Origin of the sequence: Legionella quinlivanii (assembly GCF_003265995.1) — a bacterium.
Lineage (GTDB): Bacteria > Pseudomonadota > Gammaproteobacteria > Legionellales > Legionellaceae > Legionella_C > Legionella_C quinlivanii_A.
In genome coordinates this window covers 57,672-173,014 of record NZ_MVJN01000004.1, presented here as the reverse complement: position 1 = coordinate 173,014, position 115,343 = coordinate 57,672, and the positions used below count along the sequence as shown (strand labels likewise).

Sequence of the window (115,343 nt, the reverse complement as noted above, 5' to 3'; positions counted from 1 at the left end):
GCAACTGGATGGTCGCTTTTATCAACGCAGTTTCAGAGAATACACTACCGCGCGATCGTCTTTTTATTGCCCCCTATGCCAAAGTGATTCCTGAAGTAGGCCAGTCTTTACTGCCCGAGTCCGCCTACAACTATTATGTTAAAAATGTCTGGGGAAGTGTCTATAATCGCACGCATGTCGCCAAGGCAGTATTTACTGATTTGGAAACAATTTATCTGCCGGAAAGACCCGCTATTCCGGGCGATTTTCACTATTCCTCGGCAAACGATATTATCGATTTTATGGTTCGATTAAAGCATTCCCTGCAGGATTCGAGAGAAATGCTTTCCAATACCGTCGGCTACTGGATGGCGGGGGAGCTGCAATCCAAAGCCTGGGATCTTAAGGCAATTCAGATCCCCGGATTGACGACTGGCTTCCCTGAGGGAATAACCGCTTATCCTGAGAAGAATCCGGAAATAGGCAGTACATCATGAAAGGCTTTCTCAGGCCGCTAACAGGGATGCTGCTCTTTTTGCTTTGCATAAACGCCCATTCTACCATGTTGAAAATGTATCAGAGCCTTGATACCTCGGGTGCACGCGAGCTCACCCCCTTTAAGCTAAATGGCAAACAATATATTGGGGTGGCTCAATTGGCCAAAGATAATCCGCATGCGCCTGCCAATATGAATGGGGGTGATTCGGATGTGGATGTACTGATTTATCAGATGGGAAAAAAACAGTTTCATCTTTACCAGAAAATCCCGGGCCATGGTAATGAAGGCCTTACTTTCTTTAAAATAAATGACCAGGCATTCATTGCTGTTCCCAGCGTTCGTTCAGGCCCAGGCGCGCCTTACAATCTGAATACCTACTCGATGATTTATCGCTGGGATGGCAAGTATTTTATTCCTTTTCAGCAATTTTATGGGCGAGCTGCCAAGCAATGGCGCTTTTTTTCTATCGCAAACCGTAACTTCCTGGCTTTAGCCACCGGTGTGGAAGTTCCCGGGCAAAAGCCAGTGCCCAATGATTCCAGAATTTATGAATGGAATGGTAAAGAATTTGTCTTATTCCAGAGCCTGCCCAGTCGATGGGCCTATTCTTTTACTGCATTTAAAATCGGAGATGATACCTATCTGGGGCTTGCTGATCATCTGGATGGTGTGACAATTTTTAACTGGAATGGCAAACAGTTTAAACCTATACAGCATATTTCCGAGCGGGGTGCGCGAGCGCTTAAGCATTTCAAAATTGAGAATGAGCATTATCTGGCCTATGCCAATATCCACAAGACTTCAAAACTGCTTCACTGGAATACAAAACAGTTTGAGGAGTATCAAAATCTTGCAGAGTCAGGAGGAAGAAGTTTTAGCTGGTTTAGCCTTAATGGCCGGCATTTCCTTTTTCTGACAAGATTTATTACCGGAAGTAAAGAAAAGCCGGTTAGTAATCTGGATTCCCTGCTCTATGAATGGGAGAAAGGGAAATTGCATTTAGTTGAGAAATTGCCGGGATTTGGCGCTGTTGCAGCTCATTTTTTCAAGTGGAATAATGAGAGCTTTCTCACTCTGGCGAATAGTCTCAGCAAGAATATTCGTTTCCGGGTAGATTCTGTCATTTATAAACTGGATTCAGACACTCAGTAATGCAGAGGTTAATAATGCCGGATGTAATACATATTGCAGTTCATTTAAAAGATACTGGTAGTATTACTTCAGGTAATCAGCAAAGAACCTTCAAAAAAATCACTTTTTATTTTAACAATCTCGGTGCGGCGAAACGAAAATACGAAGAGCTGGTCAATCATAAAAGCATCAATTTACAGGAATTGTCTATTACATTCCAACTTCCGACAGTAGAGCTTATTGAGCCTTCCATCTCGGTCGACTGGGGGCAAATCGATTTCAAACTGTTTTATCAGGCTTCACAATATCCCAAAAATCAAGTGGTGGCCAGTGGAGAAAGCATCATTCGATTTATGACGAATCAGAGCAGTCTGGACGAGTTGAGTAAAAGCCAGCTCTCAGTTGTAGAAGCGGATGATCTGGGGAAGTTGCTGGCAGAAATCTCGAGCAGCATAATGCAAATTACTATCAACAGTGAGCAGGGCATTGTTCCTGAGGAATTTACAAAGAATTATGTGGGCGGCCTGCTTAAGCGTTTAAAGGACGATAGTGCCGGATTGGCTGATATTCCCAAAGCGATTCCAGATCGCTTGAAAGATAGCATAATACAAGGGTTTGCGCGGCAGATTCGATTGGCTGCTTACAATACTAAAACGCAGATCAGCGCCGCGACCAGTCATTTCTTTCGCGCTTTTCAGGAAGAAGCTTGCTCTGATTCACCTCTGTTGACAAAGCCGGAGCATGGGCTGCAAAAAGAATCATTTTCATTGCCTGAACAATCATCAGCGTCTTTATAATAGGGAAGAGTCCTGGAACTACCCAATCCATGCACCGTGTCCTTCCCGCGCAGGCGGGAATCTATTCCATCACGAGCACTGTGCCAACTCATCGATGGATTTCCGCCTGCGCGGAAATGACAGAGGCGTTTCCCTTTGTGTGTCACTTATCCGAGGCATCCCGGCAATGTTTGAAGCCATAAGTAGAAAGCGAGGCTTTCATCTCGAGGACCTCGGTCAGTCTTGACATTCTTTATTCATCAACTTAGCATGCAAGAATTTTAGTCTGGAAACACGATGGAAATTGAGCATTTACGCGAATTGGTAAAGGACGATTTAGAGGCTGTTAATGCTTTAATCCTCGAAACGATGAAATCTCCCTCACGGCTGATCAACGAGATAGCTGATCATGTAATCCACAGTGGCGGCAAGCGTTTGCGACCCTTGCTGGTATTGCTGGCCAGCCGTGCCTGTCTCTATCAGGGTAAAGATCATGTGATGCTTGCCACCATGGTCGAATTTTTTCACACAGCTACCTTGCTGCACGATGATGTGGTTGATGAGTCCACTTTACGCCGTGGCCGCGAAACTGCGAATCAAATCTGGGGAAATAAAGCCAGTGTCCTTGTAGGTGATTATTTATTCACCAAATACCTGCAGCTGATGGTAGAAGTAGGAGATATTGAGATAATACAATTGCTGATTGGCATTGCTCCTCAAATGGGTTGTGGTGAAATTCAGCAGTTTGACAATCTGGGAAATACAGAGATGTCAGTCGGTGATTATTTTGACCATATTCGGGCAAAAACATCGCTGCTGTTTGCTGCTTCCTCGACTATGGGGGCTATGATCAGCAAAGCCGGCGAGGGGATAAAAAAAGCTATGTATGCCTATGGATTGCATTTGGGTAATGCTTTTCAGTTGATCGATGATGCACTCGATTACTGTTCTGACGCCAAAACGCTGGGTAAAAACATTGGCGATGATTTGGCAAGCGGCAAGGCGACCTTGCCTTTACTTCATGCCTTGAAATATTGCGATTCAAAACAGCAGCTAATCATCAGAAGCAGCCTCGAGGAAGGCTCACGCCATCATCTACCTGAAATTCTCGAAACCTTAAAAGAAACCCAGTCCATTGAATATACTCGAAGTCTTGCTGCTAAAGAAATGGATCAGGCGATAACCGCATTGCAGATTCTGCCCGACTCAGTTTACAAAAACGGGCTAATGGATTTGGCGCAATATGTGATACACCGCAATTATTAAGGCTAACTAATGAAAGCGCTTGATCAACTCTTAACCCCTTATTGGGGCTCGGAAAAATGGATCCTCGAAGGCTGGAACAAGATCACTGAGGAGGAAAGAGAAAGTATTGAGGCCAGAGTAGAGTCTCTTTTTAGAAATGGCCTGCCATTTGAGTTAAAACACGACAAGATTCTGTATCTTTACATTTTTTCTTTAATGGCGCAGCTCGAAGTGCTGGGAATTCAGTTGCCAATGCGCTTTGAAGATAAAATGTACAATCCGGAATTCAAAAAACGCATGCGCGCCCAGCTGGTTGACGAAATTTTTCATACCATTGTGTTTACGCGCATCGTGTTTATGCTTGCCGCTCCTTATGGTTCACCGCCTGCCTATAACGAAGAGCTCGAGAAGGTCTGTGAGTTTATTCGCTCGCTGGATTGCCTCAAAGTCGGAATGGTCGTAATGAACCTGATTTGTGAGGGAATGGTAGAAGAAGTTTTTTCTACTTTTTATCAGCAAAAAATTGCCCCGGAAGTATTCGAGATTATTTTAGCCGATGAACATCGTCATGTCTGCGAAGCCGATTTATATGCTGAAATTGGATTACCTGACCGTGAGGTTCTGACTGAAACCTTGAAAACAATGGAAGATCTGCTTATTTCGGTATTTACCCGACTTCCCAAATACAACACCTCCTTAACGACTCTGCTTGGCCCGGAAGGAACTGCCTCTTTTATGCTGGCTCTGCATGAAAAGCATAAGCGGCAACTTAAAAAGATTAATATGGTTCCCAGCGAAAGGCTGGAAATGCTGTTTGAAGTGGGTCCTGATGCCTATGCACAAGTTCAACCGTATCGAGATGAACTACATAGTGAAATGCATGCGGAGATCAAAGAAGTTGAAATGACGACTGTGCAGAAAGTATTAATGACACAGTTAAGCAATCCGGGCGATCCGAATCTGACCCTTCAATTTAATATTGATATCAGTGAATTTGATTTTTTTGAGCAAAACTGCCCTCAGGAGACACTGACTGTATTGATGATGCAGGCTGTCAGTCTTATGTTGACATCCGAGGAATCGCTGCGCAATTTTATCAGTTTTAAAAAACTTCACCAAAGCCGAAGCGCTTATGTCGCAGTGGTAGAAAAACTGGCTCAGCGTAAAGATCATATCGTTACGGTGTTTTTTAAAGACTGTCATGAAATGACAGTCGATGAATTGTTAACCAGAAACAGCCGTTCCCAGCAGTTGATGACTTACTGCTATGACAGGCGTGAGCAGGTTGAAAAAGACAATCCGGAATTTAAAAAGCAACTGGATGCTGAGCTGTACAACTATGCCCACGATCTTTATCCTTGCCCCTCGCCAGGGAGTTACGGTGCCTACGTATGTAATCTTGGGGCTTACGGCTATACCCAGGCGGTTTCCCCCTTGTTCAGGCAAACAGGTTTTCATGTAGTGTTGCTCGCTGTAGAGCGAAAACCAGTATGGAATGAGGTCAGTAAATCCTTCGAATCAAGAGAGATTTTACCTGTTTCAATCAGTATTGATAATCGAATTTTCGATGGGCTAATGCCGATTCCGAAACTGTTACAGGAATGCTTTGGGCGTGCATTGCAAACCATGCAGGAAAAAATGACCAGCCCACTGATTGACAGAGAATCTAAAGAAGCGAAATTATATAAGTCAAGAATTGATAAAATAGCCAACGATCTGGCTGCTCAGGAAAGCCTGTTGGGCCGGGATAAAATTACTGTTCATCTACTCAATAAGAATAAGCTCGCTGTATTTAAGGAAATGCGCAGAGTGTTTGGCGAAGATGTTGAGTTATATGGTAAGCGCTTGAGCAAATATTCCGATTTCAAAAATGCGGCTGACAACCTTTTGCTGGATTATTTGGGTTTTGAAGCAGAACAAGCAGCGCAAAATGCCAATTTTACAAAGATCATCGATAAAATTCTCGCTGAAAATAAAGAGTTCGGCTATCGAATGCTAACTGGTCTGCAAGCGGCCTGGCTTGACTATGTAGACGTGGAAGCTTTATTTAATGCAAGCTTTAACAAAATTGCGGAATCAAGATTAAAGCGGCTTGCCAAATTCATCCCGACGTTATGGCGAAGTGCAATGGAATAATTGTCTTTGCAGGTGGAGCACTGCCATTTAGTTAAGGAGTTATGTCATTCCCGCGAAAGGCGGGAATCCATTCCTCAGTCGGCATTGTAGCTAGCTCAGAGATGGATCCCCGCCTTTCGCGGGGATGACAGTTTAATAGACAGTTGAGCTTAACTTAATGGCAGTGACCCTAACCCTCTCCACCGCTGCGCGCGGTGGAGAGGGGATCAGATATTCTTAACCTGACGGCTATGGGCCAAGGGCCCATGCTACATGCTTAAGGATTTACCTGGGGAATGGAGTTTAAGTCTGATTGAAAGAGGTAGCAGCGCTGATCTTATTTACATCCATGCGCTCTGGAATAGTTGGATATAATGCCGATTGCCAGAAGACCAGATTGCTATTAGATCTATAAGTAGTGTTTAATTTTGATCCAGTGTAAATCGATGAACCGAAGCTGGCAACAAGAGAAAACATAGTCACTAAATTCTCATCATTGTGACTATGCGCTATATCATTCGGCGAGCGTCCCATTGAATTCTTAGTGAAGGGTGAGGCTCCGAGGACTAATAATTCCCTGACAACATCCACGTGTCCATTCCTTGTTGCCTCATGCAGGGGAGTAATCCAGGAATCTCCCTGATGAATGGGGCTTGCCCCTCTTGAAAGCAAAAACTGAACAATACCAAGATGCCCGTAAGCACAGGCTTTCAGCAGACACTTCTGCAGCAGTTTGTTGTCCGGTTTATAATGTTCAACCATTGCCTTAAGGATAGAAAGATGGCCTTTGGTGCTGGCAATAAATAAAGGGTTAGGTCTTTCTACTTCCAAATTTAAATCATTTGACAGGGGTAGCTGGGCTCCTCTTTTCAATAAAGCCATTACCAGAGCTAGATTATTATTAGCGCAGGCATGGCAGAGTGCTGTTTTACCCTTCTTGTCGATTTGATTGATGAGAGCCGGATATTTATCCAAATGATTGAGAATGATCTCTTTATGATTGCTGTGGCAGCTAACCCAAAGCATTCGCTCTGGATCTGGCAAGGCTTTGCAAGCGGGTGATGCATACAGCTCGTTAACTAATGTGACATTATTGGCATAAGCTGCTGCATATATACTATTAATCCTGACTTCAATTTCAGGATGGCTCATTAAAATTTCAATAACCTGTCTATGGCCATAACTGCAGGCCAGTGATAACGCATTGACCTTCCCTGCCTCATGATTGATTTTGTCCTGTTCCAGTCGTTCCTTAACCAAATCAGAGTGCCCATACTGGCAAGCCCGCATCAGCGGTGTGTATCCTTCCGAGCATGTTCTCGTTAACTCATTGGCTTCCAGCAGACGAACCAGTTCGGTATTTCCGGTAAAACAGGCTAAATCCATTGGCATGCATGGGATATCTTTCTCATTGAGTTTTATCGTTTCTGAAAGAATTTCGCTTGCTTTGGCTATATTTTCTTCGATACAGGCGAGTAAGAGTTGATTCCATTGGGTATCATTTTCCAATGAAGCTCCCCGTTTCAAAAGCAGCCTGGCTCGTTGGGGGGTAAATTGAAGGCTAAACTCAAGCGTAGCAGCAAGACCATCAGTAATTTCACGGCTTATTGAAAGTTGCTCCATGTAAGTATCATTGAATTGGCGGCGCTTGTCTGTTGGAAAGGGATAAATCCTGGAGGAAACAATCTGATCGAGAATCATCTTGTTCTGATCTCTGGCTTTTCGTTCCAGGGTTTGTATGAAGGGAGTCTCCAGACCCTCCAAAGTCTTGTCAATATTTACCCCGATATCAAGAAGAAGCTTCAGTACCTTTAAATACTTCGTATAGCGGGGCTGATTGACTCTTTCTTTTTCAATCCGGTTGAATAATGCATGGAAAATCGTTTTTCCCTCTTCAGAGCTGTGTTCAATATCTGCTCCAGCTCCAATCAAATTCTTAACTGCCAGGGGAAGACCTTCAGCACAAGCGATAAACAGCGCTGTTTCTCCTTTATTATTGGTTTGCTGGGGATTGGCTTTCGCAATGAGCAGATGTTCTATTATCCTTTGATGATTAGATGCACAGGCAAAGTAAAGCGGTGTTTCGCCCAGTTGATTAGTCTGTTGAACATTGGCTCCATATTTTAGTAATAAACTGACAACTTGTTCATGCCCCATTTTGCAAGCAATCAATAAAGGCGACATTTGATCCAGGCTAATTGGCTGGTCAGGATTTGCTCCCGCTTTTAGAAGCGCTTCCACAATAGCGGCCCGGTTTTCCATGCAGGCAATATATAACAGAGTGCCTGAGGGAATGGACTGAGGACGGCTTAAGGGGTGCCATTCTTCTTTATCAAGATCTTTTTTCTGAGCAACTAGCAGTTTAACCAGCTCTGGATTATCTTGCTTATACAAACCCTGCGTTTCCGATGTAAACATCGAGTGCCTTTTTTAAGTCAAAGTGGGCATTTTGAAAGCGATGGCGAGTCTTGTCAATACGAACCGGGTTTGGCTTCATCTAAACTTCCAGGCAACACATCGGATTGCTCTGAGTTGGATTTTTTTGTACTTAATTTATCCAAACTGAGTTTCTGTTCAGATTTGAAAAAAAGATGGCGTCGTTTGGGGGCTTGTGCTGCGCCCGGCTCCTCTGTTGCTGCTACAGGTTTATATCCACCCGGATTTAATTGCTGCCGTGATTCTCTTCTGAAAAGACCAAAAACGCTGGGATGAGTGGGTTGAGGCTTGACGCGTACCGCATGGCTTCCATCGTCGAGATGCTGAATCTTTTCCAAAACATCCGGGTTGGTGATCTCGTAAATACTTTCTTTAAGCTCATCAATCTTGGCCTCTGATTTCTCGTCGGTTGCATATGTATCGGCAATTGATTTCAATTCCTGCTGCAAGGTATTCGATACCATGATGTCATTGATGTATAAAGCTAGTTTTTTAATACAAAAAACAATTGAAACCACCGAACAGGTAGCTAAGGTGAGAACAAATCCGGCAGGTAAAAAAGCACAGGCAGTGACTGAAATTGCCAGGGTAAGGGCGGCAACTATATTAATGATGAAGGCATTTCGCTGTTTGATAAAATCATAATTTAAGCGAGCACCTTGCTGATGGTACAGTGTCAATGAAGCGAAATTATGTTTTTCTTCGGGTGAAAGCTCCAGCGTTTGAGTGTGATGAAGTTCAAGTAAATAAAACAATTCCTTTAATACTTCAATCACGGCGGCTGCAATAAAGAAAAAAGCAGCTAATGGAACAAAAGTATACTTGGCAGCCATCAATATGGTTTTAGCAACAATATTTAAAGTATTATTTAAAACAATAAAGGCATCATCTCGATAAATCTTTTCAATAGGGCGGCGGTCATTTAAATGACTGAAGATCACTTGAAAAATAATGGAAAAGATAGAGACGATAATACCAAAAACGGGAAGCAGGCCGGCGGAAAAAAGTAAAAAACGAATGATCTCTTCAAGCTGGGAATGAAAAATACCCGCCATAATAATGAGAACAAGACAGATCGGCACTAAAATTTTGAGTGCAAACAGAATATTATTGTAACGTTTGCGTTTTTCGATAGCATCGATCAGATTATTGAGCTGGATGGATAACTCATGGTCACGAACTATTTTCTTTAAAAACTCATAGGTAGAGAGATTCTGGGCGAAATAGCTTGGCCACAATTTGAAATCAATATGCAGGCTTTGTAATAACTCAATGGCGGCATCCACACATTCATCAGTTGAATCAATGGGAGTGACATAGAAATCACGCTCGAATGACAGAAAATTATTGTCATATTTTTTAAAATGCGTTTCTACGTCTTCCAGATCGCAATCGGCAGCAATAAAGCGGGTAAAAATTTTCAGATTATCTTCAATTGCTTGCACGTGTATTTACCATAAATCAAGTCAATAAAGGTTCCATTTGTTACAAATAATTGCAAATCGATCAACATCCATTCTATCAACTCACCGCCACATTTTCTCATATAAATCCAAATAATGGAAATATTTATACAGAGTGTTATGAAAATAAAGGAATTATTTTACACGCCTCTGATTAAAATTCACGCTTTATGTGGAGAAGTTCTCTAAAGGGCTTTATTGTACATCATTTGAACTAAATGATCATTGTTTTTTTGTTGAACCCTGAGAAAATGATAGGTATCATGACCGGGATTTTCTGTTTTTTTAACAAGGAGTGGGTTATGAAACGTGTGCTGCAATCTTTTTCTCTGGCGTTACTGGTTTCATCTTCAGCATTTGCCTTCAGCGATAGCCCGGAAAAATGTCCAAGTGTTGAGTCACTGCAGGCAATTGGTATCAGTGATGCAATAGATATTGATCTGGGATGGGTAGGGCTTAACTGGAGTAATTATTACGATACCCAGGACAAATGGACGTTCGGTATTTATGTTGGTCAAGTGAAAGGCAAAGAAGTTGCAATCAAGAAGGCAAACCGCCTCGTTAAATCGATTAAAAGCAGTGGCGGCCCCACGCCTGATGGCTATCTCTGGGCCTGTGAATATCAAAACCGTCAAGGTCAACCAATCGCCATGGCGATCACTCCACCTGTTAATCCAGGCGACATGATGCGTAGACTGGTCAGGTAAACCTGTCGTCTTTGCGAATGAAGTGAAGCAATCCAGATCGAAACTTGAACTAGGTTAGGAGCTGATTGCTTCGCTAATGCTAGCAAAGACGGCTTTTTTGCCCCTGTCTTCAAGGAACAAATATGCTTAACGCAGGTGAAGATTTAAAGACCATCTCTACAGAAAGAGAATTAGAGTTTGTCGCTTAAAAGGATCTTGGCAATTATGTCGCTCTTACTTAACGGCAGTGATGCCTGGCCGGGAAAATGGCGATGATAACTATCTGCCAATAGAAATAATAATATTGACAATGAGAAAGGATTCTATACATTAACAGCCATTCCGAATAATAAAATCAGGGATGTTAGAATGGTGAAGTTTTTTGATAGTTTTACTGTAACGACTGCTGCAGCTGCTGGGATACCTACTGCCAGCGCCTCCGGACCAGGATTTGGATTCTCTCAGGCTGTAACGGCTTCACAGAATGCTGCTACGGTTTTGTCCGACAAGAGTGGCCGACGTGATTCATTACTCCACGCCTTGAATGTTTTATTTGAAGATCCGGCCGACATCGATCATAGTGTTTTAGACAGCTATATGAAAGAACTTCGCGAAGGATTAATTGCAACCAATGACTCCCTCGCATTTATTACCCGATACATTTCTCTCGCGATGGTTAGCGGAGTGAGTCACCTGGCACAAATTCCCAGTGATGGGGTCACTGTTACACACAAAACTGCTGAAGGTTTATCCAGGTTAGACATTCCCAGCGATGAAATGAAAAATGCGAGCACGAAAGCATTTATTTTTAATCCGCAGGATCAAAAGCCTTCAGCCAGTATTGATAGCGTGGCTGGCCTGGTCAAGGACCAGGGTGGTCAAGTGATGGATAATGTCTATAACGCAATTAATATTGCTGAAAACTCCCATGCCGGAACTCATGCCAGAACAGCTGCCTCAACAGGGGCTGGCGGGAGCGTCACCGCAACCGCATTCATACCTTCCGCTGCTGCTTTGCTTACCAATATGGTTGGTCAGCTTTTCAGAGAGGGAAGTGCCGTCAGTCATTTTTTGGGACAGGAATCAGCGAGCGAGGCGGATGATAAAAATGTCTACCATGCAAGTAGTGGTGTAAAGAAAGCTACTCAGGATTCTGATAGCCAGGCATCGCAACGGCAATTAAAGATTCTTGAGAAAGCCTTATCCCACATGCAGGCCGCGGCTGATTTATCATCCAATCAAAGTGTTAGTACTCCCTTGGCGACCGCTCTTTTCCGCGTGGCGGCATTATCCTTGTTCAGCGTTGCGTCACGCCTCGTTAACAAGACTGCTATTGCTGCGACAGAGGGACGGGTACAAAAAGCGCTCGCTCAAGCGACCGAACAAGGCCCTTCTGGGGGTGTCGATCGTATTAACAGTTTGCATTCCAATCTTTTCTCATTGTCAAACATCATGCGTCTTTGCGCAGAAAACCTGGGAGGCTCATCGGCTGTCAAAACAGCGGCACAAGTCAGTGAAACTATCGCTGGTCGTTCGATGAGTGTGCTGCTCAGCCATATTAGTGAATTGGCCCAAGCCTTACGAGGACTGGCTAAGCCTCAGCAAAACTCTGCAGGAGGCTATGATTCAGGAACAATTGATAGTTCCGTTGATTTAGCCAATCCTGAAGTCCTGGCGCAATTTGAAAAAGCAATCAAGGGTGTACTTGATGGGATTGAAGAGGCTAATGGGCAGCATATTATTCCTAACCTTAATCAGGATATGGCCAGCCAGTTGGATGTGAGCGCTCATGGTACTGTCGCCTCACTTGTGACAACGCATAGCCTATTCAATTCAGTGACAGTCTCGGCAAAAGCCTCCAGAAAAGCAGTTAAGACCAATGAGGCGCAACAAAATGAAGCCTTACTGTCAACGCTTCCGAGTATTACGGTAACACTGAATAACATTCAGGCATTTACCCGCAATTTCATGGCCGAAATTGAAAAAGATATCGCTCCTTCCAAATCCAGAAACGGTTCTCTGTTATCAACGCATGATACAGTGGGAAGTAGTACTGCTGCGGCGTATTGGGCTGCCTCTGCCATGGTTTTACTAATTGATGAGATGCTTTCTGCCTGCCGCTCACTGACATTAATCGATCAAAATCGTCTCAATGCGGCTTCAGAAAAAGCGAGTGAAGTGCAAAGTAGAAAGCACTCGAATCAGGCCTCTCAGCAAATCAGTTGGGATAGCCACTCGGAACAGGAGTACAGCGCTACGCATGCAATAACTGCTCTACGCCTCACCTTATCACATACAGGTTTAGCTCTGATACGAATTGCAACCGATTTAAACAAGGCATTGAAAGATAACCTGGATACTGTTCAACATAATCTGGCAATGCATACTCTTCAACAGAGTGTATTACATTCTCTTGCTTATACCACAGCCAGTCTTGCCGAGGGATCATTGCTTGCAAGCGGTGCAACCTCTGCAGCACCTATGAGCATGCATGGCTCCGTCAATTGGACACATCAGAAAGTTCATACTACTGATGGACATTTACATCCTGCACAGACTCACGAAAGCGAAAATTGCAGTAGAGGGGATTGCCAATCGTCTCAGGCAACTGGTTTTAGTACCGATCTGGTCGCGGGAACAATCACAAATGTCATGAAAGTGCTGGCACAAGGCGGTTTAATTGGTTTGGATACTATGCTAAGGCTCATAAAGCTATTAGAAATTGTTAGTTTGCATCGTGATTCTCATATTGCGCTGAAATTAGAATCCACTGACTCTTCCAATCCCAATGGTCTATTGATCAATACCGTTGATGAACCCAGTGTTGGCTCTAGCGCAGGAACCAGTGCAATTCTGATTAATCTTCTTGGCGCCTTTCAAACACTGGATCAAAGTTCAGGAACGCAATCGACTTTAAACGCACAACGTAAATTACAAAAAATTATAGATAGTGAAATTGCAGATATTGCTGTCTTAAAAGATGACGAAGAACGGGGAGAAAGGAAAGGGTTAAAAGAGTTTTATAAGATCATTATTGGTTTGTTAGCACCAAATGCCTCCGCTGCCAATTGCGAAAGTTTAGTCCAACGTCTTGATTTTGGTGGGATTTCTCTCTCAAGTTATCATACCAGATTTGGCGCATACAGCGACCGCCCTGCAGCTGATTTAAGCTTTGTGGATCGGTTTGCCAATCAGGATGATGCTCAGGGAATTCTGCGTCGATTTGTAAATAAAGCTAAAACTGATTTTAATTTATTTAAATCATTACATGAGCAGCTGCCACAGGCACAAAGAACTACAAAAGCGCAGATATTATATACGCATGTATTTGAAGAGCTTTATCAAAATTATAAACAAATGAAAATGCTTAAGCTTGCAGAGCACAGCTCAAGAAAGATAGTTCCTGGTCGTGATGAATTCGAGAGCGATCTGGGCTTAGTTCACGCACAACCCGAAGAGGAACATCAAACAGAAGCCCCCGGACTGCAGAATTAAACTATATGCGAGAACATTATACGGCCATACCCGAGCGCCACAGTGAACCAGTCAGTTTATTGGACGCGCTCAGAACTAAACTGCCGCACAGCATGCGTGAGCATTTAAATTCACAAACACAGACACAGGTTTATTTTTTATTAGCCATGTTGAGTGATGATGCCTGTGTCAGGCAACTTCATCAGCAATTACAGGAACACTATAAACCTGTAACTACTCATACACCCATCGAGGAGGCATTGACCCTTGTGGGGAGGCTACAGGAAAGTCCTTGCAATCACAGAACTCCGTTCAAATATCGCCTGCCTCATTTTTTGAGTGAATATCCGGTACATAGTAGGGCTATCAACCATAAAATTAATCAATTCAACCGGCTTATTGAAAGCTATCATCAAAGCGGATTTGATCAACGCCTGAATACACAAGCTTTGAATGAGGCCTATCAGAATATCTTAAGAGCGATAAAAAAACATCACATGGGTTGCAATATTAACAACCTATGGCAATTACTCAAGGCCATGAGTGCCTGGTCGACCATTCCTATTGATAATCTATTGTCGACCTATTCCTCTCTGCTAGCCCCAGCCATCAATCAAAATAAACCCGAAATGGAGTCAGGGACTCCCTTGCCCAGAGATCCTGTGATTCCAATTAATCCGGCTATAGCGCCCAATAAGTCAACCCCGAATGTTTCACCCTTTACCGCCACCTCGGATTACCAGATTAGCGAGGCAGGACGTATTGCAGATGCCAGTGTCTATTTATCAACGCATGGCTTTGCTCTAAAACCGGGCGGGCATGCCGATGCCTTAGCCAAAAAATTGCCTGACTTTTTACCTTGGCAGCAATGGCAGGCGATGATCCGCCGTCAATTATCGCAGTTGGTTGATTTGCCGCTCAATGAAGAGTTTTTTGACTGGATGCAAACTGTATTACAGCGCCTTGGCATTCAGTTTATCCAGTTAAAAAAAGATTCTTATGATTCTTATGTAAGCCCTTTTTTAGATGGCAAGACCATATTAAATTCTTTAAATGAAGAAATGCTGGTGGGCATTTTGCAAGAGCAGCTTTTGCAGGCCAATATTCGCATCGATTCTGCCCATTTGCCTGTAATTAGTCGATATCTTATTCGTTTTTTACAGCGATTTCAGTTCAATCGAGGACAGGCATTAGGTATCGGGGCCAACTGGGGTGGTGTCGTCAGTGATTCCAACGATGCAGGCATGGATACATTTCGCTTAAATGATCCAGAATGGGCAAGCCATTTTAAGAATCTAAGCGTGCATCGCCAGGGACCTGCTGAAGCGCGTATGAATGCAGCAATTGGGATTAAATACGAACTCGCTGCGCTTTTTTCAAGTTTTAACTATATGACCACTCTCCAGCCCTCAGAGTATTCTGAAACAGTTTACAATGCCTTGGTTGACAATCTCGTTGCTCATCTTTTTCCTGAGCCGCCGTATTTTGAAAATAACGCTTATGTCAAATATCGACGCCATTATGTCAGTTCTTATAGCGATACCGGCTTACAGCAAATCGATTCTTTTTATCAGCCAGACCCGGAAGGTACTTATTTTAAAACTGCGAAGGGCGATTTTAAACAAACTCCCATGTTTCGTCAGGCAGGCTCCTTGCTGGTTGAAGCGTTTCCACGAGATACTGGCTCAGGGGATTCCTTGCAATCTTTTTTCGTTGCCAATCCATTATGGCCGCTTCAACTGCAGTATGCCCAGTGCAACTCTACCGGTACGCGCGGGCATCTGGTGTACAATCCTGTTGGGCCTGATGAATTTATACCCGATGCGTTTTATGGGCAGGTAATTCGAGAAAGCGATGAAATTTTTATCCCTTTTATCGGTGTAGTACCTAAAAATTTTGATAAGCATTTTCAGCAGGAAGAACTTTGTGCATCTTTTGTTGTACGAATGCTGCAATCTTCACGTTTAAGGGCTTATTGCCCTGCATTTCATGCTTACTATAATGCTATCGCCACCCGATTTTTACCACCAGCCAGTAATAATACGCCGCTATTAACTCATCGCTATAACGATGAAATCCAACGTAAATGGCAGGCATTTGATGAGGCATTACATCATCCGCAACGAACAGCCGATAATTGCCATAAAGCCTTTCTTTCATTGTTCAAAGAGCTCATTTACAGCCTTTATTCCTGCACCAGAGACGATGTGGACCTGCATTATTATTTTATGGAGCTAACCACCTCTGCAGACGCATTTGAACCTCAAAGCCGATCCACTTGTGAGCGTTTGATTCGTGAGCTGACAACGCTGAAGCCTTTTCAAAATACCAGAGCCTCTAAATACTATGAAGCTGTGTTGGGGTCCCTTAAAGAATTAACTCAATTTTATTATCCTTCTCCCACGGATGAGACAGCAAAATTTATAGCAGAGCAAGCCCGATTACATGTTAAGCCTTTATTGGCCTTGCAGGAAATTAAAGATTATTTTGCTGATTTAACCCAACACAATTCTGCGGCTAACATTTCAAGAAAAGTTTCGCCAGGATTAATGCATAATGCGCTTGCCTATCAGGCTCCTTCGCCAGCAATCGCTAACGATTTTTATCGTCGACGACACCAGGACAATTTTCATTCAGGATTTCGTGACCTGGATGGTAATCAAATTGCTACACCTTCTGGTCGTGAGATCGGTTTGGATTTGAGCATTAAAACAGTGGGCGCCTTATTGCCTTTAATTCATCGTGATAAAACCGTTTTTAGCGTGCTGACCCAGCCTTTTGCTCAAGCTTATATTGCAGGCTATCAGGCTTATAGCACTGAAGAGCAATATAGAATAATCCATGCCATTGTGTCCGGTGCAGGTGGCTTTATTTATGGTATCGGTTTAGGAGTGGTTGATAGTTTAAGTTCCATACCAAAGGCCATTTATAATGGTTTGCTTGCTCCAGTAACAAGGCAACCCAAATCCAATCATCCTCTTGCCATTTCCTCTGCACCAGGTAATGAGCCCGGTCTGCGGGTTCAAGCGATGATGGCTATTCGCGACCACCTGCTGCGGCTCATAGCGACCGCAAATGGGCATGAATTATCCCATGATGAATTAATTAATCTCTTATTAATTTACGTGAAAAAAATTCACCCTGGTTTATTATCCGGTCGAGTATTCCGGGAGGAATCATATAAAAAAATATTGTCTGACGCATTTCCCCTGACCGCCGGTGAATGGAAGCAATTATTTGACCCAGTGATTAATGCGGCAAATCCTTTTTTGCGACAAATAGTTAATCAATATGCCTTGCAGATTGATAATGTTTTAATTTATGCCCTATATGAATGTTTAACAGCTCCCCAAACGGCACAAATCACAAAGGAAGTGACTCAATCGGTGATTAAAAATCATAAATTAAAAGATCCTCAGGATAAGGCATTGCTTGCTCTGGTTTTCTACTATAACAGCTATCCCGAAGCCAGAAGGGCAGACGTGGCTCAATACCGTTTTCAAGGAACTGCATTGGCCAGACTTCGGACAAGAGAGCGCGTTTTACGCAAACTACAAATCTGGTTGAATAATGCACTCGATAGACAATGGGCCCTGGAGGCATCACTCAATTATTCCCTGGAACAGTATACCCTTTTACTGAATCAATCCACGCTGGCAGGCATTGTTGCCGAGTTGCCCGATAGCATGAAAGAAATCTTGAAAGAGCTTTTTTCGAGATCAGAAAATGAGGGAAGAATATTAAAACGCTATCGACTGAATGAAATAGAAAAAGCTTTCCTTTTGCGATGCTCTAACTGCTATAAATCGATTATTTCTCCAGATAAACGAGCGACTGTTTTAGAGCAAACGCGTATTGATAATAAGAATGATTCATCCTTAAGTACAAAAACACGCGAGCACTTAAAATTAACAGAGTTTGTTCAACGTGAATGGCAGCACAAACTGCTGGGGAGCGAGCCGCTGCAATCAGTGATTGATGAAATAAGGAGACAGATTGGCTCAGCAAATCATTCAATGGTTGATGATCTTTTCGTCCTTTATAAAGAGGCCCTGCGAAATCCCGGATGTTCCAGTGCATTCGATGCGTTTTATGAAATGTCCATGAAAATGCAGAGCCAATACAGGCTGGAAAGTCCTTTGCGTGAATGGGTCAATGTGACGATGAATGCATTTATGAATCTTCTTTTGGATGACATGACCTGGATTAACGACAGGGAATTAGGCAATCGCTTGCATGAGTCAGAAGCTATTGTGCAATGGTTGAGTCATTTGAGCAGCACTCCGCATGAGATACGCTCGCTATTAAGACAGCAAGTTGAGCAGGCTGGTTCACTTGATTTGGCGGCATGGCGTTGCCAGCATATTCTGCACGCTTTGGAGAGATTAAAGTCCCAAGTGGAGCCTGTTCGACATACTGGAATGCAGAAACTATTACGGGTTGTGGTTCAAAACAGAAATGTCATCACCTCGACCGCTGAGCAGAAAGACCGGGAAGTTGCAGTTAAAGCCCTGTGTGAACATTCTGTTACCATGCAACACGCATTGCGCCGCGTCAGAGAAAAAATTCCTGGCGCGGATATTGTCAGGCCTCTTGAAGTTACATTGAAAGGCCCACGCTAGATTGCTCCTCATTCGTATCTTGCGGCGTGGGAGAAGACTGTTTTGCAGAGATTGCTTCTTTTTTTGCTGTCCGTAGTTTATTGAGCTCGATAATCACATCGTCCAACTCGCCGTATAAATGAAAAGCAGACTCATAAGCATCCAGTTTAACTGCGTCTCTGGTGACAGGATCCGTTTTATTTATTTCATACCATGCTAATAGGTTAGCTTTACCATAGTAACTGCTTCGATACTTCACGGGAACATCATCAAAATAACAACGAGAAATTGCATCCTCGAAGCGTTTAAATAAAGGCTCTTCTTCTGGAGTCAGATTAAGTTTTTCGATCCGATCAGCTATTAGTTCACGATCTTTATAGTCATCAATATATTTTCTGGTACCTGAATTGAAATCATTTTCTGACAGTTCAGTTGGTGAAGAGCGTTCGGTGGACAGGCGGCTCAAAGCCACACTGGTATGCCTGAATGGTTCAGCTACCGTTTGCCCAGCAGGATGTCCCAGATTGTGTCGACGATACCCGGGCTGCAACTGAGGTAAAATCCTTCCTGCACAAGTGATCTGGGCGTTACCTATTGGATTTTCAATTGAATTAATAACAGTTTGCGGTGGTTCCCGGGTAAAGACAATGTTTCCTTGTCCGAAGACGGTTAATTTCAAATCATTAGCCACAGTGCCTGCAAAGCTGAGTGTTCCATTGCCATCTTTATAAAATGTACAGCCTCGGCCTACTTCTCCTTCTATTCTCAGGCTGGAACTGCCGCGAACAGTCACGTGTACGTATTCAATTTTTCCTGTAACAGTCGTTGTGCCGCTACCTTCGCGAATAAAATCACTATCCGTGGGTATTGTTTCCACGCTTATAGGTTCAGCATCCGCATGGATGGTTGTCGGTCTCTTCGGCCCCGTGAATAGTTCAATTACTTTATTAAAAGCAAACATAACATCTCCTGAAAAGATGAATTATACATGCTTTTCAGGTGATAAAAATATGAATAATCAGACGGACAATCGCCTGCATTAAATAAGACCAAACTCAATTAGTGTCTTTTCAGATGCACCATGAGGTTTTAATCTGGCCTGGGTTTTCATGTTTTCAATCACTGCGTCTTTGGTGGTATTAAAGAAAAATAAACTGTATTTTCTTAAACTGTACCAGGAGGCATGTTTTGAATAGCTTTGGCGAATATCATTTAGCGAAAATTCCCTGGAGGGAGCGGCCCCTTGTTCGGGTAGCGAAAATTCCCTGCAAGGCGCGCCCACTTGTTCCTGAATCGTTTCTTCACCTAAAATTTCCCTGGCAACTTTGAATCGCTCGGGTAGTGAGTATGAGGTTCGGTTACCAACTCGTTTCGAGTCAACTGCTTTTCTTAAGACTTGCTGTTCCTCGTCATTTTTTAGTTTATAAGGACAAATCACTTTCGGCATCCAGGGAATATATCGATTGGCTGCAAATTGATTATAACGTTTGTTCCATTCCTCAGGAGTCTCAATTCGAGTTTTACCGGGTCTCGGAGCTCTGTTTCCGGGAATTATGTGTTCAATTTCCATCAGACAATCCATTGTTGGTTTTAAGAAAATTCCTTGTTCCAGAAGGGTTGAAACGGATTTATAATCAGGCATTTTATGATCAAAATAAGTCAAACCTACCGTTAACTGAAGATTATCCAGCCTGGCAGCCACTTTTTTTTCTTCTTCCGTGAGCAGATCTTCAATCAAAGGAATCGTCTGATGGGGTAAACACACACTTGAGAAATTTGACTGGCAAGAGACTGGACCTGCTTCGACAATCCTTCGGCTTTGTTTACTCATAAAGGGTATACCAAAATAAAAGGTATACTGTGAGCTCGAATCCACATTTCTCAGGTTTCTTAAATTGGATAACTCTCGTGCCATATGTGTACCGCTATATGCTGCATCATCCAGAATTAATATCTTTCTAACCTGAGGATTCCGGGCAAGGCAGGCGTCCAGACTCAAGCTTGTGGTGATTGCAGCCGGCCATCGTAAGCAACACTCTTCCAGGGCCAGGCCCGAAACCCATTGCTCACTGGCTCCCTCATCAAGTTTACCCAGGGTATCCTGCGTAATGAGTAAAATGTAAGGCTCATCACAGGCCTGATTAAAAGCAGCAATAGTAGCTTGTAATTGAGCCATAAACGTTTCAAAGGAAACATAATTGACATTATCAATAATTTTTTGAGAAATTGATGCGCTCTCCGGCAGCTCAAATTGGCATTGATAGGCTTGCCATGCTTTCAACACTTCCGGATTTGGTGGACAGGAGAATAAGGGCTTTATACTGGGAAAATGAATACCAACACTGGCCGCCATATCAATTTGGTCTTGTCTCATAAAATTAACCGTGAGGAAAAAAGGCATTTTATCACAAAATAAGACATTTTGTGTAAAAAAAATCCTTAAGGTGAGTAGCATCCTTTATGAAGTATTGCGTCTACAAATATCGATTGTAGCTTCCTGAATTGGATGGTGATTCCTGGTCTTTAACTGGGAAACGTCGATAAAAAAAACTATCGGGCATTAATCATATTAGGTTATTTAGTTAAACCTAGGTTTAGTCTCTTGATTTTATCTTTTCCATGATTAGGTTCTGGATCAACCTACGTTCTCTAGTAGATAGACGAGTATTTTGGAAGGGGGGTGCACTCTTCTTCTACCCTGGATGAAAGTTTTATATTCATGCATTGATTTAATCCTTAAAATTATGATAGGGTCATTGAATGAACAAATTTCGTTCCCTAATCATGCTGATACTCTTGAGTGCTGTCATTCTTACACCACTCAAGCAGCCATCTTGTATTCGAGCCGCGGATGCATCTCCTCATTCCTTTGCAATGACACCTTGTTCCGTTCAACAGATTTTGAGCAGCGGTTGTGGCTCTGTTTATTATTGGCTTGAAGAAGAATCTCAATCCCTGCAACAAATGCTATTGCAAAGTCTTATTGGTCTCTTAAGTTTTCTGCTGATTTTTTCAAAATATCTTTCACCTTCGGATGAAGTTTACCGCCCGCCGATTTGATTCCTTTTATTCAAAATAATGTAACTCCCCAGTTACGTCATCCTGAGCGTAACCAAGGATCTCAAACTCCTTGGAGCTGAACCAGACTCAGAGGATCCTTCACTGCGTTCAGGATGACGTTGAGACGATTTGATTGAATTAACATCAAACTTGTCCACAACCAGGGAGTTACAAAATAATGAAAATAATTTATCAAGGAATCAAAATGAAAAAACTGATTTTGTCATTATGTATGGCATTACTCTCTTGTTCTGCTTTTGCGACAGGCTTTGCTGGAAATCCTATGGCTGCCGTGGGTTTCATCCAGAATAATAGTCCCGTATTGTATCTAAGTGTCTTTTTTGGTTTAGGTGTGCTGCTGGCATTTACGCCCTGTGTTTTACCGATGGTGCCAATATTGTCCAGTATTATCACCGGGCAGGGAGCTAAGAGCGGGCGTGAAGCGTTTAAGTTGTCTTTAGCCTATGTGCTGGGCATGGCGCTTACTTACGCGTTGGCGGGAATGCTGGCTGCCTGGTTTGGGGCTACAGTGCAAACCTTAATGCAGCAGCCTGTGGTTATTGGAAGCTTTAGTATTTTATTGACGCTAATGGGCCTGTGGTTACTGGGAGTCTTTGAATTTCGGCTTCCAGTTTTCATGCGCTTTTCTCACAAGAGCTCAGGTCGTAAGGGAATCATTTCCTCCGCTTTAATGGGTTCGATTTCAACTCTGGTTGTATCGCCTTGTGTAACAGCGCCTTTGATTGGGATTTTAACGTATATTGCAGAAAGCAGGCAGGTTGCGCAGGGAGGGCTTTTACTCTTTGTTCTGGCTCTGGGAATGGGATTGCCTTTGTTGCTTGTGGGTGCAGGTTATGGCCGTTTTTTACCTGCTTCGGGCCCCTGGATGATTCGCATCAAACAACTGTTTGCGCTTATGATGTTTGCTATGGCGGTATGGCTGTTAAGTCGTGTCGTGCCAAGCTTCTGGGCTGATTTACTCTGGATCCTGGTTTTATTAATTGCGGCCTGGGTTTTGGGCGCCTTTCGTCAGGAAACCCGGTTGGGCGGGCGGATTCTACAAAGCTTTGCCTTACTATCGCTGATGGGAGCGGGAGCTATAGTCTATCAACTGCTTACGCCTGTTTCAGTTGCCGAGCCGATTAGTCAGTCTCCCTTTATCAGGGTGTCCACGCTTGATGCAATTAACACCAGGCTGGCTGATGCCAAGGCAAGTCATAATAAGGTGTTCATAGATTTCTCTGCAGATTGGTGCAGCGATTGCCAGGAGATGGATAAGCAGGTATTCAGCCAGGCCGACGTTATTGATGCCATGCAAGGCATTGTCAATTTGCGGGTGGAAATCGGTGAGAAATCAGAAGAAGTTGCTAAAATTCGCGAAGCCTTTCACATTTATGGCACTCCGACAATGCTATTTTATGATGAGCAAGGGCAATTGCTTGGCAATTTAAGTTCAGTAGGATTGATTTCCAAGGAGGAAACCCTGAGTTTATTCGCGCAATTGAAGAGATAAGCATATTTAGCCGAATCTCAATGGTTCGGCTAACTTCACTGGGGCAGAAAGTATTGATGATTTTAGCCCATCACTTAAATGAGATGTCTGCTGTATATCGTCAGGATAAAAATAACTGGTTTGATTATAGTCAATATGACTAACATGGTGTTAAATGCGGGCAATTGTATATAATCAATACATAGTGCTCTGAAAATCAGTGGTAACGATGGATTTAAAACACCTTATTTCTCACTTTCGTGCTTCCAATTCTCCTGAGATAGCAGAGAAGATTATTTCATTATGGGGCGGTACGCAGCCAACCGATGATATGGTAAAGCTTATACTTGAGTCACGCCAATATCCTGGTCAGGGGAGACGTCCCTGGGATGATCACTATACGATTATAGTTAATGCTATTTTAGATGCCGGATATCCGCTGGCTAATTTATTAAGCATACAAAAAGAGGTTGAAAAAAATGACAAGGATGAAAAGAAAGGCTCCTTAATTCTATATTTGGATAGATTTAAAGACAAGCAAGAGGAAATGAAAGTCTTTGTTGAGTATCTTTCGCAAATTGAAACGCCCTCCCTACCTTCTTATCCGCTTATCGAATTTTTCTACCAAAAATTGCCAAAGACTACGCAAACACCTGAGATTGAACAATTTGCCGAGTTATTTAATCAGTTAAAGCTGGAGTCAGGAGTCAGTGACTACCTCCACTATGCCATTCAAAGAGATTCAACCCTGCCAGATGAAATGGTCAGTCAAGAACAAAAAAAGGCCGCCGCGATATTTGCATCTTTTCTTAAAGAGGCTCCTGGCCCGAAAGTATCAAATACACTCGCCTTAAGGAAAATTATAAACAATAACGAATTAACAAATGAAACCTTACCTGGATATTTCAGGTCAGGGGTTTTAGGGGTGCCTGTATTATTAATGTTGAAGCGTAGAGAACAGATAGATGCGATAAATTTTGTCAGGAAGAAGTTGGAAACAGGTGAGATTCCGGTCGATGCTGATGTTCTTCAATTCTTAATGCCTGATCTTGAGAAACACTTCTTTGAAAATTATGACGATAATACTTTCGTTACCCTGGTAAAATTTTCTGCCCTTAAGCATACCATATCGTCCAGAAGTGATACAAAGCCGCTAGTTCTTCAATTGTATGAGAAAGTGAATAGCTTTCAATCTCGCACGAAGTCTGAGCCATTTTTCCAGAGACTGCTTAGCGATGAAAATTATCCTGGCTTAAATACTGTTTATACATCCAATTTTTTCGGATTAGAGGTGGCACAGCAGTCTTTATTAAGCTATCTGATAAAAGAAAAATCCCAATATAAACCCTGGGTGGATGATAGTATTAAACGTCTGCTAGCCAGAAGTGATATTGATGTCAATGTTCCCAATCATAAACCCTTAATTCATGCTCTGGAAAAGAAAGATAAGGAACTTATTCTCCGATTGCTCGAAAAAGGTGCCAAAATTCCCGCTTCGTTTACTGAGGCCGATTTATCCTATTTACTTAGCGTACTGAATGAAGAAAAAAAGCCGGTAGATAGAAAAGTTTTTATACAGATTCAAGCGTATCTTTATAAAGAGTTTACTAATCGAATACCTCAAATGGTTTTTCTTACAGAACAAAAGAATCAGGACGAAGCAAAGACAAACAAGCAGGATTCCTCTGCAGAAGAAGGAAAAGTCATTTTTGATGTTATCTATAATAATGATGGTTATGACTTAAATAATGAATTAAAGAACCTATCGCTGTATCCTGATATTAGCTGTAGAAAGGGATCCGCACTGAAGTTTAACGATACACCCATTGGATACAATATACGCTTTCCCCATGGTAATGATGAAACAAAAAAAATTCTGGTAGTAATATATGGAGGTCACCAAACCAATAATAAACAGGAAATGGCTTTTACACCTATTGGTTCTAAATTATCACCAATAAATAAGGCTTTGCTTGAGAAAAATGTAGTCATTATAACGCTGAACTTACCTGATTTATTAGAACTGAAGGTCTTTCAATCGCAGATGCCTGAGGAGCTTTTCAGGAAAATCCAGGCCTGTGTGAATTATTTTTATACTGTTATCAAAGATAAACCGGAATCAATTGATACTCGCTTATCCGCTTTAAGGGATAAACCTGTTTTTCTCACAGGTGTTAGCTTTGGTGGATTAATGATGATGAGACATGCTGAACTATACCCAAAAACATTTGATGGTTATATTTCACAGAGTGGAGCCCTATCTGGTCAAAAGGAGGACGAAGTGGATTTTCTATCAAGGGGAGAACCTGCTGCTTATCTGAATCCTGCAGAAGATAGTGAAATTGAAAAAATCACTGAGCCCGTTTTGTTGCTGCATAATATGGATGATAATAATGTTGTCGTCAGTGTGACATTGGATTTCTATAAAAAATTTCGTCAGAAAAATACAGCCGAGCTGGCCACCCTGGTTACCACACCAATAGGCAGTGCAGCTGTTCTCAATTCTCATATTAATAAAGGCCACGGTATGCCGAGTAATCCAAAGCATCTCGAGCGCCTTATCCATTCAATGACGAAATTTATGGAACAAGGGACTTCTCAGGTTCCTGGCTTATCAAGATTAAGAGAATACCTTGGCAAAAAGAAAGCCAATATTTTTGTTAAGAACATGACAGTAATCAAGAAATTTCTTGGTGAAGCGATAGAGTTGAATAAACTCTGCAAACACAAACATAAAGATGTGTATACAGATTGGGAATCAAACTACAAGCCACTGTATGCTGCGCTTTATCATTCCGATAGTCTATCTAAAAATAAATCACTTTTACAAGCAGAAATGCTTCGTCTTCAGGACAAGATGATGGATGAGCATATTAGTAAATTACTGGCATCACAATCGGAGATTTTTTTTGAGTATATCAATGAAATTTCTTCCGAGAATTTAATGCCTGACTCCCTGAGTGATCGCGAAGAATTTGCTAAAAATCCAGCAGTAATCGAAGCGTTCAAAGAAATATTCAGCCAGCTTGATCAAGCGAAGGAGTCAACTGTCTGCTACATACTTTCCAATTTATATAAAGCCAACCCTGATTTGCTTACTCCTGTCATCCTGCAACTCGATACAGATCCGATTTTTTGTGAAAACCTGGAAAAAGCCAAAGAAAAATTTATTCATACATTAGAGAAGAAAAAAAGTTTAACATTTACGATATGGAAACAAGTGGCAGAAAAAGTGTCATCGACAGAGAGTGAAGAACAAATGATTGATCAAAATAAGTCTCAACCCTAAGCTAATGGTTTGCTGCTTATTCGAGCAATGAAGAGATAAAAAGTTTTAGCCGAATCTCAATGGTTCGGCTAAAACTTTACAGCGGAATGAATTAAATAGCTGTTATGTTTTCCGCTTGAAGACCTTTTGCACCTTGAGTAACAACGAATTGTACCCGCTGACCTTCAGTTAGAGTTTTGAATCCAGAACCTTGAATTTCTTTAAAATGAGCAAATACGTCTGGACCGCCTTCTTGCTCAATAAAACCAAATCCTTTAGATTCGTTGAACCATTTAACGACTCCAGTTACTGTTTTAGACATAAGTATCCTTAATAGTGTTTATTTAAAATGCCGTAAAGGCGAAATTTAGCCGGAACAGATCAAAAATTAAAAACTAACGAATGAGGGATTAAATGAATAAATCGACGATTTGAGAGTATAAAATAGACATTTTCAAGCTAGTATTAGAATATCACTCTCTAATAGCATAAGTCAATCTAATGAGGAATTATCCTGGCCCTAACCCTTTCTGTGCTCATCATAATTCAATTGTGTGATTAGATTTCGTAGTTGGGATTTAATAATCTGCTGATGAAAAATCCTTATAATATTAAAATAAAGCTTTCCCCAGGCATTTTTATATTGAATAAGTGTAGTGAGCTGGATACTGCGGGTTGTTCGCTGGATAACCATCCTCACATCCAAATGTTTATCATCTTCCCCAAAAAGTAACTCATCGTCTGTAAAGTCATGCAATTTAAAGAGCCCGATTCTCTTTCCGATGATTAAATTAATCTCGAGCTCTTCATTGGGTATATCCCTTGTTTTCAAACCGCACCAGCCTACCAGCCTGTTTCTGAGATACAGCAGCTTTCGTGCCCATTGAGGTGAAGAATTAAAAAAGAGTTTTGCTATGCTTTGAATGGAATGATTTGAGTCAGCAGAAAGTACTCCTGAAAACGTATCGGAATAGTGAAACCCTGGAAGCGCTTTATTAATGAACTCGGTATTTGGTCTATTGATTTTTTTAATAGACATAGGGCGTGTTGACATCGGTTCTCTTCCTGACTTTAGTAAGGCTCTCTAAAATATAACATCTAGGCACCTCATTTCTATGTATTCACAAACCAAGTTTCGATATCGGAGAAAATACTCCTTTTATCTGGCATTTTATTTTGAATTCGTCTATAAGATATTTAATCAAATAGAATTAAAATAGATCTTATTGGTGTTTGAGGTCTCTATAATGAAATTTTATCATGCAACTGCTCTTGCTAATTACAAGAAAATCAAAAACGAAGGCTTACGTATAAATCAGCGCGGCAAAAATAAATATGGTTTAGACCATAAAGCCGACTATGCTCATATTTACGGCTCTGAATCAAAAGCGAGTCACTATAGGAAAATGCCCTGTATTCACTTCACAAGTAAGAGTAATGTTACTTTCTACAGTGAACTGATAAAAGACAGTTTTAACGTAGGGGTCAAATATTTAGAAATCGATATTGATCCTGACCATTACGATGTAGAAACAGATCCGGAAGACGAAGACAGTTATATCTGTTTCGATAATATCCCGCCCGAGTGTATTAAACCGATTGAACTGGACCAAAAAGAACAATATGATTTGGATTCTGATGAAAGCGATAGTATTCACTATGGTATGAAGTCTGGAAGGTAATCCATCCAGGTTGGTTTGCCGAGTGATGTCAGCTAAATTAGGTGCATTTAATAAATCGTTGAATTCCTTTCAGGAATAGTTCTAATCTCTAAATGTGTTTGAGTGTTAACTTCAAATTAAGCTCTAAGCTTTAAAATTTACAGCATTAATTCTTAACCTTCAAACCGACTCTCATGAAAGCTAAATATCCTAAAATCAAGTTATCCTCTGTTCTGAAACCAGAATTATTAGCTGTTATAAAAAACCACGATCCTGTTTATAACGAGTTAATTGAATATCAGTTTGGTGGAAAAAATAAAAATATTTATAATGCCTTATCTGACATTCTAAGAAATCGCTCATTACACGATAATATTAATCAATTTGTCGAAGCAATTCTTCTAAATGACATTACAGGGTTATTTATAACAGAAGAGGAACTGCCGGGACATTAAAAATAATGGTGCAGGATTTCGGAATTGGTATAGCTCCAGAGAATAGAGAAAAGATATTTAAAAAGTTTGAACGAGTTAATCATAAAAGTGCAGTAAGAGGTCTTGGATTAGGGCTTTATATAGTCAACCAGATTGTTACAGGAATGGGGGGGAATATATCTCTGGAAAGTGAGGTTGGTATTGGTTCTACTTTTTGGGTCACCTTGCCAATTCCAGAAGAAAAGGAATGGGAAGAACTTACTCATCAGAACTAAAGTCCGGCGGCACTGCCATTAAGTTAAGAACCCTGTCATTCCCGCGAAAGGCGGGAATCTATTCCTCAGTCGGCATTGTGGCTAGCTCAGAGATGGATCCCGCTTTTCGCGGGGATGACAGTTTAATATACAATTGAGCTTACTTAACAAGGCCCCACCCTACCCTCTCCCCCACGATGGGCGCGGTGGAGAGGGGATAACATTACTTCTTAGCCTGACAGCTATGGGCCAAGGACCCAACATGTTAAGGGTAGGAGCAATTCTCAACACAACTTAACAATTTTTCAGGAAAAAAGACTTTAAGAATTAAAGAAAATCGAGAACCAGATTATAAACACAGGAAAAAATATAAGCAGCCAGGAATCCTGCCACGATAATTAAAGCAGTTCCAATACAAACATTGGTAATTGTGGGGATGATAGTAATGTACATGCTCCCAAACATGGCCACTAAGGGTTTGCCTGTATACATCCAGAATGCCAGCAAGCCTGCACAGAAAGTTGCTATTCCCGCGAGCATACTCGTGGTTATAGCCAATGCCAGCGGATTAAGTTTTTGATACTCCATCGCTAATCCTTGCATAAAAATGATTTATATTCATTATACTAGTAAATTTGCAAGTCTGATATAGAACTTTAAGCACATCGCTGAATCTACTTGCTAAACAATTCAGTTAGCTGTTATATTTTTAATCCCACCCATTAAGCCGTAATTCAAGGATCATGAAGAAATTTAGTTCAGTCGTTTTACTCATGGCTGCCACAACCGGATTTGCTGGCAATTTCAAACAAACTATAGAATTTAACATTCATCCCAGCTCTGAGATTATCAGACCCCCTTACTTAAGAGTATGTTTTTCAACTACAGATTTTTTTGATCTCGCTCATTGCGCGACATTAAACAAGACGCAAACCAGTAATTCCTATAGTCACGGGCCCAAAAACTGGTTTTTAATAGGAGATGGTTATTATTACCATCAAACCTATCTCGATAGCTGCTATGCCTTGTTCCATATGACTACGCGAACCCCCGCAGGCGATGGCAAGTTAGTTGTTGATGCCAATATAACAATTAAGGATCATTCTCCTGCGGCACCCGAAGCGGTTTATACCAATTGCACAGTAACCTGGGTTCCTGCCGGCTCGAAATAATTTCATGACTGGTAATGGCTGCCATTACCAGTAGCACCTTTTGTCCTCATTCATTTGTCCGATAAGCCTGAATTGCCTAAAATTAATTTAAGGAATTACCGGAGAATATCATTAGCGACAACTCGATTTATTCAAGTGAGGAGTGCGAAAAAATTGCCAGAATGGCGGCTCTTCGCTATGTCAATGATTCAATTCCTGGAATAAGGCGTCGAAAATGCGGTAAAGGCTATGCATTTTACTATCCCGATGGCAGTCGGGTTACCCAAAGCGATGAATTACAGCGGATTAAGTCTTTAAGAATTCCTCCTGCCTATCATTCCGTATGGATCTGTCCCTTCGCAAATGGGCACATTCAGGCGACTGGCCGGGATGCACGAAATCGAAAACAATATCATTATCATCCCTTGTGGCGAGAGGTCAGAGACAGGTTAAAATTCACCTCCATGACAGATTTTGGACGTGCTATTTCCACCATCCGCAGTCATATCGCCTATGAACTAAGAAAGCCGCCTTCTCTAAATAAAAAGCAAATCATTTGTGCCATCATTTATCTTCTGGATAAATCAGGGGTCAGAATTGGTAATAAAATCTATGCAAAAGAGAACAAAACGTATGGGATTACCACCTTAAGAAAAAAACATCTTTCCATCAATGGCTCCAGGGCTATCTTTAGTTTCACCGGGAAAAATTCCAAAGCCTGGGAAATAGTTCTGGATAATAAAAAAATTATCAAAATTCTTAAAAAATGCGAAGAAATTCCTGGTTATGAAATTTTTAAATATTATGATGAAAATAACAATGTCAATTGTATCACCTCCCAGGATATCAATTATTACCTTCAATCGTTAACTGGTTTACCTTTGACCGCCAAGGATTTTCGCACCTGGATTGCCAGTCGGGAAAGCTTTTGCCGATTTCTGTCTGCCTCATTTTCAGAGACTGATTCTGCTGCAAAAATTAAATCCATAATAAAAGAAGTTGCCGAATTATTAGGCCATACGCCCACGATTTGTCAAAAAAACTATATTTTTCCTGAAATTATCACGAGTTGGGGTGATGGCCGATTAGAACGCTGGTTAAATGTGAATGCTGAATCTATCAGACAAGCCAATAAAGATAATTTATTTCTGATGTGGTTGGAGAGTCTACAGCCTTAATTTGTGTCTTTCTTTGTAAAAAGTACTAAAATAAATACAAATAGTAATTCAGCAGTACATCATGACATTTTTAGTCACCTATCTGGGCACCGATACTGAACACACCCAAGACACTAATACTTTCTACCCGCGGGGCGAAAGTTTAAGCGGCGCTGCCAATGCAGTGGCAGGCACGCTGCGTGATAAGCTGGTGAGTGATAAGGTAGAGCATCTGGTCAGTGATCAACAAATTCTTATTGATGGGCCAACGACTTTAGGTACCGAAGTGGGCGATCGCATCGCTCGCGGAGTACTCGCAATGATTGATGCGCTGAGCCGCGGCGAGAAAGACTTCGCTATTGCAGCCCACAGTCGTGGTGCGGTTCAGGGGATTTTATCAGCGCATGAAATGGAGCGCATTCAGAATTTATTCAAGCAAGACCCTTTGCCTGCCAATCTTATCGACGAAATTAAAAAAAGCCCTTGTCCCTATACTCGAGCTGCTTTTAACACAACGCAATTATCCGAAAGGCTAGGCAAGATCAATCTGGAAAATGTGGGAAAGCATATCCAGGACGCTAAAATTTCCATGTTCACTATTGATCCTGTACCTGGCGGCCGTTATCACGGAGCTCCAGTTGCCTGGGTTGACCCTCGCTTTTATCGAATACCGGCCATTGTTAAGCACTATGAACAATATGTGTATCAAAATGAACGGACTCGTTGTTTTAAAGCCATCGTACCTGCCTGTGATTCACCAGACACCGTATTTAAGCTTACATCATTACCAGGACACCATGGAACCGGCTCGGGGAATGCCAAGGATCAGCAGTTCAGAGAAGTGCCCAAAGAGAAGGGGGTGACCACACATGTTCAGGATCTGCTGGTATTAAAGCTGTTGGACTTTTATCGAAGAAATAATGTGGAGTTTAAATCCGACACGGACCTTAAGGATGCGCCGATTAGTGAGGAAATGAAAGAACTGATTTCGCCCTTGCTTGCCTTAAGGAATGATCCGGCAAAATATAAAGCCAGACTGGAAAAAGAATACCTGGCTGCTTATAGCGAAATTGTAAAAAATCGAGAGGCCTACAAACATTTTGATAATACGGGCTATGCGGTATTGGGTCAGGAACAGGGTATTTGGGCTCTGTTCGGTTTGAATAAAAATGATCGTATCATCCACTATCAGGGGCATAACGATACTTTTCTAAGTACAGTGGTTTCAGAAGCAATGGGTGAGAATTTTCTCAATTACGAACATGCCCAGCTTTATTTAAATGATCTCCTGAAGTTGGGTGAAGATTCAACTTTGGCCGCTATGATTGAAAATGCATCCAGGAAATTTAGTGTTATGGCAAGGCATGTGCACCAGTTGTCCCAGCCGCAGTTAATCTCAGAATCAGTTCATCAGGACCAATTCGCCTTAGCACTGAAAGAAACACAGGGACAAGAGCTGTTGTCAGACGCACTTAAGTTTCTGATTCGTGAAGTCAGTGAGGCCTATTTAAATAATGAATTTAAAAATGCCCAGGAGCGTGGCGAGGTGTTTAATGCGGTGAGTCAGGCATTTGCTACTTTTACTGAAGCAGGGCAAAAATATCCGCTTGCCGCGAATATTTTGGATGAGCTGCAAAAAGGATTAAAAGCAACACTTCAAACCAAACAGGGCATGCTTATTGAGCAAAGTTCCAAGGTGTTCAAAGAGATTGACCGCTTTCATCATCTGGATGCCTTATTCAAACAATTAGAACCCGTTCTTAAACTCGACAATGCAGAGCTAAAAGAAATTCAGGCAATTTTGCGCCAAATGCAGCAGGAAATTTCATCTGCCAGAGAGCAGCAGTTTTCCGCCAGCAAGCTTGCGCTATTGACTGAAACCTATTACATGAAACTGGATGCTTACCGCACAGGACATTCGTCCCCGCAAGCCTTACCGTATATCGATCAAATCAATATGCTGATGCTGGAAACCCTGGAGAATCAGCGGGCTGAAAGTACTTCTGTGGAAAGAAAGATCCTGGAAAGTCTGGAAACTTACCGGGCATTGGAGGATTTCATTCGCGGTCTGGACGATTTTCAGGAATTTAATCTTGATCTCGATCTAAAAGAAATGCAAAGGGAATTATCTGATAAGCAGGCCATTCTGAAGCAGTCCACCGCGGACTATATTTTCAAAGAAAAAATACCTCTCGAGAAAGTAGAGGCTATTTGTGGAGAGACTAATAAGGCATTTTACAGCAATGTGGCTTATCAGGCTATTGCTTTGGGAACTCCTGACCCGGCTCTGCTGGCCAAAGAAAAGGAGGTTGAACAGCAGTATGAGCGAGTAGGGGAACTCGAAAAAGTTACTGCCAGGCTACAACAGAAAATAGAAGAGCAACAAGCTTCTCTGGCCCAAAATGAGGAATTAATTGCGGAGCAGGAGGGTAAAATCAATCAAAGGGATCAGCATATTGGAATCATTGAAGAAGAGCTTAAAAAACAAAGCGCTGTTTTAGAAGTGAATGTGACGGCATTAGGTCTGGAAAAAGCTGCCAATACGCAGCTCAAAGCAAAATATAATGATATTGAAGAAGCCCAGTGTCTGATCCTGATTGAAAAAAAACTTTCCCCCCTGACGCAGAATTACCTTCAGCACCTATGGAAAGATATCCAAAAGCAAGCTAAGAGCAATGAGCCTTTTCCAAACAACTGGAGACAGGCTCTGAATAAAGATTATCCAGGAGTAGATCATAAATTGCTTGTAAAATTTAGCATAACCGTTAACTTGTTGGAGAAGCTCAATGATAGAGAGTCAACCCCTGATCATAGCGAACGGGTCAGCAATTTTTATACGATGCTGGATTCCAGTCACAAGTCGTTAAGCCAACATCGGGATGAACGCTGGAATCATTTTGTTGCGAAGGCTGTCGTCTTTGTAGTTGCAACCGGCATCTTACCCGGATTGGCAATACTAGGCATAATGGCGCTAGCCAAAGGACATTCTCTTGGCCAAAGCTCAGGCCATGCCTTCTTTAAAACCGCCAGGGAAGAAATTACCAAATCAAATCCAGAGCTTATCGAGGAACAATCGCTTGATCTCAATCCCGGAGCCAACGGTGGATAGCTTTGCGTTTGAATTCTATAAAAACTTGATTTTAAGCGTAATTTAATTACATAATGTCTTTTTAAATTCATTGTGCTCGAATTATGAAGCAATTGCACTCACAAACTTTGATGCGCTGCCTGGACACTGTTCGTGTTTGGGGAAGTAATTCTAAATGGCGCTAACCGATCATTTCTCCCCAATACCAAGATAAAGCGCTCATTAATTAATGAGATCATTATCATGAAATCCAAATTTTCAAAAGACCGTTTTTTTAATGCTGCCGATGGGCAAGTACGGAAATTAAAACAACTGGATGCCTGTATCGCAAAGTTAACCCAGAGTAGTTCTGTCGAAGGGTTTCCGCCCGGTATTTTCATTAATGAACATCATGATCATAATTTCCCTAAAGAATTCCTGATCGCTAATTTTCAGTATTTTAAGAAAATGGGTATAGAGACATTTTTCTTTGAATTTGCCGACGATGAGGATCAACACCTGTTTGATAGCGCCCTGAATAGTGAAGAAGTCGCCGCTTTAGACTCTGTCGTAATTCGCGGCACTCATAAAACAAGAACTGTTGCTATCGCAGCAATTCAGGCTGGAATCAGAGTCGTTGCACTGGACTGTAAGCAGGCCAGAGAGGGAAGCCCTGAGTATTTTCGGCATCCCACCAAAGAAGACTGGGATACATATTACAAAAAAAGGGATAGCATTTTTGACGAAAACGCCCGCAGGATATTTAATAGGGAGCATCAATCCAAGCCCTATCTATTTTATTCAGGACTTGCTCATGGTAACAACAATCATGGGTTTCCAAGCTTCTTTCCCGGACCTAAAATAACTTTATTGCTATCAGATGATGATTTTAATTTTCATGTTAATGGGATAAAACAGCATCTGCATGTCGATGATATTATATTCAGCCGTGATCTTGGCAGATGTTATTGTCTTGCTTCAAACGATGAGAACACATTGGCCCAGGCTCGAATTTTCTTTCCCAATTGAGGCTGAGTTAATACTATCCTTCTGACGAATTTAAACAGACGGATACTGTGATTTTTGTGTTTCAAGAAATTGCTGGTGACGCTCACAGAAAAGCATCACACCGCCTATTACTGCGGCGGGCATGGAAAAAAGATTAAGAAGGGGGATAAAGCTGGCAAGGTTTATTGAAAAGCCAAAACCTAAGCTTAGTAAGCGATTGCCCCTCATCTTTTGCCGCATTTCTTTGAAATCAACCAAGTTATTGTCCATCGCAAAATCCTGATATTGAACGCTTAGCATCCAGGCGTTAAACCAAAACCAGAGAAAGGGATATACCGGATGGATTACCGGAACAAAAAATAACAGACACATTCCCAGGAACCGTGGCAAGAAATAAGCCAGAAACTGCACCTGACGTTTGATAGTACGAACTACAATGTCTTTAAAAGCCAGGCCTGGAATAGTACGGCCATATAGCAGCAATTGGGCCTTTTCCGCGAGCAAGCCATTAAAAGGTGCCGCAATGATGTTAAAAAACACCGTAAACATGGAGAGAAAAAGCAAAAAGAAGCTAATGCAAAAGATAATTAAAAAAAGCACATTTAAAAAATGAAGCCAGGCTGGCAGTTGGTTCAGGTAATAATAGGCATACGGGAAAAGATAGTGATAAAGAAGGAAAAATAGCCCTGAGAAGAGCAGAAAATTAAATAATACCGGCAATATAACAAAACGCTTCAAACCTTTCGTCAAAAGGCTGCGAAAACCCATAGGCAGGTACATCATTCCCAAGAAAAAATCGTTCATTGTCTTCCCTGGTGGTTATAAGTCACAGACCAATCGGTTGACACTTTCCTGATCTGGGGCGATTGGGTCTAATAGAATGGAAAAAAATTAACAATATCCTGATATAGTTTTAGGTATTTCACCTCAGCTGTCAAATGAAAGCATGATTACACGTGATTAATAGATACTTCGTGTATATAATGGCAATCAGTGCCTAAAAATTAATCACAATTTGAGGCGTTTCGCTATTGCTAAGCTCTACCTATACTGATTGTGCTTTGCAGTTTCCACTATAAAACTCATAAACAGATTTAAATCATGCGCATACCCTTTGCCGAACCTATATCCCCACGACATATTCATATTAAAAACAGGAAGGTTCACCTTTTGGTTCCAGTGGTCGGCGGGGAGGAAATCAGCACCGATAATACCTGTAAGTCGACAATGGCCTTACGAGATTTTTTTGATGGCGGGGCTATTCGAGAATTAAACGCGTATAAAAATGCATTAATCTTTGATATTGGCTTGCTTGAAACTGATAATCCGCTACGTCAGGAAAAGGAGGATCGCTTCGCGCAAATAGAATCCTATATAGAAGCCCTTTCTGCCATGCGATACAGTTATATCCCTGCGCTAAATCGCTATTTAGAGAAACCCTCCAACTTATACAGCATTCAATTACGCCCGAAAGAGCAGAACAGCCAATCCCGGGTTGTAAATCCTGCCTTTAGCCTTATCCGTAAGAATGATGCCTCAGGAATGCCCTTATCTCCCTTGTTTAACGCCATGCACGAGACCTTTCCTAATACCAGGATAGGACTTCCGGACCCGCGATTGAAGCTTAGCAGGGCTGTGTTAAGTGTATTGTCTGAATCCCCTGGATTTGAAGAGATAGCGAGCGTTTTAACCGATAAATGCAAAGAGCATTTTAAGCTGGATATAGACTTCACCGTAGAACAACAACACATCGATGCTCTGATGGGCTTTGGTCCCACACAGCCTGCAACAACAGAAAACTATATCGATGCCCTTTTAGGAAAATGTGCCCCGGATATGTGGGTAACCATCCCAAAGCCGGCCTCACCTTTTTATAGTTTGCCAGCAGCTATGCCGGTTAATGAAAGAACCGAGCGTCTCTCCATCATAACGCAATTTTTTCTAAGCCATCTTAACGTGTATTGCAAAGCGAAGGGAATTGCTACGGAAAATTTTGGCGCTATTTTAGATGCATCAAGTACTTTAAGTAAGGATTTAGTAAAAGTCATTTCAAATGCATTAAGCTTGGGTGATAGTGTTGATAAAGCGATTTGTGCTTTTTGTAATACAAACAAAGTATCTTTTAAGCTATCACGGGCTTTAAACGAGGAGGATGTGACTGCTATTCAACAAAAGTTTGAGTGTACCTGGCGTATTATCACTGCGACTAAAGAAAACCCCTATTTCGATGATCTTATACTTTTAGATAAAGAAGCCAGCGGAAAGGCTGCTCCATTTGTCACCCATCAAGGCTCAATTTGTGTCAATTTTGCGGAAATTGTGGATGCGATTGCGGCATCGGCAAATCCCGACTACTTTGCTAGCGTTCGTGCGGATTTTGAAGAGCATCCTGTCGAAATACCTAGCCGAAATGAAGGTATTGCCAGTGAGGTCGATGTAGATCTTGAAAAGCTTGTAACTACCATCAACGAAGAGCAAATTAAATATTTGCCTCAATCAGTTCAAAATACATGCCGAAGACATCCTGATTTTCAAGTCCGCCAGCTTTTGCAGGATGTAGCGAAAGGACGCCAAGACGAGGCAGAGGCCTTATTAGCAGCTTCAGAAACTAAACAAGCCTTGCTTCAAACGCCAGGCGTTTTTACCGATTATTCGGGACGAACCTTTTATTGCACGGCTTATGAGTATGCCTATTGGGCTAAAGACAGGCATATGCAACGTATGTTAGAGAGTCATATGGATGAAAATACTAAAGCGCAAATGCTTATCCGCATCGACGCCATAGAAGCCAATGGGCTTCGTTATCAACAGAATGGTAGAGAACATTGCTCTGCCCATTTTGATTTCACTCCCTTAAAAAAGGCGCTGCAAGCCTTTGTTGATGGTAATGATCGATGGTATAGAACTGGCAATTGGCGAGTAATTCGCAGAGCCCGATTGGCTGTGGGCAAAGCACAGCGTGACGTGCCTGCTCATGTGGCTCATGAATATTGCAGAACTGACCGCTCGTTTTACCCGACACCTTCATTCAATGAGATGACATTGCCTCGGGTTTTAATGTATAACAATTGTGAAACTGGTCGTGATGGGTATTGGTTTCCGCTGCGCGCTTCTGATTCCGGCCTTGGTTTTGATTTTGCATTTATTCGCGACGCTCGTTCGATGTTATTTCTCGGCGGCGTACCAGATTGTTCGCCCGCCGATATTGATTTGGCGGCTATAATCCAACTCGATAAAGTGAGAACCGCCGATCTCACTCAGTCGCGTGAAAATTTACTCCCGCCAGCGATTTCGCCCAGTGTGACGAGGCAACTTTCTCCTTCAGGATAGTTGCGGCGATGCTTTAATCCCTGGGAGATTAAACCGATGTGCCTGGTTGCAAAGTGGAATTTCCTTCAACACTCTCGGCGGTGGGTTTACCCCAGAATAATGAGGACCAGGAGTTTTCAGGCTTGGAATAGATGTTGGGAACCTGAGATACTTTTCTGTTCACATAGTCCTTAACAAATTGTGCAATCTCGTCAATCTGCCTTTCACGCATCTCGACTTCCTGCTGTAGTTCAATAAAGCTGAATACCTGATAATGCGCTTTGATTTTCTGGACTTCCTGTGGAAATTCCTGTTCAAAGAAATTCTCTTTGTCAGCACTCCGGCGATAGGCTTCCAGCAACTGATCAAGACAGTATTCTGTCATAGTTGAGGTGTTAAAGGTTAATGCTTTACGGGTAAAGCAAACAGCGCCTTTGCGGCCATTTCCATCGCTTCTGATCTGGCTGTTCTCAGGAAGCTGTCCCCAGGGAGTTAATGAGGAGTAAATATTTTTAAATTGCTGCTCTCTGAGATCTTCAGCAGGGGCGTCTGGTTCAAAACGCGGCTTTTTCGCGGCCAGAGCTAATCCCTTCAATGCGGCAACTAACGGCGCGCAAACGAAGCCAAGCACCAGTGCTATGATCACCGGCACCACTTTTCTGAAAAATAAAATGGTGGCGCCAACAGGTAAGACAGCGGCCAAAGCGAGTCCATAGCCGAAGACCCCCACTGATTTGGATAAGTTATCACGCTTATCGCCAGCTAAGCCGGAGAAAACAGGTAATTCAAGTGAGCCATTGAGGATCGAGCCGGAAAGGCTTAGAAAACTTCGCGCATTATGGTAGACGAGTTTAGCGCTGGCAATCGTTAACAGGGTGATAGCTCCTAAAATCGAACCGATAACGATTCCCGGTAAGCCGAGAAGACTTTTACTGAGTAAAGAACGCTTGGCTTCCTCTTGTCTATCGGGATAATCGAATTCATTTTCTTTACTCAACCCCAGATTGGCAACGACAATGTAAGTCCATTTGCCGCTTTGAATGCTATTGGCGACTACTTGCGACATAATGGAAATCGTTACAAAAAAGACGCCGGGGATTCCCCCAAGCAAGAGGCCCGGAGCACCGAATATAAAGCGATTGGCAAAAGAGCGCGGAATTGCTGGCGGAGGAATTTCTTCCTCTGGAGGAACGGTGGAGTTCTGCAGGTAAATAAAGCTTTCAACAGCGGTGTGCCCGCTTTCCACAATGATTCGTTGAGTCACTGCAGCCAGGATAGCAAATCCTGCGCTGATACTTCCGATGAGTAAACCCGGAGAGCCTAGAATAAATTTTCTAAAAACAGAGCGGGAGTCATCGTCGAGACCTGCTTTATTGCCGTTAGCAGGGGTTATCAGATAATAGGCTGAAAGGCTTAAACTGACTGCGGTCGTATAAGAGTTACTTATAACCCGGGCCATGCCGACCGCCAAAAATGACAATCCGCCGGCGAGCCCGCCAAGAACCACTCCAAATAATCCTAAACCATAGGTGTGGAAAAAGGGGCGAGAGTCCTTTTTCAATCCATATTCTGTATTCTCGTCTTCTGGATCAAGTGCCAGATTGGTCGTGGAGATTAGGACATGAATGAAGCTTGCCGCACTATTTGTCACTATGCGTCTGGCTCCAATCAGACCGAAACCTATTGCACCAACTGCCAGTCCTGCAAGGATGCCTGGCAGCCCTAAAACCTGATTGACTAAGGATCTTTCTGTTTTCGCGCTCTCTTTTACTCTTACCGAACGTGCTTCATTGACCACGGCTTCGTATACGACACTGCCAGAAATAGCGCTTTCAATCACCATACGCCTGGCGATTGTAAATAGTATGGCGATAGACGCAGTGATGCTTCCTAAAATTAAACCGGGGAATCCAAAGCCAAACTTGCGTGCCCCACTGCGAGGGTCATGCTGCAAATCGCCTGCAATAGTCTCCTCATCATAATTCACGGCATTGATAGCGCTTATCGTCAGACGAAAAGCGCTTTCCAGTGAATTACTGATAACACGAATTGCTCCGACTGCAAGAAATCCCATGCCTCCGATGACTGAACCGGCAATAAAACCCGCTGCACCAAAAAGATAGATATCATAGAACAGGCGTTGCTGCGCTGGTTTTTTATTCTTTAAGTTTTCGGGAAGCGCTTTATCGACAATGAGTTCGGCAACTTCTTTACCGGTCTTCGCAGTTTCAATAATCACTCGTCTTAAACCGGCGATTAGAAAACTGATTGCCGCAGGAATCACCCCAATGATTAAACCCGGAAGGCCGAGTACATAGGTACGGAAGGGAGAGCGGGTTTCATGTTGCAGACCGGCTTTAATTTCCTTATGCACTACGATATTAATTGCCGAAACGCTGAGACTGAATGCCGTTTGAAATGAATTGCTGATAATTCGCCCGAAAGCGACATCAATAAAGCCGACCATACCGGCAATTCCACCCAGAATAATACCGGGAAATCCCAGACCATAGGTGATATGAGGAGGACGTTTGTCCTGTTTTAACCCCCATGTTTTGAAGCGGTCTTCTTTATGCAGTGCCAGATTAGTTACCGATGCAAAACTATGCGCGGCACTCTCTGCGGAGCTGACGATGACACGGGCGATCCCAATGGCCAGAAAGCCTGCAAAACCAAGTATAGCCCCGCCGGCTAAACCTAAACTTCCAAAGATAAAACGATCGACTGGATGTCGTTTGCTATCGTCAAGCTCCACAGCCTCTGGTAATGCCTGATTCACCACAACAATAAACGCTTCCTGCAGTGAGACGATGCTTTCGCTTATCACTCGCTGGATGCAGCCGATGGTAAAGGCCAATGTACCTGTAAATAACCCGAGGACTAAGCCCGGGAGCCCAAGCACATATTTGTGAAAACCCGGTCTTTGATCCTCTTCAACAGCATTGCTCTGACGATTGAGGGCCAATTTGTAAGCAGAACCGCTGACGCTAATTGCTGTCTGAATTGAATTATGGATGATTCTGCCCAAAAGGACGGTTGTAAAACCGAGTGTTCCGGCAGCCGTCCCTAAAAGAAGACCAAATCCCCCTAAAATATATCGATTGGCAAAGCTTCGTTTGTCATTAACAAGTTTACCTTCATCCAATTCGTCTTCTTCATCCAGTGCGAGATTGGTCACTGCGGCAAATCCAAGGATTGCGCTTTCTGCTGAATTTTTGATTATTCGGGCAGCAACAATCACCAGAAAAGACAAACTTCCGGCGATAGTACCCAGCACCAGCCCCGGAGCGCCAAACAGGAAGCGATCAACAAAGCGCCGTTCGGGTCGAAGATCGGGGAGAAGGGAATGGGCGTCCTCCTCTTCTTCCAATGCGAATTGGCTTATTTCAATAAAAACGGCAGCTGTTGTTTTGGCACTTTCAATAATTATCCGCCTGATGCTGCTGACGCCAATGGCCAATAGGGCGGCAAAGACACCAATGATAAGCCCCGGAAAGCCCAGAACGTATCGATGCAGAGCACTTCGGTGATCGTCTGATAATCCGCCCGACAATTGTTCATCGGAATGTCTTAGCTGATTGGCGCCGGAAATCGCAAGACCTCTCGTTGTTTGCCATGAGTTGCTGATAATTCGAGAAAAACCAATGGTGAGGAAGCCCACAGTGCCTAAAAAAACCCCAAATGGAATTCCCATCGCCCCTAATAAGTATTTTTGCGTCCAGGAACGCTTGTCCTTTACCTCAATTTCGGAATCCAGAACCAGGTTGATTTCTGAAATGAAAATAGCCCGCGTGGTTTTAAAGGAATTACTAATAACCCGCCCAATACCGACAACTCCAAATCCAATGACACCCGCCATTCCTCCAAGCAGGAGGCCAAAAGCCCCCAGGATATATTTTTGAGCAAAAGGGCGTTTGTCCTGATTTAAACCCCAGTCCTCAAATTCATCGTCTTCGTCAAGGGCCAGATTGACAACAGAAGCAAAGCTGTGCGGAATTGTTTTAAAACTGTTGGTAACGCTGCGAGCAAGACCGATAATCCCGGCTGAGACAAGGCCTAGTGCTGTGCCGAATAACAATCCTGGCAGGCCATAAACTACCCGATACCAGGGCATGCTGCCTTCGGGGGAGGGCAATTTTTTCTCCGGTATATCCAGAAGAGCCAGATTGGTTGCGCGGATGAAAAAACTGATTAGGAGCAGGCTTGAATTATAAATAAGCGGCGCAAGGGTTAATGCCAATACCCAGCTCACAATCGTTACCGGAATGATGGTTAGGGCAAGTTGACCTAGAATATTTAAATCAGACGGCTTGGGAGGCGTTTTCCTGAGAATTTCCTGCTCAAATGGTGCTGTCTTTTGAGCAATCAGGTTGAAGTGTGCTCTAAATGTATCCCGGGTAAAATAAAAGCAAATTTCTCCAATTCGTTTCAATCCACTCAATACAACAAACAAAAAGTGACCCAGCGCGTGTGCAGCCTCAATCAGTAATTCAATCATCTTAGCCAGTCTGGTTAGTCGAGGACAGGCATATTGTATTTATTTTATAATTCTTAGTCAAATGATGTGCAAATTTGATATAAAATTTAACAATAAACTGCCATTGTAACTCCCCACGTCATCCCGATCGGAGTGCGTGCAACTGCAGGGAGATCCCTCGCTGTGCTCGGGATGACGTAGTGAGTTACCTGACATTATTTATGTGCATGCTGAGTAAATAAGACTTTCGGAATTCTGCCATGTCATCTCGAACGCAGTGAGAGATCTCCCAAATCTTGGTTTGTGCCAGCATTCGGAGAGATCTCTCACTGCGTTCGAGATGACGGCGTGCCTGTGGGTAATGACACAGTTTAATGAACACTCCCGGATTCTTTAAATTCAGTCCAAACCTGAGAGATTTCCTATAATTAAAAAATAGACATGAAAATCAGGAGAAAAAACCATGAGGGCGATATGGAAAGGGGATATCTCTTTTGGTCTGGTTTCTATTCCTGTTGGAATTGTATCGGTTGAGGAACGAAAAAGCTTAAGTTTTCATTTAATTGATGCCAAAGATCATGCACGTATTCGTTATCAGCGTGTTAATAGTAATACTGGTGAAGTAGTTGACTGGAATAATGTCGTAAAGGGGTATGAATATGAAAAAGATCATTATGTTGTGGTTGATGAACAAGCTTTTGAAAAAGCAGGGCCTGACGTTTTTAAATCCATTGATATTGATGAATTTATTGACGCTAAGGAAATCGATCCTCTTTATTTTGACAAAGCCTATTATATCGTTCCTGAGAGCAAAAATAAAAAGGCCTACGTCTTACTCCGGGAAGCATTGAAGAAAACCAAAAAAGCAGGGGTCGCCCGTGTCATTATCCGCACAAAGGAATATTTAAGTTTAATACTGCCGCATGATAATGCATTAGTGCTTAATCTGATTCATTTTAAAGATGAAATACGTGACGAAAGCGACCTGGGCTTCCCTTCGGACAGTTTAAAAAATTATAAAATCAGCGATCGGGAAATAAAAATGGCCGTTTCATTAATTGAGGACATGAGTAACAAATGGGAGCCTGAAAAATACCATGACGATTACCGTGAAGCCCTGCAAAAATGGCTTGATTCGAAGACAGAGGAATTGAGTAAAAGTCCGCGAAAAGCGGCAAAAAGCCAGCAGAAAGATGATGTGGTTGATTTTATCAGTCTCTTGAAAAAAAGCATGGGTAAGAAGAGTAAAGAGAAAGAGGGCAGCTCCCGTAAAAAGACCTCTGCCAAATGAAATGGTTTATACGCATACGGATAAAGCACTATTTAATACAGATTACCAATTAATTTAATCGGGAATGGCTGTATTTCATTTATACAATTTATCGCCAATATTACTTGTTTACCATGAAAGCAATATATAAGGATCAAAAATATGTATAAATGGACGTATTGGATAGTGTTTTTTTGTATAATTTTCAGTTTCACAGAATGCAGTTGGGCCCATAACTCTCAATTGAACGGCAGGAAAAAAGTGACCGTCACACTGTTCCAGTGGCCCTTTGACTCTGTGGCAAAAGAATGCGCAATGCTTGCAAAAACAGGATACGGCTATGTTGAAATTTCTCCTGTTCAGGAGCATATTCGCGGGCCGCAATGGTGGACATCCTATCAACCCGTCAGTTATCAGATAGCCGGGCGATTAGGAGATGAATCATCTTTTAAAAACATGATTACACAATGCCATGCGGCGGGTGTCAAAGTGATTGTGGATGTGGTGATAAATCATATGACCAGAGGCTATGGAGTAGGTACTAAAGGAACCCGCTACAGTAAATATGATTATCCTGGCACTTATCAGGTGCAGGATTTTCATTGGTGCCGCACGAATATTAATGATTATTCTGATCGGGATAATGTACAAAACTGCGAGCTGGATTCTTTAGCGGATTTGGATACAGGCAGTGATTATGTCCGCGGTAAGATCGCCTCATTTTTAAATCATCTGATCGCTTTGAATGTTGACGGATTTCGTATTGATGCTGCTAAACATATCTCTGCTGATGATCTTACTGCGATTCGGGGGCGGCTTGTCAAAAATATCTTTTGGGTTCAGGAGGTAATATACAGCGAGGGAGAAGCGGTTAATCCACTGGAATATCGCCATTTGGGTGATTTAGACGAATTTCGCTATGGACGCGACCTCAAACGTATTTTTGAACGTGAAAAACTGGCTTACTTAAAATCCTTTGGCGAAGCCTGGGGCTATTTACCGGGTAATATTGCCCGCAGTTTTATCGATAACTGGGATACAGAGCGAAATAATTCCACATTGAGTTATAAGGAGACAGAAAATTATCTGCTGGCGAATATTTTTATGCTGGCACATCCCTATGGCTCACCGAACGTGTATTCAGGTTATCGATTTAATCACATTGACGCCGGACCTCCGGTCACTACCGTTTGCTCCAGGGATTGGGTTTGCCAGCACCGCTTTCCTGCAATCAAGAATATGGTTAAATTTTATAATGCAGTATTTGATACCGCTTTGACTGACTGGTGGACGAATGAAAGTAATGCCATTGCATTTGGGCGTGGTGATAAAGGATTTCTGGTAATTAATCACGAAGAGTTTGCAATTACTGAAACATTCAAGACGTCTTTACCTGCCGGGGTTTATTGTGATGTGATTCACGGTAATCTCGATTCGCAGGGAAATTGTACTGCAGGGACTTATCAGGTCGATAAAAAGGGAAAATTTACGGCCAGAATAGAAGCTAATGATGCGCTGGCAATTTATGTTGCTGAATAAGTGTCGTTTCCGCGCAGGCGGAAATCCATCTTGCAAACAAAGTTAGGAATTACCCTGAGAAATAGATTCCCGCCTTTCGCGGGAATGACAGAAGTCCTTAACTTAATGGCAATGCCCTCAGGGGCGAGGGCGCCACTTATAGGTTTTAATGTCAAAAAAAACTTAAGGCAAGAACTATTTACCTATCAGAACTTCAAAAGGCAGTTCTTTTAAAATATCGCTAATTAGCAAATACTTGTCCGTGGACTTCAATTTTCGCTGTGTTAACAAGGAATGATAGTCTCCACCGGCAATCCCGGAGAGTTTTTCATTAGAAAACTTTACCTTATCCCAGGGTTCATCAAAGTCCAGAATACCGCTGAACCAGCGGCAAGCGATGATGATTAGCACAGCCCCTTGGTATTCACGCTGGAAAGCAATAAGATGCCTGCTCAGTGTTCCTTCGACCGTTAAGGGCTGATAATTGCCTTCGGTCAATAAGGCTTTATATTGTTTCCGCAGATGAAGCAGCTGACGAGTCAAATTGAATTTGATTCGTCCATCCTGCCAGTGAGTGAGCAGGCTTGATAAAGCCTCATCACTGGCTAAATTTTTTAGTTTCTCATAATCTACAGGACGCCGATTATCCGGATCCACCAGGTCGAAACGCCAGGTTTCATTACCCTGATAAAGATCGGGAACCCCTGGGGTGGTGAATTTAATCAGGATTTGTGACAAGGAATTATACATTCCGAAAAAAGCCGCTTTTCTGGCAAAATCAGAGAAGTTGTTTATAAAGCGCTTATCTTTCAGAATTTGATTCAGAAAACTAAGACAAGCCTTCTCATAGTTTTCTTTGGGTTCAAACCAGCTTGAGTGTTGTTTACGCTCACGCATTGCTTTAACAAAAAATTGCTCAAGCCGCTGCTCGTAATCACACTCCCCGGATGGTAATGGCCAGATCCCTAACAGAGATTGATACATGGCAATTTCATCGACAGGATCAGGAGCTACAAGCGTCTCAAGTTCTGTTTTCCTGGATTGATTGTGGGCTTGCCATTGCCTGAGCCGCTCGTTCCACTCATTGGCTAATTCACTTAAAACATTCAGGCGCGCACGAAGGTCTTCACTTCGTTTGGTATCATGTGTGGAACTCGTATTGAAACTATACGGCCAATGGGTTTGGCGTGAAATAATGAATTCATGAAAGAGGGCAAGATTACCGCAGTGTGCATTTAATTCAGGAGAGCTACCCACCTCATACAATGAAAGTAAGGCCGTGTCATTGTAGCCCGCTGTATCCTCAAAGCCTTTCGCCATTACCGGACCACTGAAGACCTCCCAATCATTTCGCCACTGTTGCCACTGCTTTTTTCTCAAAGCATCAAAGCATTCAGGATACTGATCAAGCAGTAGACTCTTAAATAAAAGGCCCAGCTCCCGATGTTCGGCTGGCAATTGACTCAGAATGGATTCCAGAATTTTTTCTGCAAACGCATAGCTGTCAGGTTGATGATATAACCGGTAAACCGGCATTCTGCTCGAAAATTCCAGCAAAAAATCGCCTGTTTTTTGAGGATCATAGTCATTAAGGATTGGGATAAGTGTAGAATGCAGCCTGTTAAATTCTTTTTCAAACAGCTTTTTTATTACTAGCTTTAGTGATTGTACCCGTATTTCCTCAGACCGCTGGGGTTTATCGCATAGCTTCTGATAAACCGTATAAAGTTTTTGAAGTCCTTTGGGGTCAATATAAATCTGATTCATATGATTAAGCCAGTCGTAACCGGTGGTTCCTGCAACTGGCCATGAAGGTGGTAAGGTTTCTTCAAATCCAAGAATTTTTTCGACTATCACATAAAAATCCCTGCCAATTTCTTCCTGCAGCTTCTTTAAATACGCCAAAGGCTGTCGTAAACCGTCGATATGATCCACACGTAAAGCCTGAATTTTACCCATCCTGATTAACTCAAGAATCAGTTTATGAATATGGGTGAACACAGCTTCTCGTTCTGTATTCATACACACCAATTCATTGATATCAAAAAAACGCCGGTAAGTCAGTTTGTTCTTATCCGATGAATCCCATTTGATATCAAAAAAATCACTATAAGTGGAGTTCTGATGTTTATTGGCGACATCCTGCCAAAGTGCGTTGTTCGGGCTGGCTGCCATGTGATTGGGCACAATATCCACACAAAGACCCATTCCGTAGTTGGCCAGGGCTTCGGTAAATTGAATAAAGGCTTCTTCTCCTCCCAATTCCTCATTCAGCTGCTGATAATTGATAACATCATAACCGTGCATGCTTCCAGGCTGTGCCTGTAAAAGAGGAGAACTGTAGACATCGCTGATACCAAGCTGATGCAAATAAGGAAGTATATTGATAGCTTCCTTGAAGCCAAACTGTTTGTGAAGCTGCAGGCGGTAGCTGGTCAGTGGAATAGTCATCAGACCTCCAGATTAAGTGCTTCGCCGAGGGATTTCAGCAGGGGTTCAGGATTATCGGCAAGAAGCCGCTTTGTCACATTCTGCAGATGCCAGTAATTGATCTGAAGCGGCAGCGCATTCAGCTGCTTAATGAAATCAACCAGTTCAGTCAGTAACTCACTATTCTCAGGCTGATTTTCGAGTTGTATCGCATAGTGCTTTATTAAATGTCCGGCACGAAATCGAATGGAATCATCCAGGGAAATATTAAAGCGTTTGATCAGTTGAAACAGATTTTCCAACACTTCGGGATTTCTTTCTTCATTATTGAAGTAGTCAAACAGGTCTTTATTGACAATATAAGCTATTGACTGCGCTACCACCTTCGGCATTGGCATATGCAGATCCGAGATGAAGTAAAGGAGTGCTGCATTGTTGTTCATGAACTCATGATAGCGATTTTCCAGTTCGCCGGTAACTGAGGATAAAATCTGGCCAGTAATTTTTAACTTCATATCATGGAAGAGGTCACGAAGAGACGTCGTTGCCTCGCCAAAATGTTGTTCAAATAATTTGACCAGCTCAAAAATTTCTCCCTTTTCGAATAACTCAAATAATTCATTCTCGACTGTTTCAAGTTGAGGGTCTGGACTACGAATGGCGCAGATGAGGTTCTGGTCTCCCTGATAAAGCAGCGCATACCAGACCTGTATTGATTCCCCGGTAATTTGCGATCGAACATCCATCAGGCCCGAAAACAGTTTGACTTTACCCGCTTCAGCCTGTTTTGATTCTCTCAAATTAACCTCGTAACAAAATATGGGGATGGATTCCGATTCCTTGTATTCGCCGAAAGGAAGACTGACAGCCAGATGCGCTGAAACCTTAAATAAATCAATGACCAATGGTTTGATGAATAACTCATAAATTCGCGCTCCATTGGCAAACTCGGGCAGGTTTGAGGGAACCTCAGATAAACGATTAATAAACTCGGCCTCATAATCCACATCAGTCAGTTCCCTGGCCAATTGAATAGCACGGGCTGCATATTTCAAAATCTGAGTGGTTTCAAGACCGGATACCTCATCAAAAAACCAGCCGCAGCTCGTATACATCAACATGGCATGCCGCTGTAATTCCATCCATTTTAAAACCTCTGTTTCTTCCAGGGCGGACAGTGGATGACGGGCATGATGTTTTAAAAAATCACTTTGCTTACTGCGATCATTAATCACTTCAATATAGTCGTTTCTGGCTCCCCAGGGGTCGTGTAACAGTGCCTTTAGACTGGTTTCAAATGCGGGGATCAACTGATCACGCAGCCAGTCCAGAGCGGCTCGCAGAGGACCGCGCCATTGCTGATGCCAGTCCTGGCGAGTACTGCAGCCACAATCGCTGCGCCATCGTTCAATGCCATGTGCGCAGCTCCAGGAAGAGTTTTCATGAATTTCTACCTGATACTGCGGCGGCTGCAATTCCAGAAAATATCCATAGTTGATGAGTTGTACATCCTCGGTGTTCTCAATAATATTCAAGGCATAGGCTAAACCCATATCGCCATGCGCATGATGATGGCCATAGGATTCGCCATCTGTAGCGATATGCATTAAATTATGCTCTGTCTTCTGCTCTGAAAATGAATTGAGCAGACGCTGAGCAAAATTTTCACCCTGTGTCAGTAATTTTTCAAAGGCTACTGCTTTGGATACCTCACCATCGTAAAAAAACAGAGTGATGCTTCTTCCTGAGGGAAGCTGCTGCTGGTAGGAGGTTCCCGGAATGATGCCCTCAGACCATTCCTCGTCATTGAAATGCCTGTATCGCCTGGCCTGATTGGGCGCCAAAATGGTAAACTGAATACCGAGCTCACTCATAAAATCGAGCGTTTCCAGATCTACTGCCGTTTCCGACAACCACAGCCCCTCCGGTTTACGCTTGAAATAATGCTCAAAGGTTTTAATGCCCCAAAGCAACTGGGTATATTTATCCCGAGAATTTGCGAGAGGCATAATCAGATGATTATAAGCTTGTGCCAGGGCATTACCATGTTCCTTAAATTGTTTCTGGCTTTCTTTATCAGCCGCCAGGATAGATTCAAGTAGCTGCGGGTCCTTCTCCTGAATCCAGGACAGCAGAGTAGGGCCAAAATTAAAGCTTATTTTACTGTAATTATTGAGAATCTCAGTGATTTGCCCCTTGGCATTTAAAATCCTTGCCCCAGAGTTAGGCAGATAACATTCGTCATTTATCCGCTCATTCCAGTCATGATAGGGAAAGGCGGAATCCTGAGTTTCGATTTCTTCCAGCCAGGGATTTTCTCGTGGCGGTTGATAAAAATGCCCGTGTATACAAATATAATTAGCCATACTGATTATCCTTAAACAGTAAAAATCCAAAAGGGGGAAGCTGATCGTCTCGCAATTCAGCCTGAAAATTGTTTGTCCATTGCTGGTGGTAAGAATTCAAAAGCAGTGTCCAGTTGCCGCTCAGACTATCGGCGATGGAGTGGGTTTCCTGGGAAAAACTGGCAAGTATTAGAACCGGTTCTTCCTGATGATGCTTCAGAATAGTTAGCAGTTGTTTTTGTTGATCCCAATGAATTTCCTGCGCGTTTTTGTCCAGCGTATTGATTGCTTTGAGTGAGCGCCGAAGCTGAATTAATTGTTTATAAAAATTCCATAGTTTTCTGTGTTTATTATCCTGTTTCAGATGATGGTTAAGCTTACTCGTCTGAAATGTTAATTCATTTTGGGGATCAGGCAGCGAGTCATCTATAAATGAAAATTCCTTCTTCCGGCCCTGACGTACCGCTTCAATTAATCCGGGATCTGAATGGCTGATAAAGTAGAGGAAAGGGGCAGGGTCTGCATATTCCTCCCCCATAAAAAGCAGAGGGATAAAGGGGGAGGTTAATAACAGACCGGCTGCCAGTTTTAATTGTTCTTCGTCAAGCAAATGATTTAAACGCTCCCCCTTCGCCCGATTACCAATCTGATCATGATTTTGTAAACAAACCACCAGGCGTTCAGAAGGGATGGCAGCCGAACTTCGGCCATGAGGTTTTTTTCGGAATACCGAATATTCCCCCGAATAGACAAAGCCTTCACGAAAGGCTTTCATAAGCTGTTCAAAGCGTCCAAAATCCTGATAATAATTCTGTGTTTCGTGGGTAAGAAGGCTATGAATCGCATGATGAAAATCATCGTTCCACTGCGCATCAATTCCGTAGCCGCCTTTCTCCTTTTCAGCAATCAGTCTGACATCATTGGCATCATTTTCTGCAATCAGATAAAAGGGTTTTTTAATTTCTTTTGATAGCTCCTGCACAGCGTCAGCCAGTTCTTCAAGAAAAGGATAAGCCGATGTATCGATAATGGCGTGCAAGGCATCAAGACGAAGGGCATCAATGTCATACTCAATAAACCAGTGCAGCGCATTTTCGATAAAATAGCGCCTGACATGATGGTTGAACTGATCATCAAAGTTGAGCATTTGCCCCCAGGGACTTTGATATTTTTCCGTAAAATAAGGGCCAAATTTGGTAAAATGATTGCCTTCCGGTCCGATGTGGTTATAAACCACATCGAGAATTACGGCGATATCACGTGAATGACAAGCCTGAATCAACGCTTTTAAGCCTTGCGGCCCCCCATAGGAATTTTGCACTGCGAAGGGATAGACCCCGTCATAACCCCAGTTTCTATCCCCTGAGAATTGAGCAATGGGCATTAACTCGATGGCGGTGATTCCCAGATCTTTTAATTCATCCAGATGATTAATAATGGCTGTAAACTGGCCTTCATGCGTGTAGGTCCCCACATGGATTTCATAAATAATATAATCCCGAAGGGGGATATTTGGCCAACGAGACGCAATTTTCTGTCGCTCAAGGATAGCAGCAGGACCGGTAATACCCTGAGGAAGAAAACCGGCCGCCGGATCCGCAAATCGCTGGTTATCAAAAAGATAATAATAACTATCCCCCGGTTTAATGTTATTGAGAGCAAAAAAATAATAGCCGTCTTTTTGTTCCAGCATTGGAAAAACAACTGTATTTCCTCTGGTATCTGTTATTTCCAGCTGAGGTTTGACTGCATAGGGCGCCCAAACTTTGAATTCGCAATGGCCGCTGGAGTCAAGATGTGCCCCCAAGAGTCTTTTGTTTATTTTATCCATTGATAAATCACCAGACTGAGCCCAGGCAGGGTTAATGACAGAGAGTATGGGCGGTTGTGGAAAGGGCAGGCTTCAGCTGTGAGAAGTTCATTCTGATTTTGAGCGGAGCCGCCATAAAGAGCAGCGTCACTGTCCAGCAGCAGTTGCCAGTTCCCCGCTTCAGGAACTCCAAGGCGGTAATTGCTGCGAGTCACTGGCGTACAATTGAAAGCAATCAACAGGCATTCATTCTGACTGGATTTTCGGATGAAGCTGTATACGCTGTTATCGGCATCACTGCAATCGATCCATTCAAAACCATGGGCTTGCCAGTCAAGCTCATGTAAGGCTGTCTGTGAACGATAAAGCCGGTTGAGATCACGCACCCAGTGTTGCAGCCCCTGATGAATTGGATAATCCAGCACATGCCAGTCGAGACTGCTCTCATGGTTCCATTCACTATACTGACCAAACTCAGAGCCCATGAAGATTAACTTTTTACCGGGCAGACAAAACATATAGCCGTACAGGAGGCGTAAATTGGCAAATTTGCAGTATTCATCCCCAGGCATCTTATTAATGAGCGATCCTTTGCCATAAACTACTTCGTCATGTGAAAGTGATAAGGTGAAGTTTTCTGTAAAGGCGTAAACCATACGAAAAGATAATTCATGCTGGTGGTAGCGCCTGAAAATGGGATCGCGGGAGAAGTACAAGAGGGTGTCATGCATCCATCCCATATCCCACTTAAAACCAAACCCCAATCCTCCAAACTCAATGGGAGCGGAAACGCCTGTCCAGGCGGTGGACTCTTCCGCGAACATTTGAATATCTGGAAAATACTGATAGGCAGTTTTATTCAGTGTCCTTAAAAAATGAATGGCTTCCAGATTTTCATGGCCGCCTTTTTCATTGGGCAGCCATTCCCCTTCTTTGCGGGAGTAATTCAGATAAAGCATGGAGGCGACTGCATCAACGCGAATAGCATCGATGTGATACTTTTCAAACCAGAACATCGCACTGCTGATAAGAAACGCCTGTACCTCATGCCGGCCATAGTTGAAAATGGCACTCTTCCAATCCGGATGAAATCCTTTCCGCTCATCGGAATGTTCGAAAAGATGGGTTCCATCAAATTGTGCCAGACCATGCTCATCCATAGGAAAATGCGAAGGAACCCAATCTAAAATGACTGCAATATCCTGCTGATGCAGGTAATCGATTAAATACATAAAATCCTGAGGGGTTCCGAAGCGTGCGCTGGGGGCAAAATAGCTTACAGTCTGATAACCCCAGGAGCCGTAAAAAGGATGTTCCATAACCGGGAGGAATTCTACATGGGTAAATCCCATCTGCTTTACATAGTCAGCCAATAAAGGCGCCAGTTCGCGATAGCTTAAATAACGATTATTTTCTTCTGGAACCCGCCGCCATGAACCTAAATGGACTTCATAAATAGAGATGGGAGAGTTTAAACTCTGCTTTGATTTTCTGTTTTTAAGCCATTCCTCGTCCTGCCATTCATAATGCAAATCCCAGACAATGGAAGCGGTGCAGGGTGGCGTTTCCTGATAAAACGCAAAGGGATCTGCTTTCTGAGCAGTAAATTGCAGGCGATCGGATTCAATAGTGTACTTATATAAATCCCCAACCTTGACGCCGGGTATAAATCCCTCCCAGATCCCGGAGTTCCCCCGCGAGCTTAAAGAATGCTCGGTTTTATTCCAGTGATTGAATGAACCCACGACCGATACCTGCGATGCATTCGGAGCCCATACTGCAAAATTAACCCCAGTAACATTATCCTGCTTGATAACATGTGCGCCAAGGTGCCTGTATAAGTGAAAATGGGTTCCCTCATTGAAGAGATGGAGGTCCTGTGCGGAAAAAAGACTTTGGCGCGGGTGCTCTACCGGCCTTCTTCTCTTGTGAATTTCCTTTAATTGTCTGCTGATTGTGGACATTTGCTTTATCTGCTCCATGGAGTAGCGCAACTTTCTCTGCCAATTGGGCTCTTCAGTTGCATTAGGGATATTTTGGGAATAAATTTCGCCCCAAAGATCTTCTATGTTCACAAGCTGCAAGGCTGCTGGGCTTTGCGCAAGCATTTGCCAGGTGGACGATAGGAGATCGGCGGAATTTAACTGTTGTTTCTTTAAGGTGGCAGTTAATGTTTTTAGCTGATAACGACGTTTCTTATGCATTTGCCTGGCATAGGTTTCATCGATTAATTTTAATTCCTGAAATTTAGTAATATCGAGACCCTGGCACCAGGCAGAAAAAGGGGGCATATCATGGGTATTGATGCAGGTCAGCGTTTTACAGGTTGTGGGAATTATTTTTTCGCGGGCATCCAGGGCATATTGTAAAACGTTCATGTTGAGCATCCCATGATGCTTCATCAACCGGTTTGTTTCAGGAGGAACGGAGCCTAGGTTTTCTCCGACAATCATCACCTGATGCCGATGCGACTCCAGGCAGAGGATGGCATATATTTCTTCTGCTGGATACCTAAGATAAGCCCCGTCGCTTGCGGGATGTCCTTCGGGGATTAAATATAAACGATTGAAGCCCATGACATGATCAATGCGCAAAATATCAACCTGCTTAAAGATGTTTTGAATCAGTTGAATAAACCAGAGATAAGCCTGCTCGCGTAATTTAGCAGGATTTAGAGCCGGCATCCCCCAGTTCTGGCCTTCAAGAAATAAGGGATCAGGCGGCGAGCCCATTGCAGTTTCAGTCAGATAAAGTGTTTGCTGACGCCAGACATCAAAGCCATTGCGATGTGCACCAATAGGTAAATCAAGATAAAGGTATTGACCTCGCTGGTTGATTTTCTTCTTTAATACGCGAAGCTGTTGATGCAATTGCCACTGAGCGGCCAGATGATAGTGATACCTATCGCTGGGTACATCCTCCTCTGTCAAAAGGCCGTCCCTTTGTCTTTGCGGCCAGTTCCGCCATTCTTCACCAGTGCATTCCATGTAGGCTCTAAAGAGTGCATAAACTTTGATTTCAGGATGCGCTTCGATAAATCGATTCAGTGCCTCCCGGTTTTCGGGCAATTCAAGTATCCGTCTGAATTGTTCGCTGGCGATTTCGCGCTTTAAAGAAGCAGCCCGTTGATAATCAATGAATGGCAATTGGTTCAGCGCTTCGATGGCGGCGATAAACTCAGGGTCTATTGGTCCGCATTGCCGTAAATCAAGATAAAACTCATTGGCAAACAGACGACTGACCGGGGAATAAGGACTAGGTTCACAGGGAGAATTATGAAAGGCTGAAAAAAGTGGCGTGCTGGCAATGAGCCCGAGTCTTTCTTCTGCCATCCACTGAGACAAAGAATCCATATCGCCCAGATCGCCGCATCCTATACTTTTGTCAGAATGCAGAGAATATAATGGACAAAAAAGGCCAATTTTTTTCTCATCACAAAGTCTGTCGTCAAAATAAATAGTTCCAGGGGCTGAAATTATCAGACTCTGGTATTGTCGCTTTCCAGTTTTGAGGGTGAATTGATGATAGCCAAGAGGAAGAGCAGGTAATTGAATATCAATCTGACAGGAATCGACTGATATTTTTTGCCGGCGCCTGATATTTACAGCTTCCTCAATTATAGAGCCCTGTTCAGTTATTAAAGACCAGCTGACTGCTGCTGCCTCTTCTGGCAATAACCGGAATTTTATAACTGACTGTTTCTGATCCCAGACCACATACACTGGCTCTAAGGGCTGTTGAGACAGGTTTTGCTGGTATTGCTCAAAAACTGGAAGGACTTCATGAATCGCATTAACAGGATAACCCAGCATACGAATCAGGCTCATCAGCGTCTCCACAGACGCCTCGACCTGTTCTTTCCAGGCATTGCGATAACTGGTTATTATACCGAGCTGTTCAACGAACCGTTTTAAAATAATAATCTGTTCTTCGTCCTTTGCCACTCATCACTCCAATAATGCAATCAGGCCCTTGCAGGGAACATGAACCCAGTCAGGACGGTTATTAATCTCATATTCAATTTCATAGAGTACCTTTTCCAGCATAAAAATTTTCAATAAAAATAGCAGGTTGCCTTCATCAGCTGGCAGCAAGCTGCGAATACCGTCGAAATTTAAATAGCTGTCTAAATAGAGTTGACAGATCCAGGCATAGAGCTTTTCAGGTGATAATTCTTTTAAGGCTAAATCCATCTCTTTGTTTTGCGTAACGGTGTAAACGGCATAGTGAAAAGAGCGAAGCATTCCGGCAATATCTTTCAGAGGAGAACGTTTTATCTTGCGTTCAGACAAGGGGCGGTTAGGCTCTCCTTCATAATCAATAATGATAAAATCATCACCGGTATAAAGAATCTGTCCGAGATGAAAATCGCCATGACAACGAATTTTTTTACCATTAAAACGTTTATTCAAAAGGGATTGTACTGTTGCTTTTAAACGGCTTTCAGCCAGTTTGTCCTGAAGAGAGCTGTATATCACAGGTTCAAGCGATGATTTTAATGAACTAAGATGCTTTTTAGCTTTAGTAAGAATAGAACGCAGGGACTGATAGAGACTACGCTGATCAAACCAATTGAAATCTTCCTGTTTAAAATCCGAGCTCGAGGAGGATTCGGCTAAAGCGATATGCATGGCGGCTGTTTTTTCGGCCAGTTTTTCTATGGAAGTCGAATAAATCCCCAGCATTTGGCTTACCTGTTCAGGAACCGATACCAGTTTATGCCAGGGCAAATCCACTGCTGGAAAAACCAGCGAGCCGCTGTTTCCTTCTTCCAGCAAATTATTTAAATGGTTGATACTGTAAGCCCAGGCATCCCCTTCATTTGGTATATGTTCCTGGATAATACCCAGGGTAACCGGTTTCCCCTGATCCTCATACTGCAAATGAGAAAGGATTTTGGGCAAGCGGAAATTACTCTTTTTCATGAGTAATTCGGTAATTTCTACTTCAGGATTAATACCTGTTTCACAGCGGCGATATAATTTAAACAATGCAGCATTGTATCGTATGGATGTATTGGATTGCTCGGCATTGATGGGTTCTTTTTGAAAATTGCTTTCTGACAAAAGGTGTTTCTTATACCCGCGGTTAGGCATTATCGAAAGTTTACCCCGAGCCCCCTTCAACTGACGATTGGAGCCGAATAAATTAAATAATTCGCTCCATAAAGAAGGAATATGTGCGGCATCTACCAAATACGCCGATTGCATTTCTGTTTTTAGAGTACATATAACTTTTTGAGTGGCGGTTTGGCTGATTTCATGATGATCTTCTTCTCTGGTAATGAACAGAGAATATTTTTCCGCTTCCTTGTCTTTATATTCAACCAGGATAATTAACAGATAAACAGGGGTTGGTTTTTTCAGTGCCAGAATAGAATCGTAAATCGAGAGCCTGGTGATCTTATGGTTTTTTGAACGATACCAACGGCAATTAATAATGTAATTTTCCAATACAGTTTCAAGCTTGCTTTTTGCTTTTCCTTCAAAAATTTCTGAAAGATCCTTTTTGATTTCTATTTCATCCTTTTTTCGCTTATCTGAAACAACGGATTCTGGTTTCTGTAATTCAAGCCATAGAAATCCATAGGCTGGAAGCACGAAGAAATAGGGTGTTTCCTGTATCGATGGAAATTGATTTTTTCCAAATACTTCCAGCAGTTTAAAATTAACGAAACTGGACAAATCAAGAAAAGTGGATTGAATATTTTTTGATAGATTAATCAATACCAGTAAGCGCTGCTCTTCATAAGTTCGATAAAATGCGAGAATTTTGGGATTTTCAGCGGTTAACAATTCAATCGTTCCCCGCGAAAAAGCAAGATAACTATTTCGTACTTCGATGGTACGTTTCATCCACCATAATAAAGAGTGGGAATTTTGTAATTGCAGCTCAACATTGACTGCCTGATAATTATATTCCGGATCAATAATGACTGGCGAGTAAAGCTTTTGCGGGGTTGCCTTAGAGAAGCCAGCGTTTAAATCAGCTGACCATTGCATGGGCGTTCTGACTCCATTTCGATCGCCAAGATAAATATTGTCTCCCATACCAATTTCATCGCCATAATAAATAATAGGAGTGCCTGGCAGGGAAAACAGCATGGCATTTAATAATTCAATTCGCCGCCTGTCGCCATCAAGCAAAGGGGCCAACCGTCTGCGTATTCCCAGATTGATTCGCATTTGCTGGTCCTGGGCATACATGCGGTACATGTAGTCACGCTCTTCATCGGTAACCATTTCAAGAGTTAATTCGTCATGGTTGCGAAGAAAGATAGCCCACTGACAGTTTTCGGGAATCGCCGGAGTCTGTTCAATAATATCAATGAGTGGAAAGCGATCTTCCATTTTGACAGCCATGTACATTCTTGGCATCAGTGGGAAGTGAAAGGCCATCTGACATTCGTCCCCCTGGCCAAAATATTGTACGGCATCGTCAGGCCACTGATTAGCCTCTGCTAACAAAAGGCGATTGGGAAATTTATGTTTGACATGAGCGCTTAGCTTTTTTAAAAATTCGTGGGTTTCAGGCAGATTTTCACAACTTGTACCTTCTCTTTGAAACAGGTAGGGAATGGCATCAAGCCTTAAACCGTCAACGCCCAGGTTTAACCAGAAGTCGACAATTTTAAAAACTTCTTTCTGAACATTCGGATTATCGTAGTTCAAATCGGGCTGATGCGAGTAAAAGCGATGCCAGTAATAGGCTTTCGCTACAGGATCCCATGCCCAATTTGAGGTTTCAAAATCACGAAAAATAATGCGCGCGTCGCCATATTCGCTGGCATCATTACTCCAGGTGTAAAAATTCCGCCAGTAGGAGCCAGGCTTTGCCCGCCGTGATTTTTGAAACCATGGGTGTGCATTGCTGGTATGATTGATTACCAGTTCGGTAATAATTCTAATATTACGATGATGGGCTTCTTTCAGCAGGGCTTTAAAGTCTTTTAAAGAACCATAAATGGGATTAATGCTGCTATAGTCCGCAATATCATAGCCTTCATCTTTAAGTGGTGAGGGGTAAAAAGGCAGAAGCCAGACGGCATTAATTCCCAGAAATTTCAGATAATCGAGTTTTTTTATCAATCCTTGAAAATCACCAATCCCATCGTCATTGCTGTCAAAAAAACTGCGGATGTGAATTTGATAAATGACTGCGTCTTTATACCAGTCAATACGTTCTCTGGATTGGCTATCCTTGCTCATGTTGGATTCTCTCTGATATGAAATATGTGTGCACAACGAGCTTTGGCTGGATCCAGTTCTACATAACAGGAACCCGTATGCCACTGATAGGTTTCATCATGCAGTAAGTCATGTACCACAAAGTCATCTCCCGGAAGTGGAAGATTATTCCGCTTAATGTCAATAAACCCTGATTGCTTATACTGATAGTCAAGATTAACCACAATAAGCATATGATCCCGACTTTCTTCACAGTGTTTGCTGTAGCAAATCAGTTGTGGGTTATCTGTAGTGTGAAAGCGAATAGACTGTGTATTCTGTAAAGCCGGATGATCTTTTCGTATGTGATTGACTCTTGAGATGATTGCATCAATATTCTGACTGCTCTTCATATGTCGTTTGATCTCATATTTTTCAGAGTCAAGATATTCCTCAGCTCCTTCATGCAGGGGGGTATTAATACAATTTTCATAAACAGGGCCATAAAGCCCATAATTACTGCTTAAAGTGGCCGCCAGAATGAAGCGCGCAATGAATGCAGGCTGCCCGCCTGTTTGCAGACATTCGGGTAGAATGTCAGGGGTATTCGCCCAGAAGTTGGGTCTGAAGAAATCAGAAACCGGTTGAGAAACCAACTCTTCCATATAGGAAGTCAATTCTTCTTTTGTATTGCGCCATGTGAAATAGGTATAAGATTGACTAAAACCACATTTAGCCAAATGATACATTACCTTGGGACGGGTAAACGCTTCCGACAAAAATAAGACTTCAGGGTGCTCTTTTTTTATTTCCTGAATCAGCCATTCCCAGAAAATAAAAGGCTTGGTATGAGGATTGTCTACCCGAAACAAAGTGATTCCGGCTTTGATCCAGTAGTCTATAATCGATTTAAACTCCAGCCACATGGCCTGCCATTGTTCAGAGCCAAAATTTAAAGGGTAAATGTCCTGATATTTTTTAGGTGGATTTTCAGCATATTGCAGTGAGCCATCCGGTAAATGTTTGAACCATTCCGGGTGTTCATGCAGATACGGATGGTCCGGACTGCATTGAAGTGCGAAATCAAGGGCAATGTCGATACCTAATGTGCGGGCTTTATTAATCAATTCCCTGAGGTCTGTATAACTGCCCAGTTCTGGATGGATAGCCTTATGACCTCCCTCCGTGCTGCCTATCGCCCAAGGGCTGCCTGGCTCATGCTCCATTGCGGTAACTGAATTATTTTTACCTTTACGATTGGTTTTACCAATAGGATGAATCGGAGGAAGATAAATTACATCAAAACCTAATTCCTTAATATGGGGAAGATAGTTAATCAAATCCTGAAAACTTCCATGCTGACCTGATGAGGAAACAGATCGTGGAAACACTTCGTACCAGGCACTGAATCCAGCTTTAGCAGGATCAACCCGAATACTTAGAACCTTCTCATAACGAGTTATAAAAGCAGGGGTTATATGTTCTCTCAGCCACTTTTTGATATTATTTTTTGAGAAAAATTTTTCGATTTTTGAGTAAGATTTTTCATTCTCAATTTTGTCGACAATTATTTGAGCTGTTTTGTCGTCTTTTTTAATAAAGTTTTTAAAAAAGTTTACTCCAATCGCTCTTTCATTTGCAACGTCCATTTTTAATTGCATTTTTTTGACAAATCTTTTTTTCCATGTTGAAAACTCATCGATCCATGCCTCAATTGTGAAATGATAAATTCCTAGTTTCTTTGCCAGGAACTTTGCGGTAACGCAATCATTATCAGGAGAAGAGAACTTTACTCTTTTCCATTTATCTTCGGACTCATGTTTGTAAACTAATTCTGCATATATTTCATCGATTCCATCCGTGAAAATATCAGCATCTATAATGATAATATCATTCAGGATTCGTTTCACCTGATATTTTCCATTATCAATACTAGGGTTAACCCTAGTAATAAAAACTCGTTTCAATCCTTCAATGTTTTTTAGTGAACTACTCATGATTTATTGTCCTCTTTACAGGGTCCTTTGATTTGGAATACAATGAATTTTATAAAACAATATTTGCTAATTATCTGATGCTACACTATTTTTATTTACCTGACGACCTAATTGGAATTTTAAATGTTGCAGATGAAAAGGACTTTTCTATACCTCGCATTGTTATCTTTTTCCATTAATTTTGGATTCACTTTCCAATTATCAAATTTGAGTGCGCTTTTTAAAATTTCGGGAGCAAACGATTTTATATTGCCTTTGCTCTGGTTAATTCCGCCATTAACCGGTGTTTTTATACAACCTTTGATTGGGTATATCAGCGATAAATCGGTAACTAAAATTGGACGAAGAAAGCCCTATATTCTGGTGTGGGGATTAGTCGGCGCTTTTTCATTTTGTTTATTGCCTTTGCAAAGCTCGCTATTTAATATTGTGCTATTTACTTTCTTTATCGACTGCAGTCTCAATGGCAGTGCAGAAGGACTTCGCGCCCTGACTGCGGATAGCTTTCAGGAAGATAAAACCCGTATGCAGGCATTTTCAGCTGAGGCTTTTTTTGCCGGACTTGGTGGTGTTTTAGGTGCTTTTCTACCGATTGCAGTGCATAAAATTATTGCTATTGAATCAAGTGATTTTGCGCTCCCATTGAATCTAAGTATCTCCTATGTTACTTGTGGAGTTTTATTCATAATTGTTGTGTTTTTCTTCCTTAGAAAAGTAGACGAAAAACCGGTAAATTTGCTTAAACTTGATTTTGGCCTGTTCTGTAAATTGCTAAGGGAGCTTGCAGTCAGTATTAAAGGCATACGCAAGGAAATCAAAAAAGCCGATTCCTTATTTTTGAAGTTATTAATAATTCACAGCATATCCTGGATGGGAGTTTTCATATTTTGGCTATATTTTAGCTTATGTATCGCTCAGGAAAATTATCATTTTCCCTATACCGGTTCGTCTAATGAAAATCTTCATTTAATGAAGGCTGCCAGCCTTGACAGCTCATTTTATTTTTCGCTCTATCAATACGTTAGTCTTATGTTTACTATGCTCGTTTTTATATTCTCAAAATATATAAGAGTCGAGACTTTGCATGGATTCGCATTATTTGGCGGCGGTATAGGCGTGGGTCTAATTGGTTTTGTAAGTTCTTCAACCAGCCTTATCTTTTCATCAATTTGTATTGGAATAATGTGGGGAAGTTTAATCTCTTTACCTTATGTGGTGTTGTCAAAATTTTTGCCCAGGGAAAGTATCGGTACCTATCTAGGTATCTTTAATATGAGTATTACTTTTCCTCAGATCATTTGTGCTTTGATATTACCTCCTGTCTACTTTTATTTTCTAAAGTCTCATGCTGCCTATGCTCTGTTATCAGGAGGAGTTTTAATCCTGATAAGCAGCGTCTTTTGGCTCAGATTATTTCATTTTCAGCCTGATCTGCGTCGTGCGCCAGCGTTGTTGAATAAACAGGAAGTCTGTCGCAACGCGGATTAAATGATGTTGATTCCGAAAAACGGCAGGCTGTAATAAATCCCGCTTAATATTAAAATAATGACTGCAATTAGCGTGATTGTTCTATTCATGTTTTATAAATCCTCGTTTGCAAATCTTTCGGCTTATGTGCCTGGTCCTCCCAGACGCCAGATGCCATCCCATTCAGAAACCGGTGAATTGAGAAATGCCTGGCAACGTTTTATATACACACTGGCCAATTGATCATCGGGATAGACTGGGGTAAGTGTTTCAAACAGATTAAGCGCATTTAACCATTCGCCTTGCTGATAATAGCTAAACGCTTTGGTGAATGTTGCTTTGTATTGGTCCAGATTCTGGATGTTGTCGTCAGTAATAAGTTCATAAATACGGGTACTTTCCTGCTTACCACGAACCGCAACCTCATCAAGCAGGCGAAAATTAAACTGATCGGCAACCTGTTTGAAAGTGCTTTCGCTGACAATGACCTGAGTATGATACAGTTTGTTCACGGCTTCAAGGCGGCTTGCAACGTTCACTGTGTCACCCAGGGCTGTATAACTGAGTCTTTCTTCAGAGCCGACATTGCCGACAATCGCCTCACCTGAATTGATTCCAATGCGAATATGGAACAGAGGAAAATTATTCTGCTGATTGAGCTGATTGGTAATCTTTAGGCGTTGAGCCATATCAATAGCTGTCTGGCAGGCATGCAAAGCATGCTCTGGGTCACTAAGAGGCGCATTCCACAGCGCCATAATGGCATCACCAATGTATTTATCCAGTATTCCCTCGTGCACGATAACGGCTTCGGTCATCGCCTGAAAATAATTGGATAGATACGTGATTAATTGTTCCGGACTTGATTGTTCTGTCAAATTTGTAAAACTTTTAATATCCGAAAACAGTACGGTGATTTCCTGGCGCTCACCGCCCATTTCTGCAATTTTTCCGCTTAGAATCAGTTGCTTTACTAGACTGCTCGGCACATAGCGCTGAAACGATAAAAGGCTGGATTGCATATGAGTAAGACTGGTATCCATATAATTAATTTCTTTGATCAGCGTCTTTATAGGCGGTCTTTGCTGTATGTCAAGACGGGCTATCTGCTGGGCTTCATTTGCAATCTGAATAATAGGTTTTGAAATCCGTTGTGAGAAAACGCGGGCAATGAGAATGCCCAGTAATAATACGCAGGCTGTCCATAACAAGGTATGAAGGCGCAGGGTTCTCAACGGAGCTAACACATCACTGGCCGGAACAATAATCGTGATGTACCAGGGTTTTGATTGATGCGATTCCATAATCGGTCGATGAATGAGGAAATACTCCTCGCCTTCATGCTTAAAAGAGCTCACTTCAAACAAGCCGGTCGTTTTATTTAAAATTGATGAAGGGATATCAAGTTTTTTCAAATGATAGGCGAGATGGTTTTTGTCTATAACAAGATCTTTCTTTTCATGAGGGATGCGATAAGCGATCACTTGTTTGCTATTATCAGTGACATAAATCAGTGAGTTTTGGGTGAGATTGAGCTGATTAATGAAAGTCTGGATCCCTTCGATGGACAAATCCATCGCGAAGACTCCAATAAATTTATCATTTTTGTTATAGACAGGTATTGCTGCAGTAACGCCATACACAGTACTTTTATAGTTACCAAAATTTACGAATTGATATACATTAGTCCAGGTGGGTTTTCTTATAGCCTCCGCTTCCAGATACCAGGGGCGCAGGCGCGGGTCATAGTCGTGAAGCGTTACTGTTTCAATCAGCTGGCCTTGTTCATTGTATTCATAGCGTTCTTTGATAGGGGGAACATTGGTGTTTAAAATATGATTTAAGCCAATGATATTTTTTTGCGTGCGGTCGACCCCATAGAAGTCGCCTTCTTTGGTTCCATAATAAATCATAAATAATTGCGGGGTATCACGAATTGATTCGAGGAGGTATTTGTCAAATTCTTTCGGATCGATAGGGTCAATAATCTTTTCTTTTAATAAATTTTTCATTTTTTGCAGATCCCGGTTCAAGGGATGCAAGTAATTATGAATGCGTTCATTCAGCAGTAGAGTCGTTTCAAGAATGAGATTTTTTTCGCTTGCACCAAGGATTTGATTTAAAGCGCGATAATTGATAAACATAATTGCAAAGCCGATTAACCCTAATAGCAGAACAAAGAGGGTAATGATGCTTAGGCGTATACTTACCATGAATCCTTTTAATTGCATGAACATTTCTCGATTTTTTCTCTCTAACAAAGTATATGAGTGTTTTTAAGGCTTTGCCTGCGATTTTAAATAGCAGGAAAGGCTTGGTCGTATTTTTGATTAACTTTTTTTCAGAGCTCTGTTAATATGCCATTGGATAAAAAAACCTGCTAAAGCGATAAATCGTTTTGCATTCGGAATCAAACACTTCAATTTCCGAAGCAGGGAATGACTCACAATGAATAATAATAATCGGAGCAAAATGTGGCTAAAAGCTCGCAAAAAATATGGTTTTTGCAACTCATTCGATCTGTGGGCTGTGTGCTGGTTATCTATACCCATTGGTTTGGTCTGATTTTAACCCCTAATGCCATTCATGAAATGATTTTCCAGGATCCCCTTCCTGATTATCCTCATGTTCAGCTCACTGAATATCTGGGCATCATCTTCAGCCATTTGGGGCTTAGTGATTTCAGAGCTGGCTTTTTTAGCCTGGGCTTATTTTTCCTGCTAAGTGGTTATATTATTCCCTTTTCATTGAGAAATTCGACACCCTTCACCTATCTTGTTCGTCGGCTATTTCGTATTTATCCAACTGCTATTGTCTGTCTGATTATCGCGGCCAGTACAATCACCATCGCAAATCATTATACGGGAAGCTCACTAATCCCTGACGTTTTTCAGCCCCGCATATTAATAGCGAACCTGCTGTTAATACGAGATGTTTTACATACGCATCATATTGAAAGGGCGCTATGGACGCTTGAAATTGAAATGCACTTCTATCTTTTATTTTTTATCTTTTTTTATTTTTCCATTGAAAAAAGAGTTGAAACATTTCTATTGTCCGCGGCGTTCATGCTTTTTGCCAGCCAGTTTTTTGTTTATTTCAGTGGATTTTTCCATGATGAAACACGCACTCTGGTCTTTGGGTTCGGTAACTTTCTTGCCATGAACAGCAGTTACATTACTTATATGTTTGTGGGTACCGCATTTTATTATACCTTGTCAAAGCAGTGGTCTGTTCTGACGGGAATTACCACAACCATTTTGATGATGTCGATTAATTATTTCTGCCTGAATACGGGAACTATTTTAAATGGCACTGGTAGTTTAATTTTTATTAATCATTGTTTCGGGATTGTCATGTTCCTGTTCCTGTATCGAATCAATGATCGAATTCCTTACAGCAAATACCTGAATCACTTCGCTGAAATTTCCTATCCTCTTTATTTATTACACGGATTTACTGGTTATACGATCTATTTCCTCATTTACCCGCTGACTCAGAATATTGCCTTGTCGGCGACCTTATCCCTTTCTCTGGTATTCATTCTGGCAAACCTGGTCCATTTCACAGTGGAAAAGCCAAGCATGACTTACTCCAGGAATTATCTGAAAGCCCGCGAGGGAAGAAGCAGGGCCTTGGCGGGGGATTTGCAGGCTACGGCGGATTAAGGAGCCTGCCTGTCTCGACAGTCACTTAACAATCACAGGACCCAGACTGTCGAGATCAAGCACCTCAACCGGAATGTCATCAAATTCATCAGTTTGCTTGACAGCTTGCAATTCCTCTTTAATTGATTTGAACATTCTGGAATCGTAATTCACTCCCTTGATTTTACTATAAGAAAAATTATTAACAAAAATATCTTTAAGAAAGTCGGTGAACTTGAGGACGGCAATCCCCAGGGATTCAATAACCGTTAATTCCTTTTGTTCTTTTCTATCAATTATCATTTGAGCAGCAGGACTAAACTCAACACCATGTCTCTCTAAATCACGTAAAAGCAAGATGTTGGTATGCTCAACTGCTGACAAACTTAAGTTGACTGTTTTCATTAACTCTCTGGCAATACCAGGTTTTTCCGAGATTAAATAACTGGTGACTGAACTGCGGTTGGCACGTATCGCTTCAAGCAGATAGCCGATTTTCTGTTCGTCTGTCAGTTCAGTTCCGGAGGAGTGAAGCTGTTCCATAAGAAGTCTTACTGATTGAACATCGCCGCTGCTAATCGCATGGCTCATGGGACTGGGATTTTTGGAACTGGAATATTTACTTTGTCCTAAAATTAATTGAGAAAGTTCTGAATCAACATTGTCAGGCATACTTTGTATAAATCGAACCAGCTCCTCAGGGTAAAATTGAGCTTCTAATTTCTCCTTTGCTTTTACAAAGTTTTTTTGCGCATTCTCCAGTGATACAGCTCTGTAATCCTCTATCAATTCGGCAAGTAGCGTCGCATTTTTACCGGCAGCAATAGCAGAAAGGAATACACCGGTAGGCATATATTCCTCGTAAAATGTTTTAAATTTTGTATCTGCTTTCAAAATTCCTATTATATCTTTTCTACCCAGGCTAAAGGCGTAGTCCCAGATAATGAGCCTCTGATTATCTTTGTCAATGTGCGCCAGTAAGGCTTCAAGGGTCGAGGTGTTGTTGGACTTTACCGCGGCCATGGCGGCTTCCACATAACCGTTCGCCCCACGTTGCTTCAGGTATTCAATAACTGATTTATCATTGTGCGCGGCAGCAGCAGGGAGTGTTTTAAAGAGTTGGCCGTCGCATTCGGCAACCAGGTTGGGATCGGGGAGATATTTTTGGTATAAACTTTCAACATGAGGAAATACTCTTTCTTCATTTTGTTTTTCAGGATGTCTCAGTATCTGTATTTCAAGCCCTAAATTGCCTTTGCTATAATGAAAAACATTAGAATAAAGTTCTTTGATTAAAGCAGTTTCATCAGCAAATTTTTTAAATCCACTGCTGTAGTTCGGATCGTAGACAATATAATTACCATTCGTTTTATGGATAGAAATGGCATGATTGATACTAGCGACAATCATCACCTCATCGTCTTTGAGTGCAATATCCTGTAAGGCTTGTATCCAGTTACTCTTTGAAGCGGCCATGCAAAAACTAAAAGAAGAACTTAGTGGAATTCCTTTAATTTTTAAAGCCTGCATCGCAGTGACCTGATGCAGCTTATTATCAAATTCGTGGGGGGCAAAGGCTAGAAGAGTCTGAAACGCAAAATTATTGATGTCCTCGTCGGTGATATTGTTATCCCGTTTTCCTTCTGAAATATACTTCAGTATGTTTTCAAATTCCTGATTTCGTCCTTCAAGCACATATTTTGCATGAACGATGGCGAGCCCGTTACAAATCCCATTGCGATTCATTTCAAAGGGGAAATTATTGGCTTTTAAATATTTGTTTAAAACATTAATAATTCGTCCCTGATTAACATCGGTACTCATAAAGGCTACCTCACCTGTATTACGCTGTATTTTTTACTATTGTAATCAATTAAGATTAAGAGAGGATTAACCAGGCTTTATTCAGAGTTGCTTGCCAGGATTTATTTACCTAAGTGCCCGGCTGCTGCACTTTATGCGCGATACCTAAAGAGGTAAATTAAACTGCCATCCCCCGTGTAGGTATTGTTGCGTAGGTGCACAAAGAACCGTCTTTGCGAGCGTTAGCGAAGCAATCCAGATCCTCACTTTATTCAGGCTTCGATCTGGATTGCTTCACTTTGTTCGCAAAGACGACAGGTTAGTTACTTGATTCTATTTACGCAACAATTCCTTCCCGAGAATGACACAATTTCCGTAACCTAAGCGCAGCTCAGAGAGAACAGGAGCGAATCACATCGGTTTAGTCGTCTTCAAACCCGATATTGGTATATCCATATGGTAAATATAATGTTCAATAATTTGTCTTGCCTGCTCGCTGGTTAAGGGTTTAGTGATAGCCCCTTCCATGAAATAATCATTGCAATCAATTTTAACCACATCGGCCTCATAACCGGTTAAAGCAATGATTGGTACGCGGAAACCGCTTCCATCTTCCATCTGGCGGAATTTCTTGGAAACAATATATCCCGAACCATCTTCCAGGCCAATATCCATAAATACCAGGTCATATTTTCCAGGTTTAAATAAACTGGTTGCTTTCTCTCCGGAATCAGCGACATCCACCTGACAGTCGAGCTGCATTAACAGGGCCTGCACAGCTTTTTGAGCGATGGCATTATCCTCAATCATTAATACTTTGGGAGGATTTTTAGGGTCGCGAAACACGAGCGGATGGGATTGCTCTGTATCGGAAACATGGGCTTTAAGCCGTTCTTTGAGCTTGCCCAGTTCTTCTTCCATTTGCTTTCTTTCAGTCATATCTACCAGAATAACCACCATGCCGGTTATTTGTTTGTGCTCATTAAACAAGGGGATACGGGAAGAATGATAATAGACAATCTTTTCACTGGCATCGATTACAGGGGCTTCTTTTACGTTAATCAGTGGTTTTGCTTCAAGCAGTGCATTAATATCATCTTGTTTGAGCTTCTGAATTCTTGCTTCGGAAAAATGACTTTTTTCTACGAGCTGTGAGTAAACAGTTCCTGGCAAGTCTTCCAGTTTTTCCAATTGTAAAAGATCAAGAAAATTCTGATTACAATCGACAATCATACAATTTTTGTCTAATACGTATACCAGATTAGGCATGTAATTGATTATGCTGTGATAATAATGATGCAAAGACTCTAGGTTATTTAATTCTTCATTGGTTGCATCAGTCATTCTTAACCCTCCTCTTAAGGTTCACCAAAAGTATAGACCATTTGCTGCTATATTTTTGAGTAAAATGGACTGTTTTTACAAAGGTGAACATGGATAAATATACGGACCGCTGTCAGGCAGGAAGACTGCTGGCTACATACCTTGAAAAATACAAAAACAGCGATGGAATTGTGCTTGGATTACCGCGCGGAGGAGTTCCTGTAGCCTGTGAGGTAGCTAAAAAACTTCACCTGCCGCTGGATGTGCTAATTGTAAGAAAGCTGGGGTTGCCAGGTTACAAAGAGCTGGCAATGGGTGCAATTGCCTCCGGAGGTACTGTCTTCTTTAACGAGGAATTGATTAAAAATCATAATGTATCCGCACAAGCTATTGAAGCAGTTATCAAAGCAGAAACGCATGAGCTTTTGCGGCGGGAAGCGGTCTACCGCGGCAAGCGGCCATATCCTGTTCTGACTGGAAAAAAAGTTATCTTGATCGATGATGGTATTGCCACTGGCGCCACACTCAAAGCGGCCGTGGAGGCAATCAAAAAACAGAATCCCTCCTCGATCACCATTGCTGTTCCGGTTGCCGATCCTATGGTGTGTAAAGAACTTGAAAAACTCGTTGATGAAGTGGTTTGCCCGCTTATGCCTCCTGATATTCAGGCAGTAGGGCTTTGGTACGATGATTTCCGACAAACCAGTGATCAAGAAGTACTCAGTTTTCTAAAGCCTATTTTTTAATCAAAACCTCTTTACAGTTTTGTAAAAAAACTTGACTTTTCGGATGCAATTGTTGTTAAATATCTGAACAAACTACTCAGGAGGCAATGATGCGATTGCTAAAATTATTTCAAATACTGAACAACATTGAGCAAAACAGATACTCAACATCCCAACCACAAGAGGTCAATCTGGCCGAAGAACAACGGCCTGAGATACTACTAATTACCTGTGTCGACTCTCGAGTGGTTCCGGAATTAATATTCAATGCCGGACCTGGCAAGATATTCCCAGTAAGAAATATTGCAAATCTCGTACCGGCTGATCCAGCTAAAAGCGCCGCGTCAGGTATAGAGTATCCCCTGGCCACAATGGATAGTATTCAACATGTCATTATTTTAGGGCATTCCAATTGTGGGGGTATGAAAGGTCTTACCAATCCAGGAATAAAAGATAAGGTGCCTTCAACTGCGTCCTGGTTGAAGAAACACGCAGCGGGCGTCATTCCCAGAGTTTCTGCAATGCCTGGTTATTCAGATCTTTCTGAGCGGGAAAAACTGGATCTGATTATTCAAACCAATGTCGAAATGCAAATGGAGAAATTGTTGGAGTATCCTCTGATTAAAGCAAAGCAAAAAGAGGGGGTCACTGTTCATGGCTGGGTTATGGATGTTGGGGATCAGGTAATTTCTCAGGCTTATGATATGGAGTCGAAGCAATTTTTAAGCCGCGACGATGCCGAAGAAAAGATATTAAATCAAATTGCCAGACAGGCGCTGGAAAGGGTGACCCTTGAGTATATAAGGACAGCAGTTGGCAGTGCCGACGCAGGTGAGGATATCAAATCACTGATGGAAAAACTCAAACAATTAAAAATCAATGTGGAGCCGATTTGGAAAGAAATTGAGAGCAGTTTTAAACGGTATTTAATGTCACATTTGCATGAATTATATAATGGAAATGAGCCTGTTTTACTCAAATTAATCGAATCAGTTCCGCAAATGAAATTAGCGAATTTACAGGCGATGCAACAGGAAGTAACAAACTCTGTTCCTTATCAGAACTATTGCGCAGGCCTGGTTCGTCAAGGGGGATTTCTGAGTGAACATCGCGCAGCCTATGCCAGTGTTTCTATGGCCACGGATGTAGTCACTGCGAACACAGGTTCAGTTGCTAGGCTCTAAGCACTAGAAAATACGCGGCAATATAATTCGGTAATTTCTCAGTTTTACGAAAAAACTCTTCTCGGCTGGAAAAACTTCCAGCCAGATAATCAACCTGATATAAATTATTGGCAAAAGCACCTCCGGTATCAGCCAGAATACCCATGCGGGTAATCGATTGTTTTTGTGCATTCGAGTATTGAATCAGAAGGAGTTTTCCCAAGCCAAATTGCTGCAGATCGCCGGCGAATGTCACCTCAGTATTAACTGTAATCTTATGATCCGCGTCTTTTCCATACCCTTTAATGCCTTCGACTTCTCTGAAATACCAGAAACGCTCCTGTGCATAGGGCTTCTTATTGCGATCATAGGCAATATTATTGCAGCGATGGACATTGAATATTTTTTGCTGGCCATTGGGAAAGGAGGCTACCAGTGTTCCTTCCATTAAAGCTTCTTCAAGATCCGCGCGGCTTAAATAGGCCAATACCGGCACCTTTTTTTGCTTGAGCGCTCCTTTAAGAATCGCTTGTTTCCCATAGAGAAAACGGGTTAATTCCTTGTGCTGATTAGCTTCCTCAATAGTCAGCTGATGTTCATCATTCGGCAATCCATACAGGGCATAGGGATGTTCTCGAGTTGCCTTTTCGCTGACATTCGCCTGGTGCACAAAATATTTAGTCATTAAAACAGAATCTTTGGGCAAATTTTTCAACAAAGGCTTGCCGGAAGTGAACTTCTGAGCCTGAGTTATGTCTGGATACCAGCGGATAAATTCAAAATTTGCCCTGATAAACGAAGGATCACTCATTTGCTTTTGATGCTGACAAATAAAAGCGAGCGTTTTTTTCACTCTTTCCAGAGAAACAGGCACTATTTTCCCGCCATGAATGACTTGCGGATCATAGCCTGGCCCTTTATTCAGATAAGCTAAAGTTTCTTTAGCGGTCGAGCATAGCGCTTGAGTATTGATTTCATAGACGCTTTGCAACTGTGGTTGCATGGGTTTAAATTGAGGGGCCGCTGCCAGAGTAAAACTAAGTAATAAGAAGGGCAATAAGCGTCGCAGCATTTTATAATCGCATAGATAAAATAATGCTTTTAGCAGAAAAACCTTTGAGTAACAATGGAAAATTTGTAATCCAGGTCCGGAGTTGTTAACTTCTGCGGCCAGGATAGATTATTTTAAATACTTTGGACTTTACCATGCAAAAAATTATTTTTATCACAGGTTGCTCAACGGGCATTGGTTATGAAGCAGCCTGTGCTTTGCATCAAAAACAATATCGGGTTATTGCTTCCTGTCGAAAAAAGGAGGATTTAACCCGCCTGGAGGAGCAGGGAATTGAAGCCTTGCAAATGGATATGAACGATAATGTCTCGATTCATCAGGGCTTTGAGCTGCTAATGCAAAAGACCAATGGCCAACTGGATGTATTAATCAACAATGCCGGCTATGGACAGACCGGCGCTTTGGAAGATATAGAACGCAATACCCTGCGTGAGCAATTTGAAACTAATGTGTTTGGCTTAATGGAGCTGACCAGGCTGGTCATACCAGTAATGCGCAGGCAAAAAGCAGGCAGAATAATCAATATGAGTTCCATTTTGGGGCTGATCAGTATGCCTTTTCGGGGAGCGTATAATGCATCAAAATATGCAGTAGAGGGTCTGAGCGACACGCTAAGACTAGAACTTCAGAGTTCCGGCATTAAGGTTATCACTATAGAGCCCGGCCCAATTGAAAGCCGTTTCAGGGACAATGCAATCAGTTACTCGTTGACAAAGATTAATCAGAAAGACAGCCATTTTTCCAGACAGTATGATTTTATGCTGAATCATTTTCGCGAGCAAAAATCGAAATCAACGTTTACCTGCGGGCCTGATGCAGTGATTAAAAAAATCATTCATGCAATCGAGGCAAAAAATCCCAAGCCTCAATATCGAGTTACCTTTCCTGCCCATTTTCTTGCCTTTCTAAAACGTATATTAAGTGTTCGCATGCTGGATCGTTTTATTGGGTTTATTTCGAGAAAGGAGTTGGGAGAGTAGAGTTAGCACTGGATCCCATGTGCAAGTGTTCCAATTGTGCCATTAAGCTAAGTTCAAATGGATATTAAACTGTCTTCCCCGCGAAGGCGGGGAACTTCCAATTAGCCTTAAGTTTTCCTTGACTCCAGTAGATCAATTGTGTAAATAGCCCCCTCGCCCGCGGAAGAAATTTGATCAAAATACTTATGTTTCTCGCGGGAGAGGGTTGGGGAGAGGGTAAAAAACCGGTTTCAGCTGGAATAAAATCCACATACATTGCAAGAAAATTAATATAGATAGGAACTATTCGAAAGTGTTCTAACAATGATTGGAGTTATTCCCTCTCCCCCAACCCTCTCCCGCGCTTACCACCTGGATTTTAATCACTTTTCTTGCGCGGGCGGGGGGGCGCTACATCATACATTCTTAATGTCAAGAAAAGCTTAAGGCTAATTGGAAGGGCGGCTATCCATCTCTGAGCGAGCTATAATGCCAATTGAGGAATGGATTTCCGCCTTCGCGGGAAGGACAAAGTTCCTTAACAATTGAACTTCTGGAGTCAAGGAAAAATTAAGGATAATAATAAGAGCAAGTCGCATTACGTATGGGAAGCTGTTGTGGTACCTCGGGACAGCAAGGATGGAACTTACGTCGGCTAATACTCCCTTAAGAATAACTTGCGATAATCGCCCGAAGATGTGTGAAATCAGGGCGAATTAAATGGTTAAAGAGGTTAAAAAAAGATTATCCTCCGATGAGCTGAATTCGATTATCGGAAATACACTTCCTGATGCTCAGAAACGAGCAGTATTTCAAGCGGCTTCTCATTATTTTCTCGATAAAGACGAAGTAAGAATAACGCTTGATTTTTTTAATTTAATTAATCAGATTATTCCCAATGTGGCTGAAAGCGATTTAATTAATCAAGGCGATATCCAGCGAAAGGCCATTTTATTTGTTGAAGAGGCGAAAGCTGCTGATTATCCGGCTGTATTGAATATACTGAAACAACACTCTGTCCAGTTATGCTTAAAGCCCCGATTGCTTTTTTCAATCCTGCAAAAAGCCGCCAGTTTTCCCAGCGAATTTGATTTTAAATTAATGGACTACTATTTAGGACATTGGGCGAATAGCGGGCTGCAGTTTTCTGAGTTATATGAACAATTCAGGGAACTTGATAAAGCCTGGTTGTCAGAAAATAGTGGATGGATATTCAGTTTTATTCAGCATATGGTCGATAGGAAAGCCTTCGCTCCGGAAGAGATATATCGTTTACTTGCCAGATACAATGATTTGCTCTCCCAGGAAAATGGGCAAGAACAGGCAAAGCAAATACTGTTTTTATTGCAATCGAGCTTTAAAACCAATCATAAAAGTGTTGAATATATCCTGTGGTCGAATATTGCTGATTATTTTACGCGAATCAATCCCGCTCTTCACGACAAGGCAGCCGCCGTAGTGGCCAATTTTATTCAATTGATTTCAGATACCAGGGGAAACCCGGGACTGTGCTTTGAAGGTTTAATAAAACAGGATGTATTTAATTTCTCAAATCAGGAAATAAGGGAATTTCGCATCTTGCTTATGAATGCGCTGACACAGAGAATATTCCATACCCAGGAGCTTAAATCAGAGCTTCTTTTTTTCTGGAATGAGTCACGAAACGACTGCCTGTTAAAAGATTGCTTCGCAGCTTATGCCTGCGGCGTTGAAACCGCTCTGCAATCCCCCTCAATTCCAGAAGCTTCTCAAAAGCAAGTACTGCTTTCTATAGCCCGCGAGTTGCAATCGATAGGAGAAAAAAATCCTGCAATTAGCGAAAATTCCCATCGACTCAAAGAGCTTCATGGCCATCTGCAACAGGCAATTAAAGGCTATGAAGCCAGATGGTTTAAATCGGATGCGCGAACTCATCAAGTAAGCAAGCTAAAGGCGAATGTTGATTCCTGTTTTAAAGGCTATACTGACAGCTCCCATTATTCCGCAGTATTGAAACTTATTCGCGATGCCAAGAAAAAAGCAATGGCTGATGATGAGCTGATTAATACTTCGGGAAGCCGATGGTATGGGCTATTCAAGCACAATGGCAAGGGATATAGCCGTTATTACCAGACTTTAAATCAAATGCACGATATGGTTTTGGCCGCCTGGGGAAGTGATAATCAGGCAATTAACGAGCTGAATCAGTATTACCATTACATTGAAGAAGATATTACAGAAACTATAAAATTAGTAAGTGCTTCGATTAAATATTGGCTTGAAAATGATAAAACATATCAGGCTTTTAAAGCGGACAATAGTAAGCGCTCTTTTTTCTATAGCGAGAATCGTTACATGCAGCTTAGTGCTTGTGACGAATTTGCAGACGAATATCAATCGGGTAGTATAAAAGGCGTCTCGGAAGCGCTGCTCAAAATTGAAAAAGCACTGCCGCCGTATATTAAAAATTTAGTCAATGAGTTAAAGCAGTCTCTGGATGTTTATCAAAGAGACGAGCCGAATTATCAGCTCAATGGCTTTAATCCGGATCACTCGTTTTAGCAGGTTAGTCACTCGTCCAGAGGTTTCAGATTTTCAAGAGCGGTTGGAATCAATTCCGACACAGTGGGATGTATATGAACGGCGTCACGAATTAAAGTATAGGGCTTATCCGCATACATTACATCCAGAATGGAATGTATGATTTCATCCCCATTCACTCCCAAAATCGCGGCCCCCAGAATTTTGTTGCTTTCGGAATCAACAATCACTTTGATGAATCCGGTCGGCTCGCCTTTAATCATTGCTCTTTTAACCTGGGTCATAGGGCGCTTGGCCACCAGTGCTTTATAACCGGCTTTTCTGACTTGCTCCTCAGTCATACCACAACGTCCCAGAGGCGGGTCGATATATAAGGCATAGGTCATAATCCGATCATCGACACTGCGTTTACTGCCATTTAGAAGATTATCGGCAGCTATCTGATAATCATTGTAAGCGGTGTGGGTGAATGCGCCTCGTCCATTGCATTCGCCCAAAGCCCATACACCGCGAACGGAGGTTGCCAAAAACTCATCGACCTCAATGATTCCATGAGCATTGCGTTTGATATCGGTATTTTCAATTCCTAAATCTTCTGTGTTCGGAATTCTGCCAATAGCCATTAACACATGGCTTCCCCGATACAATTTACTATCGTGTTTACAGCCAACCTGAGCAATTACCTCATCGCCTTCACGGTAAAATGACAGGCATTCTGTTCCTAACTCAACTTGAATACCGGATTCGCGCATGACAGACAAAACTGTTTCTGAAACATCTGGATCTTCACGGCCGATCAGTCGATCGGCTTTTTCGATCACCGTTACCTGAGAGCCGAAGCGCCTGAATACCTGGGCAAACTCAAGACCGATGTAACTGCCGCCCACCACGATTAAATGCTCGGGAACGGTATCGAGCTCGAGAATAGAGGAATTGGTAAAATAGTCGATGCTGTCAATTCCTTTCATGGGAGGAACAAAGGCACGAGCTCCCACGTTAATGAATATATGATCAGCAGATAAATTTCGGTCATTGACGCTGACAGTATGATTATCTATAAATTTTCCCTGACCATAAAATACAGTGATATTAGGAGTATTTTTTAACCAGTTTTCAACGCCGAGTGAGGCTTTCTGGATAAAGGCGTCTTTTCGGGCCTTAACCTTCTTCATATCCGTGCGGATGCTGCCGCTTATTTCAATTCCAAACTCATTCGCTATCTCGGCGTGATGTGCTATTTCTGCGCTGGCTACATAGAGTTTGGTGGGAATACAACCGGTATTTACGCAACTTCCTCCAAATTTATTGCGCTCGAGTATAGCAACCCTCCAACCTTCATTGGCCAAACGCACCGCCAATGAAGGACCTGCTTGTCCTGTGCCTATGATAATGGCATCAAACTGTTCAGCCATGATGATCTCCCCTGTTCCTTTTAAACTTAGCACAGGTTCTAAACCAGGTTCGCATCTTTGACATCTAGTAGAAAAATCTTTTTGTCGGTATCGCTGCTAAGCGAAACCCGAATGGAATGATTTTTCATTAATTTTTTACAGATATCATAGGCGTCGTTCTTGTTTTTGGATTTTTGCAGTCTGAGCCAGGTATACAGGGTCAAAAATGAGCCATCACTATGGTTTTCGTAAAATGCATTGTGCGAAATAATCCCTGATTTATCTTTGATATCAGCAGGCATCAGATAACCATAGCCGGTTGTAAACACAAACAGATTTTTTGTGCTGCGCTCCGCTTCAGCAGGGATATCATCTTCTTTAAATGTCCACACATCTTTGACATCCTCATAGGACACTAATTGCAGCCAGGTATCGTCAATGGATGGGAAAAGATTATAAATGGAGATACCGCTGATGGCCTGTAACTGAGTGGGTAAATCCACTGTAATCCATTTAACCAGTTCGACTTCTTTTTCCAATTGATCCAGTGAAGGAGGAACTCGATAGATGCCGAAACCATAGCCCCAGAAAGTCCATAAATATCCATTAGCTTCTTTATAGGTTTCTTTCTGCTCTGCACTTAATGAAGACTCCTTGGCCGGGATGCCTTCTCCGCCATTATCGGTTTTGGATGACAGCCAGCCGCGGTTAACAAATTCAACGCCAATGCTGGTTGGATTCATTGCCGAGCTGTGATTTTCATGTTCTACCAGATCGTTGAATTGTAAAATAGTCGCATCTCGCCTGACCGCCATGTGTGAGGTTTCATTGACCGAGTCGTCAAATCCATCGCCGGTATCCGCAGCGGATTCATGAAGTACCAGATGCCTGATACTGAAGGGATCACGGTAAGCGTTTTTACGGCGATTGTGAACGACAGAGCTATCTGTTTTCCAGTCTTTATAATTTTTAATTCCGGAAATACCGCTGTTAAATTCGATTGTGTTAATGACGATGGCAGTACTGCTGGAAGGGTTATACTCATTCAGATTCTTAACAATATCGGCTTCTGTGGGATCATTCCCTTCGCTGGGTGTAGCAATTTTATCAATAAAATGAACCACCTGAGTGGAGGGGACCAGCGGACTGTCGGTTACCAGTTCATTGAAGCTATTGGAAAACTCCTCAAAACTCTGAGTCAGCTTTTTACCTTGTGCGGGATCAATGAGTTCGAGGGTTTTCTTATCATTACTTATGCCAGTAATAATACGGGCGTGCGCTGAGAATCCCTTGCCCTCATCTGCATCCGTGGTAACCCAGAGCGGGCCATATTCAATCAGCCAGGCATGATAATTTTCAGCGGTGTAGGGAGCAACTGGCTCGCCTTTCATTTTCAGGGCGGTGATGAAATCCTGTTTTTCGGTATAAGGCAAGCCCTGTTTCTGATTATAATAATTCAGATATTGAGGCCCTGCTTTGGTCATTACCTGCTCGACGGTATAATTGGTGCCGTCTTTCCAGCGCATCATCATCGTGGCCACAGTAGCCCAACAGGTATTGGCGCTTTCCTGTTTAATCGGAGTAATCCCTCCCTTGCCGATTTTAGTTTCAATGGCAGGGCCTGATCCGGCTTCATCATTAAATTTAGTGTTAATCTTAGTGCCATCGGGCTTGGTAACCGCCACTTCACCACTTTTACTTTTACTGACTTTATCAAGGTTTTTATTAATACCTTCCTGAAGTTTATCAGCATTTTCATCTTTTGCCGGTGTATCCGATTTAGCGCCTGCACCTAAATAAGCATTGAGCGCTTTTTCGGTCAGTTCAGTTTTTTGTTTGGCATCTAAATTCGGATTACTGTTAATCGCTTTAATCGCGTTATCCAGACGGCGCTCCATAATTTTTTGCATTTCAAGTTTGGCCGCTTCCTGACCAAATGTTTTGGTCGCATCAAACGATGCTTTAAGCGCTTCCAGAGCATTGGTTTGATTTTGGCTTAAGCCGGTTATATCGCGGAAGGAATCACCTTTTCCAAGAAGTGATAAGGTGCCGGCGATACCTGTTGGATCAGGCACATTGGGAGCATTTTGAATATTGACCACCGGATTCGCCAATGGAACAGGCTGTAAATTACCCGGATCCTCTCTGCGGCTTTCGGTATTGATTGGGCTAATCGCTGTCGGACTATCCGGAATGGGAGATTCTTCCCAGCGCCAGAATCGGCTTTCATCCTTTTCCTCACAGGAGTTACAACGCCCCATCATGGCTTCCGCATAAACCCCCTTGGTCGGAACACTGATGGAAATAGGATCGGTGGCTGAAACCATATAATAATCAAAGAGCGAATCAGACAAGCCAAAATTGGGATCAAGATTTAAACCCTGAGCCACTGGAAATACCAGGCTGTTGCCGACAATACCGATTAACTCGTTTTCAACCAGGGAGGCAAGACTTCGACCCTGACCTTTTTCGCCGGGTAAAATAATGCCATCAAGCAGCATGAACCGTCTTTCCGGCGACATATGGTACCAAAGTGCTTTATGGTAATACTCAAGATGATCATTCAAATGGCTTAGCAGTGAGTTTAAGACCGCCAAATCATCTTTGCGCGGATCACGTAATTCATCAGCGCCTGGACCCGCGTAAAGAGTCGCGCCATCACTGGGTGATAAATCATCCTGAATACTTTGATAGCGGCAGAGAAAGCCTTCATAATGCGCTGTTTTATAGCGAATAAATCCTGAAACAATAATTATTGATGAATAATCAGGTAATACATTGGTCGTACCGCAGCGAATTTTAAGGTAGTGCAATTTGTCACGGCTAAACTGTGAAGGGCCCATGAATCGGATGGTAATATTGAGAATACCTTCCTTGCGGTAACGGGAAGTCAGGCTGCTATCGAAAGCCATCGAAGCGATTTCATTGCCGGTTTCATCGGCGACATGGAAGGTCAGGGCGCTTACGAAGGCGGTGGCAATCTTTTCTCCCAGTACCCGATGGAACACTTCATCCTTATTGCGGGCATTTTTTAAGTAATGCTCGTAAAAGCCTTGTGGTGTGTCAGCTCCCATGAAGGGAATGAGACTTTGCCAGTTCCCCTCGTTAATATCTTCAACCATCTTTTTCTGATAGCCGATAATGCCGGTCGGCCCATAAATCGGCTTGGAATAATCATCCGTTTCCACCAGTTTGTCTTCTGGGCGACGGATAATAAATCGAATTTGAAAGCTGCCGGATGCATTGATTATTTTTTCGGAAGCGAAGGTGCCGGAGGGAAAATTGCTGTCTATCCATTTGTTTTTCACCCTCGTTGCCGCTTCAAATCCTTTGGCAAGCGTTGGATTCATTAAAGCAAGGGCCAAATGCTCTTTCCAGCGCAGTACTTTATCCAAATCAAAACTGGTCATGGGTAAGGGTACAAACAGACATTCTCTGGCATCAGCAAGGCGTTGTCTGACTTTAAAGTGACGCAGTACTTCAAAATATTGAATTGTGATGGCATGGCAGTGATTGTAGTTGGCAACTGTTTCTGAAGAGACTTCAAAACGTTCCCCCTGAGAAACGGTTTGGATAACGGAAGACCGCTGGCTGCGTACGGCATTTGCAGATTGTACAATTCGATCTCTGATTTTCTGCAGATCGCTGGCTGATGTCTGTCTCAGGCTATCCTGTGAGGCATTCGAGCTTGAGTAACCAGCCCCTCCGGATACGCCAAACAGAAGGCCGCCCACAAAGCCGCCAATACCTGCGCTGGCGCTGGCTGTTGTGGCGCTGGAGTTGCCTCTGACATTTTCCTGAATTACTCCTTTGGTGATTTCAAAAATATCACGATCGCGTCCCAGCGAATTATAGAGGCTTTCTTCATATTCAATCGATTGGACATTGGAGGCTGACTCCCGACGTTCCCAGTCAAACACCACAATCTGTTTCTTTTGGCCAGGAGCCAGAGGCAGGCTGTATAAGAGGTCGCCGAGTGAATAACCATCAGCAATCCATTCTGATTTAAAATTAAGTAGATGGCCATGTGCGACTGAAACCGATTGATAAAGTGTCGCATCCACATCCCAGTGAACGGTATTGTTAGCATCCAGAATAACCCTGCCCAAAGGCTGGGGGGGAATAGGGGCTATTTGTTTTTTAAATTGCAAGGCTTCATTCAATTCAATCAGGGAAACGATGTTATCCTTGTTTAAACCGTCTTCATTTTTTAGAAAATTGTGCAGCACATTGCGGCTGATTTTTATTTTCTTCAGTGATTCCGCCATTTCATTGCTGGGTGCTGGATTGACTGTTCCTGGATTGGCTCGTGATATACTCATTTCTGAGGGGGTAAAGCCGCCACGCATGGCTAAATGATTAAATGCGGGCAGTTTGAGAATAGGATCAATAATTTCCCAGATCTTTATTGGATGTTTATTCAATACTTCTTCCAGTGTAATCTCATCGTCTTCCTCGAGAATAAAACCACGAATTTCTGGCTCAGTAGTGCGGATTAAACTGAAAAAAGAATATTCCTCCAGAACGCGTTTATTGTTCTGCATATCGATTTCCTGGCAACCGCAGTCTTTTTCAGTTACTTCTTCGATATCTTCAAGTTCGGCAACCAGGATTACATGCCGTGGAAATTCCAGCAAAGAGGCCTCGCCATCAACCAATACTTTATCAAGATGTATGGGAATGGGATTTTCTTTCACGTTTAAACCAATTCTTGCTGCCGCATAGGAAAAATTACCTTCAGGATATTCAATAAAAAAATAACCGCCTGCTTCAGTTCTAACTGTGGCTATTGCTTCAATAGGGCTGTCATTTTCTCTGGATGCTTCGAAAATAATCTGAATATCCTCCATATTTTTTCGCCCTAGTTTTTCCAGAAGACGCCCATAAACAAATAAAGGTTTTCTTTCCGGGATAATTGCACTTGGCTCAGGAAAATTAGCAGGATTGTAATCAAAGTCCAGAGTGACAGGCCTTTCTTCACGAAGCTCAGTAGCCGGGATAGAGTTCTGCGCCAGGATATTCCCTGATTTTGAAAATAGCATCAAAAATATATCTCTATCCATTACCAAATCATTGGTAAATTTAAGAGATAACTCTGCCGAAGAGGATGGGTAATATTTTTCAGTCTTTGGTAAAAAATTACCGGATTCTGCTTTGATAAAATAGGATGACTGTAAAATAAGATCCTGCCAAGGAATTTCGTTGGCATTTGATTTCAATTGAAGTGTAATTTTCATGTTAATTTCAGCGTGCTGCAATGGAAAAACTGCAGTAAGGGCTGCTCCATTTTCTGTTGAATCGGATTGGAATTATTCCTTGCCGATATAATCTTTCCCTGATCAATTTGGAGTATAGCTGAAGAAAAAAAATTTATTTTCTCATTAATAAAAAAAACATTTGACAGTAACAGAAAAAATACAATATTTTTGTAACTTCCCAGGTACGTCATCCTGAGCGTAGCGAAGGATCTCAAGCTGCTCAGAACTGAGCCAGATTCAGGGGATCCTTCACTGTGTTCAGGATGACGTTGAGATGATTTGATTCAATTAGTATTAGTAAAGGACTAACTAAAGATGTTGACGATTAATCCCGATATCGCAAAAGCAAAGACAATTCCCTCCGAGTTTTATACTTCCCCTGTCTGGTTTGAACTGGCCAAAGAAAAAATCTTTGCTCGCAGCTGGCAGTTTTGTATGGGAATGGAGAATTTGTATCTGGAGCAGCAGCTGGTGCCGTTTACGCTGCTGCCGGGATTTCTTGATGAGCCGCTGCTATTCTCGAGAGATGAACAGGGCCGCTTAAATTGCCTGAGTAATGTCTGCACTCATCGAGGGAAAATTTTAATAGAGCAACCCTGCAGCGCTCAGAAAATAAAATGCGCCTATCATGGTCGGCGGTTTAATCTCTGTGGGAAATTTTTACACATGCCTGAGTTTGAACAGACACAGGATTTTCCTTCTGAAAAAGATGATTTAACGCAGGTTCCTTTTGCCTGTTTTGATCCATTTGTTTTTGCTTCTTTAAATCCACTAATTCCATTTGAAAGCGTCATCGCTGAAATCAGGGATCGATTATTCTGGTTACCCATGGAAAAAATGCGTCTGGATGTGAATCGTTCGCGTGATTATCTGGTTAAAGCGAATTGGGCGCTTTATTGCGAAAATTATCTGGAAGCTTTACATATACCATTCGTACATCATTCACTAAGAAAAGCAATAGATTGTACGACTTATACTACCGAAATTTATCCCTATTGCAATTTGCAACTGGCTTTGGCCTCGCAGGGGGAAATCAGTTTTGAATTGCCTGAAAATGCTGTCGACTATGGCAAGGAAGTCGCTGCTTACTATTACTGGATTTTTCCAAACACCATGTTGAACTTTTATCCCTGGGGATGCTCTGTGAATGTGGTTAAGCCGATTAATCCCGGCTTGAGTAAAGTCTCTTTTCTAACTTATGTTCTGGATGAATCCAAATTAGGGCTGGGTGCGGGTGGTGAACTGGATAAAGTGGAGCGAGAAGATGAGGCGGTGGTCGAATCAGTACAGAAAGGAATCCGCTCGCGCTTTTACGAAAGCGGACGGTTTTCTCCGACGAAGGAGCAGGGTACTCATCATTTCCAGCAATTACTTTGTCAGTTTTTAAATGAATAGAAGAGTTTTTGCTGATTATATTTAGGATGAGTGTGGCTGATGGTTCTAAAAGGATTTTGGAATGAACAATACCGAAGAGGGTCATAGTTTACACCGTAAACTGAATGCGCGTGTACTCAGTATGATTACTCTGGGAGGCTCTATTGGAACAGGTATTTTTCTTGGAAGCGGCAATGCCCTGTCGCTTGCAGGTCCAGGCGGAACCCTGTTTGCTTATCTTCTCATAGGTTGTATGGTGTATTTTCTGATGACGAGCCTTGGTGAAATGGCGGCTTTTATGCCCACCTCTGGCTCGTTTTATGTGTATGCAACACGCTTTGTCGATCCTTCGCTGGGTTATGCCCTCGGTTGGAATTACTGGTATAGCTGGGCAGTTTCTATTGCCTCTGAAATAGCTGCTTCCGCCATCATTATGCAATACTGGTTTCCACAGAGTTCTTCCTTATTATGGTGTTCGCTGTTTCTCTCTCTGGTGATTGGTTTCAATGCGATTTCCAGCAAAGCATTCGGTGAAGCGGAATACTGGTTTTCTTTTATCAAGATTGCAGTGATCATTTTATTCATTGTTGCAGGTTTAGGCATGATCACCGGATTAACAGCCTATGAACCTGTGGGTTTCAAAAACTGGCATATTGGAGATGCGCCTTTTCATGGCGGTGTCTTTGGCGTTTTTGCTGCCATTATGGTGGCTGGATTTTCTTTTCAGGGTACGGAGTTAATTGGCATTGCTGCAGGAGAAAGCCAGAATCCCGAGAAAAATGTTCCCAAAGCAATTCAATTGATTTTCTGGCGTATTCTGCTGTTTTTTGTTCTCTCGCTTCTGATTATCAGTTTATTAATTCCTTATACTTCGCCTCAGTTGATTGAAAGCAGTGTGTTAATGAGCCCCTTTACTCTGGTGTTCAAGCATTATGGCTTTGCCGCAAGTTTCATGAATGTTGTCATTTTAATAGCCATTTTATCGACCGCAAATTCAGGAATTTACGTGGCAAGTCGTATGTTCTGGTTTTTGGCAAAACAAGGGCATATACCTTCTGTGTTCAGCAGGGTTAATCGCAGGGGAGTGCCCATGGCAGCACTAATCGCCACGGCCGGTGTCGCATTGCTGGCTTTCTTTTCGTCTTTTTTTGGAAATGGGCGCGTTTATTTATGGTTATTGAATGCCGGCAGTCTGGCTGGGTTTATCGCCTGGATGGGAATTGCAGTGAGTCATTATCGCTTCCGAAAGGCTTACCTGCTAAAAGGCTATGAGCTTAAAAACCTGCCCTACAAGGCCAAGGCCTACCCCTATGCGCCGTTGCTGGCGTTTATGCTTTGCCTTATTGTTATTGGCGGCCAAAATTATAAAGCGTTTTCTGCTTCACCTGTTGACTGGTATGGCTTGCTAGTTTCCTACATTGGCCTGCCTTTGTTTATTGCTGTGTGGCTAATCCATAAATGGTTTAGAAAAACGAAATGGGTAAAGCTTGAAGACTGTTCTTTTGCTTTGGATTAGCATTTTTCTGTGATTAAAGGATAATAGGAGAAAAAGGAAGCGACCCATTATGACTGGAAAATCAGCAGCCGGGATTCTTTGGCAGACTTATTTGCAGCAGTTAAGCGACATATGGACTTTTGGTATTGAAAATGATTTTAAACTGTTTTTAAGCCCATTGTTCATGCGCCTGAAGCTTTGCAGTCTTTTCAATCTGCAGGAGCATTATTATATTCAGGGCTTTATTCGGTTAATCAGATCGCTTCCGGAAGCAGCACAGAAAGGCTTTCTCGAAAACATCGCATTGGATGATTTACAGTTATTTGATATCCATTGGCAGCCGAATGTTATTGTACTGACTTATATGGAAGAGCCCAATCTCAATGCGATGGCAGAATATATTGTTCGTTACAAGCAATTGCTTGCAGACACTAAATTGTTGCGCGATGAGATCTTCATCCTGGAGCAGGCTTTGGAGTTATCCCCGGATAATTTATTGTATCGAGCGCAATTGAAGCAAAAAGGTCGCCTCCTTGAAACCCATTTTCAAATGCCCTCGGATTCAGTGCTGACCTCCATCCAAAATGCCAAAGGGAGCCCGATCTTTTCTGCGGTGACTCCTTTGGCTGAGAGGGCGATTAATACGGATTGTGTTTTAAAGCCTGGCTGAGTACATTCACACGGATGCCTACGTGCCCCGATTTATTCGGGGCATCCAGTGGAGCCACTGCCATTAAGTTAAGGAATCATTGTAGCAACTGTCTTGAATTAAAAATTCAAGACAGTTGCTACAGGTAATTGCAGAATTCCCGTAACTGATACCCACGGAATAATATCCAGAGCCCCATTTTTTTTGTACAATTTCAGCTAATCTATTCGTGGAATTTTCTATATGTCGTATATTCAATCAACCGCTCATTTTGAGACCATTTCTGACTTTCTGCGTTTTGGTTACAGCGAGGCGAGCAAATCAGGGCTTTATTATGGTCATGGAACCGATAACGCCTGGGACGAAATATTCTGGCTGGTTACCGCCAGCCTGCACCTTCCGATTTCTGTAGACAGGCAGCTTCTGTCTGCCCGTCTGACCTCAGCCGAGAAAGAAACGCTGGCTGAGCGTTTAGCCAAACGTATTATTGAGCGTATTCCGGTTGCTTATTTAATCCAGGAAGCTCTTTTCTGCGGTTTGCCTTTTTTTGTAGATGAGAGGGTTCTGATTCCACGTTCTCCAATTGCTGAATTAATCAATCATCAGTTCTCGCCCTGGATAGAGGCGAATCAGGTGCATCGAGTACTCGATCTGTGTACTGGCAGCGCCTGCATTGCTATTGCCTGTGGCTATGTGTTTCCTGATGCTCAGATTGACGCAGTCGATTTGTCTTCTGAAGCTCTGGAAGTTGCCAGCATAAATCGTCAAAAACATGAAATGGAAGAGCAGCTGCAACTGATACAGTCTGATTGCTGGGAAAAAGTACCGGCTGTGCGCTATGACATTATTGTTTCCAATCCGCCCTATGTTGGATCTCAGGAAATGGCCACATTGCCTGAGGAATATCGCCATGAGCCGGAAATGGCGCTGGAATGTGAAGAAAATGGGCTGGCCATTGTTGAAAAAATTATGGCAAATGCCCATCATTACCTGACTGAGCATGGTATTCTGGTTGTTGAAGTGGGGAATAGCGAAGAGGCTTTAATTGAAGCCTATCCTGATTTGGATTTCATATGGCTCGATTTTGAGCATGGGGGGCATGGTGTTTTCCTGCTGACTGCCCAGCAATTAAAATCATATTTTGGAAAACAAGGCGAATGAGCGGCAATACGTTTGGAACGCTTTTTAAGGTGACCACTTTTGGTGAAAGCCACGGGCCGGCACTGGGCTGTATCGTGGACGGCTGCCCTCCCGGCTTAATGTTGTCGGAAGTGCTGATACAGCCCTTTTTGGATAAGCGAAAACCTGGTCAGTCAAAATACACCACCCAGCGTCGGGAAAGCGATACGGTGCAGATTTTGTCGGGTGTGTTTGAAGGAAAAACTACCGGCACGCCCATCGCGTTAGTCATTCACAATACTGACCAACGTTCAAGAGATTATAATGATATCAAGGACTTGTTTCGGCCAGGTCATGCTGATTTCACCTATCATCATAAATATGGGCATCGCGACTATCGCGGAGGCGGTCGTTCTTCGGCGAGAGAAACAGTGGCGCGTGTCGCTGCAGGGGCAATCGCCAGACTATATCTGAAACAGTTTGCTAACATTGATATCGTCGGTTTTTTGCAGCAAATGGGTAAAATTGAATTGGAATTTGTCGATGAAAGCGCTATCGGGCAAAATCCTTTTTTCTGCCCAAATCATCATCAGCCCGCAGAGCTGGCAAATTATATTGATGATTTAAGACGGCAGGGCGATTCGGTAGGTGCTCGAGTAACAGTTATTGGCAGGAATATTCCTGTGGGTCTTGGCGATCCTGTTTTTGATAAACTGGATGCCACCCTTGCCTTTGCAATGATGTCTATTAATGCGGTCAAGGGCGTAGAAATAGGCGCTGGTTTTCAATCAGTCACTCAGCAAGGCAGCGAACATCGTGACCAAATGAGCAAAGAGGGTTTTTTAACAAATAATGCCGGCGGCATACTGGGAGGAATTTCCACAGGACAGGAGCTTAAAGTCAGTATGGCTTTAAAACCTACCTCCAGTATTGTCAAACCCGGACTAACCATTAATACACTTGGCGAAGAAGTGACTGTGGTGACAAAAGGCCGCCATGATCCCTGTGTCGGGATTCGTGCGGTTCCAATCGCAGAAGCAATGATGGCGTTGGTGCTAATGGACCATTTCTTACGGCATCGTGCTCAAAATAGTCAGTAATAATCGATACAATTAACGGGGTAAAGTATGAGCAGGCGATTAAATATAGCGGTAGTAGGAGCCACAGGGGCTGTTGGAGAAACCTTATTAGCTGTACTGGAAGAGCGTGATTTTCCAGTGGATAATCTTTATCCCTTAGCCAGCGAGCGCTCGGTCGGAAAAACGGTTCAATTTAATGGTCAAACGCTCGATGTGCTTGATTTGGCACACTTTAATTTTCATGATGTGGACATTGCGTTATTCTCAGCGGGCGGCAGTGTTTCCAAACATTATGCGCCGATCGCCGCAGAAGCTGGCTGCATTGTTATCGATAACACCTCCTGCTTTCGTTACGAAGACGATATTCCTTTAGTCGTTCCTGAAGTAAATCCAGAACGCATCAGGGATTACCAAAATCGAAATATTATCGCCAACCCCAATTGCTCCACCATTCAGATGGTTGTAGCCCTGAAACCTTTACATGATGCAGTGGGAATTTCCCGTATTAACGTGGCAACGTATCAGGCAGTTTCTGGAACCGGGAAAAAAGCGGTCTCTGAACTGATTGAGCAGGTAGGAGAGCTGCTTAACGGCCGCCCGCCCAAAAGTTCAGTTTATCCCCAGCAAATCGCTTTTAATGTGCTGCCGCATATCGATGAATTTCAGGAAAATGGCTACACCAGAGAAGAGATGAAGATGGTTTGGGAAACCAGGAAAATCATGGAAGATGATAGTATTCTTGTCAACCCGACAACTGTGCGAGTTCCTGTTTTATATGGTCATTCAGAAGCAATACATCTCGAACTCAAAGCACCCTTATTGGTAGATAAGGCAAGAGAACTACTGAAAAAAGCGCCCGGCGTGGTCTTGGTCGATGATCCGGAAAAACTGAAATACCCAACGCCGATAACTCATGCGATCGGCCGCGATGAAGTATTTGTAGGACGTATCCGACAGGATATCACCCATCCGAATGGGCTTAATATGTGGGTTGTTGCTGATAATATCCGAAAAGGTGCTGCCAGCAATGCGGTTCAGATTGCTGAAATTTTACAAAGAGAGTATTTGTAATCGCAAAGGCTTGAAATTTGAAAAAAAAGGCCCAAATATAAACAAACAGAGTTTCATGCAACCGGTGCGCACCAGCAGGTGTTATACCCGGTTGAAAAATCTGAATAGTCAGGTTTGAATAATCTATACTTTTATTAGTTTCTTAATGTAGGCAACGAAAATGTCATTGCTCAAGAGGCGGACAAAACAACCAAAAGATTTTGTCATTACCCAGCATCCCCGGGATCAAACAATGAATGCCGGGTACAGAGCCACGTTTTCGGCTGTGGCACAATCGAAGTCGTCCGCTGTTTTTGTTCAATGGCAAATCAGCAGAGATCAGGGAAAAAGCTGGCTTAATATTCATAATGCCAATCACAATACCTATACCACAGAGCGGCTGACCCCGACTGCAAGTGGTAATCTTTATCGTGCGGTTTTTTCTGACGGAAAAAAATTAACACTCGCCTCTGATGCTGCTCGATTGACGGTTATTGATGTATTGAACCGTGGCAGGGCAAGGGGGTTGCCAGGTGTCGATATTCCTGATCGCTCAGATCAGAGTTCTTATCTGGTTGATGAAAACCGTTCCAATGAGCGTAAACGGCGTTTACTCGAACAGGATGGACATCGCAGGCTGGCGAGAGTTCATGCACGCGAACACAATGACGAGGAAGTGAACAGAAGCCCGGAGGGTGAGTTGCAGAACTCGATCATGCAGCATCCGCTATTGGCTGATCAGCGCTATGATGGCTATGATCCAAATGTTAACCCTGAACCGCCGCTGAATTCAGAGGCGCGCCGGGAATTTGATAATGAAAAGCGTAAACAGGAACAGGAAAAACAATTGCGATTGGGTAATATGCCCAAGTTCACCGCACCAAGACCGAGTCCTAATTAATGACAATTGCAAATGATATTATTAGCGGCCGCATGCCTGACTTTGAGTTCTATCTGCGACAGGGCGAATCTCTTGATGATATAGACGAGTATGGGTTTACGCCTTTAATCGAATGCGCAGTCGCCAAACGGCCTGAAATTGCAGCTCAGCTGCTGGGCAGAGGAGCCAATGTGAATAAACCGGACGTCACTGGACGAACTCCTTTGCATTGGGCGGTAGACAATAATGATTTGAATATGACGCGTCTACTGCTGGAACATCGGGCCAATCCAAACGCCTATACTAACGCCGGGTTGTCTATTCTGGTCTACCCGGTTTTACGCAGTCAGGACAGTTTAAAGCAGATTCTTTATCAACATGGCGCAAGACTTGATTTTGCCCTTGATTTTATTTTAGGTAAATTGCTGGGGCATCGTTTTGAATTGCAGGGGGATGTGGATATTGTCAATGCCGATAATGAATTCGTGGAGCTTGATTATGAAGGTTTCATTCTGGAATTCACTGTCGCTATTCTGAAGGATTCGCTGCGACGCTTTATCAGTTCCTATTCAACCCGGCATTTGCGGGGCTATTTTCCTTTGTTGTACACCATTATGGATGGGTTTAGTGCCGCTGCTGAGCTGTTGCAGCTACAGCATCAACCAGTATTCACCGAGCAGCATTTTGCGCATCTGAATAACTTACTTAAGTCACCCATTCTCATTCTTCCGGCTGCGAGCCGCGGGCATGCTTTGGGATTTGTACGCTATAAAAACTGGTGGGCTAAAATTGACCGGGGTGAAAACAGTTTAAAGGAAGGCTCTGTTAATATATACCGTTTAGGGCGGCCTGATGCGGTCAATCTGCCTTTTTTAAGGGAATTTCTTTATAAAAAGCAACCGCGCAGTTTCTTTCATCAAACTATTAATCAACTACTGGGATTGAGCCCTGTTCTGCAAATGCCAATCAGTTCCCAAATCAGCGGCAACTGCTCCTGGGCCAATATTCAGGCTATTGTTCCTGTGGCATATGCACTGCAGGAATTGGAGGAGAGTAAACATTTTTCGGTGGACACAGCGCTGGCTTTATATGATACCTGGGTTGAATGGGATAAAGACAGAGCATTAGATGATGCAATCCACCGCTTTTACCGTGCAAACAGTCTAAGGCAGGCCAGTATCTGTTCGATGCTGGCGGCAGTGCTTTATCAGTCCTGCGACTATAGCAATCCCCATCATTTGATGCGGGCTGAAAAAATTCTGACCCTGCTAACCCTCCCGGATTATTATTATATCTTAAGAAGCTATCTGGAAGAGTATTGCATCACCCGTCTGACCCGGCGTGGCAATAACCTGCTAAAAATACTCGATGACTGCGGTATTAATCCGAATATCGGTGTAACGCCGATTGCGACGGGTTTAAAAGAGAGAAAATAGCAGATTCATTGATTTTAACTGCTAATTTTGTTTTTATTGAGCCTTTCGTTCAAACAAGAATGTCTATGTTTAAACAATTGTACCGTTATTTATTTCGCTGGGAGTCTTTAACTAAAGAAGAAATTCTTGAAGCTGACCGCTTTTTTGCCTCTTACTCTAAAAACTCAGGTTTTAAAGGCTATATCTATGTTTTAAATGTTGATTTATATAAAGCGCTTTACCCGGATTCACAGGATAGGGGCTATGCGCATGTAGCCAGCGATTCTCATCTCCAGGTTATGTTTAACTTGCTCAATCAGCAACACTCTTATTTTAAAGAAATTTCGGATAGTTTATTCAATGCCTTTAAAAGCTATTATTTTCTTTTTGAGACGCTTCAGATCAATGAAAAGCCTCAGGAAAAAGTCGATTCATTCAGATATGCCTACAATGTATTACTATGTTTTGGCTGGCATATCGAAACCACGCTTGATTGTCTGGACAGGAAGTGTGTAACCCAGGGAAGCTGGCAGTCTTTTCTAAATTATATCCCACCGAAATCAGACGTCATTGAAATTGAGCACTGGCAACGCCTGTTCTTTGAGGATTTTATAACCACCAGGCGATTGTTTCATCTGGCTTCGGTGATCGAGAAAGCGCTTGGCAGACCTCCTTTAAATATTGACGAAGCGCGCACTACAGCAAAGGCATTGCGATATATTTCTCAGGCAGCACATCCAGAATTTGCGGCGTTTTGTGTTGAACACTTTGTGCCGGAATCAGTGTATGAGTTATGCATTAGTGCAAATCAGGAGAATAGTCATCAGGGGTTCCGAGATATCTTAAACCATTTCAACGAAGCCCAACTTCTTGAAATGATTGAAGTTGCGCCTGTTACTAACCTTAATGTCGCTACGACCGAATTGCTGTTGAGGAGTCTGCAAACAGAGAATGGACAGATAAGATGTCTGAGACGTTTCGAGTCGAAAATTAGAAATATTGAAAAAGAATACGAATTCTTTAAATTGCTGGATGCTCTTGGAAGCGCAAAAGCTCAGCAGCAGATAGTAACCATTGTTTCTGCGGAAAAACTGCGCGTCTATCTTGATAGCTTTTACACATTGGAAATATATCTTAAATCCATAAAACCTGAATTTATTCCAGACTTCCTGTCAACGATTGTTGGCCTGGAGAAGTTAAATGTTCTGGTCTCGCAAGAGTTTCACTATGATAAATTGCTAAAATTTCTCAAGCCGTTGGACATACAACACCTTACATTTCTACAGACTCTGTTTAGCATTGAAAAGTTACGCCTTTTTGCAAAATCAAGCTCATCCCTGGCTGCGCAATTAAGCGCGCTGCCGCTGGATTGTCATTTGGAATATTTGAAAGATATCGTAGGACCAAAGCAATTAAGAACCGTGATCGGCCAAAACTATTGCATGTTAGCCACTTTGCTTAATCCAGTGAAAGATATTCACAGGAAAAGCCTGCTGTTTGATATTCTTGGGGAAGAGGAAGTACAGGCTACAATCAAGTCCTATGGTGATCTACGCGCAAGAAAAACAATCAAATCTCTTATTCATCCTGAGCACCGTAAGGAGTTTAGGAGACGACTGATTAATGATGTGGAAAAAGAAGCAAAAGACTGGGTCAAAAAGCAGCGTCAAACAATTATAAATAGTCCATTTAAAGTAGGTTTTTGGGGTATGGGGGGCGGTGGTGTCGATATTACTCTTCCCGATGAAAGTAAAAAGCGAGTACCCGGAACAATTGGAAAGCTATGGGAGTATTCATGTAATGCCCAGGCAAAAAAAATCTCTTATGTAGATGCCCGCAGGGCTATGGAGGATTGTATGAGTCAAAGTAAAAAGAAAAACGACTGGATAACCTTCTTCTCCAGAGGAAAGGAAACGAAAAGATATTATAAACAGGAGACCGCGGCTTTGGACGAAAATCCAAAAAATGAGTTTTCAAGCTAGGATTTCTGTTATGATGTTTATTTATATCTAATTTATAAACGTGCTATCACAACCCTGTGAAATATTAGCCGGCGTTGGCCCCGCACTGGCCGGCAAATTGCAAAACTGCGGGATTAATACCCTCGCTGATTTAATCTTTCACCTGCCCTTCCGTTATCAGGACAGAACGCGGGTGACTGCTATTTGTGATTTGAGACCTGATGATCACGCCGTTATTATGGGACGTATTTGCAAAACAGAAGTTAAGTACGGCAAACGGATGATGCTTTATTGCTATGTGGAAGACAAAACGGCAGTCATCAAACTACGATTTTTTCATTTTAACAAAAACCAGGTCAAGGCATTGCAGCCAGGCCATTTACTGCGTGCTTTTGGTGAAGTCAAGGAATTCTCTCATCAGCTGGAAATGATCCATCCCGAATATCGATTATTAGAAGATGAACAGGATATGCAGGTGGAGGAAACCTTAACGCCGATTTACCCGGGCACAGAAGGTTTAAGCCAGAGCCGTCTTCGCCAATTAGTGAAATTAGCGCTTGCCGCCAGTCAGTCAGTTTTGCAGAACCTGGAATGGATGACTGAGCAGCAGTTGAAGAGTCTGAATTTTTCTTCAATTCACGAATCTTTAATGCTTTTACACCAGCCGCCTCCGGATATCGCTCTCTCCTTGCTGGAGGAGGGCAAGCACCCGGCCATGCAGCGACTGGCTTTTGAGGAGTTATTGGCGCAGCGCCTAAGCATGCAATTCGCCAGACGGCACCGCAATCATTTATCGGCTCCCTGTTTCAAGGATAAAAGAGATTTGAAAGCACAGTTTATTGCCAATCTTCCCTATCCGCTGACGTCTGCTCAGTTACGGGTTGATTCAGAAATAAGCGCTGATCTTGTAATGGAAAAACCCATGCTTCGGCTGGTGCAGGGGGATGTCGGCTGCGGGAAAACCACTGTAGCGGCTTTAGCCAGTTTACATGCGATTGAGAATGGTTATCAGGCCGCTTTTATGGCGCCGACCGACTTACTTAGTGAGCAGCATTTTTTTAATTTTCAACGCTGGTTTGAGCCTTTGGGAATTCATTGCCTTCGTCTTAGCGGAAAAATGAAGCTTAAAGAGCGTCGGGAAACCTTGCAAAAGCTGCATTCAAATGAAGGCCACCTGCTCATTGGAACGCATGCACTGTTTCAGGAACAGGTGGAGTTTGCCAAACTGGGTCTGGTCATTATTGATGAGCAGCATCGTTTTGGTGTTGAACAACGCTTGTCATTGCAGCAAAAAGGGCAGATTGATTCACTCATTCCTCATCAGCTATTAATGACGGCAACTCCCATTCCAAGAACCCTGGCGATGACTCAGTTTGCTCATCTTGATATTTCTATTATTGATGAATTACCTCCTGGACGCATGCCCGTACAAACTGTGGTAATCAGTCAGGAGAAGCGTGACTCTGTCATTGAAAGACTTGAGACAGCCCTCGCCAGTGGAGCACAGGCTTACTGGGTTTGTACTTTGATTGAAGAATCAGAAAAACTTCAGTGTATGGCAGCGACTGTGACTGCTGAGAATTTGCAGGCCCAATTGCCTGCGGCGCGTGTGGGTCTTGTTCATGGTCGAATGAAAGCCGTAGAAAAAGAAGCCACAATGGCTGCTTTTAAACAGGGTGAAATTGATTTGCTAGTGGCGACAACGGTGATTGAAGTGGGTGTAGACGTTCCCAATGCCAGTGTGATGATTATTGAAAACGCCGAGCGGCTGGGGCTTTCTCAGCTTCATCAGCTTCGAGGCCGGGTAGGGCGGGGTAATAGTCAGTCCTTTTGTCTGTTAATTTATCAGTCACCTCTCTCCCAGTCAGGAAGCGAACGTTTGCGGGTGATGAAGTCCACCAATGATGGATTTATTATCGCAGAGAAAGATTTACAACTCCGCGGCAGCGGTGAAATTCTGGGAACCCGGCAAACCGGATACCGGCAATTCAAAATCGCTAATCTGCAGCGCGATGCGGCTTTGCTGCCGCAGGTTGCAGAAGCCGCCAGACAATTGCTGCAAGAATCGGTTGATACTGCAGAGCAAATTGCCACACGATGGTTAGGGAATTTTAAAGAATTTATTCATAGTTGAGTTTTATAAGTTTTTTGTAACTCCTTACGTCATCCTGAGCGCAGTGAAGGATCTCAAACTGCTTAGAACTGAGCCAGACTCAGGAGATCCTTCGCTGCGCTCAGGATGAAGTACCTGGGGAGTTACAATTTATTTATGATTTAGAAAGCTTTTGCTTTGCTGCGGGAGCTATTAGAATGAGCCGAATATCAAAGGAGTGACCAATCAATGAATCGAACTGTGTCGTTCGCCGCAGGTTTAATTATGGTATGGATAATCGGGTATTTACTGATTGTCGGCAGAAGTCTCATTATTCCACTGGTTGTTGCTATTTTTATCTGGCACTTATTAAATACAATTTATGTTTTTGTAAAAAAAATACCAGGTGTTGAAGGGCGAGTCCCTGACTGGCTAAGCAAGATCCTGGCGTTTCTCGCCGTCGCTTTATTGATTAAAGTATTGGTAGATATTATTGGGAATAATGTCAGCGATGTCATTCAGGCCTCATCGCGTTATCAGGAAAACCTGATGGCTATTTTTAATAAAATAGATGATTATTTTAATATAAAAATCATGGCCAAATTTGATAGTTTCGTAAAAAGCCTGAGCATTCAGGAGATCATGGTTAATATATATGGCGTGTTTAGCTCTGTGACCAGTTCGGCTGTATTAATTATTTTATATGTCGTTTTTTTATTTGTAGAGCAGCATTATTTTGAGCAAAAATTAAATGCCATGATTAAGGAGTCGAATAATCGTCAGCTGGTTAATAACATTTTGGGGCATATTGTTAAAGATACTCAAACCTATCTGGGTTTAAAAACCTTAATTAGTCTGGTCACCGCGCTGACCAGTTGGATTATTATGAAAATAGTGGGTTTGGATTTTGCAGAATTCTGGGCCTTGCTCATCTTTTTCCTCAATTTTATTCCTAATATAGGTGCAATTATTGCCACTCTGTTTCCGGCTTTACTGGCGCTGATACAGTTCGATAACTGGTTACCCTTTATTATCGTCTCAATAGGATTAACCACTATCCAATTTATCATAGGCAATATTATCGAGCCGCGTTTTTTGAGCAAATCACTAAACTTAAGCCCTCTGGTGATTTTATTTGCCTTGGCATTATGGGGTGCGATGTGGGGAATTCTGGGGATGTTTCTTTCAGTACCTATTACGGTAATGATGATGATTATATTCGCGCATTTTGACAAGACAAGGCCAATGGCTATTATGTTGTCCCAGGACGGATATATACAAAAAGCCTACGAAACCATGCCGGAAAAGGCCCGCTTACTTTGAGGTCCCCACGCCATCCCTTAGCCTGACGGCTATGCCACGTCATCCCGAGCGCAGCGAGGGAACTCCGGCACCAGGCAAGTATTTAAGGGAGAGCCCTCGCTGCGCTCGGGATGACGTCGGGAGTGGATTATTGTCTCCAAAAATTCAGACTTGGTTCCTCATCGGTCTCCATGGGTATGCCAGGAAACAAATCATCTAGCAATGCCTGCATTGGTGGTTGAAATGTGTACACACCATCCGGTATTTCTTCTGTGAATGGAAATCGGTAGGTTGTTCCAATCTCAGAATTTTCCTCTTGACGATGCCGTTTATCAGGCGCTGCTTGAGCCCCCTCTGCTTTGCGCTTTTTACTGCCAAAAAATGATTGAGAATTGCGCCCAGGCGAATCGATTGGAATGACGTCTTTAAGTGCGGGTAAATAGTTTGACAGGGTTTTAAGTTCACCAGGTTCAAGACGGTATATTAAATCGTCATACTCCACTGCGGATGGATTGAGGGCTGCTAACATGGGTTTGGCGGCCTCAAGGAATAGTACAATATCAAAATGCATACGCCTTTTCATAAAGAAAATCACATCATCAACAGAGCTGAGTATATTCGATAAAGATTGCTGCTGATTATTGCAAAAAGTTATAAATTTTTCCTGATTCGCGTTAAAAAGCTCAAGCATACTGCAAAAAATAATTCGAGCAGTTTGCTTGGGCAGTTTTTGGGTTAGCTCCGTTAAAATCAAGCTGGCTTGTTCAAGGCTTGAAAATCGTGGCAAGACTACCATAAACAATTCGTAGCATTGTGCAGGGGTTAAATACCTGCTGAACGATATAAAATCTTCGGGTGTATCAATTGCTTGCGGCAGAAAGTTAAATATCTTATCTATAACCGACTCGCGTTCATGTAACTTCACGCTGGACAGTGCAGAAAGAGCTATAGATTTGGAAGAATTGATTATTGTCAGTTTAGGTGTAATATGCTCTATCTGCTCCTTGCTTAAATAAGAAGAAATAGAAATTAACTCCACCAAATATTTAATATTTATAGGGATATAATTCTTTAATAGTTCAAATGCTTTTTTGCGCCCCTCATGATCTAAATGACTAAAAAGGACGGTAATTCTATAAGCATTTTTATCAGTCCATCGAGTCATTTCCTTTTCAAATAGATCAAATACTAATCGGCATTCTTCGTTTGAAAGCATATTAATGCTTATAAAATTCGATAAGTCAGAGAAAGACCTAATCAATACATTTAATTCCTGTGTAAGGCTTTTGAAAATGTAAGAACGCTGCACCTCATTCAAAAATTTTAACGGCCCCCATATAAAATCATTAGCTCTCTTGAATAACTCTGAAAGCACAAGGTTACTATAGATAAAATCATTAACAGTTTTCCGCTGAGTAGGCGAAAGATTAGTTAATAAAATATTCCAGTTTGCTGCTGAATCTACAAGGAGTCCTAACTGGGGAAAAATGAACTGGTGAAAAACTTTGTCTCTTTGTTGAAAATTACTAAATCGAAGAACATTGGAAATGGTGGTAACAGCATCCCAGTGGAAACTCGGTAAACGCGCTTCTATGCTTGAAAAAATAGAATCGGTTTGTTCTCGTGACTTACGCAGAAATTGACGTTCCTCTTCACAAAGCTTTTCTTCATGCTCGGAAGTGATTTCTGCTACCGAACTAAGCTTAGCAGGCAAAATCGCTTTATTGACAAGGCGCAATTGTTCAAGAGCGATAGGTTCAATAGTCTGTAGTAATGATTCGAAAGAGAGGATCTTTTCTGGATCTGTTAATGACATCATTAGGGAAAGGGGCCTAAGAGGTATTGGATGCCAATAAGTTTTTCTTAAAGCAGTATAGATTTGTTCTGGGGTTCGATTTTTCGTGAGCTTGTCTATTGGTATAATATCAAGCAACTCATTAAATTGTTCCTGAGTCAGCGTTTTGCATAAATCTAACAAATTCTGGGATGTTTTGACCCAGACCGGAAAACTCTGTTTATGTACTGAAAACAAATTCGCTGCTTCCTCAGGATTGAGTGAGGCATAGATCTTAATAAAAGCATTGAGGTTGTTTATAGTATCTATTTTTTCTTTCAATCCTTGGGGAAAAATGAGTGTTTGATGAGCGGGTGAAAGCGTATTATAAAGCTGAGTAAACTCTCCTATATTTTTTGGCAGCTTGGAAAGTCTTTCTTTCATATCATCGAATAAAGCCTGTTTCTGCGGAGTGTCTTTTAAAATACGCAATGAATATATTTTGCAGAAAGAGGGGCTAGTATTTATGAATTTAGGGAGTTCCTCTCTGATCAAATCTAAAATAGCTACTTGTTTATCTGAGCCCAGTTTCCTCATGAAGCCTGAAAATCTGCTTGGTTGTTGAATACAAAGTTTAATGAAGTACTGCTTTATCTGCTCGCTAATACCCTTGCATTTCTCTAAGTCCAAGGCACTAAAAAGATGAAGAAGCAAAGGAAGTAAACGACAAAGCTTTTTGTTTTCACCATCAAGAAGTGATTGACTTAAAGCGCCTAAAAGCGCATTCAATTTAGCAGGGGATGTGGTCAATGCAAAAAGAATCAGGGACTCGGTGTTTTGTGAATTGAGTAAAGAATCCGTTATTTCCTTGTCAGAACATATAGATGCAATCTCTTCTTCGCTTAGGCGTTCAAGCACTTCAAAATCCTGGGGATGAGTAAAGCTGAGTTTTAATGAAAAATGCGACAGCAATTTTCGGCTTAAATTTAGCTTGTCCTGGCCATTGAATGCTTCCTGATTAATAAGTTTCTTTTTTAAGAGGGCTTTTGCATCTTTAAAAGATTGCACTACCTCAGCAACTAACAATTGTTTTTTATCATCATTGATACCGATTTTGCTTAGTCTTGGAGCATGTTTTTTTATCAGCTTTTCTAGCTGATCCCCTAAAATTTTAAGACAGGTATTTGGATCTTCCTCGTTATTTTTTTTGAAAGCAAATTTCCTCAATTTCGAAAGGAGTCCAGCGAGTGTCGGTGGTATAGTAGTAACCAGAGTGGATGTTGGCTTGGAAATAAACCCTAATTTTGAAAGAACCTCATAAATAACCTGACGCGCCTGTTCCAGTTGATCCGAATTGGGTTGGTCCATCTTTACCAAGGGCTTTAGTGGGTTGATATAGTCCCTGATTTCGGATGGCAATTTATCAGCTGCATTTATAATTTTAACAATCAGGTCTTTGTCGAAAGCTTTAACACTAGGGGCAGTAAACTCACGCACTTTCTTGATAAAATCCCTGACCTCTTGGGGCTGTTCACTGTGATTATCCAGTTGATCATACCAGGCCAGGAAATCATAGATATTTTTATCAAAGAATTGACCTGCGGTTAATTCCTTTCCTACGCCGTGGACGCTATTTTCCCGCATTTTCTGGCGTAAGAGATTAAGCTGGCCTAGCAAATTGCCATTATCTAATGTTAGTGCATCAAGACGTTGTTTGGCTTCATAAATGGCCTGGGATTCAAAGCAGTGCTGAGCTAATCGATAAATTTCAGTACTGTTCATTTGGACTGAACTGGGTTCAGTATTATCATCGATATAGGGATTGTATATCGTGGGTATACCCGCATTTTCATCAAGCACCAGCATAGCGCGCAATGGGAGCAGATGAGTGCCAGCATCATTTAAAATATGAGTAGAAAGAATATGAACCAGATCCATATCCCATTCGTTTGCCTGGTTACGGACTGGTATTAAACAAGGATAGTCGTCATGAACAGATTCAACGCATTGCAAGCTGGGAATTAGAAACAACAGGGGATTTGCAGGCTCCCCATTTTCTGAATGCCGTTTGCTGGCGGCAACGACCTTGGCCGCTTCGCACCAGACTTTGGTGATTGGATGAGTCGGTAATGCAGTATAACAAAGCAGGTTGCCGGTTATGACCTTCCAGTTTTCAATCAGCGCTTGTTCGAGTGCCGCTAATGGATTCTCTGATTGTGAAACGCTGCGAAGCAGTTTGAAGCTGTGAATAGTATAGGCATGTATGGCTTGCTCATGGAGAGTATGCGCAGGGCCTGCTGCTTCATAATCTTCAATCAATTGTGGGAAAATGGTCTCAATGCTATTGAAAAATATTTGCTCTTTTTTATCCATTGTGTTCTTTCGTAAATCCAAGTGATTTCTGGAGTTGCTGCATAATATATTAATTATTCATTTTGTGCAATGGTTGATCATATCGGCTTTTTAAAATTAATCTATGATAATGATCTTAGCTATTATTTTTTAGTTCCATGCCCTCCCGAGCGTAGCGAGGGATCTCAGGCACCAGGCACGTATTTAAGGGAGATCCCTCGCTGGCGCTCGGGATGACGTCGGGAGTCGGTTATTATCTCGAAAAATTCAGGCTTGACTCCTCATTGAGTCTCCGTGGGTATGCCAGGAATACAAAAACCTTTCGGTCCCCCCGTCATCCCATAGCGGTCAGGCTAAGAATATCAGATCCCCTCTCCACCGCAGCGGGGGAGAGGGTTAGGGAGAGGGAGCTATAAACAAGGTCGCGTAGCGATTCATTAATCATATTTCTGTGGCGATGGTTTATTGCCACAACAAAATGGAATCACTAACGTGATAAATTTTTTAACCCCCTCACCCTACCCTCTCCCCCACGCTGCGCGCGGTGGAGAGGGGATAACATTACTTCTTAGCTTGACCGCTATGCCCCGTCATCCCGAGCGTAGCGAGGGATCTCCGGCACAGGCACGTATTTAAGGGAGAGTCCTCGCTGGCGCTGGGGATGACGTTGGGCCTGACACCTCATCGGTCTCCATTGGTATGCCAGGAAACAAATCATCCAGCAATGCCTGCATTGGTGGCTGTGAGGAATATAAATCATCCGGTGTTTTTTCTGAGGATAAAACCTGATAGCTTGTTACCATATCAGAGAGTTCGTCTCTTCGATGTCGTTTACCAGGCGCAGCCAGCTCTTCGTTTGCTTTGCGTTTTCTACTGCCAAAAAATGATTGAGGATTTAGCCCAGGTGAATCATTTGGAATGACCTCTTTAAGCGCAGGTAAATAGTTTGACAGGATTTTAAGTTCTCCAGTTTCAAGACGGTATATTAACTCGTCACACTCCTTTGTGGATGGAATGATGGCTGCCAAGAGGGGTTTGGCGGCTTCGAGGAATAGTCCAATATTAAAAAACATACGTCTTTTCATAAAGAAAATGACGTCTTCAACAGAGCTGAGCAAATTCGGTAAGGATTGCAGCTGATTATTGCAAAAAGTGTTGAAGTTTACTCGATCGTCGCCAAGAAACCCAAGCATAGTGAAAAGAATAGCTTGGGCAGTTTCCTTTGGTCTTGCTTTAATCAGAAGAGGCGAAATCATGAATGACTGTTCAATTTTGAGTCTGTCCAGAAATTCAAGACAAGAAGTTGTTGTGGTTAAACTGGATGACAATTGGGGAAATACTGTCAAAAACAATTTGTAACATTGTTCAGGGGTTAAATAGCTGCTGAGCAATATAAAATCTTCCAGCGACTTAATTTCCGCCGGGAGAAAATTAAATATCTTATCTATAACCGGCTCGCGTTCATGTAACTCAAGACGACTCAGTGCCGAGAAAGTTAAATTACTGATGGGCTTGATGGTCAGATTAGGTGCAATAGCATCTATCTGTTCTTTGCTTAAAAAACGTGAAATAGAAATTAAATCCATTAAAAATGTATACTCGTTAGGTATAAATTTCTTTAGCAGTTTAAATGCTTCTTTGCGCCCCTCATCGTCTAGATGAGCAAAAAGGACGGTAATTTTATAAGCACTTTTATCGACCCATCGAGTAATTTTCCTTTTAAACAGGTCAAACATTAACCGGCACTCTTTATTTGAAAGCTCATTAAGGCTTATAAAATTCGATAGATCAGAGAAAGAACTAATCGAATATGTTAATTCCTGTTTAAGGGTGTTGAGAATATGAGAACGCTGCCCCTCATTCAAAAATTGCATGGGGCCCCAGATGAAATCATTAGCTCCCCTGAATAAGTCTGAAAGCACAAGGTTACTATAGACAAAATCATTAACTGTTTCACGCTGAGCAGATGAAAGATGAGTTAATAAGACACCCCAGTTTGCTGCAGGAGCTACGAGGGAACTTAAGTGTGGCAAGATGAATTGGCGAAATATCAATTCTCTCTGTTGAATATTGCAATATTTAAGCACATAGGAAAGAGTCGAAATCGTATCCCAGCTAAGTTTTGGTAAGCACTCTTTAATGCTTAGAAAAAGATTTTCAATTTGTTCTCGTGACTTACGCAAAAAGAGACGCTCGGTCTCGTTAAGCTTTTCTTCATGCTCGGGAGTAATTTCTGTTACCGCACTAAGATAGGCAGGTGAAATTGCTTTATTGATTAGCCGTAATTGCTCAGAGCCAATAGGTTTAATAGCGTGTAGTAACGACTGGAAAGAGAGAATAGCGTCGGGATCTGCTAATGGAATCAGCAGGAAAAGGGATCTATGGGGTATTGATCCCTCATACTTTTTATCAAACACAGAATATATTTCTTCAGGAGTTACTTTTTTCTTAAGCTGAAGCTTGAGCTTGTCTATTGGTATGATATCGAGCAATTCATTAAAGTGCTCCTGGGTCAGGATTTTGCATAACTGTAATAAATGTCGGGAGGTTTTGACCCAAACCGGGAAACGCTCTTTATGTACTGAAAACAAATTCGCTGCTTCATCAGAGCTGAGTGAGGCATAGATCTTAATAAAATCATTAAGACTTTTTATATTATCTATTTTCTTTTTTAATCCCTCAGGAAATACAAGTTCCCGATGAGCAGGTAAAAGCGTTCTATAAAGATGTGTCCACTCACCTAAATTCTTCGGCAATCCAGCAAGCTTCTCTCTCATGCTATTGAATAAAGCTTCTTGTTGCGGGGTACCTTCCAAAATATACAGTGAGTATATTTTACAGAAAGATGCGTTGGTAGTGATCGATTTTGGCAGTTCATCTTGTATTGAATCCAAAATAACAATTTGTTTATCTGAATCAAGTTTGTCCACCAGGCTTGTGAATTTACCTGTCTTTAAAATACAGAGTTGAGTAGAATACTGTTTTATCTGCTCGCAGATACCCTTGCATTTTTCTATGTCCAAAGCACTAAAAAGATGAAGAAGCAAAGGAACTAAACGATCCAGTTTTTTATTATCCCCGTCAAGCAATGATTGACTTAAAGCGCCTATGAGCGCATTCAGTTTCGCAGGGGATGTGGTCAATGCAAAAAGGATTAGCGGCTCAGTATTTTCTGAATTTAGTAACGAATCTGCTGTCTCTTTGTCAGAGCAAATGGGTCCAATTTCATCTTCTTTCAGGTATTCAAAAACTTCAAAATCCTGAGGGTGATTAAAACTGGGTTTTAAAGAAAAATGCGACAACAGTTCGCGGCTTAATTTTAGCTTGTCGTAGCCATTTAATTCTCTATGTTCATTAAGTTTACTTTTTAGGGTGGATTTCGCATCTTTAAAAGATTGGAGTACTTCAGAAATTAATAATTGTTTCTTCTCATTACTGATGCCGATTTTACTTAATGTTGGAGCATGTTTTTTTATCAGTTTTTCTAGTTTATCCCCTAAAATTTTCAGACAGGTATTTGGATCCTCCTGGTTATTTTTTTTAAAAGCAAAAGTCCTCAGTCTGGAGAGGTATACAAAAAGTGTCGGGGGAATACTGACTTGATCGGATGTCTCGCCAGAAATAACCCCTAATTTTGAAAGAACCTCGTAAATAACCTGGCGTGCCTGTTCCAGTTGATCCAGATTCGGTTCGTTCATATCCACTAAGGGCTTTAGAGGATTGATATATTTCTGAAATATACCCTTGACTTCGGCTGGCAGTTTTTCAGCTGTATTTATAATTTTAACAATCAGATCTTTGTCGAAAGCTCTAATACTAGGGGCAGTAAACCCACGGACTTTCTGGATAAACTCCCTGACTTTTTCAGGTTCTTCACTGTGATCATCCAGTTGATCATACCAGGCCAGGAAATCATAGATATTTTTATCAAAGAATTGACCTGCGGTTAATTCTTTTCCAACACCGTGGACGCTATTTTCCCGCATTTTCTGACGTAAGAGATTGAGCTGGCCTAGCAAATTGCCATCATTTAATGTCAGTGCGTCGAGTCGTTGTTTGGTTTCATAAATTGCCTGGGATGCAAAGCAGTGCTGAGCTAATCGATAAATTTCGTTACTGTTCATTTTGACTGAACTGGGTTCAGTTTCATCATCGAAATAGGGATTATATATATCGGGTGTACCAGCGTTTTCGTTAAAAACCAGCATCGCACGCAAGGGCAGTAAGTGAGTGCCAGCATCATTTAATATATGAGTAGAAAGAATATGAACCAGATCCATATCCCATTCTTTTGCCTGATTAAGGACTGGTACTAAACAAGGATAGGAATCATACACTGACTCGACGCATTGCAGGCTGGGAATTAAAAATAACAGAGGATTTGCAGGCTCCCCATTTTTTGAATGCGGTTTGCTGGAGGCGACGACTTTGGCCGCTTCGCACCAGATTTTAGTGACTGGATGATGCGGTAATGCAGTATAGCAAAGCATGTTGCCGGTTATGAGATTCCAGTTTTCAATCAGCGCTTGTTCGAGTGCCGCTACTGGATTCTCCGATTGTAAAACGCTGCGAAGCAGTTTGAAGCTGCGAATAGTATAGGCATGTATGGCTTTTTCATGGAGAGTATGCGCAGCCCCTGCTGCTTCATAATCGTCGATCAATTGTGGGAAAATGGTAACAATGCTATTGAAAAATATTTGCTCTTTTTTATCCATTGTGTTCTTTCGTAAATCTTGGTGATTACAGGAGTTGCTTTATGATAATTTAATTATTCACTTTGCGCAATGGTTGAGCATATTGGTTTTTGAAGTTGGTCTTCGCACTCGCTTTAAATGGATTCTGTAATTTATCTCGCTAAGGTTTCATCTTCTTTTTATTCACAGCCGTTGATTTTTTCTCAGCCGCTGCTGTAGCATTTGGTCTTCCCCCCGGAATTTCGTATCCCGTAACAGGATCGATTGCATATCTGCCGCCCGCTAAATCATCGAGCTGGTCATCTGATATTTTTTTATAATTTTTCTGAGCAGGTTTTTTGGAACTTGACATGATAAGTTTACTCAAAAAGATCTCTCTTTTTAAATTAGTATTTGTAGCTGGAAATATCAAATATTTTCCCCTGATTTTCATGATTGTCAGAAAAACAGGGGAGGGTTTTATACACTAAATGAGTTGTTCAATAGAGTTACTCATATTGAGGCAAACTAATCGCATTTGAGACTGACTTTATCATCCCCAGGACTTTGTTCGAGCGTTCTTCTGCAATCTCCTTGGAAACTTCATCATCTACCAGAAAAGATTTGCTCACCCAGACACCAAATTCCTGATTGGCATCAACAAGGGGACGCAGAAGCTCATTATAACGAGCAAACGCCTGTATATAATTTCCATTCGCAGCTTTTAATTCTCCCGCCAGGATATAAGCTCCCACAAAAGCCAAATTATTACCTTGCCCGGATAAGGGTGAAGGGCAATAGCCCGCATCACCGACCAGCGCAATTCGCCCTTTGGTCCAACTATTCATTTTGACTTGCATAATCGCATCAAAATAAAAATCATCACTTTCTGGCATTCGATTTAAAATATTTTGGGTTTCCCAGCCAAAATCACGAAAATTATCACACAGGAATTGTTTTTGTTCCTGCTCATCGCGAGGATTTTTGAGCAAATGCTCTGAGCGGAACATAAACCCTGCTCTCGCGATTTCAGGATTGTTATCGCTATTGATTGATACCATTTTGCAATTGGCTTCACATTCCAGGTCTATGTGACTCAATCCAAGATAATTCGGAATAGTAAATGTACTAAGATATGAACCCAGGTGAACCAGTTGATATTCATTTTTATTAAAAATCATGCGTCTGGTAGCGGAGTGTATGCCATCTGCGGCAATCACCAGGTCGTAATTAATCACTTGGCCATCATTGTAATGAACCAGTACGCCATCAGCACTCTGCTCCATGCGTATGATGTATTGATCAAAATCACAAGGGACATCAGTGATGGTGCTCATGAGAATTTCAACCAAATCACCGCGAAGAATTTCCACTTCGTCATCTTGCCTGAATCCAAATTCCTCACCCTGTACTTCGTGCAAAACCTTACCTTCTGAATCAACATAGCGGCCGCATTCAATTCGCGTACGCATATCACATATCTGCTCATAGATACCCATATCTCTGGCGATATGAGTGGCTATGCCGCGAACATCCAGAGCTTGCCCTCCTGTCCTAATGGAAGCAGCTTTCTCAATCAGACATGGCGAAAACCCAAATCTTTTCAGCCAATAACAAATAGCTGGACCCGCTACTCCAGCACCAATTACGAGAATTTTGATATCTTTAGACATTGAGAATTACCTGAATGCTGCCTCTGATTAAAAGGGCCTGTGTTAACTTTATCCTGGTTAGCTGCTGCTTTACCTGGTCAGTTAAAAGTGTTTTACAAGCGCTTATCCAGTTAATGTGCCACCATTGGACATAATGTGGATTAATCACGCGAACGTAACATAGACGCTTAAAAAATGTCAATAATTAATCATTCATTTGAAATTGCGATTCCATTTGAAAGAGCTGAACTGGAATTATCTTTGTCAGAGAGGCTGACAGGCCTTGGCATCTGGTTCTTATTAAATATTCTATGCGCGTTTGAAGCACTCTTTAGAGCAGACAAAGGAGAGTTCACATAATTTAAAAAACCTTCCAATGTCCGTTCAACAGATTGATATCGATTGCAAAAAGTTAACAAGTGATTCTTTAATTCTTTGATAGTCAGCCTGGCAGTAAGTTCCACCGGGGTTTCGCGAATGTCTATTCCTAATTTCAATGCTTTAATTAAGGTTGAAATTTCTGCTTTTTTTATTATAGCTGGCATTCTTATTGTCTCATCGCAAGCAATTTGCCCATTAAACAGCTGTTGAACAGACTCCTCATTTTTGCTCACCATTACAACTTTCAATGTTTCGCCCTCATCGAGCGGCATTTTTAATTTATCGCGCAGATAAATGCGGGGATTAAAGTGGCAGGAAGTAATGTCTTCCATATTGTCAATTATTAAGATACCCTGCTCGTAGCTTATAGCCTTAAAAAAACAGTCATCAATATATTTTTCCTGGTCTTTAGGGGATAAATTAACAAGTTCTCCCGCTTTCATATACACGATTTTATCGGGTTGTTCCGGGAATAGGTTCAAAGCGCAGCTTGTGGTTCCAGTACCCTGTTTTCCTGTAACATTCACAATCATCGGGTTTAAGTAAGCAAAACTGTTTTCTTTATCAAGGAGAGCAGCAAGATTTTTTCTCAGAGAGTCATTCCAGGGGCAGAAAACGCGTGATTGCAATAATTCCCGCTCCGTTTTTTTCCGTCGATTCTTTTTAATCGCATCATCAAGACAGGATAGGAACTGCGTATCATTAAGCGGAATAATCTGGCTTGAGTCTTCAATTTTATACTTGCCATTATCAAAACTGACGAGCTGAGAGACACCAAATCGCTTCATAGTGCTGTCAATAAAAGCTTTTATGCCGGCACCGCTTAATCCCTCCGATTTCTCTGCAAGCATTTCAATGTCCAATGAGGCCTGAACTTTATTTTTTTCCTGAAGAGGGCACAAATACAGGCGCAAAATAGCCAGGCGATCTTTATAATTTGGCAATCCAATATTAATATGTACATCAAGACGCCCGGGGCGTATTAATGCCTCATCCAAACGTTCAAAATAATTGGTTAAACCAATAATCATCAGATTCTCAATGGCATCTACACCATCAAGATAGGTTAAAAGTGTCGTAGTTAGATCGGCTTTAATTTGCCTGTTAAGATCCTCACCAGAGCTATCACGAGAGCAGACCAGTGCATCCATTTCATCGATAATGACCACATAGGTTACCGCGGGGTTTTTTTTCGCCTCGTCCAGAATGCGGCGAAGATTTTCAGCTGACTGGCCTACGTATTTTGAGATTAAAGCAGGCCCATTAATAACCGTCACATTCTCTTTCCCAATAAAGTCATTAGCAATAGTACGGGCTATCAATGTTTTACCTGTGCCGGGGGGACCATATAATATGCCGCCACGTGGTAACTTAAGATCAGTTGCTTCCAATTGTTCTGGAGAAAGTGATCGGGGTATGAATAATTGCTCTACAATGAATTGCGTTTCATCAGTATAACCGGCTACTCCGTGCTTATCCCAGGCGAGCGTTATTTTTTCTCTGATTTTCATATATTCAGGTACAGGCACAGGCTCTTGTATGGGCTGAACCTCTTCTTCAGGCGCATAAGATAACGGTTGCAAGTGAGTCTGGTCCGTACTCACTTCGCTTCTACTTTCCATTAGAAACTGTGCCGGAGGTTTTTGTATTTTGAAGGGAGGAAACCATGATGGGGGTAATACATTTAAATGATTAAAAAGGAAGGCGATTTTGATTAAATGCAGTTTGTTTTCAGCCACTTCAGGCTCAAAAACAACTTCTTCGCCACTCGACATTTTTTGATAATAACTATTTATCAGTTTCTGACTAAACTCTTTTATTGAATAGCCCTTGATACATGCCAGGCTATACGCATTTAAATGAGCAATAAGTGCATCGTTGTTAATATTGATTCGGTTATTGCGGGTAGACTGATGTTCTGCCAGAAGGTTCAAGCAGGTATAACATTCTTCAAATTGCTTTAATTGACTTAAAATCTTAATTTTAAGATTCATTGCATAGCTGTATACTTTCGAGCCAGTCCAGGAAACACTATCCAGATTTTGCAGGACCAGATCAATGAGATCTATAGTCTCCTGAGCTGATAATTGAGTTTTATATACCTCCAGATACTTAATTATTTGTTCTTTATATTTAGTCTGGGTTATAGAAGATAATCTGAGAAATAATTCTGAAAGATATGTTATGCATTCTACTTTTTTATTCAGGGCCTTAGTACACTCAACAAGGCCCTCTAATACATCGATATATTGGGGGCTTGCAGTATTTGAGTCCAATTCGAGATCGTCATAAACAATGTCTAGCAGATCAAATGCTTCATTATATTGGTGGCTAGTTTTATAAAGTGTTGCGAGTACCATACGGTTTTTAAATAATTTTTCTTTTATTTCCTCTTCATCCACCGGCCCTGAAAGCAACGATAATATTGAATTTGCTCTTTTAAGCTGTTCCTCAAGTTTTTTTATTTTTTGTTTTATTTCTTCTATATTATCGTGCATGGTAAACCTTAAGAAAACGTAACTCCCCAGGTACGTCATCCTGAGCATCTGGTACGTCATCCTGAGTGTAGCGAAGGATCTCACTGCTTAGAACTGAGCCAGAGTCAGGAGATCCTTCACTGCGTTCAGGATGACGTGCCTGGGGAGGTACAAGAAAACAAAGTCACTGGATTAGGAAACGAAGTCTGCCACCGCCTTGCAAACAATGTCTATCTCTTCCTCAGTGTTATAATAATGGAGCGACGCTCTGACCAGGGCATCAAGTCCTCTGGATTGAAGATCCAGTCGGGCAAATTCCATCACCGATACAGTGACATTGATCCCTTGTTCACGCAGTGCCTGTTTAATCTCAGCAGGGGTTTTGTTTTTGGTAGAAAACGTGATAATCCCGCATTGATCTTTTCCTAAATCCTGGAGCGTAAGCCCAGGGATTTGCTCGAGTTTACTGCGAAAGAGTCTGGATAAATTCTGGATTCTTTGCCAGATATTTTCCATGCCGATATCAAGCGCATAGCGTACTGCCGCGCTTAGGCCTAATTTCCCGGCATAATTTTGTTCCCATGTTTCAAAACGTCTGGCATCAGGCATGAGTTCATAAGCATCCAATGAACTCCAGTTTGCAGCATGTAAATCGATAAAAGGTGGATTGCAATCGTTGATGATGCGCTCGCTGGCATATAAAAAGCCAGTACCTCTTGGCCCTCGCAAAAATTTTCGCCCGGTACCGCAAAGAAAATCGCAGCCAATTTGTTGAACATCGATGGGCATCTGGCCCACTGACTGGGTTGCATCCAACAAATAAGTGACGCCCTGTTTTTTGGCAAGATGTCCCGCTTCTATTGCTGGATTAATTAATCCCCCTTGAGTGGGAACATGAGTAATCGCCAGCAATTTTACCGAAGAGTCAAGCATGGATTCCAAAGCATTTAAATCCAGTTGCCCGTCACGGTCATCAGGGATTACTTCTATTTTTACGCCTTTCTGCCGGGCCACATGCAAAAAAGAAAGATAGTTGCTGGCATATTCATTCATGGCCGTGAGTATGCGATCACCGGGTTTAAAATCCAGACTATAGAACGCCATATCCCAGGCTCGAGTAGCATTTTCGGTGAAAGCCACCTCATGAGGCTGGCAGTTAATCAGTTCGCTGATATTGCGGTAAAAACCGTTAATCTCATCGGCCTTAAGCTCTTCAGCTTCATAGCCCCCGATACTCGCCTCCAGATCAAGATAGTTTTTGACTGTATTGGTGACCACTGCGGGGGGCAGGGAGGTACCTGCGTTATTAAAATGAACTACTTGTTCAGAACCCGGCGTTTCTTCACGCAGTTGTTTGATATTTAATTGTTTCAATTAATAGTCTCCACCAAAGATTGAATTACGATATCCCAGCCATTAATAAGAACAAAAACCAGAATTTTTATTGGTACTGACAAACTCGCCGGAGGCAGCATCATCATTCCCATCGTCATTAACAAACCTGATACAATTAGATCGATTAGTAAAAACGGCAGAAAAATCATAAATCCAATTTGAAATGCGGTTTGCAATTCGCTTAATAAAAATGCCGGGATTAGTTGAAGCAGTTTTATCTCGTCAATGTTATCAGGTAGAGGTTCTTTCGCAAGCTCCAGTAATAGTTGTAAATCCTTTTCACGGGTCTGATGAAGAAGAAATTGTTTTATTGGCTCTTTCGCTTTATCGATGGCTAATTCAAAATTAATTTTTTGCTCCATGAACGGTTGATAAGCTTCGGAGTAAAGGACCTTTCCAACTGGCATCATGGTATAAAATGTCAGGAAAAGAGCCAGGCTCATAAGCACCGTGTTCGGGGGTGTTTGTTGTAAACCAAGTGCTGTGCGCAGCATCGACAGCACAACCACGATGCGGGTAAAGGAGGACAACATAATCAAAATACTGGGCGCAAGACTTAAAACGGTCAGCAAGCCAAAAACTTTAAGTGCAGGAGCAATCGTTTCCTGATTAAAAGACATAGCGCCGAGGAAACTGGTGTCCGCAGAAGCAGCGAAATGAGAATAGCTTAATAACGCAATCCAGCACAGGTATTTCATTTCTGGCTCTCATTCAGGGAATGAAAGCAGAGGCCTTTCTGGTTTTCCGCCAGCAAAAAACGATGCTCCTGGTATTCAAGAAGATAAATAACGGTTTTATTATTGAGATAGGTCTTTTCAAGCAACCGGCAACCGGTGGATGGTTTTTTATGTTTTTTAAGATGTAAATACAGCACAGCCAGGCTTAATATAAAAAATGGAAGCCCATAATTGAACCATCCCATTCCACTGTTTACGGGTGTTTTAAAGGCTAGGGCCGAGTTAGAAAACGCTTCTTTGCTAAAAAAGTTTAAAATAATCATAGAAAACAATGGCACTTTCATTGGGCAACCTCGAGAATCTGCACTGCAAAATAATCATCGCAGCTCATTAACTCGCCTCTTGCAAACACTTGATTGTTTAGCAGCAGATCAACCGGCTCATTTGTTTTCTGTAAGAGATTAAGCACTTTGCCTCGGGTCAATTGCTTTAATTCAGCAATAGTGAGTTTAAGGCTGCCTATGCGGATTTGACATTCCACCTCAACATTTCCCAGTAGTCCCAGGTAATCGGCCTTAACAGTGTCAGTGGTATCTTTGACTTGCAGTTCAGGGAAATGAATTTTTTTAACCAGAGTTGTCATATTAATTACTCGCTATTTGAATGGATTTATAGCCATCATTGATCCCCTTGTGCACAGTACACAAAGTGAGCTGCTGATGCTTTAAAAGCAGATCCTCATTTTGCGGATGATCTGTTTTGATCACTTCCCCGGGTTTTAGTGTCAGTAAATCAGCAAGATTCATGGTAAAAGAAAGCAGTTTGATCTCCAGTTCGAGTGGCTCGTCTGACAGGTTATTTTCAAGCGGCGACAAGGGAGCGTTGCCGGAAAGCACTGGTAATTGCTCGACAACCCAGCGGGGATGAAGAAAAAGACTTATAGTAGTCTGTCCAAATGTCAGCTCTAATTCCAGACAGGGTGAACCCCAGTAAAACCATTCCTGACTGTCCAGCTGTTCTTCCTGTGTGGAGAGATGCTTGTCCTTAAATAATGCAGATAACAATTCATGGATGATTTGTTCGTTTACACCACGAAAGCACGAACTGCTGCTTCCAAAAATAACGTGCTGTAAATTTTCAAAAAAAGCGGGTGGGATAAATCCGATTAATTCCCCTTTCTGATTATACAGGTACAGCATTCGGCTTGCCTCGACAGGGCGAGTTCTTTGCAAATAAACGGATGCCGTCGACAGGGTATAGACATCATTCCAGGCCTGCAAAACCCTATGGAAATGCTGGCTAAGCCTGTTAATTTCACTTGGGTTAATCAATCGATAAGGTTTAAGTGTTTGATTCATTTTCTATACAGCTCTTCCAATAATTGTTTATCAATATCCATAATTTGCGAGCAGGCCTGAAACATTCTTTGCAGCACCACAATTTGAGCAAATTCGGTGGTAGGGTCGACATTGGATTGTTCCAGTGTCTTGGGCTGAATCTTGCCTTTTCCTTCTTTATTGGCAAGACCAATATGGCGAAACTTGTCATTTTTAACACGAAAAAGGTTGTTTTCCGTTTGTACAAGCGTATGTTCCATATCATCGAATGTGGCCAATGCAAGATGAGAACCTTCCAGTTTCTGACCGTTATCGAAGGAGTAGGTGATTTGACCGTTGAAATCAAACCCGAAATCGATTTGCCGGCCTTCCCCATAACCGTCCTGTTTGTACACTTCGATATTAGTGAAGGGGTTGTTTGATGTCCATTTATCCAGTTGCACCGAGCTTTCGGCATTACTGTCGCGATCGCCCAGTTGCAGGCAGACCGACTGTGTACCGTTTAGCAGGAAACGAATGCAATTGCTGCCTTCTTTACCTTTGCCGCCTGAATTACTGTCGAATACCAGTTCCTGGGGATTGAATGTAACATCGCCATCGTAGCAGCGAATATTTTTTAGGGTCCAGGTTTCTCCATCATTGAATTTTACCTGGGAATCTTCACTGCGTTCTAACTCAATAGTCACTTGATGAACTTTGCCGTTTGCATCATAAATGCTGCCTACATTGAATTGGATAGGCTCATACTTATTCTCTTTCTTACTGTCATTTTTATCAGGCTCAGGCACTGGTACTGGTACTGTAGCATCTTCCTTGATTGGTTTACTGACTAGATTTCCTTTCAGATTGACGACCGAGGTGGCTTTTCCAGGACATTTAAGCGGACCTTTTTCCTGGATAGGTACGAGTTGATGGTTTTTATCATAGCCCATAACCAATCCCTCGCTATGCTGGTCAAACAAAAGGCCCTCCTGATTGAAACCAAACTCACCGTCTCGCGTGTACAGCAGTTCTCCGCTTTGAAGGCGCACGATGAAAAAGCCATTGCCATCAATAGCCAAATCCCCGGCATTGCCTGTATTAACGTAAGTGCCTGCTTTAAAATTGGTTTGCTGGCCCTTAATCGAAACTCCCAGCCCTGTACCTTGCTGACCGTGATCACCTCCCAGGGAGGAATAAAAGACATCACTGCGCTTAAATCCCGGGCTTTGCATATTGGAGACATTATGGGAGGTATTTTGCAAGCCATAACTTGCTGCCATCATGCCGCTCATGCTGGTGTAATAAGTATTGCTCATTTGTATCTCCCTAGCTTACTTCACTCACATCGAGCAGTGTCTTCTTAACGTAGCCCCCATTGACGCTGATATTGAGAAGGGGAGGAGAGCTATCAGGAAATTCAATGTCAATTACTTTGCCGAGCTGATTGCTATCTCGCAGTTTGACTGATTTTTGCAAAAGCATCAGACTTTGACTGCTACTTGTCAGCTCAAGCAGTCGCCTCAGACTCTCATTCGTACTACGCGCTTCCTGCAGTGAGGAAAACTGGGCCATCTGTGCCATAAACTCGCGGTTATCAATAGGCTTTAGAGGATCCTGATA

Annotated in this window: 71 protein-coding genes (2 of these 71 cut by a window edge); 38 read left to right on the top strand and 33 right to left on the bottom strand. The window is 42.2% G+C overall.

Annotation, left to right across the window (positions count from 1 at the left end):
• From B1207_RS06245 to B1207_RS06225, 5 genes are all read left to right on the top strand, one after another.
• Nucleotides 1–476, top strand: partial view of a DUF5624 domain-containing protein gene (locus B1207_RS06245; protein ID WP_112219138.1) — the 3' end only. Its footprint begins 811 nt before the window's first position; only the last 476 of its 1,287 coding nucleotides appear in the window; its start codon lies off the left edge, out of view; it ends in the stop codon at nt 474–476.
• Nucleotides 473–1,630 carry a hypothetical protein gene (locus B1207_RS06240; RefSeq protein ID WP_112219137.1) on the top strand — a complete coding sequence of 386 codons (1,158 nt, stop codon included), beginning with the start codon at nt 473–475 and terminating at the stop codon, nt 1,628–1,630. The genes B1207_RS06245 and B1207_RS06240 overlap by 4 nt, the downstream gene beginning before the upstream one ends.
• 14 nt (nt 1,631–1,644) lie before the next feature.
• Complete coding sequence (locus B1207_RS06235) at nt 1,645–2,406, top strand: hypothetical protein (protein WP_146740027.1); 762 nt, start codon at nt 1,645–1,647, stop codon at nt 2,404–2,406.
• 276 nt (nt 2,407–2,682) lie between these two features.
• Nucleotides 2,683–3,651: a polyprenyl synthetase family protein gene (locus tag B1207_RS06230; RefSeq protein ID WP_112219135.1), complete on the top strand. Its 969-nt coding sequence runs from the start codon at nt 2,683–2,685 to the stop codon at nt 3,649–3,651.
• Between the two features lie 9 nt (nt 3,652–3,660).
• The gene (locus B1207_RS06225) at nt 3,661–5,766 is read left to right on the top strand and encodes a hypothetical protein (protein ID WP_112219134.1); all 2,106 of its coding nucleotides are present in this window, start codon (nt 3,661–3,663) and stop codon (nt 5,764–5,766) included.
• Between the two features lie 282 nt (nt 5,767–6,048).
• Here the strand turns inward: B1207_RS06225 and B1207_RS06220 are convergent, their stop codons facing one another.
• Nucleotides 6,049–8,163: an ankyrin repeat domain-containing protein gene (locus B1207_RS06220; protein ID WP_112219133.1), complete on the bottom strand. Its 2,115-nt coding sequence runs from the start codon at nt 8,161–8,163 to the stop codon at nt 6,049–6,051.
• A gap of 53 nt (nt 8,164–8,216) precedes the next feature.
• Complete coding sequence (locus B1207_RS06215; protein ID WP_112219132.1) at nt 8,217–9,626, bottom strand: hypothetical protein; 1,410 nt, start codon at nt 9,624–9,626, stop codon at nt 8,217–8,219.
• Between the two features lie 320 nt (nt 9,627–9,946).
• Here B1207_RS06215 and B1207_RS06210 point away from each other — a divergent pair, with 320 nt between their 5' ends.
• The 3 genes from B1207_RS06210 to B1207_RS06200 all read left to right on the top strand — a co-directional run bounded on the left by B1207_RS06210 (nt 9,947) and on the right by B1207_RS06200 (nt 18,426).
• Complete coding sequence (locus B1207_RS06210) at nt 9,947–10,351, top strand: DUF4949 domain-containing protein (RefSeq protein WP_172458151.1); 405 nt, start codon at nt 9,947–9,949, stop codon at nt 10,349–10,351.
• 348 nt (nt 10,352–10,699) lie between these two features.
• Entirely contained in the window at nt 10,700–13,825 is a 3,126-nt protein-coding gene (locus B1207_RS16070; protein WP_253255795.1) for a hypothetical protein, read from the top strand.
• A gap of 5 nt (nt 13,826–13,830) precedes the next feature.
• Nucleotides 13,831–18,426 carry a hypothetical protein gene (locus tag B1207_RS06200; RefSeq protein ID WP_253255794.1) on the top strand — a complete coding sequence of 1,532 codons (4,596 nt, stop codon included), beginning with the start codon at nt 13,831–13,833 and terminating at the stop codon, nt 18,424–18,426.
• On the opposite strand, the gene B1207_RS06195 is transcribed toward B1207_RS06200, so the two are convergent.
• Together B1207_RS06195 and B1207_RS06190 are read right to left on the bottom strand one after the other, a co-directional pair.
• Nucleotides 18,404–19,366: a hypothetical protein gene (locus B1207_RS06195; protein ID WP_112219130.1), complete on the bottom strand. Its 963-nt coding sequence runs from the start codon at nt 19,364–19,366 to the stop codon at nt 18,404–18,406. The genes B1207_RS06200 and B1207_RS06195 overlap by 23 nt on opposite strands.
• A gap of 78 nt (nt 19,367–19,444) precedes the next feature.
• A complete protein-coding gene (locus tag B1207_RS06190) occupies nt 19,445–20,779 on the bottom strand; it encodes a hypothetical protein (RefSeq protein ID WP_146740026.1) in 1,335 nt (444 codons plus the stop codon).
• A gap of 386 nt (nt 20,780–21,165) precedes the next feature.
• Here B1207_RS06190 and B1207_RS06185 point away from each other — a divergent pair, with 386 nt between their 5' ends.
• The 3 genes from B1207_RS06185 (at nt 21,166) to B1207_RS06175 (ending at nt 26,246) form a co-directional block, all read left to right on the top strand.
• Nucleotides 21,166–21,465 (top strand): hypothetical protein, encoded by a 300-nt coding sequence (locus B1207_RS06185; RefSeq protein ID WP_112219128.1) that lies wholly within the window; start codon nt 21,166–21,168, stop codon nt 21,463–21,465.
• Between the two features lie 205 nt (nt 21,466–21,670).
• A complete protein-coding gene (gene dsbD / locus B1207_RS06180) occupies nt 21,671–22,978 on the top strand; it encodes a protein-disulfide reductase DsbD (RefSeq protein ID WP_112219271.1) in 1,308 nt (435 codons plus the stop codon).
• A 208-nt stretch (nt 22,979–23,186) separates the two neighbouring features.
• Nucleotides 23,187–26,246, top strand: a complete 3,060-nt coding sequence (locus B1207_RS06175; RefSeq protein WP_112219127.1) for an alpha/beta hydrolase family protein — start codon at nt 23,187–23,189, stop codon at nt 26,244–26,246.
• A gap of 91 nt (nt 26,247–26,337) precedes the next feature.
• Here the strand turns inward: B1207_RS06175 and B1207_RS06170 are convergent, their stop codons facing one another.
• Together B1207_RS06170 and B1207_RS06165 are read right to left on the bottom strand one after the other, a co-directional pair.
• Nucleotides 26,338–26,547 (bottom strand): cold-shock protein, encoded by a 210-nt coding sequence (locus tag B1207_RS06170; protein ID WP_112219126.1) that lies wholly within the window; start codon nt 26,545–26,547, stop codon nt 26,338–26,340.
• 198 nt (nt 26,548–26,745) lie between these two features.
• The gene (locus B1207_RS06165) at nt 26,746–27,264 is read right to left on the bottom strand and encodes a DUF2867 domain-containing protein (RefSeq protein WP_253255793.1); all 519 of its coding nucleotides are present in this window, start codon (nt 27,262–27,264) and stop codon (nt 26,746–26,748) included.
• 208 nt (nt 27,265–27,472) lie between these two features.
• Here B1207_RS06165 and B1207_RS06160 point away from each other — a divergent pair, with 208 nt between their 5' ends.
• From B1207_RS06160 to B1207_RS06150, 3 genes are all read left to right on the top strand, one after another.
• Nucleotides 27,473–27,907, top strand: coding sequence for a hypothetical protein (locus B1207_RS06160; protein WP_112219124.1), 435 nt, complete (start codon nt 27,473–27,475; stop codon nt 27,905–27,907).
• 173 nt (nt 27,908–28,080) lie between these two features.
• Entirely contained in the window at nt 28,081–28,341 is a 261-nt protein-coding gene (locus B1207_RS06155) for a hypothetical protein (RefSeq protein ID WP_112219123.1), read from the top strand.
• A 5-nt stretch (nt 28,342–28,346) separates the two neighbouring features.
• The gene (locus B1207_RS06150) at nt 28,347–28,595 is read left to right on the top strand and encodes a sensor histidine kinase (RefSeq protein WP_112219122.1); all 249 of its coding nucleotides are present in this window, start codon (nt 28,347–28,349) and stop codon (nt 28,593–28,595) included.
• Between the two features lie 306 nt (nt 28,596–28,901).
• Here B1207_RS06150 and B1207_RS06145 read toward each other — a convergent pair whose 3' ends face one another.
• Complete coding sequence (locus B1207_RS06145) at nt 28,902–29,162, bottom strand: hypothetical protein (protein WP_058506229.1); 261 nt, start codon at nt 29,160–29,162, stop codon at nt 28,902–28,904.
• Between the two features lie 155 nt (nt 29,163–29,317).
• On the opposite strand from B1207_RS06145, the gene B1207_RS06140 reads away from it, so the two are divergent.
• The 4 genes from B1207_RS06140 to B1207_RS06125 all read left to right on the top strand — a co-directional run bounded on the left by B1207_RS06140 (nt 29,318) and on the right by B1207_RS06125 (nt 34,978).
• Entirely contained in the window at nt 29,318–29,746 is a 429-nt protein-coding gene (locus tag B1207_RS06140) for a hypothetical protein (protein ID WP_146740025.1), read from the top strand.
• A 161-nt stretch (nt 29,747–29,907) separates the two neighbouring features.
• Nucleotides 29,908–30,903, top strand: a complete 996-nt coding sequence (locus tag B1207_RS06135) for a DNA topoisomerase IB (RefSeq protein WP_112219120.1) — start codon at nt 29,908–29,910, stop codon at nt 30,901–30,903.
• Nucleotides 30,904–30,964: 61 nt separating this feature from the next.
• A complete protein-coding gene (locus B1207_RS06130; protein WP_112219119.1) occupies nt 30,965–33,991 on the top strand; it encodes a hypothetical protein in 3,027 nt (1,008 codons plus the stop codon).
• A 222-nt stretch (nt 33,992–34,213) separates the two neighbouring features.
• Nucleotides 34,214–34,978, top strand: coding sequence for a hypothetical protein (locus tag B1207_RS06125; protein WP_146740024.1), 765 nt, complete (start codon nt 34,214–34,216; stop codon nt 34,976–34,978).
• Between the two features lie 30 nt (nt 34,979–35,008).
• Here B1207_RS06125 and cysZ read toward each other — a convergent pair whose 3' ends face one another.
• Nucleotides 35,009–35,761 carry a sulfate transporter CysZ gene (gene cysZ / locus B1207_RS06120; RefSeq protein WP_112219117.1) on the bottom strand — a complete coding sequence of 251 codons (753 nt, stop codon included), beginning with the start codon at nt 35,759–35,761 and terminating at the stop codon, nt 35,009–35,011.
• 297 nt (nt 35,762–36,058) lie between these two features.
• On the opposite strand from cysZ, the gene B1207_RS06115 reads away from it, so the two are divergent.
• The gene (locus B1207_RS06115) at nt 36,059–38,287 is read left to right on the top strand and encodes a hypothetical protein (protein WP_112219116.1); all 2,229 of its coding nucleotides are present in this window, start codon (nt 36,059–36,061) and stop codon (nt 38,285–38,287) included.
• Nucleotides 38,288–38,315: 28 nt separating this feature from the next.
• Here the strand turns inward: B1207_RS06115 and B1207_RS06110 are convergent, their stop codons facing one another.
• On the bottom strand, nt 38,316–42,764 hold the full coding sequence (locus tag B1207_RS06110; RefSeq protein WP_112219115.1) for a hypothetical protein: 4,449 nt from the start codon (nt 42,762–42,764) through the stop codon (nt 38,316–38,318).
• A gap of 442 nt (nt 42,765–43,206) precedes the next feature.
• Here B1207_RS06110 and B1207_RS06105 point away from each other — a divergent pair, with 442 nt between their 5' ends.
• Nucleotides 43,207–44,034, top strand: a complete 828-nt coding sequence (locus B1207_RS06105; protein ID WP_112219114.1) for a Ku protein — start codon at nt 43,207–43,209, stop codon at nt 44,032–44,034.
• A gap of 240 nt (nt 44,035–44,274) precedes the next feature.
• Complete coding sequence (locus tag B1207_RS06100) at nt 44,275–45,552, top strand: alpha-amylase (protein ID WP_216362459.1); 1,278 nt, start codon at nt 44,275–44,277, stop codon at nt 45,550–45,552.
• Nucleotides 45,553–45,726: 174 nt separating this feature from the next.
• Here B1207_RS06100 and treY read toward each other — a convergent pair whose 3' ends face one another.
• From treY to B1207_RS06070, 6 genes are read right to left on the bottom strand one after another with little or no spacing between them, the layout of a single operon-like run.
• Nucleotides 45,727–47,982, bottom strand: coding sequence for a malto-oligosyltrehalose synthase (gene treY, locus B1207_RS06095; protein ID WP_112219112.1), 2,256 nt, complete (start codon nt 47,980–47,982; stop codon nt 45,727–45,729).
• Nucleotides 47,982–50,327: a DUF3536 domain-containing protein gene (locus tag B1207_RS06090; protein ID WP_112219111.1), complete on the bottom strand. Its 2,346-nt coding sequence runs from the start codon at nt 50,325–50,327 to the stop codon at nt 47,982–47,984. Before B1207_RS06090 ends, treY begins: the two co-directional genes overlap by 1 nt.
• Nucleotides 50,320–52,137: a malto-oligosyltrehalose trehalohydrolase gene (gene treZ / locus B1207_RS06085; protein ID WP_112219110.1), complete on the bottom strand. Its 1,818-nt coding sequence runs from the start codon at nt 52,135–52,137 to the stop codon at nt 50,320–50,322. The genes B1207_RS06090 and treZ overlap by 8 nt, the downstream gene beginning before the upstream one ends.
• On the bottom strand, nt 52,125–56,060 hold the full coding sequence (glgB, locus tag B1207_RS06080) for a 1,4-alpha-glucan branching protein GlgB (RefSeq protein WP_112219109.1): 3,936 nt from the start codon (nt 56,058–56,060) through the stop codon (nt 52,125–52,127). Before glgB ends, treZ begins: the two co-directional genes overlap by 13 nt.
• Before the next feature lie 3 nt (nt 56,061–56,063).
• Nucleotides 56,064–59,324 (bottom strand): maltose alpha-D-glucosyltransferase, encoded by a 3,261-nt coding sequence (treS, locus tag B1207_RS06075; RefSeq protein WP_112219108.1) that lies wholly within the window; start codon nt 59,322–59,324, stop codon nt 56,064–56,066.
• Nucleotides 59,321–61,279, bottom strand: coding sequence for an alpha-1,4-glucan--maltose-1-phosphate maltosyltransferase (locus B1207_RS06070; protein ID WP_112219107.1), 1,959 nt, complete (start codon nt 61,277–61,279; stop codon nt 59,321–59,323). The genes treS and B1207_RS06070 overlap by 4 nt, the downstream gene beginning before the upstream one ends.
• Before the next feature lie 123 nt (nt 61,280–61,402).
• On the opposite strand from B1207_RS06070, the gene B1207_RS06065 reads away from it, so the two are divergent.
• Nucleotides 61,403–62,767: an MFS transporter gene (locus B1207_RS06065; protein ID WP_112219106.1), complete on the top strand. Its 1,365-nt coding sequence runs from the start codon at nt 61,403–61,405 to the stop codon at nt 62,765–62,767.
• 122 nt (nt 62,768–62,889) lie between these two features.
• Here the strand turns inward: B1207_RS06065 and B1207_RS06060 are convergent, their stop codons facing one another.
• Entirely contained in the window at nt 62,890–64,959 is a 2,070-nt protein-coding gene (locus B1207_RS06060; protein WP_253255792.1) for an adenylate/guanylate cyclase domain-containing protein, read from the bottom strand.
• A gap of 261 nt (nt 64,960–65,220) precedes the next feature.
• Between B1207_RS06060 and B1207_RS06055 the strand changes: the two genes are divergently transcribed.
• Entirely contained in the window at nt 65,221–66,414 is a 1,194-nt protein-coding gene (locus B1207_RS06055) for an acyltransferase family protein (RefSeq protein WP_112219104.1), read from the top strand.
• Nucleotides 66,415–66,435: 21 nt separating this feature from the next.
• Here B1207_RS06055 and B1207_RS06050 read toward each other — a convergent pair whose 3' ends face one another.
• Nucleotides 66,436–68,217 (bottom strand): YopT-type cysteine protease domain-containing protein, encoded by a 1,782-nt coding sequence (locus B1207_RS06050; RefSeq protein WP_112219103.1) that lies wholly within the window; start codon nt 68,215–68,217, stop codon nt 66,436–66,438.
• Between the two features lie 390 nt (nt 68,218–68,607).
• On the bottom strand, nt 68,608–69,540 hold the full coding sequence (locus B1207_RS06045; protein WP_112219102.1) for a response regulator: 933 nt from the start codon (nt 69,538–69,540) through the stop codon (nt 68,608–68,610).
• 89 nt (nt 69,541–69,629) lie between these two features.
• Between B1207_RS06045 and B1207_RS06040 the strand changes: the two genes are divergently transcribed.
• Both B1207_RS06040 and B1207_RS06035 read left to right on the top strand, forming a co-directional pair.
• The gene (locus B1207_RS06040; RefSeq protein ID WP_112219101.1) at nt 69,630–70,265 is read left to right on the top strand and encodes a phosphoribosyltransferase; all 636 of its coding nucleotides are present in this window, start codon (nt 69,630–69,632) and stop codon (nt 70,263–70,265) included.
• Nucleotides 70,266–70,351: 86 nt separating this feature from the next.
• Nucleotides 70,352–71,428: a carbonic anhydrase gene (locus tag B1207_RS06035; protein WP_112219100.1), complete on the top strand. Its 1,077-nt coding sequence runs from the start codon at nt 70,352–70,354 to the stop codon at nt 71,426–71,428.
• Here B1207_RS06035 and B1207_RS06030 read toward each other — a convergent pair.
• Nucleotides 71,418–72,479: a hypothetical protein gene (locus B1207_RS06030; RefSeq protein ID WP_112219099.1), complete on the bottom strand. Its 1,062-nt coding sequence runs from the start codon at nt 72,477–72,479 to the stop codon at nt 71,418–71,420. The two genes, B1207_RS06035 and B1207_RS06030, sit on opposite strands and share 11 nt — an antisense overlap.
• Nucleotides 72,480–72,613: 134 nt before the next feature.
• Here B1207_RS06030 and B1207_RS06025 point away from each other — a divergent pair, with 134 nt between their 5' ends.
• Both B1207_RS06025 and B1207_RS06020 read left to right on the top strand, forming a co-directional pair.
• The gene (locus B1207_RS06025) at nt 72,614–73,459 is read left to right on the top strand and encodes an SDR family NAD(P)-dependent oxidoreductase (RefSeq protein ID WP_112219098.1); all 846 of its coding nucleotides are present in this window, start codon (nt 72,614–72,616) and stop codon (nt 73,457–73,459) included.
• Between the two features lie 699 nt (nt 73,460–74,158).
• Entirely contained in the window at nt 74,159–75,979 is a 1,821-nt protein-coding gene (locus B1207_RS06020) for a hypothetical protein (protein WP_112219097.1), read from the top strand.
• A gap of 8 nt (nt 75,980–75,987) precedes the next feature.
• On the opposite strand, the gene B1207_RS06015 is transcribed toward B1207_RS06020, so the two are convergent.
• Nucleotides 75,988–77,370 (bottom strand): FAD-containing oxidoreductase, encoded by a 1,383-nt coding sequence (locus B1207_RS06015; protein WP_112219096.1) that lies wholly within the window; start codon nt 77,368–77,370, stop codon nt 75,988–75,990.
• Nucleotides 77,371–77,408: 38 nt separating this feature from the next.
• Nucleotides 77,409–82,586, bottom strand: a complete 5,178-nt coding sequence (locus tag B1207_RS06010; protein ID WP_112219095.1) for a papain-like cysteine protease family protein — start codon at nt 82,584–82,586, stop codon at nt 77,409–77,411.
• Between the two features lie 336 nt (nt 82,587–82,922).
• Here B1207_RS06010 and B1207_RS06000 point away from each other — a divergent pair, with 336 nt between their 5' ends.
• From B1207_RS06000 to B1207_RS05950, 11 genes are all read left to right on the top strand, one after another.
• Nucleotides 82,923–84,002, top strand: a complete 1,080-nt coding sequence (locus tag B1207_RS06000; RefSeq protein ID WP_112219093.1) for an SRPBCC family protein — start codon at nt 82,923–82,925, stop codon at nt 84,000–84,002.
• Nucleotides 84,003–84,063: 61 nt separating this feature from the next.
• Nucleotides 84,064–85,497: an amino acid permease gene (locus B1207_RS05995; RefSeq protein WP_112219092.1), complete on the top strand. Its 1,434-nt coding sequence runs from the start codon at nt 84,064–84,066 to the stop codon at nt 85,495–85,497.
• Between the two features lie 49 nt (nt 85,498–85,546).
• Entirely contained in the window at nt 85,547–86,146 is a 600-nt protein-coding gene (locus B1207_RS05990) for a hypothetical protein (protein ID WP_112219091.1), read from the top strand.
• 222 nt (nt 86,147–86,368) lie between these two features.
• On the top strand, nt 86,369–87,286 hold the full coding sequence (prmB, locus tag B1207_RS05985) for a 50S ribosomal protein L3 N(5)-glutamine methyltransferase (RefSeq protein WP_112219090.1): 918 nt from the start codon (nt 86,369–86,371) through the stop codon (nt 87,284–87,286).
• Nucleotides 87,283–88,344, top strand: a complete 1,062-nt coding sequence (gene aroC / locus B1207_RS05980) for a chorismate synthase (RefSeq protein ID WP_112219089.1) — start codon at nt 87,283–87,285, stop codon at nt 88,342–88,344. Before prmB ends, aroC begins: the two co-directional genes overlap by 4 nt.
• Before the next feature lie 27 nt (nt 88,345–88,371).
• A complete protein-coding gene (locus B1207_RS05975) occupies nt 88,372–89,394 on the top strand; it encodes an aspartate-semialdehyde dehydrogenase (RefSeq protein ID WP_112219088.1) in 1,023 nt (340 codons plus the stop codon).
• 160 nt (nt 89,395–89,554) lie between these two features.
• Nucleotides 89,555–90,274, top strand: a complete 720-nt coding sequence (locus tag B1207_RS05970; protein WP_112219087.1) for a hypothetical protein — start codon at nt 89,555–89,557, stop codon at nt 90,272–90,274.
• Nucleotides 90,274–91,689, top strand: a complete 1,416-nt coding sequence (ankH, locus tag B1207_RS05965; protein WP_112219086.1) for a Dot/Icm T4SS effector AnkH/LegA3 — start codon at nt 90,274–90,276, stop codon at nt 91,687–91,689. Before B1207_RS05970 ends, ankH begins: the two co-directional genes overlap by 1 nt.
• A gap of 65 nt (nt 91,690–91,754) precedes the next feature.
• Nucleotides 91,755–93,650, top strand: a complete 1,896-nt coding sequence (locus B1207_RS05960; protein WP_112219085.1) for a hypothetical protein — start codon at nt 91,755–91,757, stop codon at nt 93,648–93,650.
• Between the two features lie 40 nt (nt 93,651–93,690).
• Entirely contained in the window at nt 93,691–95,763 is a 2,073-nt protein-coding gene (recG, locus tag B1207_RS05955) for an ATP-dependent DNA helicase RecG (RefSeq protein WP_112219084.1), read from the top strand.
• 207 nt (nt 95,764–95,970) lie between these two features.
• Nucleotides 95,971–97,044, top strand: coding sequence for an AI-2E family transporter (locus B1207_RS05950; RefSeq protein WP_112219083.1), 1,074 nt, complete (start codon nt 95,971–95,973; stop codon nt 97,042–97,044).
• Between the two features lie 127 nt (nt 97,045–97,171).
• Here the strand turns inward: B1207_RS05950 and B1207_RS05945 are convergent, their stop codons facing one another.
• The 12 genes from B1207_RS05945 to B1207_RS05890 form a co-directional block, all read right to left on the bottom strand.
• Entirely contained in the window at nt 97,172–101,170 is a 3,999-nt protein-coding gene (locus B1207_RS05945) for a hypothetical protein (protein WP_112219082.1), read from the bottom strand.
• Nucleotides 101,171–101,781: 611 nt separating this feature from the next.
• Entirely contained in the window at nt 101,782–105,864 is a 4,083-nt protein-coding gene (locus B1207_RS05940; protein ID WP_112219081.1) for a hypothetical protein, read from the bottom strand.
• A 139-nt stretch (nt 105,865–106,003) separates the two neighbouring features.
• The gene (locus B1207_RS05935; RefSeq protein WP_172458149.1) at nt 106,004–106,276 is read right to left on the bottom strand and encodes a hypothetical protein; all 273 of its coding nucleotides are present in this window, start codon (nt 106,274–106,276) and stop codon (nt 106,004–106,006) included.
• A 55-nt stretch (nt 106,277–106,331) separates the two neighbouring features.
• Nucleotides 106,332–107,495, bottom strand: coding sequence for a tetracycline destructase (locus tag B1207_RS05930; RefSeq protein ID WP_112219079.1), 1,164 nt, complete (start codon nt 107,493–107,495; stop codon nt 106,332–106,334).
• A gap of 188 nt (nt 107,496–107,683) precedes the next feature.
• Nucleotides 107,684–110,353, bottom strand: coding sequence for an AAA family ATPase (locus B1207_RS05925; protein ID WP_172458147.1), 2,670 nt, complete (start codon nt 110,351–110,353; stop codon nt 107,684–107,686).
• Between the two features lie 171 nt (nt 110,354–110,524).
• The gene (locus tag B1207_RS05920) at nt 110,525–111,706 is read right to left on the bottom strand and encodes an aminotransferase class V-fold PLP-dependent enzyme (RefSeq protein ID WP_112219077.1); all 1,182 of its coding nucleotides are present in this window, start codon (nt 111,704–111,706) and stop codon (nt 110,525–110,527) included.
• On the bottom strand, nt 111,703–112,425 hold the full coding sequence (gene fliP, locus B1207_RS05915) for a flagellar type III secretion system pore protein FliP (protein ID WP_112219076.1): 723 nt from the start codon (nt 112,423–112,425) through the stop codon (nt 111,703–111,705). Before fliP ends, B1207_RS05920 begins: the two co-directional genes overlap by 4 nt.
• Complete coding sequence (locus B1207_RS05910) at nt 112,422–112,748, bottom strand: hypothetical protein (RefSeq protein WP_112219075.1); 327 nt, start codon at nt 112,746–112,748, stop codon at nt 112,422–112,424. The genes fliP and B1207_RS05910 overlap by 4 nt, the downstream gene beginning before the upstream one ends.
• Nucleotides 112,745–113,047, bottom strand: a complete 303-nt coding sequence (locus B1207_RS05905) for a FliM/FliN family flagellar motor switch protein (protein WP_112219074.1) — start codon at nt 113,045–113,047, stop codon at nt 112,745–112,747. The genes B1207_RS05910 and B1207_RS05905 overlap by 4 nt, the downstream gene beginning before the upstream one ends.
• A 1-nt stretch (nt 113,048) precedes the next feature.
• Nucleotides 113,049–113,762, bottom strand: a complete 714-nt coding sequence (locus B1207_RS05900) for a FliM/FliN family flagellar motor switch protein (protein ID WP_112219073.1) — start codon at nt 113,760–113,762, stop codon at nt 113,049–113,051.
• The gene (locus tag B1207_RS05895) at nt 113,759–115,039 is read right to left on the bottom strand and encodes a flagellar hook-basal body complex protein (RefSeq protein WP_112219072.1); all 1,281 of its coding nucleotides are present in this window, start codon (nt 115,037–115,039) and stop codon (nt 113,759–113,761) included. The genes B1207_RS05900 and B1207_RS05895 overlap by 4 nt, the downstream gene beginning before the upstream one ends.
• A 10-nt stretch (nt 115,040–115,049) precedes the next feature.
• Nucleotides 115,050–115,343, bottom strand: the 3' portion of a protein-coding gene (locus tag B1207_RS05890) for a flagellar hook assembly protein FlgD (RefSeq protein WP_112219071.1). The gene runs 81 nt beyond the window's last position; the window shows 294 of its 375 coding nt (coding positions 82–375); the start codon falls outside the window, past its right edge; its stop codon occupies nt 115,050–115,052.

Bases quoted from the DNA above. Each gene is read 5' to 3' on its own strand.
- prmB (WP_112219090.1), top strand. From the start codon at position 86,369: ATGTCGTATATTCAATCAACCGCTCATTTTGAGACCATTTCTGACTTT.
- B1207_RS06030 (WP_112219099.1), bottom strand. From the start codon at position 72,479: ATGCTGCGACGCTTATTGCCCTTCTTATTACTTAGTTTTACTCTGGCA.
- B1207_RS06000 (WP_112219093.1), top strand. From the start codon at position 82,923: ATGTTGACGATTAATCCCGATATCGCAAAAGCAAAGACAATTCCCTCC.
- B1207_RS05940 (WP_112219081.1), bottom strand. From the start codon at position 105,864: ATGGATAAAAAAGAGCAAATATTTTTCAATAGCATTGTTACCATTTTC.
- B1207_RS05970 (WP_112219087.1), top strand. From the start codon at position 89,555: ATGTCATTGCTCAAGAGGCGGACAAAACAACCAAAAGATTTTGTCATT.
- B1207_RS06060 (WP_253255792.1), bottom strand. From the start codon at position 64,959: ATGGTAAGTATACGCCTAAGCATCATTACCCTCTTTGTTCTGCTATTA.
- B1207_RS06235 (WP_146740027.1), top strand. From the start codon at position 1,645: ATGCCGGATGTAATACATATTGCAGTTCATTTAAAAGATACTGGTAGT.
- B1207_RS05990 (WP_112219091.1), top strand. From the start codon at position 85,547: ATGACTGGAAAATCAGCAGCCGGGATTCTTTGGCAGACTTATTTGCAG.
- B1207_RS06090 (WP_112219111.1), bottom strand. From the start codon at position 50,327: ATGGCTAATTATATTTGTATACACGGGCATTTTTATCAACCGCCACGA.
- B1207_RS06190 (WP_146740026.1), bottom strand. From the start codon at position 20,779: ATGAGACAAGACCAAATTGATATGGCGGCCAGTGTTGGTATTCATTTT.
- fliP (WP_112219076.1), bottom strand. From the start codon at position 112,425: ATGAAATACCTGTGCTGGATTGCGTTATTAAGCTATTCTCATTTCGCT.
- B1207_RS06200 (WP_253255794.1), top strand. From the start codon at position 13,831: ATGCGAGAACATTATACGGCCATACCCGAGCGCCACAGTGAACCAGTC.
- aroC (WP_112219089.1), top strand. From the start codon at position 87,283: ATGAGCGGCAATACGTTTGGAACGCTTTTTAAGGTGACCACTTTTGGT.
- treZ (WP_112219110.1), bottom strand. From the start codon at position 52,137: ATGGATAAAATAAACAAAAGACTCTTGGGGGCACATCTTGACTCCAGC.
- B1207_RS06020 (WP_112219097.1), top strand. From the start codon at position 74,159: ATGGTTAAAGAGGTTAAAAAAAGATTATCCTCCGATGAGCTGAATTCG.
- B1207_RS06155 (WP_112219123.1), top strand. From the start codon at position 28,081: ATGAAAGCTAAATATCCTAAAATCAAGTTATCCTCTGTTCTGAAACCA.
- B1207_RS06150 (WP_112219122.1), top strand. From the start codon at position 28,347: ATGGTGCAGGATTTCGGAATTGGTATAGCTCCAGAGAATAGAGAAAAG.
- B1207_RS06115 (WP_112219116.1), top strand. From the start codon at position 36,059: ATGCGCATACCCTTTGCCGAACCTATATCCCCACGACATATTCATATT.
- B1207_RS06135 (WP_112219120.1), top strand. From the start codon at position 29,908: ATGGCGGCTCTTCGCTATGTCAATGATTCAATTCCTGGAATAAGGCGT.
- treS (WP_112219108.1), bottom strand. From the start codon at position 59,324: ATGAGCAAGGATAGCCAATCCAGAGAACGTATTGACTGGTATAAAGAC.
- B1207_RS05935 (WP_172458149.1), bottom strand. From the start codon at position 106,276: ATGAAAATCAGGGGAAAATATTTGATATTTCCAGCTACAAATACTAAT.
- B1207_RS06160 (WP_112219124.1), top strand. From the start codon at position 27,473: ATGAAATTTTATCATGCAACTGCTCTTGCTAATTACAAGAAAATCAAA.
- B1207_RS06195 (WP_112219130.1), bottom strand. From the start codon at position 19,366: ATGTTTGCTTTTAATAAAGTAATTGAACTATTCACGGGGCCGAAGAGA.
- B1207_RS05930 (WP_112219079.1), bottom strand. From the start codon at position 107,495: ATGTCTAAAGATATCAAAATTCTCGTAATTGGTGCTGGAGTAGCGGGT.
- dsbD (WP_112219271.1), top strand. From the start codon at position 21,671: ATGAAAAAACTGATTTTGTCATTATGTATGGCATTACTCTCTTGTTCT.
- B1207_RS06050 (WP_112219103.1), bottom strand. From the start codon at position 68,217: ATGAGTACCGATGTTAATCAGGGACGAATTATTAATGTTTTAAACAAA.
- B1207_RS05945 (WP_112219082.1), bottom strand. From the start codon at position 101,170: ATGGATAAAAAAGAGCAAATATTTTTCAATAGCATTGAGACCATTTTC.
- B1207_RS06125 (WP_146740024.1), top strand. From the start codon at position 34,214: ATGAAATCCAAATTTTCAAAAGACCGTTTTTTTAATGCTGCCGATGGG.
- B1207_RS06010 (WP_112219095.1), bottom strand. From the start codon at position 82,586: ATGAAAATTACACTTCAATTGAAATCAAATGCCAACGAAATTCCTTGG.
- B1207_RS06240 (WP_112219137.1), top strand. From the start codon at position 473: ATGAAAGGCTTTCTCAGGCCGCTAACAGGGATGCTGCTCTTTTTGCTT.
- B1207_RS05960 (WP_112219085.1), top strand. From the start codon at position 91,755: ATGTTTAAACAATTGTACCGTTATTTATTTCGCTGGGAGTCTTTAACT.
- treY (WP_112219112.1), bottom strand. From the start codon at position 47,982: ATGACTATTCCACTGACCAGCTACCGCCTGCAGCTTCACAAACAGTTT.
- B1207_RS06165 (WP_253255793.1), bottom strand. From the start codon at position 27,264: ATGTCTATTAAAAAAATCAATAGACCAAATACCGAGTTCATTAATAAA.
- B1207_RS06065 (WP_112219106.1), top strand. From the start codon at position 61,403: ATGTTGCAGATGAAAAGGACTTTTCTATACCTCGCATTGTTATCTTTT.
- B1207_RS06130 (WP_112219119.1), top strand. From the start codon at position 30,965: ATGACATTTTTAGTCACCTATCTGGGCACCGATACTGAACACACCCAA.
- B1207_RS06170 (WP_112219126.1), bottom strand. From the start codon at position 26,547: ATGTCTAAAACAGTAACTGGAGTCGTTAAATGGTTCAACGAATCTAAA.
- B1207_RS16070 (WP_253255795.1), top strand. From the start codon at position 10,700: ATGGTGAAGTTTTTTGATAGTTTTACTGTAACGACTGCTGCAGCTGCT.
- B1207_RS05925 (WP_172458147.1), bottom strand. From the start codon at position 110,353: ATGCACGATAATATAGAAGAAATAAAACAAAAAATAAAAAAACTTGAG.
- B1207_RS06045 (WP_112219102.1), bottom strand. From the start codon at position 69,540: ATGACTGATGCAACCAATGAAGAATTAAATAACCTAGAGTCTTTGCAT.
- B1207_RS06070 (WP_112219107.1), bottom strand. From the start codon at position 61,279: ATGAGTAGTTCACTAAAAAACATTGAAGGATTGAAACGAGTTTTTATT.
- B1207_RS06110 (WP_112219115.1), bottom strand. From the start codon at position 42,764: ATGATTGAATTACTGATTGAGGCTGCACACGCGCTGGGTCACTTTTTG.
- B1207_RS05900 (WP_112219073.1), bottom strand. From the start codon at position 113,762: ATGAATCAAACACTTAAACCTTATCGATTGATTAACCCAAGTGAAATT.
- B1207_RS05950 (WP_112219083.1), top strand. From the start codon at position 95,971: ATGAATCGAACTGTGTCGTTCGCCGCAGGTTTAATTATGGTATGGATA.
- B1207_RS05910 (WP_112219075.1), bottom strand. From the start codon at position 112,748: ATGAAAGTGCCATTGTTTTCTATGATTATTTTAAACTTTTTTAGCAAA.
- ankH (WP_112219086.1), top strand. From the start codon at position 90,274: ATGACAATTGCAAATGATATTATTAGCGGCCGCATGCCTGACTTTGAG.
- B1207_RS06175 (WP_112219127.1), top strand. From the start codon at position 23,187: ATGGATTTAAAACACCTTATTTCTCACTTTCGTGCTTCCAATTCTCCT.
- B1207_RS06145 (WP_058506229.1), bottom strand. From the start codon at position 29,162: ATGGAGTATCAAAAACTTAATCCGCTGGCATTGGCTATAACCACGAGT.
- B1207_RS06185 (WP_112219128.1), top strand. From the start codon at position 21,166: ATGAACAAATTTCGTTCCCTAATCATGCTGATACTCTTGAGTGCTGTC.
- B1207_RS06105 (WP_112219114.1), top strand. From the start codon at position 43,207: ATGAGGGCGATATGGAAAGGGGATATCTCTTTTGGTCTGGTTTCTATT.
- B1207_RS05905 (WP_112219074.1), bottom strand. From the start codon at position 113,047: ATGACAACTCTGGTTAAAAAAATTCATTTCCCTGAACTGCAAGTCAAA.
- B1207_RS06025 (WP_112219098.1), top strand. From the start codon at position 72,614: ATGCAAAAAATTATTTTTATCACAGGTTGCTCAACGGGCATTGGTTAT.
- B1207_RS06035 (WP_112219100.1), top strand. From the start codon at position 70,352: ATGATGCGATTGCTAAAATTATTTCAAATACTGAACAACATTGAGCAA.
- cysZ (WP_112219117.1), bottom strand. From the start codon at position 35,761: ATGAACGATTTTTTCTTGGGAATGATGTACCTGCCTATGGGTTTTCGC.
- B1207_RS06210 (WP_172458151.1), top strand. From the start codon at position 9,947: ATGAAACGTGTGCTGCAATCTTTTTCTCTGGCGTTACTGGTTTCATCT.
- B1207_RS06225 (WP_112219134.1), top strand. From the start codon at position 3,661: ATGAAAGCGCTTGATCAACTCTTAACCCCTTATTGGGGCTCGGAAAAA.
- B1207_RS05995 (WP_112219092.1), top strand. From the start codon at position 84,064: ATGAACAATACCGAAGAGGGTCATAGTTTACACCGTAAACTGAATGCG.
- B1207_RS05975 (WP_112219088.1), top strand. From the start codon at position 88,372: ATGAGCAGGCGATTAAATATAGCGGTAGTAGGAGCCACAGGGGCTGTT.
- B1207_RS06220 (WP_112219133.1), bottom strand. From the start codon at position 8,163: ATGTTTACATCGGAAACGCAGGGTTTGTATAAGCAAGATAATCCAGAG.
- B1207_RS05895 (WP_112219072.1), bottom strand. From the start codon at position 115,039: ATGAGCAATACTTATTACACCAGCATGAGCGGCATGATGGCAGCAAGT.
- B1207_RS06015 (WP_112219096.1), bottom strand. From the start codon at position 77,370: ATGGCTGAACAGTTTGATGCCATTATCATAGGCACAGGACAAGCAGGT.
- B1207_RS06140 (WP_146740025.1), top strand. From the start codon at position 29,318: ATGAAGAAATTTAGTTCAGTCGTTTTACTCATGGCTGCCACAACCGGA.
- B1207_RS06230 (WP_112219135.1), top strand. From the start codon at position 2,683: ATGGAAATTGAGCATTTACGCGAATTGGTAAAGGACGATTTAGAGGCT.
- B1207_RS06040 (WP_112219101.1), top strand. From the start codon at position 69,630: ATGGATAAATATACGGACCGCTGTCAGGCAGGAAGACTGCTGGCTACA.